91 protein-coding genes, 1 pseudogene and 1 riboswitch (1 of these 93 running past the window's edge) are annotated in these 115,343 nt (G+C 72.4%); of the genes and pseudogenes, 60 read left to right on the top strand and 32 right to left on the bottom strand.

What is annotated here, in order from left to right; all coding sequences use genetic code 11:
- Positions 1 to 137, bottom strand: partial view of a hypothetical protein gene (locus tag ACZ53K_RS27210; protein ID WP_468841369.1) — the start only. Its footprint begins 790 nt before the window's first position; only the first 137 of its 927 coding nucleotides appear in the window; it begins with the start codon at positions 135 to 137; the stop codon falls past the left edge of the window.
- Between the two features lie 434 nt (positions 138 to 571).
- Here ACZ53K_RS27210 and ACZ53K_RS27205 point away from each other — a divergent pair, with 434 nt between their 5' ends.
- The 7 genes from ACZ53K_RS27205 to ACZ53K_RS27175 all read left to right on the top strand — a co-directional run bounded on the left by ACZ53K_RS27205 (position 572) and on the right by ACZ53K_RS27175 (position 7,872).
- Complete coding sequence (locus ACZ53K_RS27205) at positions 572 to 1,051, top strand: hypothetical protein (RefSeq protein ID WP_468841367.1); 480 nt, start codon at positions 572 to 574, stop codon at positions 1,049 to 1,051.
- 142 nt (positions 1,052 to 1,193) lie between these two features.
- Positions 1,194 to 2,468 (top strand): MFS transporter, encoded by a 1,275-nt coding sequence (locus ACZ53K_RS27200; protein ID WP_468841365.1) that lies wholly within the window; start codon positions 1,194 to 1,196, stop codon positions 2,466 to 2,468.
- A 200-nt stretch (positions 2,469 to 2,668) separates the two neighbouring features.
- Positions 2,669 to 2,863: a DUF3046 domain-containing protein gene (locus tag ACZ53K_RS27195; RefSeq protein ID WP_468841363.1), complete on the top strand. Its 195-nt coding sequence runs from the start codon at positions 2,669 to 2,671 to the stop codon at positions 2,861 to 2,863.
- 180 nt (positions 2,864 to 3,043) lie between these two features.
- Positions 3,044 to 4,276 carry an AI-2E family transporter gene (locus ACZ53K_RS27190; RefSeq protein WP_468841410.1) on the top strand — a complete coding sequence of 411 codons (1,233 nt, stop codon included), beginning with the start codon at positions 3,044 to 3,046 and terminating at the stop codon, positions 4,274 to 4,276.
- A gap of 225 nt (positions 4,277 to 4,501) precedes the next feature.
- Entirely contained in the window at positions 4,502 to 5,629 is a 1,128-nt protein-coding gene (gene recA / locus ACZ53K_RS27185; protein ID WP_468841361.1) for a recombinase RecA, read from the top strand.
- A gap of 6 nt (positions 5,630 to 5,635) precedes the next feature.
- On the top strand, positions 5,636 to 6,328 hold the full coding sequence (gene recX, locus ACZ53K_RS27180; RefSeq protein WP_468841359.1) for a recombination regulator RecX: 693 nt from the start codon (positions 5,636 to 5,638) through the stop codon (positions 6,326 to 6,328).
- A 230-nt stretch (positions 6,329 to 6,558) separates the two neighbouring features.
- Positions 6,559 to 7,872, top strand: coding sequence for an alpha/beta hydrolase (locus ACZ53K_RS27175; RefSeq protein WP_468841357.1), 1,314 nt, complete (start codon positions 6,559 to 6,561; stop codon positions 7,870 to 7,872).
- 41 nt (positions 7,873 to 7,913) lie between these two features.
- Here ACZ53K_RS27175 and ACZ53K_RS27170 read toward each other — a convergent pair whose 3' ends face one another.
- From ACZ53K_RS27170 to ACZ53K_RS27135, 8 genes are all read right to left on the bottom strand, one after another.
- Positions 7,914 to 8,291: a rhodanese-like domain-containing protein gene (locus tag ACZ53K_RS27170; protein WP_468841356.1), complete on the bottom strand. Its 378-nt coding sequence runs from the start codon at positions 8,289 to 8,291 to the stop codon at positions 7,914 to 7,916.
- Positions 8,288 to 8,827: a cupin domain-containing protein gene (locus ACZ53K_RS27165; protein WP_468841354.1), complete on the bottom strand. Its 540-nt coding sequence runs from the start codon at positions 8,825 to 8,827 to the stop codon at positions 8,288 to 8,290. The genes ACZ53K_RS27170 and ACZ53K_RS27165 overlap by 4 nt, the downstream gene beginning before the upstream one ends.
- Before the next feature lie 76 nt (positions 8,828 to 8,903).
- The gene (locus tag ACZ53K_RS27160; RefSeq protein WP_324607239.1) at positions 8,904 to 8,990 is read right to left on the bottom strand and encodes a putative leader peptide; all 87 of its coding nucleotides are present in this window, start codon (positions 8,988 to 8,990) and stop codon (positions 8,904 to 8,906) included.
- A gap of 151 nt (positions 8,991 to 9,141) precedes the next feature.
- On the bottom strand, positions 9,142 to 11,193 hold the full coding sequence (locus ACZ53K_RS27155) for an FAD-dependent monooxygenase (RefSeq protein ID WP_468841352.1): 2,052 nt from the start codon (positions 11,191 to 11,193) through the stop codon (positions 9,142 to 9,144).
- Between the two features lie 163 nt (positions 11,194 to 11,356).
- The gene (locus tag ACZ53K_RS27150) at positions 11,357 to 12,331 is read right to left on the bottom strand and encodes an amino acid ABC transporter permease (RefSeq protein WP_468841350.1); all 975 of its coding nucleotides are present in this window, start codon (positions 12,329 to 12,331) and stop codon (positions 11,357 to 11,359) included.
- On the bottom strand, positions 12,328 to 12,975 hold the full coding sequence (locus ACZ53K_RS27145; RefSeq protein WP_468841348.1) for an amino acid ABC transporter permease: 648 nt from the start codon (positions 12,973 to 12,975) through the stop codon (positions 12,328 to 12,330). Before ACZ53K_RS27145 ends, ACZ53K_RS27150 begins: the two co-directional genes overlap by 4 nt.
- A gap of 268 nt (positions 12,976 to 13,243) precedes the next feature.
- On the bottom strand, positions 13,244 to 14,152 hold the full coding sequence (locus ACZ53K_RS27140; RefSeq protein WP_468841346.1) for a glutamate ABC transporter substrate-binding protein: 909 nt from the start codon (positions 14,150 to 14,152) through the stop codon (positions 13,244 to 13,246).
- A gap of 55 nt (positions 14,153 to 14,207) precedes the next feature.
- The gene (locus ACZ53K_RS27135) at positions 14,208 to 14,993 is read right to left on the bottom strand and encodes an amino acid ABC transporter ATP-binding protein (RefSeq protein WP_468841344.1); all 786 of its coding nucleotides are present in this window, start codon (positions 14,991 to 14,993) and stop codon (positions 14,208 to 14,210) included.
- 338 nt (positions 14,994 to 15,331) lie between these two features.
- Here ACZ53K_RS27135 and ACZ53K_RS27130 point away from each other — a divergent pair, with 338 nt between their 5' ends.
- The 4 genes from ACZ53K_RS27130 to ACZ53K_RS27115 all read left to right on the top strand — a co-directional run bounded on the left by ACZ53K_RS27130 (position 15,332) and on the right by ACZ53K_RS27115 (position 19,584).
- Complete coding sequence (locus ACZ53K_RS27130) at positions 15,332 to 16,072, top strand: response regulator transcription factor (RefSeq protein WP_468841342.1); 741 nt, start codon at positions 15,332 to 15,334, stop codon at positions 16,070 to 16,072.
- Between the two features lie 19 nt (positions 16,073 to 16,091).
- The gene (locus ACZ53K_RS27125; protein WP_468841340.1) at positions 16,092 to 17,501 is read left to right on the top strand and encodes a sensor histidine kinase; all 1,410 of its coding nucleotides are present in this window, start codon (positions 16,092 to 16,094) and stop codon (positions 17,499 to 17,501) included.
- A gap of 225 nt (positions 17,502 to 17,726) precedes the next feature.
- A complete protein-coding gene (locus ACZ53K_RS27120) occupies positions 17,727 to 17,930 on the top strand; it encodes a cold-shock protein (RefSeq protein WP_030020343.1) in 204 nt (67 codons plus the stop codon).
- 130 nt (positions 17,931 to 18,060) lie between these two features.
- Positions 18,061 to 19,584: a DEAD/DEAH box helicase gene (locus tag ACZ53K_RS27115; RefSeq protein ID WP_468841338.1), complete on the top strand. Its 1,524-nt coding sequence runs from the start codon at positions 18,061 to 18,063 to the stop codon at positions 19,582 to 19,584.
- Positions 19,585 to 19,650: 66 nt separating this feature from the next.
- On the opposite strand, the gene ACZ53K_RS27110 is transcribed toward ACZ53K_RS27115, so the two are convergent.
- Entirely contained in the window at positions 19,651 to 20,649 is a 999-nt protein-coding gene (locus ACZ53K_RS27110) for a TAXI family TRAP transporter solute-binding subunit (protein WP_468841336.1), read from the bottom strand.
- Between the two features lie 78 nt (positions 20,650 to 20,727).
- Here ACZ53K_RS27110 and miaB point away from each other — a divergent pair, with 78 nt between their 5' ends.
- Positions 20,728 to 22,218 (top strand): tRNA (N6-isopentenyl adenosine(37)-C2)-methylthiotransferase MiaB, encoded by a 1,491-nt coding sequence (miaB, locus tag ACZ53K_RS27105; protein ID WP_468841334.1) that lies wholly within the window; start codon positions 20,728 to 20,730, stop codon positions 22,216 to 22,218.
- Between the two features lie 146 nt (positions 22,219 to 22,364).
- A complete protein-coding gene (locus ACZ53K_RS27100; protein ID WP_468841332.1) occupies positions 22,365 to 23,075 on the top strand; it encodes a class III extradiol dioxygenase subunit B-like domain-containing protein in 711 nt (236 codons plus the stop codon).
- Between the two features lie 173 nt (positions 23,076 to 23,248).
- On the opposite strand, the gene ACZ53K_RS27095 is transcribed toward ACZ53K_RS27100, so the two are convergent.
- The gene (locus ACZ53K_RS27095) at positions 23,249 to 23,500 is read right to left on the bottom strand and encodes an antitoxin (protein WP_468841330.1); all 252 of its coding nucleotides are present in this window, start codon (positions 23,498 to 23,500) and stop codon (positions 23,249 to 23,251) included.
- Positions 23,501 to 23,532: 32 nt separating this feature from the next.
- Positions 23,533 to 23,808: a gliding motility protein gene (locus ACZ53K_RS27090; protein WP_468841328.1), complete on the bottom strand. Its 276-nt coding sequence runs from the start codon at positions 23,806 to 23,808 to the stop codon at positions 23,533 to 23,535.
- A gap of 182 nt (positions 23,809 to 23,990) precedes the next feature.
- On the opposite strand from ACZ53K_RS27090, the gene miaA reads away from it, so the two are divergent.
- The 6 genes from miaA to hflX all read left to right on the top strand — a co-directional run bounded on the left by miaA (position 23,991) and on the right by hflX (position 32,681).
- Positions 23,991 to 24,929, top strand: a complete 939-nt coding sequence (gene miaA, locus ACZ53K_RS27085; RefSeq protein ID WP_468841326.1) for a tRNA (adenosine(37)-N6)-dimethylallyltransferase MiaA — start codon at positions 23,991 to 23,993, stop codon at positions 24,927 to 24,929.
- Positions 24,930 to 25,036: 107 nt separating this feature from the next.
- Entirely contained in the window at positions 25,037 to 25,606 is a 570-nt protein-coding gene (locus ACZ53K_RS27080) for a hypothetical protein (protein ID WP_468841324.1), read from the top strand.
- A gap of 29 nt (positions 25,607 to 25,635) precedes the next feature.
- Positions 25,636 to 26,568 (top strand): diaminopimelate epimerase, encoded by a 933-nt coding sequence (dapF, locus tag ACZ53K_RS27075; protein ID WP_468841322.1) that lies wholly within the window; start codon positions 25,636 to 25,638, stop codon positions 26,566 to 26,568.
- 206 nt (positions 26,569 to 26,774) lie between these two features.
- Entirely contained in the window at positions 26,775 to 29,081 is a 2,307-nt protein-coding gene (locus ACZ53K_RS27070) for a RelA/SpoT family protein (RefSeq protein ID WP_468841320.1), read from the top strand.
- A 133-nt stretch (positions 29,082 to 29,214) separates the two neighbouring features.
- Positions 29,215 to 30,969 carry a M1 family metallopeptidase gene (locus ACZ53K_RS27065; RefSeq protein ID WP_468841318.1) on the top strand — a complete coding sequence of 585 codons (1,755 nt, stop codon included), beginning with the start codon at positions 29,215 to 29,217 and terminating at the stop codon, positions 30,967 to 30,969.
- 224 nt (positions 30,970 to 31,193) lie between these two features.
- The gene (gene hflX / locus ACZ53K_RS27060) at positions 31,194 to 32,681 is read left to right on the top strand and encodes a GTPase HflX (protein WP_468841316.1); all 1,488 of its coding nucleotides are present in this window, start codon (positions 31,194 to 31,196) and stop codon (positions 32,679 to 32,681) included.
- A gap of 251 nt (positions 32,682 to 32,932) precedes the next feature.
- Here hflX and ACZ53K_RS27055 read toward each other — a convergent pair whose 3' ends face one another.
- Positions 32,933 to 34,120 (bottom strand): trypsin-like serine peptidase, encoded by a 1,188-nt coding sequence (locus tag ACZ53K_RS27055; protein ID WP_468841314.1) that lies wholly within the window; start codon positions 34,118 to 34,120, stop codon positions 32,933 to 32,935.
- Between the two features lie 550 nt (positions 34,121 to 34,670).
- Here ACZ53K_RS27055 and ACZ53K_RS27050 point away from each other — a divergent pair.
- The 3 genes from ACZ53K_RS27050 to ACZ53K_RS27040 all read left to right on the top strand — a co-directional run bounded on the left by ACZ53K_RS27050 (position 34,671) and on the right by ACZ53K_RS27040 (position 39,767).
- Positions 34,671 to 36,140 (top strand): diaminobutyrate--2-oxoglutarate transaminase family protein, encoded by a 1,470-nt coding sequence (locus tag ACZ53K_RS27050; RefSeq protein WP_468841312.1) that lies wholly within the window; start codon positions 34,671 to 34,673, stop codon positions 36,138 to 36,140.
- A 289-nt stretch (positions 36,141 to 36,429) separates the two neighbouring features.
- Positions 36,430 to 38,769, top strand: a complete 2,340-nt coding sequence (locus ACZ53K_RS27045) for an IucA/IucC family protein (protein WP_468841310.1) — start codon at positions 36,430 to 36,432, stop codon at positions 38,767 to 38,769.
- A 248-nt stretch (positions 38,770 to 39,017) separates the two neighbouring features.
- Positions 39,018 to 39,767, top strand: a complete 750-nt coding sequence (locus ACZ53K_RS27040) for a GNAT family N-acetyltransferase (RefSeq protein ID WP_468841308.1) — start codon at positions 39,018 to 39,020, stop codon at positions 39,765 to 39,767.
- A gap of 281 nt (positions 39,768 to 40,048) precedes the next feature.
- Here the strand turns inward: ACZ53K_RS27040 and ACZ53K_RS27035 are convergent, their stop codons facing one another.
- Positions 40,049 to 40,207 (bottom strand): hypothetical protein, encoded by a 159-nt coding sequence (locus ACZ53K_RS27035; protein WP_468841306.1) that lies wholly within the window; start codon positions 40,205 to 40,207, stop codon positions 40,049 to 40,051.
- 974 nt (positions 40,208 to 41,181) lie between these two features.
- Here ACZ53K_RS27035 and ACZ53K_RS27030 point away from each other — a divergent pair.
- Together ACZ53K_RS27030 and ACZ53K_RS27025 are read left to right on the top strand one after the other, a co-directional pair.
- Positions 41,182 to 43,152, top strand: a complete 1,971-nt coding sequence (locus tag ACZ53K_RS27030) for an IucA/IucC family protein (RefSeq protein ID WP_468841404.1) — start codon at positions 41,182 to 41,184, stop codon at positions 43,150 to 43,152.
- Positions 43,153 to 43,193: 41 nt separating this feature from the next.
- Positions 43,194 to 45,167, top strand: coding sequence for an ATP-dependent DNA helicase (locus ACZ53K_RS27025; protein ID WP_468841304.1), 1,974 nt, complete (start codon positions 43,194 to 43,196; stop codon positions 45,165 to 45,167).
- Between the two features lie 191 nt (positions 45,168 to 45,358).
- Here ACZ53K_RS27025 and lexA read toward each other — a convergent pair whose 3' ends face one another.
- On the bottom strand, positions 45,359 to 46,147 hold the full coding sequence (gene lexA / locus ACZ53K_RS27020; protein WP_468841302.1) for a transcriptional repressor LexA: 789 nt from the start codon (positions 46,145 to 46,147) through the stop codon (positions 45,359 to 45,361).
- 542 nt (positions 46,148 to 46,689) lie between these two features.
- On the opposite strand from lexA, the gene nrdR reads away from it, so the two are divergent.
- On the top strand, positions 46,690 to 47,220 hold the full coding sequence (nrdR, locus tag ACZ53K_RS27015) for a transcriptional regulator NrdR (protein WP_073760361.1): 531 nt from the start codon (positions 46,690 to 46,692) through the stop codon (positions 47,218 to 47,220).
- 118 nt (positions 47,221 to 47,338) lie between these two features.
- Positions 47,339 to 50,212, top strand: coding sequence for a vitamin B12-dependent ribonucleotide reductase (locus tag ACZ53K_RS27010; protein ID WP_468841300.1), 2,874 nt, complete (start codon positions 47,339 to 47,341; stop codon positions 50,210 to 50,212).
- Between the two features lie 150 nt (positions 50,213 to 50,362).
- Here ACZ53K_RS27010 and ACZ53K_RS27005 read toward each other — a convergent pair whose 3' ends face one another.
- Both ACZ53K_RS27005 and ACZ53K_RS27000 read right to left on the bottom strand, forming a co-directional pair.
- Positions 50,363 to 50,884 carry a TerD family protein gene (locus ACZ53K_RS27005; RefSeq protein WP_468841298.1) on the bottom strand — a complete coding sequence of 174 codons (522 nt, stop codon included), beginning with the start codon at positions 50,882 to 50,884 and terminating at the stop codon, positions 50,363 to 50,365.
- A 333-nt stretch (positions 50,885 to 51,217) separates the two neighbouring features.
- Entirely contained in the window at positions 51,218 to 51,805 is a 588-nt protein-coding gene (locus ACZ53K_RS27000; RefSeq protein ID WP_468841296.1) for a TetR/AcrR family transcriptional regulator, read from the bottom strand.
- Between the two features lie 136 nt (positions 51,806 to 51,941).
- Here ACZ53K_RS27000 and ACZ53K_RS26995 point away from each other — a divergent pair, with 136 nt between their 5' ends.
- Both ACZ53K_RS26995 and ACZ53K_RS26990 read left to right on the top strand, forming a co-directional pair.
- Positions 51,942 to 53,366: an amidase gene (locus ACZ53K_RS26995; RefSeq protein WP_468841294.1), complete on the top strand. Its 1,425-nt coding sequence runs from the start codon at positions 51,942 to 51,944 to the stop codon at positions 53,364 to 53,366.
- Positions 53,367 to 53,434: 68 nt separating this feature from the next.
- Positions 53,435 to 54,040 (top strand): YdbC family protein, encoded by a 606-nt coding sequence (locus ACZ53K_RS26990; RefSeq protein WP_468841292.1) that lies wholly within the window; start codon positions 53,435 to 53,437, stop codon positions 54,038 to 54,040.
- Between the two features lie 70 nt (positions 54,041 to 54,110).
- Here ACZ53K_RS26990 and ACZ53K_RS26985 read toward each other — a convergent pair whose 3' ends face one another.
- Positions 54,111 to 54,812 carry a TetR/AcrR family transcriptional regulator gene (locus tag ACZ53K_RS26985; protein ID WP_468841290.1) on the bottom strand — a complete coding sequence of 234 codons (702 nt, stop codon included), beginning with the start codon at positions 54,810 to 54,812 and terminating at the stop codon, positions 54,111 to 54,113.
- Positions 54,813 to 54,924: 112 nt separating this feature from the next.
- Here ACZ53K_RS26985 and abc-f point away from each other — a divergent pair, with 112 nt between their 5' ends.
- The 5 genes from abc-f (at position 54,925) to ACZ53K_RS26960 (ending at position 59,934) form a co-directional block, all read left to right on the top strand.
- Positions 54,925 to 56,544: a ribosomal protection-like ABC-F family protein gene (abc-f, locus tag ACZ53K_RS26980; protein ID WP_468841288.1), complete on the top strand. Its 1,620-nt coding sequence runs from the start codon at positions 54,925 to 54,927 to the stop codon at positions 56,542 to 56,544.
- Positions 56,545 to 56,651: 107 nt separating this feature from the next.
- Positions 56,652 to 57,311 carry a histidine phosphatase family protein gene (locus ACZ53K_RS26975; RefSeq protein ID WP_468841286.1) on the top strand — a complete coding sequence of 220 codons (660 nt, stop codon included), beginning with the start codon at positions 56,652 to 56,654 and terminating at the stop codon, positions 57,309 to 57,311.
- 11 nt (positions 57,312 to 57,322) lie between these two features.
- On the top strand, positions 57,323 to 58,228 hold the full coding sequence (locus ACZ53K_RS26970; RefSeq protein ID WP_468841284.1) for an ADP-ribosylglycohydrolase family protein: 906 nt from the start codon (positions 57,323 to 57,325) through the stop codon (positions 58,226 to 58,228).
- Positions 58,229 to 58,509: 281 nt separating this feature from the next.
- Positions 58,510 to 59,211, top strand: a complete 702-nt coding sequence (locus ACZ53K_RS26965; RefSeq protein WP_468841282.1) for a ribonuclease HII — start codon at positions 58,510 to 58,512, stop codon at positions 59,209 to 59,211.
- Between the two features lie 66 nt (positions 59,212 to 59,277).
- Positions 59,278 to 59,934: a hypothetical protein gene (locus tag ACZ53K_RS26960; protein ID WP_468841280.1), complete on the top strand. Its 657-nt coding sequence runs from the start codon at positions 59,278 to 59,280 to the stop codon at positions 59,932 to 59,934.
- Between the two features lie 389 nt (positions 59,935 to 60,323).
- Here ACZ53K_RS26960 and ACZ53K_RS26955 read toward each other — a convergent pair.
- Both ACZ53K_RS26955 and ACZ53K_RS26950 read right to left on the bottom strand, forming a co-directional pair.
- Positions 60,324 to 60,905, bottom strand: a pseudogene (locus ACZ53K_RS26955) (hypothetical protein); the annotation flags it as partial.
- A 233-nt stretch (positions 60,906 to 61,138) separates the two neighbouring features.
- On the bottom strand, positions 61,139 to 63,304 hold the full coding sequence (locus tag ACZ53K_RS26950; RefSeq protein ID WP_468841278.1) for a RecQ family ATP-dependent DNA helicase: 2,166 nt from the start codon (positions 63,302 to 63,304) through the stop codon (positions 61,139 to 61,141).
- Between the two features lie 126 nt (positions 63,305 to 63,430).
- On the opposite strand from ACZ53K_RS26950, the gene ACZ53K_RS26945 reads away from it, so the two are divergent.
- From ACZ53K_RS26945 to ACZ53K_RS26915, 7 genes are all read left to right on the top strand, one after another.
- On the top strand, positions 63,431 to 65,392 hold the full coding sequence (locus tag ACZ53K_RS26945; RefSeq protein WP_468841276.1) for a DUF4192 domain-containing protein: 1,962 nt from the start codon (positions 63,431 to 63,433) through the stop codon (positions 65,390 to 65,392).
- 215 nt (positions 65,393 to 65,607) lie between these two features.
- Positions 65,608 to 67,590 (top strand): glycogen debranching N-terminal domain-containing protein, encoded by a 1,983-nt coding sequence (locus tag ACZ53K_RS26940; RefSeq protein WP_468841274.1) that lies wholly within the window; start codon positions 65,608 to 65,610, stop codon positions 67,588 to 67,590.
- 48 nt (positions 67,591 to 67,638) lie between these two features.
- On the top strand, positions 67,639 to 68,403 hold the full coding sequence (locus ACZ53K_RS26935; RefSeq protein WP_206507289.1) for an NUDIX hydrolase: 765 nt from the start codon (positions 67,639 to 67,641) through the stop codon (positions 68,401 to 68,403).
- A gap of 200 nt (positions 68,404 to 68,603) precedes the next feature.
- Entirely contained in the window at positions 68,604 to 71,021 is a 2,418-nt protein-coding gene (locus tag ACZ53K_RS26930; protein ID WP_468841272.1) for an ATP-binding cassette domain-containing protein, read from the top strand.
- A gap of 165 nt (positions 71,022 to 71,186) precedes the next feature.
- Positions 71,187 to 72,140 (top strand): FadR/GntR family transcriptional regulator, encoded by a 954-nt coding sequence (locus ACZ53K_RS26925; RefSeq protein WP_468841270.1) that lies wholly within the window; start codon positions 71,187 to 71,189, stop codon positions 72,138 to 72,140.
- 579 nt (positions 72,141 to 72,719) lie between these two features.
- On the top strand, positions 72,720 to 74,279 hold the full coding sequence (locus tag ACZ53K_RS26920; protein ID WP_468841268.1) for an RNA polymerase sigma factor: 1,560 nt from the start codon (positions 72,720 to 72,722) through the stop codon (positions 74,277 to 74,279).
- A 152-nt stretch (positions 74,280 to 74,431) separates the two neighbouring features.
- Positions 74,432 to 75,244, top strand: a complete 813-nt coding sequence (locus tag ACZ53K_RS26915; protein ID WP_468841266.1) for a S1 family peptidase — start codon at positions 74,432 to 74,434, stop codon at positions 75,242 to 75,244.
- Between the two features lie 208 nt (positions 75,245 to 75,452).
- On the opposite strand, the gene ACZ53K_RS26910 is transcribed toward ACZ53K_RS26915, so the two are convergent.
- Positions 75,453 to 75,683: a DUF7455 domain-containing protein gene (locus tag ACZ53K_RS26910; protein ID WP_006602664.1), complete on the bottom strand. Its 231-nt coding sequence runs from the start codon at positions 75,681 to 75,683 to the stop codon at positions 75,453 to 75,455.
- Positions 75,684 to 76,130: 447 nt separating this feature from the next.
- Between ACZ53K_RS26910 and ACZ53K_RS26905 the strand changes: the two genes are divergently transcribed.
- The 4 genes from ACZ53K_RS26905 (at position 76,131) to ACZ53K_RS26890 (ending at position 80,862) form a co-directional block, all read left to right on the top strand.
- Entirely contained in the window at positions 76,131 to 78,251 is a 2,121-nt protein-coding gene (locus ACZ53K_RS26905) for a DNA gyrase/topoisomerase IV subunit B (RefSeq protein ID WP_468841264.1), read from the top strand.
- Positions 78,252 to 78,432: 181 nt separating this feature from the next.
- On the top strand, positions 78,433 to 78,921 hold the full coding sequence (locus ACZ53K_RS26900) for a DUF1453 domain-containing protein (RefSeq protein WP_468841262.1): 489 nt from the start codon (positions 78,433 to 78,435) through the stop codon (positions 78,919 to 78,921).
- Positions 78,922 to 78,997: 76 nt separating this feature from the next.
- Positions 78,998 to 80,188 (top strand): sensor histidine kinase, encoded by a 1,191-nt coding sequence (locus ACZ53K_RS26895; RefSeq protein ID WP_468841260.1) that lies wholly within the window; start codon positions 78,998 to 79,000, stop codon positions 80,186 to 80,188.
- On the top strand, positions 80,185 to 80,862 hold the full coding sequence (locus ACZ53K_RS26890; RefSeq protein WP_468841258.1) for a response regulator transcription factor: 678 nt from the start codon (positions 80,185 to 80,187) through the stop codon (positions 80,860 to 80,862). Before ACZ53K_RS26895 ends, ACZ53K_RS26890 begins: the two co-directional genes overlap by 4 nt.
- A gap of 35 nt (positions 80,863 to 80,897) precedes the next feature.
- Here ACZ53K_RS26890 and ACZ53K_RS26885 read toward each other — a convergent pair whose 3' ends face one another.
- The 4 genes from ACZ53K_RS26885 to ACZ53K_RS26870 form a co-directional block, all read right to left on the bottom strand.
- Positions 80,898 to 81,572, bottom strand: coding sequence for a DUF7342 family protein (locus ACZ53K_RS26885; protein ID WP_468841256.1), 675 nt, complete (start codon positions 81,570 to 81,572; stop codon positions 80,898 to 80,900).
- Positions 81,569 to 83,458, bottom strand: a complete 1,890-nt coding sequence (locus ACZ53K_RS26880) for an ATP-binding protein (protein ID WP_468841254.1) — start codon at positions 83,456 to 83,458, stop codon at positions 81,569 to 81,571. Before ACZ53K_RS26880 ends, ACZ53K_RS26885 begins: the two co-directional genes overlap by 4 nt.
- A gap of 319 nt (positions 83,459 to 83,777) precedes the next feature.
- Positions 83,778 to 84,896: a sucrase ferredoxin gene (locus ACZ53K_RS26875; RefSeq protein WP_468841252.1), complete on the bottom strand. Its 1,119-nt coding sequence runs from the start codon at positions 84,894 to 84,896 to the stop codon at positions 83,778 to 83,780.
- A 503-nt stretch (positions 84,897 to 85,399) separates the two neighbouring features.
- Positions 85,400 to 86,716 (bottom strand): citrate/2-methylcitrate synthase, encoded by a 1,317-nt coding sequence (locus tag ACZ53K_RS26870; protein WP_468841250.1) that lies wholly within the window; start codon positions 86,714 to 86,716, stop codon positions 85,400 to 85,402.
- A 119-nt stretch (positions 86,717 to 86,835) separates the two neighbouring features.
- Between ACZ53K_RS26870 and ACZ53K_RS26865 the strand changes: the two genes are divergently transcribed.
- Positions 86,836 to 88,014 carry a citrate synthase gene (locus ACZ53K_RS26865; protein ID WP_468841248.1) on the top strand — a complete coding sequence of 393 codons (1,179 nt, stop codon included), beginning with the start codon at positions 86,836 to 86,838 and terminating at the stop codon, positions 88,012 to 88,014.
- A gap of 58 nt (positions 88,015 to 88,072) precedes the next feature.
- Positions 88,073 to 89,278 (top strand): CobW family GTP-binding protein, encoded by a 1,206-nt coding sequence (locus ACZ53K_RS26860; protein WP_468841246.1) that lies wholly within the window; start codon positions 88,073 to 88,075, stop codon positions 89,276 to 89,278.
- A 114-nt stretch (positions 89,279 to 89,392) separates the two neighbouring features.
- Here the strand turns inward: ACZ53K_RS26860 and ACZ53K_RS26855 are convergent, their stop codons facing one another.
- On the bottom strand, positions 89,393 to 91,840 hold the full coding sequence (locus ACZ53K_RS26855) for a DNA gyrase/topoisomerase IV subunit A (RefSeq protein ID WP_468841244.1): 2,448 nt from the start codon (positions 91,838 to 91,840) through the stop codon (positions 89,393 to 89,395).
- A 248-nt stretch (positions 91,841 to 92,088) separates the two neighbouring features.
- On the opposite strand from ACZ53K_RS26855, the gene ACZ53K_RS26850 reads away from it, so the two are divergent.
- The 4 genes from ACZ53K_RS26850 to ACZ53K_RS26835 all read left to right on the top strand — a co-directional run bounded on the left by ACZ53K_RS26850 (position 92,089) and on the right by ACZ53K_RS26835 (position 96,956).
- Positions 92,089 to 93,426 carry a M16 family metallopeptidase gene (locus ACZ53K_RS26850; RefSeq protein ID WP_468841402.1) on the top strand — a complete coding sequence of 446 codons (1,338 nt, stop codon included), beginning with the start codon at positions 92,089 to 92,091 and terminating at the stop codon, positions 93,424 to 93,426.
- Positions 93,427 to 93,446: 20 nt separating this feature from the next.
- Entirely contained in the window at positions 93,447 to 94,814 is a 1,368-nt protein-coding gene (locus ACZ53K_RS26845; RefSeq protein WP_468841400.1) for a M16 family metallopeptidase, read from the top strand.
- Between the two features lie 252 nt (positions 94,815 to 95,066).
- A riboswitch (cyclic di-AMP (ydaO/yuaA leader) is annotated at positions 95,067 to 95,221 on the top strand.
- 13 nt (positions 95,222 to 95,234) lie between these two features.
- On the top strand, positions 95,235 to 96,032 hold the full coding sequence (locus ACZ53K_RS26840; RefSeq protein ID WP_468841242.1) for a M23 family metallopeptidase: 798 nt from the start codon (positions 95,235 to 95,237) through the stop codon (positions 96,030 to 96,032).
- A 231-nt stretch (positions 96,033 to 96,263) separates the two neighbouring features.
- On the top strand, positions 96,264 to 96,956 hold the full coding sequence (locus ACZ53K_RS26835) for a GntR family transcriptional regulator (RefSeq protein ID WP_468841240.1): 693 nt from the start codon (positions 96,264 to 96,266) through the stop codon (positions 96,954 to 96,956).
- 352 nt (positions 96,957 to 97,308) lie between these two features.
- Here the strand turns inward: ACZ53K_RS26835 and ACZ53K_RS26830 are convergent, their stop codons facing one another.
- Complete coding sequence (locus ACZ53K_RS26830; protein ID WP_358581480.1) at positions 97,309 to 97,590, bottom strand: HPr family phosphocarrier protein; 282 nt, start codon at positions 97,588 to 97,590, stop codon at positions 97,309 to 97,311.
- Positions 97,591 to 97,946: 356 nt separating this feature from the next.
- On the opposite strand from ACZ53K_RS26830, the gene ACZ53K_RS26825 reads away from it, so the two are divergent.
- The 4 genes from ACZ53K_RS26825 (at position 97,947) to ACZ53K_RS26810 (ending at position 103,499) form a co-directional block, all read left to right on the top strand.
- The gene (locus ACZ53K_RS26825) at positions 97,947 to 100,799 is read left to right on the top strand and encodes a bifunctional acetate--CoA ligase family protein/GNAT family N-acetyltransferase (RefSeq protein ID WP_468841238.1); all 2,853 of its coding nucleotides are present in this window, start codon (positions 97,947 to 97,949) and stop codon (positions 100,797 to 100,799) included.
- 90 nt (positions 100,800 to 100,889) lie between these two features.
- Positions 100,890 to 101,477 (top strand): DUF5998 family protein, encoded by a 588-nt coding sequence (locus ACZ53K_RS26820; RefSeq protein WP_003981824.1) that lies wholly within the window; start codon positions 100,890 to 100,892, stop codon positions 101,475 to 101,477.
- Entirely contained in the window at positions 101,477 to 102,685 is a 1,209-nt protein-coding gene (locus tag ACZ53K_RS26815; RefSeq protein ID WP_468841235.1) for an alkaline phosphatase family protein, read from the top strand. Before ACZ53K_RS26820 ends, ACZ53K_RS26815 begins: the two co-directional genes overlap by 1 nt.
- Before the next feature lie 160 nt (positions 102,686 to 102,845).
- Complete coding sequence (locus ACZ53K_RS26810; RefSeq protein WP_468841234.1) at positions 102,846 to 103,499, top strand: thymidine kinase; 654 nt, start codon at positions 102,846 to 102,848, stop codon at positions 103,497 to 103,499.
- A 39-nt stretch (positions 103,500 to 103,538) separates the two neighbouring features.
- On the opposite strand, the gene ACZ53K_RS26805 is transcribed toward ACZ53K_RS26810, so the two are convergent.
- Positions 103,539 to 104,312 carry a VOC family protein gene (locus ACZ53K_RS26805; RefSeq protein WP_468841232.1) on the bottom strand — a complete coding sequence of 258 codons (774 nt, stop codon included), beginning with the start codon at positions 104,310 to 104,312 and terminating at the stop codon, positions 103,539 to 103,541.
- A 273-nt stretch (positions 104,313 to 104,585) separates the two neighbouring features.
- Here ACZ53K_RS26805 and ACZ53K_RS26800 point away from each other — a divergent pair, with 273 nt between their 5' ends.
- Positions 104,586 to 105,422, top strand: coding sequence for a sulfurtransferase (locus ACZ53K_RS26800; RefSeq protein ID WP_468841230.1), 837 nt, complete (start codon positions 104,586 to 104,588; stop codon positions 105,420 to 105,422).
- 96 nt (positions 105,423 to 105,518) lie between these two features.
- On the opposite strand, the gene sepH is transcribed toward ACZ53K_RS26800, so the two are convergent.
- On the bottom strand, positions 105,519 to 106,583 hold the full coding sequence (gene sepH / locus ACZ53K_RS26795) for a septation protein SepH (RefSeq protein WP_468841228.1): 1,065 nt from the start codon (positions 106,581 to 106,583) through the stop codon (positions 105,519 to 105,521).
- 496 nt (positions 106,584 to 107,079) lie between these two features.
- Between sepH and ACZ53K_RS26790 the strand changes: the two genes are divergently transcribed.
- On the top strand, positions 107,080 to 108,216 hold the full coding sequence (locus tag ACZ53K_RS26790; RefSeq protein WP_468841226.1) for a hypothetical protein: 1,137 nt from the start codon (positions 107,080 to 107,082) through the stop codon (positions 108,214 to 108,216).
- 296 nt (positions 108,217 to 108,512) lie between these two features.
- Here the strand turns inward: ACZ53K_RS26790 and ACZ53K_RS26785 are convergent, their stop codons facing one another.
- A complete protein-coding gene (locus ACZ53K_RS26785) occupies positions 108,513 to 109,826 on the bottom strand; it encodes a D-arabinono-1,4-lactone oxidase (RefSeq protein ID WP_468841224.1) in 1,314 nt (437 codons plus the stop codon).
- On the bottom strand, positions 109,792 to 111,102 hold the full coding sequence (locus ACZ53K_RS26780; protein ID WP_468841222.1) for an MFS transporter: 1,311 nt from the start codon (positions 111,100 to 111,102) through the stop codon (positions 109,792 to 109,794). The genes ACZ53K_RS26785 and ACZ53K_RS26780 overlap by 35 nt, the downstream gene beginning before the upstream one ends.
- Positions 111,103 to 111,245: 143 nt before the next feature.
- Here ACZ53K_RS26780 and ACZ53K_RS26775 point away from each other — a divergent pair, with 143 nt between their 5' ends.
- Positions 111,246 to 112,427 carry a ferrochelatase gene (locus ACZ53K_RS26775; RefSeq protein WP_468841220.1) on the top strand — a complete coding sequence of 394 codons (1,182 nt, stop codon included), beginning with the start codon at positions 111,246 to 111,248 and terminating at the stop codon, positions 112,425 to 112,427.
- A gap of 84 nt (positions 112,428 to 112,511) precedes the next feature.
- The gene (locus tag ACZ53K_RS26770) at positions 112,512 to 113,312 is read left to right on the top strand and encodes an inositol monophosphatase family protein (RefSeq protein ID WP_468841218.1); all 801 of its coding nucleotides are present in this window, start codon (positions 112,512 to 112,514) and stop codon (positions 113,310 to 113,312) included.
- 135 nt (positions 113,313 to 113,447) lie between these two features.
- Here ACZ53K_RS26770 and ACZ53K_RS26765 read toward each other — a convergent pair whose 3' ends face one another.
- The gene (locus ACZ53K_RS26765) at positions 113,448 to 113,621 is read right to left on the bottom strand and encodes a hypothetical protein (RefSeq protein WP_167515092.1); all 174 of its coding nucleotides are present in this window, start codon (positions 113,619 to 113,621) and stop codon (positions 113,448 to 113,450) included.
- A gap of 364 nt (positions 113,622 to 113,985) precedes the next feature.
- Between ACZ53K_RS26765 and ACZ53K_RS26760 the strand changes: the two genes are divergently transcribed.
- A complete protein-coding gene (locus ACZ53K_RS26760; protein WP_030021221.1) occupies positions 113,986 to 114,639 on the top strand; it encodes a response regulator transcription factor in 654 nt (217 codons plus the stop codon).
- A 6-nt stretch (positions 114,640 to 114,645) separates the two neighbouring features.
- A partial coding sequence (locus tag ACZ53K_RS26755) for a HAMP domain-containing protein (protein ID WP_468841215.1) occupies positions 114,646 to 115,343 on the top strand: 698 nt, incomplete at its 3' end.

Genomic DNA, 115,343 nt, shown 5'->3' with positions numbered 1-115,343 from the left:
GCGGCATCGACGCCGTCCGCGCTCCCCTCCAGGAAGTGGTACGCGAAGCGGCGCTGTTCGAGCACCCGGGCAGTGAGCCAGATGAAGCGCTCGGCACGCGCCAGTGGGGCCGGCTGTGGTGCTCCGTTTTCCGCCATGGACCGACGGTAGGGCCGCGGGCGCCACCCGGCACCGGCGCGGACGCGGCTGCACTCTCAGGGGCGGGATACCGGGCGTGCGCGGTTGACGGCCACCCGGTGGCGGACGGTTCGCGGCCCTCCGCCACGTTGCCGTCACGCCTGCCCGCCCCGCGCGGAACACGCGCCCCGGCCACCAGTTCTCGCCAGTCCCGACCGCTGCAAGCGCTGTCGCAAACCGCTGCCCGGCAACAGACTGCGCCGTGCGGGGCCGGTTTCGGGCCACCCGTCAGAAGACGGCACACCACCCGCGCACAGATGGCCAGATTTCCGCCCCACCCGCTCCGGGAGCCATGACGGGAAGTGCTCTGTCCCCCGTGTCGGCGGCCCGTAAGTATGGACCAGCGCGCACTGGCCACGCGGTGCCGTACAGCGGCACCCGATGATTGGAGCCGATGGTGACCACTACGGTGCAGGCTGCGACGCAGACCCAGGCAGAGACCGCACTCGGCTGCGTCTCCTACTCCTGGACCCCGGAAGTGCACGACTTCTACGGAGACCCGGAGGCCATCCTCCACAAGATGGACGGCCTCGACATGGAACTCCCCGACCGCCGCATCTTCATCCTCCTCACGGAGAGCGCGGGGCAGGCACACGTCCGCTTCTTCGAGCGGGCCGAAGACGGCCAGTACAGGGTGTCCACCTGGTCGGGCGAGTCGCTCGACGGGCTCGGCGGCCGGCTGGCCGACACCATTCTCGCCAACAGGGGTGTCCACTGCGTCGGTGAGCAGAGCCGCGCCGTGCTCGCGCCCCTCGGAATGAAGGCGGAGGGTGCCGTTCCGGCGCCCGCCAACCACCGGGCCGCCTTCGCCCACACCGTGCGCGACCACGGTGAGGGCACGTTCACCCGCGCCACCTGCGCACTTCTCTGTTGAGCAGGCCTCAGCAGGCACGCGCAGCCAGATCCTGATGGCCGCCCCCGGAACATCGGGGGCGGTCGTCCCTGTGCCCCGGAGGCACCGCCCGGGTGCCTCGCCCCTCAGGACGGGCCGAGCGCCCCCCCCGGAAAGGCCGCGGATGACAACAGGCACCCCGCCCGCCGCGCGGCGGGACTTCGCCGGACTGTGGGCCTCCTACGGCCTGAGCAGCCTCGCGGACGGTCTCGTGATGATCGTCCTGCCGCTGACGGCCCTCACCCTCACCTCGTCACCCGGTCTCGTGGCCGGGGTGAAATGGGCCCAGACCCTCCCGTACGTGGTGTGCACGCTGGCCATCGGCATCCTCATCGACCGGGCGGAGCGCAGCCGCCTGATCCTGTGGGCCCATGTGCTGCGTGCCGTGGCCCTGGCCCTGCTGGCGCTCGCCCTGACGGGAGGCGTGGCGCCGCTCCCCGCGCTGTACGTCGTGGCCTTCCTGCTCGGCACGGCCGAACTCGTGGCGGACCTGACCACCACCTCCGTACTGCCCATGATCGTGCCGCGGCACCGCCTCGACGGCGCCAACTCGCGCCTGGAGAGCACCCGCTCGTCACTGAACGAGTTCGTGGGCCCGCCGCTGGGCGGCCTGCTCGTCTCGCTCGGCGCCGTCACCGCCATGCTCGGCACCGCGGGGCTCTACGTGGTGGCGGCCGGAGCGGTGCTCCTGCTCCTGCGGGGCCGGTACGACCCCCGCCCGCCCGTCGGGGAGACCGGGGCGGGCCCCGCCACGAAGCCCCGGCTGCGGGACGAGCTGGCCGAAGGCCTGCGGTATCTGCGGCGCCAGCCGGTGCTGTGGAACCTCGCCATCATGGTCTGCGTCATGGCGGCCGCCTGGAGCGGCTGGAGCGCGGTCCTCGTGCTGTACGCCGTGACGCCCGGCCCCATGGGCCTCAGCGGCGCCGGATACGGCCTCCTGCTGACCACGCTCGCGGTCGGCGGCGTGCTGGGCTCGCTCGTCGCGGGCCGGGTCCGCGCGCTCCTGGGCACCCGCAACCTGCTCGCCGTCGACGTGATCACCGGTGTGATCATGCTCGGCACGCCCGCGCTGACCGCCCAGCCGTGGATCATCGGAGTGGCGACGTTCCTGGGCGGCCTCGGCAGCGGCCTGTGGAACGTCACCGTGGTCACCCTGCGCCAGCAGCTGATCCCCGACGAACTGCTCGGCCGGGTCAGCAGCGCCAGCCGCCTCATCGGCTGGGGCGGCATGCCCCTGGGGGCCGCCCTGGCGGGCCTGCTGGCCCAACTGGTGGGGCCGCGGCCGGTCTTCGCCCTCGGGGCGCTCGCTTGCGCGCTGCTGCTGGTGCCCTTCTTCCGGACCATCCGTGAGGAGACCATCCGGGAAGCGGGGCGGCGGGTGGCGGTGGGGCGGGAATGACGCTGCCGCCCGCCCGCTCCGGTAGGCCGGCCCGGGCTTTACGCTGCGTACGTGTACGTACTTCGCGCCGGTGCGGGGAGGCCGCGCCGCCCTCGACGCGAGTCCCTGCGGGGAAGGGCACCGCTCACCCGTGTCCGGACGGTCGCGCGCGTGCACGATATGGGAAAACGTGCAGGTCAAGGCGAGTGCGGAGTGGGTTCATGCGGTTGACGGTCTTCTGGGAGCGGATGGCGGATCACTTCGGTGCGGCGTACGCCGACTCGTTCGCGCGTGATCATGTGATGGCCGGGCTCGGCGGGCGGACCGTGCACCAGGCGCTGGCGGAGGGGTGGGAGGCCAAGGACGTGTGGCGGGTGGTCTGCGCGACGATGGACGTGCCGTACGACAAGCGCTGACACGAGCGGCGGCTCCGGAGACGGGGGACGGCCGCACGGAGGTACCGGGCGGCGGCGGGCGGCTCTGGTGAGCGGGGCAGGGCGGGAGTTGTCAGTCCTGTGAGCGACACTGGGCCCGTGCCAGCGACCGAGAATCCCACCAGCCACGACGACCCACGACCCGGGGGCCCCGCCCAGCGGATGCCGCGGTGGCTCCCCCGCGCCATGGTGCTGGCGCTCGCCCTCGTGGCCTGCTTCCAGCTCGCCAGCTGGGCGTTCCACCAGCTCATCTCGCTGCTGCTGAACGTACTGATCGCCTTCTTCCTCGCGCTGGCCGTCGAGCCGGCCGTGGACTGGATGGCGGCCCGCGGGATGCGGCGCGGAGCCGCCACCGGACTGGTCTTCCTCGGCATACTCGTCGGGACCGCGGGCTTCTTCGCGCTGCTCGGCTCGATGCTCGCGGGCCAGATCGCCACCATGGTCCAGGAGTTCCCGCAGTATCTGGACTCGGTGATCAGCTGGATCAACACCACCTTCCACACCCACCTCTCGCGGGTCGAGGTGCAGAACAATCTGCTGAAGTCCGACTGGCTGCAGAAGTACGTCCAGGACAGCGCCAACAACGTGCTCGCCGTCTCCGCGACCGTCCTGGGCAGCCTGTTCAACCTCCTGACGGTGGCGCTGTTCTCCTTCTACTTCGCCGCCGACGGCCCCCGGCTGCGCCGCGCCCTGTGCTCGGTCCTGCCGCCGTCCCGGCAGGCGGAGGTGCTGCGCGCCTGGGAGATCGCGGTCGCCAAGACCGGCGGCTATCTCTACTCCCGCGGCCTGATGGCGCTGATCTCCGGCATCGCGCACTACGTCCTGCTGGAGATCCTGGGCGTCCCGTACGCCCCGGCGCTCGGCATGTGGGTGGGGCTCGTCTCCCAGTTCATCCCGACCATCGGCACCTACCTCGCCGGCGCGCTGCCGATCCTGATCGCCTTCACCGTCAATCCCTGGTACGCGCTGTGGGTCTTCGGGTTCGTCGTGGTCTACCAGCAGTTCGAGAACTACCTCCTCCAGCCGCGCATCACGGCCAAGACCGTGGACATCCACCCGGCCGTCGCCTTCGGGTCGGTGATCGCCGGGACGGCGCTGATGGGCGCGGTCGGCGCGCTGATCGCCATCCCGGCGACCGCGACACTGCAGGCGTTCCTGGGGGCGTACGTGAAGCGGTACGAGGTCACGGACGAGGTACGGGTGCGGGGCGGCGGCCGCCGCCGGCGCGCGTCCTCGGCCCTGCGGCGGCTGCGCCGGTCCCTGCACGACGAGCCGCCGGCCGCGCCGCTGGAGGGCCGGGGGACCGGCGGGGACCGGGACGGTGCCGGGCGGGACGCCGACGGGCGGGACGGCGGTGCGTCCGGCAAGGGCGGGGCGGAGGGCAAGGAGGAGTGAGGCGGCCGGGGCGGAATCCGTCCCGGCCGCCAGGTGCGCGGGCCGCGCGTGGCGCGCTTGACACCAAAATCGAACATCTATTCTTATGAGACGTCCGACCCGTGTTTCCACCCGGAGTTCCCGGGAGTTATCCACAGGCCGGAGTCGGGTCCGGGCGCATTGTCAGTGGCAGGCGTTAGCGTCATGGACGTGAAGCGATCGACTCAAGCAAACCGGGTGGAAGCCATGGCAGGCACTGACCGCGAGAAGGCACTGGACGCCGCACTCGCACAGATTGAACGGCAATTCGGCAAGGGCGCCGTGATGCGGATGGGCGAGCGCCCGAACGAGCCCATCGAGGTCATCCCCACCGGGTCGACCGCCCTCGATGTCGCGCTCGGCGTCGGCGGCATCCCGCGCGGCCGTGTGGTGGAGGTCTACGGCCCGGAGTCCTCCGGCAAGACGACCCTGACCCTGCACGCGGTGGCGAACGCGCAGAAGGCCGGCGGCTCCGTCGCCTTCATCGACGCCGAGCACGCGCTCGACCCCGAGTACGCCAAGAAGCTGGGCGTGGACACGGACGCGCTGATCCTGTCCCAGCCGGACAACGGCGAGCAGGCCCTGGAGATCACGGACATGCTGATCCGCTCCGGCGCGCTCGACCTCATCGTGATCGACTCGGTCGCCGCGCTGGTGCCCCGGGCCGAGATCGAGGGTGAGATGGGCGACTCCCACGTGGGTCTCCAGGCCCGGCTGATGAGCCAGGCGCTGCGGAAGATCACCAGCGCGCTCAACCAGTCCAAGACCACCGCGATCTTCATCAACCAGCTCCGCGAGAAGATCGGCGTGATGTTCGGCTCGCCGGAGACCACGACCGGTGGCCGCGCCCTGAAGTTCTACGCCTCGGTGCGCATCGACATCCGCCGTATCGAGACCCTCAAGGACGGCACCGACGCGGTCGGCAACCGCACCCGCTGCAAGGTCGTCAAGAACAAGGTCGCCCCGCCCTTCAAGCAGGCCGAGTTCGACATCCTGTACGGCCAGGGCATCAGCCGCGAGGGCGGCCTGATCGACATGGGTGTGGAGCACGGCTTCATCCGCAAGTCCGGCGCCTGGTACACCTACGAGGGCGACCAGCTCGGCCAGGGCAAGGAGAACGCCCGCAACTTCCTCAAGGACAACCCCGACCTCGCCAACGAGGTGGAGAAGAAGATCAAGGAGAAGCTGGGCATCGGCGTCAAGCCGGCGGACCTGGCGGAGCCCGGCGCGGACGCGGCGGGTGCGGCGGACGGCGCGGAGGCCCCGGCCAAGTCCGTACCGGCACCGGCCGCCAAGGGCGCCAAGGGTTCCAAGGCCGCCGCGGCCAAGAGCTAGTCCATCGTGACGCGGCGAACGGAATGGCCCGACGACCATGGCCACGGCCTCGGCGGAGGAGTCGTGCACGACGGGGGACGTGACGACGACGGCCGGGGCGGGAGCGGCAGCGCCGCGGGCGGCGCCGAGAACCGTAGGAAACGCAAGGACGGCGGTGGTTCCTCCTCGTCGAGGGCCGAGGCGGGGCCGCCGCGTACGCCCGAGGAGCAGGCGCGGGCCATCTGCCTGCGCCTGCTCACCGGGTCCGCGCGGACGCGCAAGCAGCTCGGGGACGCCCTGCGGGAGCGGGGCATCCCTGAGGACGCCGCACAGGAGGTGCTGTCCCGCTTCGAGGAGGTGGGGCTGATCGACGACGCCAAGTTCGCCGACGCCTGGGTGGAGTCCCGGCACCACGGCCGGGGGCTGGCCCGCCGCGCGCTCGCCCGCGAACTGCGCACCAAGGGCGTCGACCCGGCCACGGTCGACGAGGCCCTCGGACAGCTGGACTCCGAGCAGGAGGAGCGCACGGCCCGCGAACTGGTCGACCGCAAGCTGCGGGCGACCCGGGGCCTGGAGCGCGAGAAGCGGATACGGCGCCTCGCGGGGATGCTGGCGCGCAAGGGATATCCGGAGGGCCTCGCCCTGCGGGTGGTCCGGCAGGCGCTGGAGGAGGAGGGCGAGGATCCGGAGCTGATGGAGTACCACCTGCCGGAGGCGTGAGAGGGCGCCGTCTTTGGCGCGAGAAAGGCACCTTCAGGCACGAGGCAGAGGGCTTCAGGCGGGCAGGTGGCCTGAGGCGGGCGGCTTCAGGCAGGGGCCTTCAGGAAGGCGCTTTCAGGCGGGCGCTTGAAGGACGTTGCGCCACGGGTGCCGTCCGGGGGAAAACCCCCTTGGGGCAAGGCGGTTGACTCCAATGTGCCGGGGCTGCCGTGCACGGCAGAGTGCGGTGCATGATCTTCAACCGATTCCGGGCACGGTTCACCGCGCCCGGCGCCCTCGCCCTGGGGTGCGCCGCGGCCGTACTGGCCACGGCGACAGCGACGGCCACCACGGCCGAAGCCGGTCCCGGGCCCTCCGCAGGCTCCGGACCCGGCTCCACAGCCGCCACGAGCCCCGCCGCCCCGAGCTCCGACTCCGCGGCCTCGTCCGCGCCCCGGCACCGTACGGCCCCCGGGACGATCGCCTCCGTCACCCTCGTCGCCGACCTGGACGCGAAGGAAGTCACGGCCCGCCTGGAGCAGACCGGTATCGACGCGGCCCAGGTCCGCTACGGCGTACGCGCCCACCGAGTCGTCTACCGAACCCGCGGTCTCCGGGGCGAGCCCACCACGGCCAGCCAGCTGGTCGCCATGCCCAAGAACGGCGGGCGCGCCCTCCAGGTCGTGTCCTGGCTGCACGGCACCACCGTGTACCGAGGGGACGTGGCCTCGGTGAACGAGCGGTCCACCGACCGGGCGGCGGCCCTGCTCTTCGCCTCGACCGGCCGGGCCGTGTCCGCGCCGGACTACCTCGGCCTGGGCGAGGGCCCGGGCACCCACCCGTACGGCCATCCACGGGCGACCGTCACCGCCTCGGTCGACGCGTTGCGCGCGGCCCGGGCGTACGCCTGGCAGGAGCGTCGCACCCTCGACAGGAACGTGCTGGTCAGCGGCTTCTCCCAGGGCGGGCCGGCCGCCATGCTGGTCGGCCGGGCCCTCCAGCGCGGCGCCGACCCGTACTTCCGGCCGGGAGCCCTCGCCCCGATCGCCGGGCCCTTCGACCTGAGCGGTTTCGAGGCTGCGGCGGCCGACGACGAGATCGTACGGTCGTCGCTCTACCTGGCCTACTTCGCGACCGCGTGGAACCGGATGTACGGCCTGTACGACACGCCTGGCCAGGCGTTCCGCGCCCCGTACGACAAGAAGGTGGAGCCCCTTTTCGACGGCGACCACAAGACGTCGGAGATCGCGGCCGCGCTGCCGGCGACCTCGAAGGAACTGTTCACACCGGAGTTCCTCGACACGATCCGCAGCCCGCGGGGGAAGCTGCGGCACGAGCTGGAGGCGCTGGACACCACCTGCGACTGGCACCCGGACGTACCGGTGCACCTCTACCACGCCAAGGGCGACAAGGACGTGGCGTTCCGGCACGCGCGCCACTGCGAACGGCAGCTGACCGCCAACGGGGCCGCGCACCGGCTCACGGACGTCGGGGACGTGGACCACAACGGGACGGTACGCAAGGCCCTGCCGCTCGTGGTCCGGCAGTTCGACACCGCGCACTGAGCCGACGGCGGGCCCGCCCGGAGCGCGGGCCCGCCGTCACCTCACCCGTCGACCGGCAGCCCCGCCGCCCGCCACGCCTGGAAGCCGCCCACCAGGTCGGTCGCCCGGTACAGGCCAAGCTGACGCAGGGAGACGGCCGCCAGGCTCGACGCGTAGCCCTCGTTGCAGACGACCACCACCGGCAGGTCGTGTCCGGTGGCTTCGGGGGCCCGGTGGTCACCGGTGGGGTCCAGGCGCCACTCCAGCTCGTTGCGTTCGACGATCAGCGCGCCCGGGATGGCGCCGTCGCGGTCGCGCAGGGCCGCGTAGCGGATGTCGACCAGGAGCCCGCCGTCCCGTTGGAGCGTCGCGGCCCGCTCGGGTGACACCCGGTCCAGTTCGGCGCGCGCCGCCTCCAGGAGCGCATCTACGGCGCTCACGCCCAGTCCTCGGGGCGCTCGACCTCTTCGAGGCGCAGTACGGGACCGGTGCGGCTGTAGCGGCGCATCAGCGGCAGCGGCGGATAGTAGGCGTGCACCGAGACGGCGTGCGTGTCCTCGGAGAGGTTGAGCACCTGGTGGACGTGGTGCGGACCGAAGGCGCGGCCGTGGCCGTCGGCCAGTTTCCGCTGCCGGTCCACCCCGTCCGCCAGTTCCAGCGTCTTCCAGCCCTCGGTGGGCAGCTGGGCGGCGAGGGACTGCTCGGTCAGCTCGCCTGCAGCGGCGGCGAACGCGCCGTGCGAACCGCCGTGGTCGTGCCAGCCGGTGCCCGTACCGGGCGGCCAGCCGATCAGCCACGCCTCACTGCCGCCTGGTCCGTCCAGACGGATCCAGGTACGGCCTTCGGGGTCGAGGGGCAGAGAGGCGATGAGCGGGGCGTCGGCGGCGGTACGGCGGGCGAAGTCGAGGAGTTCGGCGGGGCCGGGGCCGCCGGTGGCGGCAGGGCGCGGGCGCGCAGGGGTACGTACGTCGGGCACAGGAACCGTCCTGAGTGATCGCGAAGAAGCGCGCGGGCAGCGCGGAACGCGGCGGCGCGCGGGGAAAGAATGCGGATCAGCAGGACGGACGACACACGCAGCCCGCGTAGCGGACCAGGTCCAGATGGACCCTCCGCCAGAAACGCGAACCGTTCTCCGTCACGTTCCGGAGTCAAGCACGGGGCTTCCCACAGGGTCAACCGCCGTCCGGCCCGACTGGGCACCCCGACGGCCCGCAGGGACAACAGCCGACCGGCCCGCCCCGGCGCCCCATCCTGCTCCCCGCTCGGTGCCCCACCCGGCTCCCCGCACGCTCACCCCCCGCCCGACCGGACCTCCGCCTCCGTCGCGCCCCTGGCCACGTCCCTGGGGGCCTCCCCGGCCCTGTCCCTGGGCGCATCCCCGGCCACCTCCCGCTCGGCCCGCGGAAACGCCCCTTCGACGGACGGCGGCCCGGCAACCGATCGCACCGCACCCGAATACGACCCCTCCCCACCTGGATACGCCCCATCCCCGCCCCCGTACGGCGGCTCCTCCGCACCCAGCGACGGCCGCTTCGCACCCCGGGACGGCCCTTCCGCACCCGCGTACGTCCCCTCCGCCCCCGCCCCGGCCCCGCCCCCGCGCACCGAAGCAGCGCCCGCGCCCTCCGTGCCACCTCCGCCACTCTCCGCACTCCCCGCGCCTCCCGTGGGCCCTGCGCCCCCGCCCCCGCCCCGCACCGCGTCCGCGCACGCGTACAGCTCGGCCGGGCGGACGCCGCCCATCGCGGCGACCAGGTGCCCGTCCGGCCGTACGACCAGGACGGTGTGCGCGACCGCGCCCGGGTAGGCCTCGGCGACCAGTACTTCGGCGCGCATCGGCAGCGCCGCCGCGGACTTGGACAGCCGGGGCATCAGGCCGGCCGACTTCCAGTGCCGCCGGTCCCACACGCCCGTACCCGGCGCCACCAGCACCACCAGCAGCCCACGGCCCAGCCGGGAGCGGAGCGGCACCTGGGACCCGTCCGAGGCCGTCACCGGGACGTCCGCGACCGGGGCGCCGGCCTGTGTGCCGACCGTCATCGCGCACGACGGGTCGGTGGCCGGGGCGAGCGGGGAGCGGGCGTACGCCGGGGGCGCGCCGAGCGGCCCGCGCCCCAGGTGCCCGTCGGTGAGCATCGCCGTGTGCCCGCGGGCGGCCCCCGGGAGCACGGCCCGCCACCGGCCGCCCCGTTCGCCGTCGCGCAGCAGCGGCAGCGCCCGGTCGGCGGCGCGCAGCCGGGCCGTGACCGCGCCCCTGCGTTCCGCCTGGTAACTGTCCAGCAGGGCCTCCGGCGCGCCTTGGTGCCAGGCCAGCGCCAGCTTCCACGCGAGGTTCTCGGCGTCCCGCAGCCCCTCGTCCAGGCCCTGGGTGCCGAGCGCGCCGAGCAGGTGGGCGGCGTCCCCGGCGAGGAAGGCGCGCCCGCGCCGCCAGCGCCGCGCCAGCCGGTGGTGCACCGTGTGCACGCCGGTGTCGAGCAGATCGTACGGCGGTACGGCCGGGACGCGTGAACCGCCGCCGCGCCCGCCCTCGTCCCCGGGGCCGTACGACGTCCCGCCCGCGGGCCCGGCCCCCGCCGCGGCCTCGGCGGACCACACCGCCAGCGAGTCGCGGATGCGGGCCACCAGCGCGTCCGGAGTGACCAGGTCCCGGCCGGGCGGCAGCAGCCAGTCCAGCCGCCACACCCCGCCGGGCAGCGGCCGGGCCGTCACCTCGCCCCCGGATCCGCCGCCGCCCTGGCGCGCGGGGGAGCGGTGCAGCAAGGCCTCGCCGGGCCAGGGAAGTTCCGTCCGCAGTGCCGCCACCGCGTGCCGCTCGACCGCCGTACGGCCGGGGAAGCGGATCTCCAGCAGCTTGCGGACCGTCGAGCGCGGGCCGTCACAGCCGACCAGGTAACTGGCGCGCCACCACGCGCCGTTGGTGCCGCGGGTGTGGGCGCTGACCCCGTACTCGTCCTGCCTCAGCTCGTCGAGCCGGCTGCCGGCGACGATCCGGATGCCGGGCTGCGCCGCGAGCGCGGTGCGCAGGGCCCGGGTCAGCGCGTGCTGCGGCACATGTACGGGGGAGGGGGTCTCCGGGCCGAACTCGACCCGTTCCAGCAGTCTCCTGCGGCGCACCGAGCGCCAGGCCGTCCAGCGGGTGCCCGCCAGGTCCAGGGCGGTGCCGCAGCCCAGCCGTTCCAGGAAGGCGGTGGTGTCCGGTCGCAGTACGACGGTGCGGGCGGGCCGCGGGTCGGCCGCACCGGGGGCTTCGTCCAGGACCACGCACGGCACGTCGAGGCGGGCGAGGGAGAGGGCGAGCGCGAGGCCGACGGGGCCGGCCCCGACGACGATCACCGGGTCCACGGCGTGGCTCCCCCGGGCCGCAGGTTCTTACGGGTCGTACGGGAACTGGCAGTTGGAGCCCGGTGCGCGATCACACAGCGTATGCAACCCATTGCGGGCGTCCGCGTCAAGTGACGGGGGCAGCGGCGCACGCGGCACTGCCCCCGTCCACGGTGTCACACCGTCAGTTCCCGGCGCCGCCCCCGCCGCCCACGGGCGGGATGTCCGGGGGCCGCCGGGTGTCGACCGGGCCGCCGGGTGTGCCGTCGGCGCCTTCCAGCGCGTCCGACGCGGTGACCGGCTCGCCCGCCTCGGCGACCGCGATGCCGGTCTTGGCCCGCCGGCCGCGCCGCTCGATCCAGTTGGCCAGTGCGGACAGTGCCAGACACATCGCCACGTAGATCGCACCGGCCACGATGATCATCGGCACGTACGGGTTCTCGTCGTTGACGACGATGGTGCTGGCCATCTGCTGGATCGTGTACAGCAGCTCCTCGAAGGTGATCACGTAGCCGAGCGAGGTGTCCTTGAGGGTCACCACCAGCTGGCTGATGATCGTCGGGAGCATCGCCCGGACGGCCTGCGGGATCAGCACCGTCGTCATGACCTGCGTCTTGCTCATGCCGAGCGCGTACGCCGCCTCGCGCTGGCCCCTGGGCACCGCGTTGATACCGGCGCGCAGCACCTCCGCCTGCACCGCGCCGTTGTAGACGGTCAGCCCGATGACCAGCGCCCAGAACTGCGGGGTGTCGCCGGTCAGGCCCAGCTCCTCCTTGTAGGAGAGCAGGATCACCCACAGGGCGTAGATCGTGATCAGCAGCGGGATGGCCCGGAAGATCTCGATGAACCCCGTCGCCAGCCAGCGCACCGGCTTGTGGTCGGAGAGCCGGGCGACGGCGAGCAGCACGCCCAGCGCGACGGAGAGCACCGCGGCCACCGCGAAGACCTGGAGGGTCGTCAGGACGCCGTTGCGGATGTTGGTCCGTACGCCCGCGTTGTTGAAGATGTTCCACATCTCCGGCTCGAACTGGCCCTTGGCGGCCAGCCGCAGCACGGCGAAGACGAGCAGGCCGAGAACGGCGAGTCCGCCCACGACGGTGTAGACGCGGTTGCGGACCTTGGCCTTGGGCCCCGGGGCGTCGTAGAGGACGCTGGTCATCGGGCCACCTCCAGGCGGCGTTCGAGCAGCCGGAAGATGCCGCTGATGGCGAACGTGATGATCAAGTAGGCGAGGGCGATCCAGAGGAAGATCCAGCCGATCGGCCGGCCCTGGTCGTTGAGGAGCTTGGAGACGTTGAACAGCTCGGCGTTGCTGAAGGCGCCCGCGATGGCCGAGTTCTTGGTGAGCGCGATCAGAATGCTGCTCAGCGGCGGGATCACGGTGCGGGTGGCCTGCGGCAGGATGATCATGCGCAGCGTCTGGACGAAGGTCATCCCGATGCTGCGGGCGGCCTCCGCCTGGCCCAGCGGCACGGTGTTGATGCCCGAGCGCACGGCCTCGCAGACGAACGAGGACGTGTAGAAGCCCAGTGCCAGGGTCGCGAGCACGAACGGGCTGATGCCCGGGAAGAAGATCTGCGGGATGACGAAGAAGGCGACCAGGAACAGCAGGGTGAGCGGGGTGTTGCGCAGCAGCGTCACCCAGGTCGTGCCGAAGGCGCGCAGCGGGGGCACCGGCGAGACCCGGAAACCGGCTATGAGGAGGCCCAGCAGGATGGCGAGCGCCCCGCTGGCCGCGGTGAGCGACACGGTTCCGAGGAACCCGGTGCGGAACTCGGGGAGGTAGTCGAGGAGTACGTTCATGGGTTCTCCGCGGTAGCGGTCAGGTCAGCGGCGGACGGTTGGGCGGCCCGGCGCGGGGCGTGCGCGGCGCGCGGGGTACGGGAGCACGGCCCGGCGTGCGGGCGCTTTCGTGCGCGGCGTACAGATGTACGGCCGGGTGTGCGGGCGCGGCCCGCGACGGCGTGCGCACGGGCATCCCGGCGCGTGGGTCCACAGGCACCCACGCCCCGTACGCCCGCCGAGGCGGCGTACGGGGCGTGCGGCGGCGGACAGCGGGTGCGCGACCGGGTCAGTCGCGCGGCAGCGGCGTCTGCGGCGCGACGAAGCTGGTCCCGGACTTGCCGAGGGTGCCTTCGTACGCCTTCTTGTAGTCGCCGTTCTTGATGTGCTTCTCCAGCGCGTCGGTGATCGCGTCGCGCAGCGCCTTGTCGCCCTTCTTCAGGCCGACGCCGTACGGCTCCTTGGTGAACTTCTGGCCGACGACCCTCAGTTTGGTGGGTCGCTCGGCCGCGTACCCCTTGAGGATCGCGTCGTCCGTGGTGACCGCGTCCACCTGGCCGTCGAGCAGCTGCTTGACGCACAGCGAGTACTTGGCCAGCTCGGTGGTCTGGGCGCCGTACTTCGGCTTCTTGATCTCCTGGAGCGGGGTGGAGCCGACGATCGAGCAGACCTTCTTGCCCTTGAGGGAGTCCGGCCCGGTGATCGACTTGTCGTCCTTGCGGACCAGGAGGTCGGCGCCCGCGGTGTAGTACGGGCCCGCGAAGTCGACCTGCTTCTTGCGCTCCTCGTTGATCGTGTACGTGCCGACGTAGTAATCGACCTGGCCCTTGGAGATGGTGGTCTCACGGACGTTGGAGTCGACCGTCTTGAACTCGATCTGCTTCTCGGAGAAGCCGAGGTCGGCGGCGATCATCTTGGCGATCTCGATGTCGAAGCCGGTCCGCTTGCCGGTGGTGTCCTGGAAGCCGAGGTAGGGCTGGTCGGCCTTGGCGCCGATGGTGATCTTTCCGGCCTTCTTGGCGGCCTTCCAGCTCTCCGATTTCACGTCGGCCTTCTCGCTGACCGGGTACGTCCCGCTGAAGACCTCGCCGCCGGATGCCTTGTCGCCGGCCGTGCCCGACTCGCCGCCACATGCGGTCGCCGTCGCCGTCAGCGCGAGCACCACCGCACCCGCCGCGGCCGTCTTACGAATCCTCATGGTGAACATCCTTCGGTTCAACGGAAGTTGGCAAACATGATGACCGGCCGCATGGTCAGTGGTGGAGGATCTTCGAAAGAAAGTCCTTGGCCCGGTCGCTGCGCGGGTTGTTGAAGAACTGGTTCGGCTCGGCCTCTTCGACGATCCGGCCGTCGGCCATGAAGACGACGCGATTGGCCGCCGACCGGGCGAAGCCCATCTCGTGCGTGACCACGACCATCGTCATGCCGTCCCGGGCGAGCTGCTGCATGACCTCCAGCACCTCGTTGATCATCTCCGGGTCGAGTGCGGAGGTCGGCTCGTCGAAAAGCATGACCTTGGGGTCCATCGCCAGGGCCCGGGCGATGGCCACCCGCTGCTGCTGGCCGCCGGACAGCTGGGCGGGGTACTTGTCCGCCTGGGTGCCGACCCCCACCCGGTCCAGCAGGGTCCGGGCCTTCTCCTCGGCCGCCTTCTTGTCCGTGCGGCGGACCTTGGTCTGGCCCAGCATCACGTTCTCCAGCACCGTCTTGTGCGCGAAGAGGTTGAAGGACTGGAAGACCATGCCCACGTCGGCGCGGAGCCGTGCCAGCTCGCGCCCCTCCTGCGGCAACGGCTTGCCGTCGATCGAGATGGCGCCGGAGTCGATGGTCTCCAGTCGGTTGATCGTGCGGCACAGGGTCGATTTGCCGGACCCGGAGGGCCCGATCACCACGACCACCTCACCGCGCCGGATGGTCAGGTCGATGTCCTGGAGTACGTGCAGCGCGCCGAAGTGCTTGTTCACGTTGTCCAGCACGACCAGCGGGTCGCCCGCCGGCGCGGGCCCCTTGTCGCTCTTGGTCACCGATACTTCGCTCATCGGCGTACAGCTCCGTCCTCCTCGGTTGGGGAGGACCCTAGTAACGCCCTGCGACCAGCGTCATTACATCTGAGCGGGATTTGAGCATAACGATACGGCCGCGAAGGGACACGGGGTGTGAACGGGGCGCGCGGGCCCGGCGCCCGGTGTACCGGCTGCATAACGGAACCGTCCCTCCGGGAATACCCCCTTGACGTGCGTGCGGTCCATCGCCGTAGATGCCTTTTGGCCGTTCCGCAGACGGCCCGTGACCCGTACGCGCCCGCGTACGGATGTACACCCATGCACCCGCGCGTCCAGGTATGCGCGGCCGGGGATGTTTTGTGAGGAGGGGGCCGGTGCGGCTGCTGCTCGTGGAGGACGACGACCATGTCGCGGCCGCCCTGTCCGCCGTGCTGTCCCGGCACGGCTTCGACGTCACCCACGCCCGCAGCGGCGAGGAGGCCCTGCACGCCCTGCTTCCCGGCGGCCGGGAGCCCTTCGGGGTGGTGCTGCTCGACCTGGGCCTGCCCGACCAGGACGGCTTCGAGGTCTGCGGGCGGATCCGGCGGATCAGCACCAGCCCGGTGATCATGGTGACCGCGCGGGCCGACGTACGGTCGCGGATCCACGGCCTGAACCTCGGCGCGGACGATTACGTGGTCAAGCCCTACGACACCGGCGAACTGCTCGCCCGCATCCACGCCGTCAGCCGGCGCCGCACCTCGGCGCCGGGCGCCGGATCCGAGCCGCCCGCCGAGGAGGGCGCCCCGCGCGACGGGCTGCGGCTCGGCGCCGTCACGATCGAACTGTCCACCCGGCAGGTGTCCGTGGACGGCACCGCCGTACCCCTGACCCGCAAGGAGTTCGACCTGCTGGCCCTGCTCGCGCAGCGGCCGGGCGTCGTCTTCCGGCGTGAGCAGATCATCAGCGAGGTGTGGCGCACCAGCTGGGAGGGGACCGGCCGGACCCTGGAGGTGCACGTCGCTTCGCTGCGCGCCAAGCTGCGGATGCCCGCGCTGATCGAGACGGTGCGCGGCGTCGGCTACCGGCTCGTGGCGCCGCCGGCCGCCGTCCCACCCGCCGGCCCGGCCTCCTGACGGCCGGCGGCACCGCACCGTGCGCACCCGACTCCTCCCGCTCCTCATCGTCCTGCTGGCCGGTGTGCTCCTCGCGCTCGGCTTCCCGCTCGCCGGCATCACCGCCTCCGTCGAACAGCAGCGGGTGGTCGTCGACCGGATCGACGACGCGGCGCGCTTCGCCTCCCTCGCCCAGTACGTCACCGCCCGGCCGGGCGTCGGGCGCCACACCCCCGACGAGGACGAACGGCAGTCCACGCTCGGCGCCGAACTCAAGCGCTACCACGAGCTGTACGGCATCCGCGCCGGCGTCTTCTTCCGCGACGGCACCCCCATGGCGGCGGCCCCCGCCGACTGGCGCGTACCGGAGAAGGGCGAGGGCGCGCGGGCCTTCAGCGAGGCCCTGGCGGGCCGCCGCAGCCACGACCCCCGCCAGATCTGGCCCTGGGACGAGGATGGCCGGATTCCGGTCGCCTCGCCCGTCATCCGGGACGGCGACGTGGTGGCGGTCGTCGTCACCGACTCGCCCACCGGGCAGATGCGCTCACGCGTCCTGCACGGGTGGCTGCTGATCGGAGCGGGGGAGTGCGCGGCCATGCTCGCCGCCGTGGCCGCCGCCTTCCGGCTCACCGGCTGGGTGCTGCGCCCGGTGCGCATCCTGGACGCCGCCAGCCACGACATCGCCACCGGCCGGATGAAGTCCCGGGTGGCCGCCGCCTCCGGGCCACCGGAACTCCGCCGCCTGGCCCGTTCGTTCAACGAGATGGCCGACAACGTCGAAGACGTGCTGGAGCAGCAGCGCGCCTTCGTCGCCGACGCCTCCCACCAGCTGCGCAACCCGCTTTCCGCGCTGCTGCTGCGCATCGAGCTGCTCGCCCTGGAGCTGCCCGAGGGCAATGCGGAGATCGCCTCCGTCCGTACGGAGGGCAAGCGCCTGGCCCGGGTCCTGGACGACCTCCTGGACCTGGCGCTGGCCGAGCACGCCGCCGCCGACCTCCAGCTCACCGACGTCGCCGCGCTCGCCGCCGAACGCGTCGACTCCTGGCGTCCGCTGGCCGACGACAAAGGGGTGCTGCTCTCCTACGAGGGCCAGCGGGCCGTGACGGGCTGGGTGGACCCGGTCGCCCTGTCCAGCGCCCTGGACGCACTGGTCGACAACGCCCTGAAATTCACCCCCGCCGGGGAGCGGGTCACCGTCGGCGCGGCGCCGGACGGCGAGAGCGTACGCATCACCGTCCGCGACCACGGGCCGGGCCTCACCGAGGACGAATTGGCCCGGATCGGCGACCGCTTCTGGCGCAGCGGCCGGCACCAGAACGTCTCCGGCTCCGGACTGGGCCTGTCGATCACCCGCGCGCTGCTCGACGCCGGAGGCGCCACGCTCTCCTTCGCCCCGCACCGTCCGCACGGGCTGCGGGTGACCGTGGTGGTGCCGCGCACCGCCCCGTGACCGCCGGCCCCCGGGCCTTCCCCTTGCGGCCGTGCCAGGACCGTGGACGTGTGTTACCGTTGACGGCGTTGCAGTTGTGGTACCCATGAACTTTGTGCGCGCCCGGAGGCTGGAAGCCCCGGGCGTTCATTGTTTTCCGGACCTTTCTCCGGTGTGGGGCGATCATCTCGGCGACAGGGAGGCCGCGCAGTGCGGTCTCCGGTTTGCCCCTAGAAGGAGAAAAACATGGCCACCGGCACCGTGAAGTGGTTCAACGCGGAAAAGGGCTTCGGCTTCATCGAGCAGGACGGCGGCGGCCCCGACGTCTTCGCCCACTACTCGAACATCCAGGCTCAGGGCTTCCGTGAGCTCCTGGAGGGCCAGAAGGTCAGCTTCGACGTGACCCAGGGCCCGAAGGGCCCGCAGGCGGAGAACATCGTCCCCGCCTGACGGACCGCGCGTCCGCGGACGGGGCCCGCACCGGTCGGTGCGGGCCCCGTCCGTATCCGTACGGCTCGCTCCGTACGCCCGCCGGTGCGCGCCCGCCGCCGCGCGACCGCACCGCAGCCGCACGACCCGTATGCGTACGCCCCGTATCCATACGGCTCCGAGACCGCACGGCACCGTTCCGTACGCGCTCGGCCTCCCCGCCACCGAAGGGCTTTCAGTGACCCGAGCGACCGCACCGCGACAGAGCGCCGCACCGAGGACGTCCGCGCAGACGCCTCCCCAGCCGCCCGCCGTCTCCTTCGACGAGCTGCCGCTGGCCCCGGCCCTTCTCACCGCGCTGCGCGCGCAGGGCGTCACCGAGCCGTTCCCGATCCAGGCCGCGACGCTGCCCGCCACCCTCGCGGGCCGGGACGTCCTCGGCCGCGGCAGGACGGGCTCCGGCAAGACCCTGGCCTTCGGACTGGCGATGCTCAGCCGTACGGCGGGCCGGCGCGCGGACAGCAAGAGCCCCCTGGCGATGGTGCTCGTGCCCACCCGTGAGCTGGCGACCCAGGTCACCCAGGCGCTCGCGCCGTACGCCACGGCGGTCGGCCTGCGTACGACCACGGTCGTCGGCGGTACCTCCATCAACCGCCAGGTCGAGGCGCTGCGCAAGGGCGCCGAGATCCTCGTCGCCACCCCCGGCCGGCTCGCCGACCTGCTGGACCGCCGCGCCTGCAAGCTCGACCAGGTCGCCATCACCGTCCTCGACGAGGCCGACCAGATGACCGACATGGGCTTCCTGCCGCAGGTCACCCGGCTGATGGAGAAGGTGGACCCGAACGGCCAGCGGATGCTGTTCTCCGCGACCCTCGACCGCAATGTCGACAAGCTCGTCCGCCGGTTCCTGACCGACCCGGTCACCCACTCCGTGGACCCGTCGGCCGCGACGGTCACCACCATGGAACACCACGTCCTGTACGTGGACGACACCGACAAGCGGGCCACCACGACCGAGATCGCCGCCCGCGACGGCCGCGTGATCATGTTCGTGGACACCAAGCGCGGCGCCGACCGGCTCACCAAGCACCTCCTCGCCCAGGGCGTACGGGCCGCGGCGCTGCACGGCGGCAAGTCCCAGCCGCAGCGCACCCGCACCCTGGAGCAGTTCCGCACCGGCCAGGCCACCGCGCTGATCGCCACCAACGTCGCCGCCCGCGGCATCCACATCGACGGCCTCGACCTCGTGGTCAACGTCGACCCGCCGACCGAGGCCAAGGACTACCTGCACCGCGGCGGCCGCACCGCGCGGGCCGGCGAGTCGGGCACCGTCGTCACCCTGGTCACGCCCGGCCAGCGCCGGGACATGACCCGGCTGATGTCCCGGGCGAAGATCACCCCCGGTACGGCGCGGGTCCGGCCCGGCGACAGCGAACTGATACGGATCACCGGCGCGCAGACCCCGACCGGAGAGCCGGTGGCGCTCGCCGTCCCCGCGCAGCAGGAGCGGCCCAAGCCCGCGGGCAGCGGCGGCCGGCGGCGTCCGCGCCGCGGCGGCGGCTCCGGCGGCGCCCCGGCGGGCGGCGGCACCGGCGCCTCGAACGGCGGCCGTCCGTCCCGCCGGCCCTCCCGCGCCCCGAAGGGGCCGCGCACCCCGCGGGCACCCAAGGCATGACACACGCCGGGGCGCGCACGGCAGGCCCGTGCGCGCCCCGGCGCTTTCGCAAGCACCGGCCCGGCCCTACGGCTTCTCCGACACGTAGTAGCGCCGCGCGCCCTCGTGCAGCGGCAGCGGATCGGTGAAAACCGCGGTCCGCAGGTCCACCTTCTGCGCGGCGTGCACCTGGGTCCCGATCCGGTCCCGGCTCCTTATGACGGTCCGGGTGATCGCCTCCGTCAGCACCGGGTCCTGCCCGTCGGTGGTCACCAGCAGGTTCGCGACCGCGATCGTCTTGACCGCCTGCCCCTTCTGGACCCGCGGATAGGCGTCGGCCGGCATCACGGCCGCCCGGTAGTGCCGGGTCCGCCCGCCCTGCCGGTGCAGCGCCGGGATCAGGTCCCCGAGCTGCACGAGCCGTACGGGCGTCCGCCGGGCCACCTGCTGCACGGCCGAGGTCGGCAGCCCGCCCGACCAGAAGAAGGCGTCCAGGTCCCCGTCCTCCAGCAGCTTCGGCATCCGGTCGATGCCGACCCGCACCGCCTCGATGTCGTGGTCGAAGTCCAGCCCGGCCGCGGCGATCAGCCGCCGGGTGATCAGCTGTACGCCGGAGCCGTCCGCCCCCACGCCGACGCGCAGCTTCTTGAGGTCCTTGGCCGAGCCGACCGGCGAGTCCCCGCGGACCACCAGCTGCAGGTAATCGTCGTACAGCCGCGCGCAGGCCCGCAGCCGGGCCGCCTCCCGCGGCCTGAGACGCTGCTGCTCGGCCACCGCGTCCGCGGTCGCTACCGCGAACTGGGCGTTGCCGTCAGCCAATTGATCGAGGTTGTCCAGCGATCCCGCGCTGTTCATCAGCCGAACGTCGACCCGCGGCAGATCCCGGTGCAGGTCCTGCTTGAGCAGTTCCCCGTAACGCGCGTACACGCCGGAGCGCACGCCGGTGGTCAGCGTCAGCTGCCCGCCGGGCGCGGGCGGGCTGCCCAGGGGCAGCAGCCACCACAGCAGCAGACCGAGCGCGACCAGCGCCGCGGCAGCCGCGAGCAGCGCCCGGCGGGCGCCGGTGCGGGGGAGTGCGGAAACCATGAGCGGGATCCTGCCAGTACCGCACCGGGAAAGGGAGGGGCGAGGCGGCGGCGGGAGCACGTACCCTGGTCGATTGAGATGAGTGCGAAGACATACGAGGTGCGCACCTACGGGTGCCAGATGAACGTCCACGACTCCGAGCGGCTGTCGGGCCTGCTGGAGGACGCCGGATACGTGCCCGCGCCGCAGGGCGCCGACGGGGCCGATGTCGTCGTCTTCAACACCTGTGCGGTGCGGGAGAACGCCGACAACCGGCTCTACGGCAACCTCGGCCAGCTCGCGCCCAAGAAGGCCGCGCGCCCGGGCATGCAGATCGCCGTCGGCGGCTGCCTGGCCCAGAAGGACCGCGACACCATCGTCAAGAAGGCCCCCTGGGTCGACGTGGTCTTCGGGACGCACAACATCGGCAAGCTGCCGGTGCTCCTGGAGCGCGCCCGCGTCCAGGAGGAGGCCCAGGTCGAGATCGCCGAGTCGCTGGAGGCGTTCCCCTCCACGCTGCCCACCCGCCGCGAGAGCGCGTACGCGGCCTGGGTCTCGATCTCCGTGGGCTGCAACAACACCTGCACCTTCTGCATCGTCCCGGCCCTGCGCGGCAAGGAGAAGGACCGCCGCCCCGGCGACATCCTCGCCGAGATCGAGGCGCTGGTCGGCGAGGGCGTCTCCGAGATCACCCTGCTCGGCCAGAACGTCAACGCGTACGGCTCCGACATCGGCGACCGCGAGGCGTTCAGCAAGCTGCTGCGCGCCTGCGGGAAGATCGAGGGCCTGGAGCGGGTCCGCTTCACCTCGCCGCACCCCCGCGACTTCACCGACGACGTCATCGCCGCCATGGCCGAGACGCCGAACGTGATGCCGCAGCTGCACATGCCGCTGCAGTCCGGCTCGGACACCGTCCTCAAGGCGATGCGCCGCTCGTACCGCCAGGAGCGCTTCCTCGGCATCATCGAGAAGGTGCGCGCCGCGATGCCGGACGCCGCCATCTCCACGGACATCATCGTCGGCTTCCCGGGCGAGACCGAGGAGGACTTCGAGCAGACCCTGCACACGGTCCGCGAGTCCCGCTTCGCGCAGGCCTTCACCTTCCAGTACTCCAAGCGCCCCGGCACCCCGGCCGCCACGATGGACGGCCAGATCCCCAAGGAGGTCGTCCAGGCGCGCTACGAGCGGCTGGTGGCCCTCCAGGAGGAGATCTCCTGGGAGGAGAACAAGAAGCAGGTCGGCCGCACCCTGGAGGTCATGGTCGCCGAGGGCGAGGGGCGCAAGGACGACGCCACGCGCCGCCTGTCCGGCCGCGCGCCCGACAACCGCCTGGTGCACTTCACCCGCCCCGAGGAGCCGGTGCGCCCCGGCGACATCGTGACCGTCGAGATCACCTACGCCGCGCCGCACCACCTGCTCGCCGAGGGCCCGTCCCAGGCCGTCCGCCGTACGCGCGCGGGCGACGCCTGGGAGAAGCGCAACGCCGCCCCGGCCGACAAGCCGGCCGGCGTCATGCTCGGCCTGCCGACGATCGGCGCCCCGGCCCCGGCCCCGGCCCCCGCACCGGCGGCGGGCTGCGGGTGCGACTGACGTCCTGAGGGCGTACCGGACGGGACGGCCGGGTCCACACGTGGCTGTGGGCGCGGCCGTCGTCCTGCTCGTCGGCAGGGAAACGCGGCGTGGACCGGCGCCCGAGCCCGCGTGCCCCGCACCGCGGCCTTGCTAGGGTTCCAGCCATGCTTGTCGCCGCCGCCGTCTGCCCGTGTCCGCCGGTGCTCGTCCCGGAGGTCGCCTCCGGAGCCGCACCCGAGCTGGACGGTCTGCGGGCCGCCGCCCTGGACGCGGTCGGCGTGCTCGCGGCGGCCCGGCCGGACCGGCTGGTCGTCATCGGGCCCGCCGATGAGGCCGGCCGCGGGGCACACGGCCAGGGCGCGGTGGGCTCCTTCCGCGGCTTCGGCGTGGACCTCGAAGTGAGCCTTGGCGCCGCGGAGACACCCCCGGAGCGGTCCCTGCCGCCCGCGCTGTCGGTCGGCGCCTGGCTGCTGGCCCGTACGGACTGGGCCGACGCGCCGGTGGAAGGGCTCGGCGTAGGAGAGCCGCTGGCCGCCGACCGCTGCGCACAGACCGGCCGGGAGATCGCGGCCTCGGCGGAGCGGGTCGCCCTGCTGGTCATGGGCGACGGCAGCGCGTGCCGCACGGTGAAGGCGCCGGGCTACTACGACGAGCGGGCCGAGGGCTTCGACGCCGCCGTGGCGCGCGCTCTGGGAGCCGCCGACACCGGTGCCCTGGCCGGGCTGGACGCGGAGCTGGCGTACGAGCTGAAGGCCTCCGGGCGGGCCTGCTGGCAGGTCCTGGCGGGTGCCGCACAGGGCGCCGGGCTGCGTGGCGAGCTGCTGTGCGAGGAGGCGCCGTACGGGGTCGGGTACTTCGTGGCGGCCTGGTCCTGAGGCTTTCGGAGCGGCCCGCCTCCGGCACGTACGGCATCGGCGCGTACGGGAAGCAGTGCCGGGCGCGCGACTGAACGACCGGAGCGCCCCCTCCACGGCGACGGCCGCGGAGCGTGTCGCTCCGCGGCCGTGATGCCGCCCGGGCCCGCCCCGTCGCGGACCCGTCGGGAAGGTCAGGAGGCCGGTCCCTGCGGACCCGGGCCGCCGGAGCGGCGGGACTCCTCGGACAGCCGGCCGAGGGCGTCCTTCGCCTTGCCCGCGCCGGTCCCGATCTGGCTGCTGTACTTGCCCTTGGTCCTCTCGTCGACCGCCCGCGCGGCCCTGTCGAGTCCCTGCTCGATCTTGTCCCCGTGCTGCTGCGCGAGGTCACCGGCCTTGCCCTTCAGAGGACCGAGCCTGGCCTTGAGGTTGTCCAGCAGACCCATGGGCCACCTTCCTTCGTACGGCGTCGTGCCACCTACTTGCGGGCGCCTTCCCCGGCTTCGCTGTCCGCGGCCTCCCCGGCCGACTGCTGCTTGGGAATCTCGACGCCTTCGGCGGCTGCCGACTCCGCGGCCTCCTCGGCGGTCGGCTCCCCGTCCGCCGCTGCCGCCTCGCCCCGCTCCGCCGCGGAGGCGGCCTCGGCGGCGGGCTCCCCGCCCTCCGGGGCCGACGGCTCCGCCGTCAGCGTGGCGGCTGCCTCCTCCGTCGATGCCTCCGCCTTGCGGCGACGAAACCGTGAAAACACGCCCATAACTACTCCAGATCCTACTCGTGTGGGCGAAATCCCGGGGCGCCCGGAGCGTCCCATTGCGCCGCCCGCGGGCCCCGGTTCGTAAACCGGCGGCCGGAACCTCGCAACAGGCAACGAACACGGAGGCGAGCCGTCACGTCGCTCGTTCGAGATGAGGCCCGCAGGTTTGCGAGACTGGGGCGGTGAACACCGCAGTTCCCGCACCCCGGGTCATCGCCGTCGTCGGTCCCACCGCGGCCGGAAAGTCCGACTTGGGCGTCGCGCTCGCCCGCCATCTCGGTGGCGAAGTCGTCAACGCCGACTCCATGCAGCTCTACCGGGGAATGGACATCGGCACCGCCAAGCTGACGGTTCCCGAACGCCAGGGCGTCCCGCACCACCTCCTGGACATCTGGGACGTGACCCGGGCCGCGAACGTCGCCGAGTACCAGCGCCTGGCCCGCGCCGAGATCGACCGCCTGCTCGCCGAAGGACGCACCCCCGTCCTCGTCGGCGGCTCCGGCCTGTACGTACGCGGCGCCATCGACGCCCTCGACTTCCCCGGCACGGACCCGGAGGTACGGGCCCGGCTGGAGGCCGAGCTGGCCGAGCAGGGCAGCGGCGCCCTGCACGCCCGGCTCGCCGCCGCCGACCCGGAGGCCGCCCGCGCCATCCTGGCGAGCAACGGACGCCGCATCGTGCGCGCCCTGGAGGTCATCGAGATCACCGGCCGCCCCTTCACCGCCAACCTCCCCGGCCACGAGGCGGTCTACGACACCGTGCAGATCGGCGTCGACGTGGCGCGCCCCGAACTGGACGACCGCATCACCCGCCGGGTCGACCGGATGTGGGAGGAAGGCCTGGTCGACGAGGTGCGGCGGCTGGAGGGCGAGGGGCTGCGCGAAGGCCGTACCGCCTCCCGCGCCCTCGGCTACCAGCAGGTGCTCGCCCAGCTCGCGGGGGAGTGCACGGAGGAGCAGGCGAAGGCCGAGACGGTCCGGGCCACCAAGCGGTTCGCACGCCGCCAGGACTCCTGGTTCCGCAGGGACCCCCGGGTCCACTGGCTCAGCGGTGGCGCCGGGGACCGCGCGGAACTCCCGGGGCGGGCGCTGACGTTGGTCGAACGACCGGTCACAGCCTGATCACGTCATGGCATCGGGACGCTCCGCCCGTCATCCCGGCCCCCGGGAGCGTGTCATCATCGACCTTCGATCGAGGCGTGCAGTCGGAGTGGGGAGGGCGCGTGGCGATGGAGGCCGGCCCTCGCAACAGACCGCAGCAACCGGACGGGCCGAGAGACGGACAGCGGGACGCGACCGAGTCGCTGACCCAGGACGGGCCCGGAGCCGTGGACCCGGGCAGCCCTGCCCTGGACCACGCCGCGGCCGTCGGCCCGGACGGCCCGGACGCCCTGGGTGAACCGGTTCGCCCGGCACCCCTGGACACCGGCGACGTACCCGAGGGCGCGGCCGAGGGCGGCGAGTCCTTCCGTGAACTGCGCCCGCCGCGCCGGCTGCGCATCTGGCAGCTCGCGCCGATCGTCGGCCTGGCCACCCTCGGCTCGCTGATGTTCGCCTTCCCGCTCGCCTTCGAGTTCGGCGGCGACGGCGGCGCGGTGATCTCCATGCTCGGCCTGCTGCTGTTCGGCTGCGCCGCCGGCTGGGGCATGATGGCCGCCCGCCGGGTCGGCCACACCTGGCCCGGCCTGCCCGCCCGCGGCTCCGGCCGCCGCCCGGACTGGCGCGTCGTCCTGGCGTACGCCGCGGTCGTGGCCGTGCTGGCCCTGCTCGCCGTCTGGCGGGTCGCCCGCCTGCACTGACTGTCACCGCCGCGCCGTACGATGCAGTCATGACCAACGCACAGGGGACCGCAGAGGCCACGGAGGCCGCCGCCACGACCGCCGCGGGCGGCCCCGGCCGGGGCATCGCCTTCCTCAAGGGACACGGCACGGAAAACGACTTCGTGATCGTCCCCGACCCGGACGGCGTCCTGGACCTGTCCGCCGACGCCGTCGCGCGGATCTGCGACCGCCGGGCCGGCATCGGCGGCGACGGCCTGCTGCGCGTGGTGCGCTCCGCCGCCGACCCCGCGGCCCGCGACCTGGCCGGCGAAGCCGAGTGGTTCATGGACTACCGCAACGGCGACGGTTCCATCGCCGAGATGTGCGGCAACGGCATCCGCGTCTTCGCCCGCTACCTCCAGCACGCCGGCCTGGCCGGCGAGGGCGAACTGGCCATCGCCACCCGCGCCGGCGTACGGACGGCACGCCTGACCGCGACCGGCGAGGTCACGGTCTCCATGGGGCGTGCCGAGCTGCTCCCGGACGGCGTGCAGGTCACCGTCGGCGACCGCAGCTGGCCCGCCCGCAACGTCAGCATGGGCAACCCGCACGCCGTCGCCTTCGTCGAGGACCTTGACCACGCCGGTGAGCTGCGCGCCGTCCCGCCGTTCAGCCCAGCCGCCGTCTACCCGCACGGTGTGAACATCGAATTCGTCGCCGACCGCGGCCCGCGCCACGTGGCGATGCGGGTCCACGAGCGCGGCTCCGGCGAGACCCGCTCCTGTGGCACCGGCGCCTGCGCCGTCGCCGTCGCCACCGCCCGCCGGGACGGCACGGACCCCGCGGCCACCGGCAGCCCCGTCACGTACACGGTCGACGTCCTGGGCGGCAGCCTGACGATCACCGAGCTGCCGGACGGCACGGTCGAGATGACCGGGCCCGCGGTCATCGTCGGGCAGGGTGTGCTCGACCCGGCGTGGCTGGTCACGGCCCTGGACTGAGACCCGGAGCCGGTGCCCCGGCCCCGGCCGGACGCACCGCCGGTCCGGCCGGGAACATGACACAGGCCCTTAGCTCGAATGGGTGATCCGGTTCACGCTGGGCGAGAGCGGGACAGCGCTGCGTGATGGGCTCGGTAGCATCAAGCACCGGCCCGGGCGACTGACTGCGGGCGCCCAACCGCCGGTCGACGCCGCCGGAGGTGCCCATGAGCGCAGAGGCCACGAACCCTGGTAACCCCGTCGCGCCCGTCCAGGCCGGTCCGTCCGACCCGGGCGAAGCCTCGCACCGCAAACGCGGCCGGCCCCGCCTGGAGCTGCGCGGACTGCGCCGCATCGGCCGGGCCGCGCTGCTCGGCCCGGCCCCCCGCGACGGCCTGCCGAACGCCCTGGAACACGTGGCCAAGGTGCACCGCGCCCACCACCCGGACGCCGACCTGGACACCCTCAGCCGGGCCTATGTGCTCGCGGAGTCCTCGCACCGCGGGCAGATGCGCAAAAGCGGCGAGCCGTACATCACCCACCCGCTCGCGGTGACCCTGATCCTGGCCGAACTGGGCGCCGAGACCACGACCTTGACCGCCTCGCTGCTCCACGACACCGTCGAGGACACGGAAGTGACGCTCGATCAGGTGAGCCGGGAGTTCGGCAAAGAAGTCTGCTACCTGGTCGACGGCGTCACCAAACTGGAGAAGGTCGACTACGGCGCCGCCGCCGAACCCGAGACCTTCCGCAAGATGCTCGTCGCCACCGGCAACGACGTCCGCGTGATGTCCATCAAACTGGCCGACCGGCTGCACAACATGCGCACCCTCGGCGTGATGCGCCCCGAAAAGCAGGCCAGGATCGCCAAGGTGACGCGCGACGTGCTGATCCCGCTCGCCGAACGGCTCGGCGTACAGGCGCTCAAGACCGAGCTGGAGGACCTGGTCTTCGCGATCCTGCACCCGGAGGAGTACGCCACCACCCGCGCGCTCGTCCTCGGCCACGCCGGCCGCCCGGGCCCGCTCGACGCCATCGCGGAGCGGGTCCGCGCCGTCCTGGACGAGGCCGACATCGACGCCGAAGTCCTCATCCGGCCGCGGCACTTCGTCTCCGTGCACCGGGTGCGGCTGGCGCGCGGCACGGTCACCGGCGCGGACCTCGGCCGGCTGCTGGTGCTCGTCGCCGAGGACGCCGACTGCTACGCGGTCCTCGGCGAGCTGCACACCTGCCTCACCCCGGTGGTCTCGGAGTTCAAGGACTTCATCGCCGCACCGAAGTTCAACCTCTACCAGTCGCTGCACACCGCCGTCACGGACGGGGACGGCGCGGTTGCGGAAACGCTCATCCGTACGCACCGCATGCACCGCGTCGCGGAGGCCGGGGTGATCGCGCTGGGCAACCCGTACGCCCCGGCGGACGGCTCCGACCCGTCCGCCGCGGAGGCCGACGGCGCGGTGGGCACCCAGGCCGCCGAGGACGGCGAGCGCGTGGACCCGACCCAGCCCGGCTGGCTGTGCCGCCTCCTGGAGTGGCAGCGCGCCACCCCCGACCCGGACACGTTCTGGACCTCGCTGCGCGCCGACCTCGCCCAGGACCGGGAGATCACGGTCTTCCGCGCGGAGGGCGGCTTCGACGACGGGAGCGGCACGGTCGCGACGGACCCCGCCGGCACGGGCACGGCGGGCACCGGCACCGTCGGCCTCCCCGCCGGCGCGAGCTGCGTGGACGCCGCGTACGCGCTGTACGGCGAAGGAGCCCACCACTGCATCGGCGCGCGCGTCAACGGCCGCCTCGCGACGCTCTCCACGGTCCTGTGCGACGGCGACAGCCTGCACCTGCTGATGGCCCCCGACTCCGCCGCCGGGCCCTCGCCGGACTGGCTGGACCACACCCGTACCCCCGCGGCCCGTCTCGCCATCTCACGCTGGCTGGCCGCCCATCCGGGCGCGGAGACGGGAGCGGGGGACGGGCCGGCCGAGACTGGCGCACCGAGCGGCGCCGGTGAGACACGGGACCCCGGGGCCGGTGCCGCGTCAGGGCGGCACGGCGGCGACACCGACGGACTCTCCACCGACCTGCCCGGCGCGACCGTACGGCTCGCGGGCTGCTGCACCCCCGTACCCCCGGACAACGTCACCGGCTTCGCCGTACGGGGCGGCATCGTCACCGTGCACCGGGCCCTGTGCCCCGTGGTCGCCCGGATGGCCGCCTCTGGCCGGCAGCCGGTCGGCGCACGCTGGCGCGGCGCGGGAAACCGCGTACAGGGCTGCCGGGTCACCCTCCTCGCGGAGGCGTTCACCAGGCCGCACCTGCTCGCCGACCTCACGGAGGCCATCGCGGCCGAAGGCGCCGCCGTGGTCGCCGCGGCCGTCGAACCACCCCGCGAGCAGCGCGTACGGCACACCTACACCCTCCACCTGCCGGACGCGGCCAAACTGCCGTCCCTGATGCGCGCGATGCGCCAGGTGCCGGGCGTCTTCGACGTGCTGCGGGCGGGGCGGGCACAGCCGACGGTGGGGGCGCGGTTCTGAGGGGGCGGTTTTGAGGTCTCGCCGGGCATCCGCACGCCCCCTTCGGCCTCGTCGGACGCACAGGACCCCTCGTTCGGGTGCCGTACTGCCGCGTCGGCCACGGACCGGGGCGTCGCGCTGATAGCCGTTTGGCATGCCGCTTTCCTCGTCCCACCCAGCCCCCGGCCCCGGCGACGCCTCCGGCCGGGGCCCCGAAGGCGTCCCGCCCCGCCCGCGCCGCCTCTCCGGGGCCGCAGCCCGCCGCCGGAGCGGACTCGGCCTGCTCGCCGCCGCCTCACTGGTGGCCGCCGGGCTGCCGGACGCCACCCCGCTCGGCATCGGCGACCGGCTCTACCCACATCTCGGCAACCCCGGCTACGACGTCCGCGCGTACGACATCACCCTGACGTACTCCGGCCACAACGACCGGCCGCTGGACGCCGTCACGAAGATCACCGCACGGGCCACCACCCGCCTGGAGCGCGTCAACCTCGACTTCGCGCACGGCACCGTCCGCTCCGTCGAGATCGACGGCCGGCCCGCGCCCCACGTCACCCGCGGCGAGGACCTGATCGTCACGCCCCACCGCACCGTGCGGGCCGGCACCCCGATGCGGATCGTCGTCCGGCACACCAGCGACCCGCGGACCCCCAAGGGAGGCAAGGACAAGGAGGTCGGCTGGCTGCGCACGAAGGACGGGCTGGTGATGGCCAACCAGGTCGACGCCGCACACCGCGTCTTCCCGGGCAACGACCACCCCTCCGACAAGGCGCTCTACACCTTCCGCGTCACCGCGCCCAAGGGGCTGACGGTCGTCGCGAACGGTTCGCAGGTGGCGCGCTACCCAGGCGCCATGCCGGGCAAGAGCGCGGCCGGGACAGGACAGGGCGTACGACAGGGAGTGGCGGCCCCGGCCACCACCACCTGGGTCTACCGCTCCGCCCACCCCATGGCCACCGAGGTCGCGCAGGTGGCCATCGGGCACTCTGCCGTCGTCCGGCGCGCCGGACCGCACGGCCTGCCGCTGCGCGACGTCGTACCGGCCGCCGACCGCAAACGCCTGGAGCCCTGGCTCGCCAAGACGCCGGGCCAACTCGCCTGGATGGAGCGCAAGGTCGGCCGCTACCCCTTCGAGTCGTACGGCGTGCTGCTCGCCCAGGCCGAGACCGGCTTCGAGCTGGAGACCCAGACCCTGTCCCTCTTCGAGGAGCGGCTGTTCACCACGCGGCAGTACCCCCGCTGGTACGTCGAAGCGATCATGGTGCACGAGCTGGCGCACCAGTGGTTCGGCAACAGCGTCTCCCCGCGCACCTGGTCGGACGCCTGGCTCAACGAGTCGCACGCCACCTGGTACGAGGAGCTGTACGCGCACGAGCACGCCAAGATGTCCATGGACCAGCGGACCCGGCGCGCCTACAGCGTCTCGGACCGGATGCGCGCCGAGGGCGGGCCGCCCGGGGCGCCGAAGGCCCCCACCCCTGGCAACAAGACCGGCATCTTCCGCCCCGTCATGTACGACGGCAGCGCTCTCGTGCTGTACGCGCTGCGCGCCAGGATCGGGCACGCCGCCTTCGACCGGCTGGAGCGCGCCTGGGTGACCCGGCACCGCGACGGCGTCGCGGGCACCGCCGACTTCGTCGCGCTGGCCTCCCGTATCTCCGGCCAGAACCTCGGCGGCTTCTTCCGCAGCTGGCTGTACGACGCCAAGACACCGCCGATGCCGGGGCACCCGGACTGGAAGAGCCACTACCGGACCCCGCAGCCACCGGTGCGGAAGCCGGGCGCGAAGCCGGGCGCGAAGCCCGCGGGGAAGCCTGCTGCGAAGCCCGCGGGGCAGTCTGCCGCGAAGCTTGCGGGGCAGTCTGCCGCGAAACCCGCGGGGCGGCCGACCGGTGAAAACCGCAGGTGAGCCCGCTGGAAAGCCGTCTGCCAGGCCCGTCGCACCACCCGCCGGAACGCGGCCCGTCACCCCGCACCGAAAACCTGGATGACGGCCCCCGGCGACCGTGCGACCATCGTCTGGCCGATGACGGGGCCGCCGGGAATCTCCCGGGCGGCCCGGACGTTGTCACGATCGAGAGTCCCGGGGCCGCACGGCCCCGTACGGGACGTCCCAACGACACAAAGGATCAAATGACCTCCTCTTCTTCCCTTCCACAGGACCGACAGCGCCTCCCCGAGAGCCGCCGGGCCGACGCCCTGATGGAAGAGGACGTCGCCTGGAGTTACGAGATCGACGGGGAGCGTGACGGCGAGCAGTACGACCGCACCGAGCGGGCGGCGCTGCGCCGGGTGGCCGGTCTGTCCACCGAGCTCGAGGACGTCACCGAGGTCGAGTACCGCCAGCTGCGTCTGGAGCGCGTGGTGCTGGTAGGTGTCTGGACCACGGGGACGGCGCAGGACGCCGAGAACTCCCTCGCCGAGCTGGCCGCCCTCGCGGAGACCGCCGGCGCGCTGGTGCTCGACGGCGTCGTGCAGCGCCGCGACAAGCCCGACCCGGCCACCTACATCGGCTCGGGCAAGGCTCTGGAGCTGCGCGACATCGTCCTGGAGGCCGGTGCCGACACGGTGGTCTGCGACGGTGAGCTGAGCCCCGGCCAGCTGATCCACCTCGAAGACGTCGTCAAGGTCAAGGTCGTCGACCGTACGGCCCTGATCCTGGACATCTTCGCCCAGCACGCCAAGTCCCGGGAGGGCAAGGCGCAGGTCTCGCTGGCGCAGATGCAGTACATGCTGCCCAGGCTGCGCGGCTGGGGCCAGTCGCTGTCCCGGCAGATGGGTGGCGGTGGCTCCGGCTCCACGGGCGGCGGCATGGCCACGCGTGGTCCCGGTGAGACCAAGATCGAGACGGACCGGCGGCGGATTCGCGAGAAGATGGCGAAGATGCGCCGGGAGATCGCGGAGATGAAGACCGGCCGCGACACCAAGCGGCAGGAACGGCGCCGCCACAAGGTGCCCTCGGTCGCCATCGCCGGCTACACCAACGCGGGCAAGTCCTCCCTGCTCAACCGCCTCACCGGGGCCGGTGTCCTGGTGGAGAACGCGCTGTTCGCCACCCTGGACCCGACCGTGCGCCGGGCCGAGACGCCCAGCGGACGGCTCTACACCCTCGCCGACACCGTCGGCTTCGTCCGCCACCTGCCGCACCACCTCGTCGAGGCGTTCCGCTCCACGATGGAGGAGGTCGGCGACTCCGACGTCATCCTCCACGTGGTCGACGGCTCGCACCCGGTGCCGGAGGAGCAGCTGGCCGCCGTACGCGAGGTGATCCGCGACGTGGGCGCCACCCACGTACCGGAGATCGTCGTCGTCAACAAGGCGGACGCCGCCGATCCGCTGGTCCTCCAGCGGCTGCTGCGCCAGGAGAAGCACGCGCTGCTCGTCTCGGCCCGTACCGGCCAGGGCATCGACGAGCTGCTCGCGCTGATCGACGAGGAGCTGCCGCGGCCGCAGGTCGAGATCGAGGCGCTGGTCCCGTACACCCAGGGTGCGCTGGTCTCGCGTGCGCACGCCGAGGGCGAGGTGATCTCCGAGGAGCACGTCGCGGAGGGCACCGTCCTCAAGGCGCGGGTGCACGAGGAGCTGGCCGCCGAGTTCCGGCCGTACGTGCCCGCCGCGTGACGCGGCAGCCGTAGGCGCCGCACGGCAGACGGTACGAAGGCAGTACCGGGGCAATACGGGCAGTACGCAGGCAGTACCAGGGCAATACAGGTAGTACGAAAGCAGTACGAAATCAGCACGAAGGCCCGCTTCCGGAATCCGGGAGCGGGCCTTCGCCCTTGCTGTCGCTCATTCACCGCTGTGCCGCGGGTGGCCGGCGGACCGGCCCGGCGGGCACCCGGCGCGTACCGGGTGCCCGCCGCTCACGCCGGTTACTGCGACGCGAACTTCTTGCTCATCGCGCCGTACATGCTCTTGGCCTCCGGGCCGAGGTGCGGGCCCGCCAGCCAGCCGGCCGGACGCGGGCCGATCGAGGTGTTGGACACCAGCGCCGGCTTGCCGTCCGAGCCCTTGGCGAACCAGGGGCCACCGGAGGAACCGGCGGTCATCAGGCAGCCGATGCGGTACATGGTCGGCTTCTTGGCGTCCAGCGACAGCCGGCCCGGCTTGTCGGTGCACTGCTGCAGCGTCGCGCCGTCGAACGGCGCCTCGGCCGGGTAGCCCTGGGCGGTGATGCTGGTGATGTCCGGGACGGCCGAGGCGTTGAAGTCCACCGAGTAGGCGCCGCCGGCGACCTCTTCGAGGGACTTGCTGCCCGCGCCCTTCTCCGGCGTCACGTGCATGATCGCGAAGTCGTACGGCGCCATCGGCACGCCGTTGCCCTGCGCGCCGCCCTGGCCGATCCACTGGTTGGAGGTCGACGCGCCGTCGGCCCACCACACGCCCTTGGGGAACATCTGCTCACGCGAGGCGGTCTCCAGCTGGGCCGCGGTCTTGCCGCTGTCGTTGAACGACGGGGCGAAGATCATGTTGCGGTACCAGCCACCGGTCTTGCCGGCGTGCACGCAGTGGCCCGCCGTCCAGACCAGGTTGGACTTGCCCGGGTGGGCCGGGTCCTTGACCACCGCGCCGGAGCAGACCGCGTGGCCCTCGGGCGTGTCGAAGAAGATCTTGCCGAGGCCGGGCGCGTTCTGGCCGAACGGCGGCTTGACGGCCTTGGCCTGGACCGGCCGCGGGTCCGGGTCGGTCCGCCCCTGGTCACCCGAGATGTCCTTGGGCGTGGGCTCCTTCGGCGGCTTGGCCTTGCTCGCCCGGTCCGGGTCCCACAGGCCCTTGATGATCGGGTTGATGAACTCACTGGCCTCGCGGAGCCACTTGTCCTTGTCCCAGTTCTTCCACTCGCCGTTCTTCCACTTGTCCAGGTCGACGCCGTGTTCCTTGAGCTTGTCCTGGATGTCCTTGGGGATCGTGAAGCCACCCCCGCCCGCGCTGCCCTGTTCCGCGGACTGGCTGGGCTTGCCGTCCGCCTGGTTGCCCTCGGGGCCGCAGCCGGTGGCGGTCAGCGCCACCACGGCGGTGAGGGCGGCCGCGGCCAGGACCGGCCGACGTATGGATCGCATGGGTTGAACTCCCCCTGGTGTGTTCAGGCTTGCCATGGGCGCGCGTCGGGCCCCGGGCGGTCGTGCCGCGCCGTGGGGTGGTCCTGCCGGTCTTGCCCCGGACGTGCCCGCATCTGCTGTTTTGTCATGCACCGGAAAGCCGGGCGCAGGACCCCACTATGCCGGTGCCGTTGGGGACGGTGGTGGGCGGGTCCCCGGTTCCGGTTCGGAGCGGATCTTTCCGCGGGGTTGGTGCGGGGGGTGCGGGAGGGGTGCGTACGGCGCGGATCGCACGGGGGGAGCACGCGCCGGGGCGCTCCCGGATTCCGCGCGCCGCAAGGATCTTGCGGCAGGCCGTGTTCTCCCGCCGGCCGCGTCGTTGATACGTACGGGGGACGGCTGAGCCGTGTCCGGCGGCAGGCATAGTGACCCGTCGGCCGGGCCCGGCGACCTGCCGACAGCGAACCAGGCCCGGTGTGCGACGGAAGCGGCCCGACGGGGCGCGGCCGGCGCGCGGCGGGCCCGCCCGCAGTTCAACAGAAGAGTTCAGCAGCAGGAGGACCGAACCGCCGTGGCCTTGACCCAGCCCCTGCCGATGGCACCCCCTCCCGCCCACGAGGGCATCCTGCGGCGGCAGTCGCTCCGCGAGTCCGCCGCCCGTACGTACGCGCGCTCGCTCCCCATCGTCCCAGTGCGCGCCCGCGGGCTGACCATCGAGGGCGCCGACGGCCGCCGCTACCTGGACTGCCTCTCCGGGGCGGGCACCCTCGCGCTCGGCCACAACCACCCCGTCGTCCTCGAAGCGATCCGCTCCGTCCTGGACTCCGGCGCCCCGCTGCACGTCCTGGACCTGGCCACTCCGGTCAAGGACGCCTTCGTCACCGAACTGTTCGCCACCCTCCCCGCCGAACTGGCCGAGCACGGCCGCGTCCAGTTCTGCGGACCGGCCGGCACGGACGCCGTCGAAGCAGCCTTCAAGCTGGTACGGACCGCGACCGGCCGGGACGGACTCGCGGCCTTCACCGGCGCGTACCACGGCATGACGGCGGGGGCGCTCGCGGCATCCGGGGGCGCGCGCGACACCTCCGTGACCCGCCTCCCGTATCCGTACGCCTACCGCTGCCCCTTCGGTACGGGTGACGAACGCGGCGCCGAACTGGCCGCGCGCTGGACGGCGAACGTGCTGGACGACGAGAAGAGCGGGGTCGCCAGACCGGCCGGGATGATCCTGGAACCGGTCCAGGGCGAGGGCGGGGTGATCCCCGCGCCCGACAGCTGGCTGCGCCGGATGCGCGAACTGACGGCCGCGCGCGACATCCCGCTCATCGTGGACGAGGTGCAGACCGGCGTCGGCCGCACCGGCGCGTTCTGGGCCGTCGAACACAGCGGCGTGGTGCCCGACGTCCTCGTCCTGTCCAAGGCGATCGGCGGCAGCCTGCCGCTCGCCGTCATCGTCTACCGCGAGGAGCTGGACGCCTGGCCGCCCGGCGCGCACGCCGGCACCTTCCGCGGCAACCAGCTCGCGATGGCGGCCGGCGCGGCCACCCTCGCGTACGTCCGGGAGAACGGCCTGGCGCGGCGCGCCGGTGAGCTGGGCGCCCGGATGATTTCCCGGCTGGGCGGGCTCGCCGCCGAGCACGGCTGCGTCGGTGACGTACGGGGCCGCGGCCTGATGCTCGGCCTGGAACTGGTCGAACCGGACGCCGCCCCGGACGAGGCAGGGGCCCGCCCGGCCGCTCCCGCACTGGCCGCGGCCGTCCAGCAGGCGTGCCTCGACCGCGGCCTGATCGTCGAACTGGGCGGCCGCCACGGTTCGGTGGTCCGGCTGCTGCCCCCGCTCACCATCACCGACGAACAGGCGGACGCGGTCCTCGACCGCCTCGCCGACGCACTGGCGGCCGCGACACGTCCTGGGGCGGTGGGTGCGGTCGCCGGAGTGAGTGCGGGTGCCGGGCCGGGTGGGGGCGAGGGGGCTGGTGTGGCGTCCGGGCAGGACGATGCGGTATCGCGGCAGGCGTCATCCCTTGAGGTGACGCCATGAACGGGGACCGGTGTCGTTTTGGACGTACGGGGGCCGTACGCCTCTACTCCGCCACACCGTTCGGCCGACTCCGTGGGCTCTGCGGACCCGCGGGTCCGTATCGGCCCGGTGGGCCTTTCGGGCGCGCTGCCCACACCGCTCCTTACGGGGGCCCGCCCTTCGGGGCCCCCGCCTTTCGGGGGCGTACTCATGCTTGCTGCTGTATGCCCGAATGCCGCCTCACACCCGCTTCCCGTCCCCTCCACGCCCAGACCGCGTCGACCGCGCCGACCCTGCGAGGCACACCCCGATGAACGAACGCCCCGGCCCCGACGGGACTCCGGCCGACGAGCGACGTCAGCCCCGTGAACCCCTGGCCCGGCTGCGGGAACCCGCCGTGCCGCGCCAGAACCGGCGCACCGGTGTCCACGACACCGGCGGCGGCGAAAACGGTGAGCACGGCGGCCACACCGGTTGTGCCGTACGGCTCGGGCATCACGAGCGGCACGGGCACGAGGACTGCCACGGAATGGCGGCGACCCGGGTCGTCACGGTGTACGCGGACGGCGAGGCCGAGGCCGAGATCGAGATCGAGGACCCGGCCGTGGACACCGCGGACCAGGACGCCGGTGGCCAGGGGGCCGGCCAGGAAGAGCATGGAGGGCATGAAGAGGGCGAAGGGGCTGTGCAGGACCCGGATGCCGACCAGGCGCAGTGCCCCGAACAGGTGCCTGCGCAGGCCCGCGCGCAGGCTCCCGAGCGCGCCCCCGCGCAGGACGGGCTGGAGCACCGGGACCCGGCCGTCGCCGCCGACGCCGCCGGTGCCGAGAGCCTGCTCCGCTGCTGGATCCGCGAGAGCGGCACACCCCGCCCGGCCGGTGACCGGCTCCGCATCCCCCTCGACGCCAGCGCGATCGCCCTGCACATCCCCGTCCTGTACTGGTCGGACACCGGCTGGCACCGTCTCGGCGCACCCGGACTGGAAGGCGCTCCGGCAGACGCCGCGCCCCTGGACGCGGTGACCCTCGCCGCCCTGCTGCGCCGCGAGGCCGTACACGCTGGTACGAGCGGTGGGGGCACGGGCGGTGAGGGTACGAGCGGCGGTGGTACGAGCGCCGGAGGCGCGGACGGTGCCACCGCGCTCCCCGCCCCGCGCCCGAGCGCCCCCGGCCACCCCTCCGGCCCGCCGGACAGCGAGAGCGCCGACCTCGTCGGCCGCGTCGCCGACTCCGTACGGCACACCGCCGTGTTCCTGGCCGGCCGGCGCGCCGCCCCGGCCGACGACCCCGACGGTTCGCGTTTCCTCGCCGCCGAACAGGCCCTGCTCTTCGGCCACCCCATGCACCCCACCCCCAAGAGCCGGGAGGGCCTGACCGACGCCGAGACGCGCGCCTACTCCCCGGAGCTGCGCGGTGCGTTCCGCCTCCACTGGACGGCCGTCCACCCGGACGTGTTCACCGCCGACTCGGCGTGGACCGAGCGCGGCCGGACCGTCCCCGCCGGACAACTGGCCGCCCGCCTCGCCGAGGGAGCGCCCCCGGCGCCGGCCGGCACCCTGCCGCTGCCGATGCACCCGTGGCAGGCCCACCAGCTCGGCCACCGCCCGGACATCGCCGAACTGTACGAGACGGGCCGCCTCCACGACCTGGGCCCCGGCGGCCCCGACTGGCACCCCACCTCCTCCGTACGCACCGTCTTCCGCCCCGGCTGCGATGCCATGCTCAAGCTCTCCCTGGGCCTGCGCATCACCAACTCCCGTCGCGACAACCTCCGTAAGGAACTGGTACGCGGCGTGGAGGTGCACCGGCTGCTCCGCACCGGCCTGTCCGCACAGTGGCGGGCGGCCTTCCCCGGCCCCACGGGCTTCGACATCGTCCGCGACCCCGCCTGGTTCGGCGTCACCGGAACCGACGGCGAACCGGTGCACGGGCTGGACGTGGTCCTCCGGCACAACCCCTTCACCGACTCCGACGACGCCGTCTGCATCGCCGCCCTCACCTCGCCCCGCCCCTGGCCCGGCCACACCGGGCTGCGCTCCCGCCTCGCCGACGTCATCGGCAGACTCACCGCCCGCACCGGACGGCCCGCGGGCGCCGTCGCCACCGAGTGGTTCCTGCGCTACCTCGAAGCGGTGGTACGGCCCGTCCTCTGGCTCGACGGCACCACGGGCATCGCCCTCGAAGCCCACCAGCAGAACACCCTCGTCCTGCTGGACCAGGACGGCTGGCCCGCCGGCGGCCGCTACCGCGACAACCAGGGCTACTACTTCCGCGAGTCCCGCCGTACGGAACTGGAACGGCGGCTGCCCGGCATCGGCGCCACCAGCGACACCTTCGTCACCGACGAGGTCACCGACGAGCGATTCGCCTACTACCTCGGCATCAACAACGTCCTCGGCCTCATCGGCGCCTTCGGATCCCAGCGCCTGGCCGGCGAGAACGTACTGCTCGCGGCCTTCCGGCGGTTCCTCACCGACGCTGCCAACGGCCCCGCGGAGCACCGCTCACCGCTTCCCGGGCGGCTCCTGGAAGCCCGCACGCTGCGCTGCAAGGCCAACCTGCTGACCCGGCTGCGCGGCCTCGACGAACTCGTCGGCCCCGTCGACACCCAATCCGTCTACGTCACCATCCCCAACCCCCTCCACCCCTGACACCACCTCTGCCCACCCCTGACTCCGCCACTGTCACCCCAGAACCGGCGCCGACACCGGGCCAGACCTCGGCGCCGCACCTGCACCTGACACCTGCACCCGACACCTGCACCCGACCCCTGAGCCCCACACCTGAGCCCCACACCTGAGCCCCACACCTGAACCCCACACCCCGGCCCTCACCCCCGACTCCCTGCCCACCCGCCCCGTGACCTCGTGAGGAGGCCCGGAAAGGAGAGAGCGCCATCGTGCCCCCCACCGAATCCGGCATCGATCCAGGTTCCGAAGAGACCTTCGACCACCCCCTCGAAGGTTCTCCGGACGACGCGCTCGACGACACCCTCGACCTGCACCTGCCACCCGACGTCACCGCGCTGTTCAGCGCGGCACCCTTCTCCGCCGACCCGGCCGACGGCCCGAGCGGCGGAGTCCTGCTCGACCACATCGCCGAATGGGGCCCGGCAGCGACCGTCGCCGGGCCGTTCCAGCTCGTACCGGTACGTATCGAACGTGACCTGCCGCTGATCTCCACCTGGATGAACGACCCGGCGGTCGCGGCGTTCTGGGAACTGGCCGGCCCCCAGGAGACCACCGCCGCCCACCTCCGCGCCCAACTCGACGGCGACGGTCGCAGCGTGCCCTGCCTCGGCGTGCTGAGCGGTGTCCCCATGAGCTACTGGGAGGTCTACCGCGCCGACCTGGACCCGGTCGCCCGCTACTACCCGGTCCGGCCGCACGACACCGGCCTGCACCTGCTGATCGGGGGAGTGGCCGACCGCGGCCGCGGCATCGGGACCGCGCTGCTGCGCGCCGCCGCCGACCTCGTCCTGGACCACCGCCCGCAGTGCGCCCGCGTCATCGCCGAACCCGACCTGCGCAACGTGCCCTCCGTCGCCGCCTTCCTCGGCGCCGGGTTCCGCTACGCCGACGAGATCGCCCTGCCCGCCAAACGCGCGGCCCTCATGGTCCGCGACCGCGCCCACCGCCATCTCCTGTGACCACCCCCACCCCCCACACCGCCCGCCGACGTCCCCCCGCCGGCAACCCCCACCTGCCCTCCCCCCACGACACCCCCACCACCCACGCGCTCCTCCCACCCCCCACAACACCTTCTGACCCACCCATCCCACGTCCCGCCACAACCCCACCGCTTGCCACAGCCCCACGTCCTGCCACAGCCCCACCTGCGCGGCATCGCTGTCACACCTTGCGCCACTGTCCCACCTTGCACCGCTGTCCCGCCCTGCTCGACCGTCACACCCAGCTCAAGCAGCACCTCCTACTCGGCCGTCACGTCCTGCCCGGCCAACACGCCCCGCTCGGCCGACGCGCCTTGCTCGGCCAGCACGTTCGGCTCGCCCATCCCACCTTGCTCGCCCGCCACACCCTGCTTGGCCGTCACGTCCCGCTCGGCCATCACCTCCCACTCGGCCGTCACGCCCCGTTCGGCAGCCCGGTCGCGCCCGGCAGCCCGCTCGCACCCGGCCTGCCGGCCCCACCCGACCGACCGGTCGTACCCAGCCTGCCGGCCCCGCCCGACCAGTCGGCCCCGCCCAGCCTGCCTGCTCCGTTCGGCAGGCTCACTCGGAGCCGAACGCCCGCCTTGTCCGGCCTACCTGCCTGGCCCCGCCGACCGGTCCCACCCGGCATGCCGGTTCAGTCTCACCTGCCGGCCCCTCCCGGCCCGCCCGCCCAATCTCACCTGCCGGTGCCATCCGGCCCGCCGGCCTCCACAGACCCACCCACCAACCCCGGCGCACCTACACCTCCGACTCCACCCACCCCTTCCCTCCCACTCGCCTCCTTCGGCCCTCACACTCCCTTCCGCCCCTACAACCCCTCCGGTTCGCCCGACCGCACCTTTCGCGTTGCCCACCCCCTCCGCACTGTCCGCGTCTCCACGCCTGGCCCCTTCTCTCCGCGCACTGTCCGTGTCGCTCAGGTCTCGTCCCCAGGAGCCCCGCCTTGCGTCCTTCCTCCGAACCTCTCCATAACCCGCCTTCCGACGCCGGCGGGCCCGGCTGCGACAGCCCAGGCTCCCGCAGCCGTGGCGCCGACAGCCCTGCCGACAGCCCTCCAGGCCCTGACCACCCCCGCCGCTTCGGCGTGAGCGACCCGGATTCCGGCACCCCGGACCCTGTCACCCCCAGCGCCGGTGCCCCGCCCGCATCGGGCCACGTCTTCCCCGGTCCCGGCTCCGACCCCGGCACCGGCTCCGACCCTGCCGCTCCCGCCGCTCCCGGCGTCCCCGGACCCGCTGACACTGCCGGCCCCTCTGGCCCCCACGCTCCCTCTGGCCCCCACACTCCCTCTGGCCCCTCTGCTCCCTCCGAACCCGCCGCCGCTCCCGGAGCCGAGCCTTCCGATGGCGGGGCAGACAGCCACCGCGCGTGGCAGAGAGCCGCTCGCCGGCTGCTCGCCAAGACGCTGGCGGAGTTCGCGTACGAGGGAGTCATCACCCCCGAACCCGACCCCCACACCGCCTCCGTCCCAGGCCCCCGCGACGGTCACGGATCCACCCCGGGCACCGGCCCAGCCCCCGGACCTGGCGCCCCCACCTCAGCCCCCACCCCCACTGCCACCCCCACCCCCACTGCCACCCCCACCCCCACTGCCACCCTCACCCCCACCCAACCGACCCCACCAGCCCCACCGGCCACCCCAAGCGCCCTCCACCCCCACCCCACCGGCGCCCCCCACCCCACCGACGACCTTCGCCCCACCGGCGAATGCCGCTCCACCGACGACTCCCGCCCCTACCGCCTGCCTCTGACCGAGGACGTCACCTATCGCTTCCGGGCGCATCGTGGCGCGTACGGACACTGGCGTGTCGATCCTGACTCCATCACCCCCACAGGCGACCCCCTGCACTTCCTCTTCCACGCCCATGACACCGTCCTGGGCCTGTCCGGTGACACCACCGGTCACCTCATCCGTGAGCTGACCGCCACCCTCGCCGCCGACACCCGCCTGGACGCCACGGCCCTCAGCGCGGCGGATCTCGCCGACCTGGACTACGCCGCCCTGGAAGGCCACCAGACCGGTCATCCCTGGCTCGTCGCCAACAAGGGGCGGCTGGGTTTCTCGGCGGCCGACGCCGCCGCCTGGTCACCCGAGGCCCGCACCCCGCAGTGCCTGCCCTGGATCGCCGCGCACCGTCGGCTGGCCGTCTACCGGGGCGTCCCGGCCCTGGCCACTCCCGATCGTCTCTACGCCGATGAACTCACCCCCGACATCCGTGCCGCTTTCGCCCGCACCCTCTCCTCGCAGGGCCTCGACCCCGCCGACTACCTCTACCTCCCCGTCCATCCCTGGCAGTGGGACGAGACCGTCGCGCCCCTCTTCGCCCCCCAACTCGCCGACAAATCCATCGTCCCACTCCCCACTGACAACGACCTGCGACTGCCCCAGCAGTCCATCCGCACCTTCCTCAACACCAGCCGTCCCAGGGCCCGTACGGTCAAGCTCCCGCTCTCCGTCCTGAACACCCTGGTCTGGCGCGGCCTGCCGACCGAACGCACCATCGCCGCCCCCGCCGTCACCGCCTGGGTTCACGGCCTGCGCGACGCCGACCCGTACCTGCGGGACGAGACCCGGGTGATCCTGCTCGGCGAAACCGCATCGGTCACCGTCGAACACCCCCTGTACGACCGGCTGCCCGGCGTCCCGTACCAGTACAAGGAACTGCTGGGCTGTATCTGGCGCGAGCCGATCAGCCGCTACCTCGATCCGGGGGAGCGGGCCCGTACGCTGGCGGCGCTCCTGCAGACCGACCCGCACGGGCGTGCTTTAACAGCCGAGCTGGTGCGCCGCTCCGGCCTGGCGCCCCGCGTCTGGCTGCGCCACCTCTTCGCCGCCCTGCTGCCGCCCCTGCTGCACTTCCTCTACCAGTACGGCACGGTCTTCTCCCCGCACGGCGAGAACGCCATCGTCGTCTTCGACGAGCAGGACGTCCCCACCCGCCTCGCGGTCAAGGACTTCGTCGACGACGTCAACACCAGCGCCGAGCCGCTGCCGGAGCACGCCACGATGCCCGCCGACGTCCGGGCGGTGCTGCTCACCGAACCGCCGGACTTCCTCACCCAGTTCATCCATTCCGGTCTCTTCGTCGGGGTCTTCCGCTACCTCGCCCCGCTGTGCGAGCAGCAACTCGCGGTCCCGGAGGCCGAGTTCTGGTCCCTCGTACGGGCGGAGATCCTGCGCCATCAGGGACGCTTCCCGCACCTGAAGAAACGCCACGAGACCTTCGACCTGCTCACCCCCCGCATCGCCCGGCTGTGCCTGAACCGCAACCGGCTCCACCTCGACGGATACCGTGACCGCGCGCAGCGCCCGCACGCCGCCGTCCACGGCACCGTGCCGAACCCCCTGCACCACCCGTGACCGAGCAGATTGTCAGTGGGCCCGCGTAGGGTGGCAGCGCTATGACGAAGCCCCCCCTCCCCGATCTGCTGCACGCCGCCGTCACCGCTGTCGGCGGCACCGAGCGCCCCGGCCAGATCGCCATGGCCGAAGCCGTCGCCGAAGCGGTCGACGACGGTTCCCACCTGCTCGTACAGGCCGGCACCGGCACCGGAAAGTCCCTCGGCTATCTGGTGCCGGCGCTGGCCCACGGCGACCGTGTGGTGGTCGCCACGGCCACGCTCGCGCTCCAGCGCCAGCTGGTCGAGCGCGACCTGCCGCGCACGGTCGACGCCCTGCATCCGCAGCTGCGTCGCCGTCCGCAGTTCGCGATGCTCAAGGGCCGCTCCAACTATGTCTGCCTGCACCGTCTGCACGAGGGCGTCCCGCAGGAAGAGGACGAGGGCCTCTTCGACCCCTTCGAGAACGCGACGCCCACCAGCAAGCTGGGCAAGGACTTGCTGCGGCTGCGCGACTGGGCGGACGAGACCGAGACCGGGGACCGCGACGATCTCACCCCGGGGGTCTCCGACCGCGCCTGGGGGCAGGTCTCGGTCTCCTCGCGGGAGTGCCTGGGCGCCTCGAAGTGCGCGTACGGCGCGGAGTGCTTCGCCGAGGCGGCCCGCGAGCGCGCCAAGCTCGCCGACGTGATCGTCACGAACCACGCCCTGCTGGCCATCGACGCCATCGAGGGCGCCCCGGTGCTGCCCCAGCACGACGTACTGATCGTCGACGAGGCACACGAGCTGGTCTCCCGGGTCACCGGCGTGGCCACCGGGGAGCTCACGCCCGGGCAGGTCAACCGGGCCGTGAAGCGCGCCGCCAAGCTGGTCAACGAGAAGGCCGCCGACCAGCTCCAGACCGCCTCGGAGACCTTCGAGCGGCTGATGGAGCTGGCCCTGCCGGGCCGTCTGGAGGAGGTCCCCGAGGACCTCGGTTACTGTCTGATGGCGCTGCGTGACGCGGCCCGTACGGTGATCTCGGCGCTCGGCACGACCCGCGACAAGTCCGTCCAGGACGAGGACGCCGTGCGCAAGCAGGCCCTGGCCTCTGTGGAGAACGTGCACGCGGTCGCCGAGCGCATCGCCAACGGCTCCGAGTACGACGTCGTCTGGTACGAGCGCCACGACCGCTTCGGCGCCTCGTTGCGCGTCGCGCCCCTGTCGGTCTCCGGTCTGCTGCGCGAGAAGCTCTTCGCGGACCGTTCTGTTGTGCTTACGTCAGCCACGCTCAAGCTGGGCGGGGACTTCAACGGGGTCGGCGCCTCGCTCGGCCTCGCTCCGGAGGGCACGGAGGGTGAGGACGTCCCGCAGTGGAAGGGCCTGGACGTCGGCTCGCCGTTCGACTACGGCAAGCAGGGCATCCTGTACGTCGCCAAGCACCTGGCCCAGCCGGGCCGGGAGGGCAGCCGTACGGACATGCTCGACGAGCTGGCCGAACTGATCGAGGCCGCCGGCGGCCGTACGCTGGGCCTGTTCTCCTCCATGCGCGGGGCCCAGGCCGCCGCCGAGAATCTGCGCGGACGGCTGGACGTGCCGATCCTCCTCCAGGGCGAGGAGACCCTCGGCGAGCTGATCCGCACTTTCGCCGCGGACGCCCGTACGTGCTTGTTCGGCACCCTGTCCCTGTGGCAGGGCGTCGACGTGCCGGGCCCGAACTGCCAGCTCGTGGTCATGGACCGGGTGCCCTTCCCGCGCCCCGACGACCCCCTGATGAGCGCCCGGCAGAAGGCTGTGGAGGAAGCCGGCGGCAATGGCTTCATGGCGGTCGCGGCGACCCACGCCGCCCTCCTGATGGCCCAGGGAGCGGGCCGCCTGGTACGCGCCACGGGCGACCGCGGCGTCGTCGCCGTCCTGGACCCCCGGGTCGAGCGCGCCCGCTACGGCTCGTTCCTGCGCCGCTCCATGCCGGAGTTCTGGTACACGACCGACCGTAACCAGGTGCGCCGTTCCCTGGCCGCCATCGACGCCGCAGCCAAGGCCTCAGAGGACGCGTAAGCCCCCTCGGGCGCTCGACAGGCCGTGCCCGCACCACACGGGGCACACCGCGCCTGGACACGGCTCCCAGGCCCCACCCCGCACCATTGCTGGGCCCCCGCACCACCACTACGCGAGAGCGGCGCCGGCTCGGGCGCATAACAGAACCCCGGGACCGGCGCAGTGGTCCCGGGGCTCCGTCGAGGGGTGGGTCAGACCCGCCGCAGCACCGCCACCACCTTGCCGAGGATGGTGGCCTCGTCGCCGGGAATGGGCTGGTACGCGGAGTTGTGCGGGAGCAGCCAGACATGGCCGTCCTCGCGCTTGAAGCGCTTGACCGTGGCCTCGCCGTCCAGCATGGCCGCGACGATGTCACCGTTCTCCGCGACGGGCTGGCGGCGCACCGTGACCCAGTCGCCGTCGCAGATCGCGGCCTCGACCATCGAGTCACCGACGACCTTCAGGACGAACAGTTCGCCGTCGCCGACCAACTGCCGGGGCAGCGGGAAGACGTCCTCGACCGATTCCTCGGCGAGGATGGGACCGCCGGCGGCGATCCGGCCGACGAGCGGGACGTAGGACGCGGCGGGCTTGCCCGTCGTGTCGGTGGGCGTGCTGCTCGGCTGGTCGGAGCCGCGGACCTCGTACGCCCGGGGGCGGTGCGGGTCGCGGCGCAGGAAACCCTTGCGCTCCAGAGCCATGAGCTGGTGGGCGACGGACGAGGTGCTGGACAGCCCGACCGCCTGGCCGATCTCGCGCATGGACGGCGGGTAGCCGCGGCGCTGGACGGAATCCCGGATGACCTCGATGACCCGGCGCTGGCGGTCGGTGAGTCCCGAACTGTCGGCGCGGATGCCTGGAGGACGGCCGGGCAGTGAGCGGGCTGGCTTCTGCCCCTCGGGGGTCATTGCGTCGTCCATCGGCGGTTTCCGGGTCGGATCGAATCGGCTCTGGGAGTGGCTCTGGGCGGTGATGGTGGCGCTGTCTGCGGTGGTGGTCACGTCGGCCCCTCTCGGAATGTGCTCCCTAGTTAGCCAACGGTAGTTGCTTTCGAAAGGTTGCGCCAAACACACGTTCGAGTGAAAATTTCCGGATTAGCTGACCTGATCACGGGCTTGGGTGTATAGCCGAAAGGCAATTCGGGTCATTGCGGTACTCTTCGCCCCGAGCTGATGGCCGGGCGTGCGCGCCGTCCCGTTGGGTACGGCCCGGGCGCCGCGACGGGCCGATTCTGTCATCCCCGCCCCGCCGGAGCCGCCCCCGGGTCCCGTCCCGTACGCTCGTCGGCGGTCCTGTGAGTGGCCGCCGACGGCCCGCCCCGCCACGACACGCTGGGAACGCGGATGACCTCCCGACACCACATGTAGTGCTTTGATGACTACAACCGCCTACAAGTTGTGGTGCCGGTGTCCTCCGGGGCTCTGGGTATCGCCTATGCTTGGGGCTGCTCCGGGGGTCCGTGAGGGCGGCCCGGGGCTCATCAGCCGTACGCCGGGATAGTGGGCGTGCGACCGCAATTTTCGAGGGTGAGGAGGGTGAATTCATGCATTGCCCCTTCTGCAGGCACCCCGACAGCCGGGTGGTCGACAGCCGCACCACCGATGACGGCACTTCGATCCGCCGGCGCCGCCAGTGCCCGGACTGCTCCCGCCGCTTCACGACCATTGAGACGGCGTCCCTGATGGTGATCAAGCGGAGCGGGGTCACCGAGCCCTTCAGCCGTAACAAGGTGATCGCCGGCGTGCGCAAGGCGTGCCAGGGCCGGCCGGTCACCGAGGACGCCCTCGCCAAGCTGGGGCAGCGGGTCGAGGAGGCAGTGCGCGCCACCGGCAGCGCCGAGCTGTCCACCCACGACGTCGGGCTGGCCATACTGGGCCCGCTGCAGGAACTCGACCTCGTCGCGTACCTGCGTTTCGCGAGCGTGTACCGCGCCTTCGACTCGCTGGAAGATTTCGAGGCGGCCATCGCCGAGCTGCGGGAGCAGAGCGAGCAGGGCCCGCCCGCGCGGGAGTGCGGGTGCGAAGGGGGCGCCGGACACCCGGCGGTCCCAGTGCCCGCCACCGCTGCCGACTGAGATCGGCACACCACAGACCTGACCAGGGCAAATGCAGGCGCCCTGGTGCCAGACAGACACACACCGTGCCACGGAACAAGTGCGCACATATGGGCGTTTGCCCGTACAGGGAGGCGGAATGACAGAGACGACGAGCGGCCCGGCACGAGGCTCCCGCGCCAAGGGCAGCAAGGCGAGCAAGGGTCTGCGTATCGAGCGCATCCACACCACTCCCGGCGTGCATCCGTACGACGAGGTGGCGTGGGAGCGCCGTGACGTCGTCATGACCAACTGGCGCGACGGCTCGATCAACTTCGAGCAGCGTGGCGTCGAGTTCCCCGAGTTCTGGTCGGTGAACGCGGTCAACATCGTCACGAGCAAGTACTTCCGCGGCGCGGTGGGCTCCGACACCCGGGAATCGAGCCTCAAGCAGCTCATCGACCGGGTCGTCAAGACGTACACGAAGGCCGGCGAGGAGAACGGCTACTTCGCCTCCCCGGCGGACGCCGAGATCTTCGAGCACGAGCTGGCGTACGCCCTGCTCCACCAGGTCTTCAGCTTCAACTCTCCGGTGTGGTTCAACGTCGGCACGAAGCAGCCGCAGCAGGTCAGCGCGTGCTTCATCCTCTCCGTCGACGACTCGATGGACTCGATCCTGGACTGGTACAAGGAAGAGGGGATGATCTTCAAGGGCGGCTCCGGCGCCGGCCTGAACCTCTCCCGCATCCGCTCCTCCAAGGAGCTCCTGTCCTCCGGCGGCAACGCCTCCGGTCCGGTCTCCTTCATGCGCGGCGCCGACGCGTCCGCCGGAACGATCAAGTCGGGCGGCGCCACCCGCCGCGCCGCCAAGATGGTCGTCCTGGACGTGGACCACCCGGACGTCGAGGCCTTCATCGACACCAAGGTGAAGGAGGAGGAGAAGGTCCGCGCCCTGCGTGACGCGGGCTTCGACATGGACCTGGGCGGCGACGACATCACGTCCGTCCAGTACCAGAACGCCAACAACTCCGTCCGCGTGAACGACGAGTTCATGAAGGCCGTCGAGACCGGCTCGAAGTTCGGCCTGCGCGGCCGGATGAACGGCGAGGTCATCGAGGAGATCGACGCCAAGGGCCTGTTCCGCAAGATGGCGGAGGCCGCCTGGGCGTGCGCCGACCCCGGCATCCAGTACGACGACACGATCAACCACTGGCACACCTCGCCGGAGTCGGGCCGGATCACCGCCTCGAACCCGTGCAGCGAGTACATGCACCTGGACAACTCCTCGTGCAACCTGGCCTCGCTGAACCTGATGAAGTTCCTGCGCGACGACGACAAGGGCAACCAGTCGTTCGACGCCGAGCGCTTCGCCAAGGTCGTCGAGCTGGTCATCACCGCGATGGACATCTCCATCTGCTTCGCGGACTTCCCCACCGAGAAGATCGGTGAGACCACCCGCGCCTTCCGCCAGCTGGGCATCGGCTACGCCAACCTCGGCGCCCTGCTGATGGCCACCGGCCACGCGTACGACTCGGACGGCGGCCGCGCCCTGGCCGGTGCCATCACCTCGCTGATGACCGGCACCTCCTACAAGCGCTCCGCCGAGCTGGCCGCGATCGTCGGCCCGTACGACGGTTACGCCCGCAACGCCGACGCCCACAAGCGCGTCATGAAGCAGCACTCGGACGCCAACGGCGCCGCCAAGCGCATGGACGACCTGGACACCCCGGTCTGGGCCGCGGCCACCGAGGCGTGGCAGGACGTCGTCCGCCTCGGCGACAAGAACGGCTTCCGCAACGCGCAGGCCTCCGTGCTGGCCCCGACCGGCACCATCGGCCTGATGATGGACTGCGACACCACGGGCGTCGAGCCGGACCTGGCCCTGGTCAAGTTCAAGAAGCTGGTCGGCGGCGGCTCCATGCAGATCGTGAACAACACGGTCCCCAAGGCGCTCAAGCGGCTCGGCTACCAGCCGGAGCAGGTCGAGGCGATCGTCGCCCACATCGCCGACAACGGCAACGTGATCGATGCCCCCGGCCTGGACCCCGCCCACTACGAGGTCTTCGACTGCGCCATGGGCGAGCGCTCCATCTCGGCCATGGGCCACGTACGGATGATGGCGGCGGCCCAGCCGTTCCTGTCCGGCGCGATCTCCAAGACCGTCAACCTCCCCGAGTCGGCCACCGTCGAAGAGGTCGAGGAGGTCTACTTCGAGGGCTGGAAGCTCGGCCTGAAGGCCCTGGCGATCTACCGCGACAACTGCAAGGTCGGCCAGCCGCTCTCCGCCAAGAAGAAGGAGGAGGAGAAGAAGGCCGAGGAGAAGCCGGCCGAGAAGGTCGTCGAGTACCGTCCGGTCCGCAAGCGCCTGCCCAAGGGCCGTCCCGGCATCACCACCTCCTTCACGGTCGGCGGCGCCGAGGGTTACATGACCGCCAATTCCTACCCGGACGACGGTCTGGGCGAGGTCTTCCTGAAGATGTCCAAGCAGGGCTCGACCCTCGCGGGCATGATGGACGCCTTCTCCATCGCCGTCTCGGTGGGCCTCCAGTACGGCGTGCCGCTGGAGACGTACGTCTCGAAGTTCACCAACATGCGCTTCGAGCCGGCCGGCATGACGGACGACCCGGACGTGCGGATGGCGCAGTCGATCGTCGACTACATCTTCCGCCGCCTCGCGTTGGACTTCCTGCCCTTCGAGACCCGCTCCGCACTCGGCATCCACTCCGTCGAGGAGCGCCAGCGCCACCTGGAGACCGGTTCGTACGAGCCGGTCGACGAGGAGGAGCTGGACGTCGACAGCCTGGCCCAGTCGACGCTGAGCCGTCTGGAGTCGGCGGCGTCCTCGGCGGCCGAGGCCGTAGAGGAGACCGCTGCCCCGGCCCCCAAGCAGGCGCACACCAACGCCGAACTGGTGGAGATGCAGCTCGGCATCAACGCCGACGCTCCGCTGTGCTTCTCCTGTGGCACGAAGATGCAGCGCGCGGGCAGCTGCTACCTGTGCGAGGGCTGCGGCTCGACCAGCGGGTGCAGCTGATCCGACACCTTCGGGTGATTGATTGACCAGGGTGGGGAGCCGGAATTCCGGTTCCCCACCCTGCGTTCGTGTGCGGGGCCCGTCGGCCCGGCGCATGAGGGGGCGCAGCGAAGACGGTGCCTGTTTCGCCGCGTCAGTATGTGATGGTGCTCAGTCGCCCATGATGGTGACGAAGGTTTCCGGGTCGGCGTCGAAGCCCCGTACGGACGGGCGGAACCGCCATTCGCCGGATTCATCCCGGTCGAATTCCGCTATGACCGCCGCGGTGGCACCGGCGACACCGGAGAAATCATCCACCGCCAGTTCGTCGTATCCCTCGTTGACGCGGACCGCGGTGTTGCTGATGTCCCCGAACGTCTTTCGCCCGCCGTGCTGCTGAATGGCCACTCCGACGACCACGCGCGCGTAGGTGTCCGCCAGCCGGTTCAGTTCCAGCACCATGGCCTCGTCGGTGCCGAGGCCCAGGCCGGTGCGGCTGTCGCGGCTGAGGATGATGGTGCCGTCGGGCGACCGGCTGTCGAAGTGCACGAGGTAGGCGGGCGTGCCGCGCGGGTCGTCCTTCGTGTAGGTCGCGGCGATGAGGTCCAGGTCATGGGCCGGAGTGCCCGCGGGGTTCGGGTCCCACTTGAGGGTCGCTTCGACTTTGCCGATCCCTTTGTTGAGGCTGCTCACAGAGATCCCTTCCGGTGTTGCAACTCCCGGGCTGTGCAAGGCGTTTCACCAATGGTGTCACGCTCCGCAAGCCCTGCCCCGGCGGTCGGGGCGACGCCGTCCGGTCGGCAGGACTGGTACGCGTACTGCTACTCCGACGTATTGAGTAAGGCTGAAGTTCCACCAGTACTCCGTTCGGGGTAGGCGCGTTGGGGCGTACGACGGTTGGTGTCCTGGTCAGGGCGGTCCTGCGGTCGTGCCGCGATGTCGGCGTCGTGGGCGACGAGTTGACGCCTGGCCGGAGGGCGCGGGCCGGGTCGGGAGTCGGGGCTCTGGGCTGGATCCACGGGCCGGTCAGGCGGCCGAAATGCCCCAGAGGCGTGCCAAGTGGCTGTCCAGGGCATCGAGTGCCACATCCGGAGTGAGATGGCCGATCAGGACGTGGGTGGTCAGGCCGTCGGTGAGGGCGAGCAGGGTGCGCGCCTCCCGCTCCGCGTCGGGTGCCGCGGTGGCTTCGGAGATGAGGCGGGTGAACAACCCGTGCAGCTCGGCGTAGTTGCCGCGCAGAATCTCGGCGAGCGCGGGACTGACCGCGGCCTGCGCGACGAAAGCGAGCCAGACGCGGGCCTCGGCCCGGTGCTCGGGGCGCAGCAGGGAGATTTCGGTGGTGGCGTGCCCGAGTGCCGTACGGGCCGACTGGGCGGGGGACTCGGTGAGCCGTGCGGACACCCGTGCGGAGACCCGTGCGCCGATGTGGCCGAGCGCGAAGACCAGCATTTCCTCCTTGGTGCGGAAACAGCGCTGGACCGCCCCCATGGACACGTCGGCGCGCGCCGCCACGTCCCGCAGGGTGACGCCCTCCAGTCCGTGTTCGTCGGCGAGCCGGCAGACGGCCTCGGCGATCTGCCGGCGGCGGCTCTCGTGGTCCACCTGCTTGGGCATGCGGTGCTCCCGATATGGCGATGCGTGCGTATCGATGACAAGGGTACGATGTGATGCACCTGCATCGGAACGTGTGTGGGCAGGTCCGTGCCGTTCAGTGCCCCTTGTGGGGCCTTCAGGAGCGAAGGAGAGCGAAGTGGGAGCGGAGCAAGCGCTGTGGGAGCTGTCGGCCGGGGCCCAGGCGGCCGCCGTACGGAGTGGTGAGGTGTCCGCCGCCGAGGTGGTCGAGAGCCACCTGGCGCGGATCGCCGAGGTCAATCCGGCCGTCAACGCCGTCACGCAGCTTCTGGCGGACCGGGCGCGCTCGGACGCGGCCGCGGTGGACCGGCGACTGGCCGCGGGGGAGGACCCGGGGCCGCTCGCCGGGGTGCCCTTCACCGTCAAGGAGACCACCGCCATCGAGGGGGTGCCGACGACGTACGGCGCGGAACGCTTCCGCCACCACGTCGCGCACTCCGATGCGCCCCCGGTGGCACGGCTGCGCGCCGCGGGGGCCGTACCGATCGGACACAGCAACATGCCCACGCTCATCCTCGCGGGCATCCACACCCGCAGCGAGTTGTACGGGGACACCGTCAACCCCTGGTCGCCGGGTGTGACGCCGGGCGGGACCAGTGGGGGTGACGGTGCCGCGGTGGCCAGCGGCATGGCCGCGATCGGGCTCGGCAACGACTCCGGCGGATCGGTGCGGATTCCGGCCTCCTTCTGCGGCGTGGCGGGTCTGAAGCCCACGTACGGGCGATTCCCCGCCGATCACCGCGTCGGCGCGGAGGACCCGGCGCTGGCCACGCAGGTGCTGGTGGTCGACGGGCCGTTGGCCCGTACGGTCGGTGATCTGCGGCTGGCCTACGAAGCGCTCGCGGGCACGGACCCGCGCGACCCGAGGGCCGTGCCGGTGCCCCTGTACGGTGCGCGGATCCCACGACCGGTGCGGGTCGCGATGGTCACCGACCCGGGTGGCCAGGGCATGCACCCCTCGGTGCGCAAGGCCGTCGAGGACGCGGCGGACGCGTTGCGTGACGCCGGCTACGAGGTGTGCGAGGTCCCCGACGTGCCGCGGCTGGACGAGGCGCTGGAGGTGTACGGGCGTATGACACTGGCTGAATTCGCCCCTACCTGGCCCGTGGTGCGCACCCTTCTGGGTGAGGAGGGCCATCGCTATATCGAGATGTCGATGGCGGCACGGGAGGGCGTACCGATGGACGTGCCGGAGTACCTGCGCCTGACGGGTGCGCGGCTCGGGCTCCAGAGGGCGTGGGCCGAATTTCTGGACACCTACCCGCTGTTGCTGGGGCCCGTCTTCACCGAGCCGCCCTTCGAACCGGGACTGGAGGTGCGTGACCAGGAGGCGCATGCGCGCGTCCAGCGGGCGATGCGCCTGTGTACGGCCACGAGCTTCGTGGGTGTACCGGCGGTGGCCGTGCCGACCGGGGTGACGGCGGGCCTGCCGTACGGCGTGCAGCTCATCGGCCGTGCCTACCGGGAAGACTTGTGCCTGGAGGCGGCCGAGGCCGTGGAGCGGAGGCTCGGAGTGATCACTCCCATCAACCCGCGATCGTAGGGGAGTTCGGTGTGGTGGGAGCGTGACACGCGGTGATGCCGGACCCCGTCGGGCCGTACGATGGCGCGGTGCTGGTCAAGTGGATTAGATGCACGGTCGTGGACCGCCGGGGGTTCGAGAGAGGGCAGCGGAAATGGGCGGGGCTGCTCGGCGAACCGGGCTTCCGTGGGCAGGGCGGCGGGTGGAGCCGGACGCGGCCGTCGGTCGCGCATCTGGTCGCCTTCTGGGAGAGCAGGGCGTTCTACGACTCCTTCATGGCGCGCTCGCACGACCGGCTGGCGGCGTCCCAGGTGGGTACGTTCAAGGACTCCCGGGTGCGGCTGTTCGAGTATGAACTCGACGTGAAGGTCGGATTCCGGCCCGTCTTCGCGGACGCCGACGTGCTGCGCATAGCCCACTGCCAGGTGCGCGCCGACCGGGTCGAACACTTCATGCTGATGCAGGAGAAGGTGTGGAATCCGGCCATGGCCGGCTCCCCGGGGATGCTGCGCGGGCTCATGGGCCGCGCTCCGGGGGAGGAGTTCCTGATCCTGTCCATGTGGGAGTCGGCTGCCGAGCGGGGGAAGTACCGGCCGGAGCGGGTGGAGCGGCTCGGCCTCCGCGCGCAGACGGAGGCCGATGTGCGGGCCGTGACGGGCGATGTGACCGATCTTGAACCGTCGTGGACGGTGTGACGGGCGGGGCTCCCTCCGGTGGCCTCCTCCCCGCGGCCCCCTCTCCGGCGGCGCGGGCTCCGGTTCGAGGCTACGGGGCCGTATCGGCCTGTTCCGGCCCGGTGGCGCCGGTGCGTGACCCGGGCGCCCCGGCCTTCGGTGGGGTGAAGACGCCGGCCCGCGCGGCTGCCACGGCCGCTGCGGCGGCTTGGTCGGCGGTGTGTTCGTCGACCGGTTCGCGCGTGATGAAGAGCCGGAGGAAGAGCGGTGCGCACGCGGCGCGCGAGATGGCTCCGGCGTCGATGCCGTGCTCCCCGGCGGCCGGGAGTTCGCCGCGTTCGACCGCGCGCCGCACCAAGGGCTCGCAGCGCCTGAACCGCTCGACGTAGTAAGCGTTCAGCGCGTCGGCGGCCCGGCGTGACTGGAAGGCGGCCGCGATGATCGCGGAGCCGGAAGCTCCTGTGGCCGGGTCGGTGAACGACTCCACCACCTCGCGGGCGAGCGCGCGCAGGTCACCCTCCAGGGAGCCGGTGTCCGGCGGTGCCCAGCTGTCTTCACCGGCCAGGTCGAGGGCGTCGGCCAGCAGCCCTTCGAGGCTGCCCCAGCGACGGTAGAGCGTCGTTTTGTGCACGCCGGAATGGTCCGCGATGTACTCGACGGTCAGCCCGGGGTAGCCGTGTTCGGCCAGGCCGGTCAGCGCGGCGTCGCGGACGGCGGCGCGGGTGCGGGCGGTGCGTCCGCCCGGTCGGCGGGTGCCGGGGCTCGGGGCCGGGGTCTCCGGATCGTCAGTCAACTGCAACTCCTGTTGCATTAGATCGGCGGTGTGTGTCATCATCGTCGTAACGCAACAAGGGTAGCGTTTGAGTTCGGGGGTGCCGTGCCGCACCGTCGAGTCGGGGGGGCGCATGACCACTCAGATCTCACTTCACGACGTGTCCAAGACCTACGGTGACCGGCTCTTGCTGGACGGTGTCTCACTGTCGGTGCGCCCCGGCGACCGGACCGGCATCGTGGGGGAGAACGGCGCGGGCAAGTCGACCCTGCTCCGCATCGTGGCGGGCCTGGAGCAGCCGGACGAGGGCCGGGCCGTGCTGGCCGCCGACGGCGGTGCGGGATATCTCGGCCAGGCCCCCGACCTGCCGGACGACTGCACGGTCGACCAGGCGGTGGACGCGGCGCTGGCGGAGCTGCGCGAAATGGAAAGCCGGCTGCGCGCGCTGGAAGCGCGCCTCGGCGCCGGAAGACCGGAGGACATGGAGGAGTACGGCCGACTGCTCGGCATCTTCGAGCTGCGCGGTGGTTACGAGGCCGACGCGCGGGTCGACAAGGCGCTCTACGGCCTGGGGCTCGGTCAGGTGGAGCGGGACCGGCCATTCGGCAGCCTTTCGGGCGGCGAGCAGGCCCGGCTGGGCATCGCCTGCCTGATCGCTGCGTCACCCGAGGTGATGCTGCTGGACGAACCGACCAACCACCTCGACGCGGACGCACTGGACTGGTTGGAGGGCGCGCTCGCGGCCCACCGCGGCACGGTCGTCGCGGTCTCGCACGACCGTCTGTTCCTGCAGCGCGTGGCCGGCTCGATCGTCGAGGTGGACGCCGACCGCCGGACCGTCGTCCGGTACGGCGGCGGATACGGCACCTTCATCGCCGCCAAGGCCGCGGCCCGCCGCCGCTGGGAGCAGGAGTACGAACAGTGGTGTGCCGAGACCGCGCGACTGACGGAGTTCGCCGCGGGCGGCGCTCGCGATGTCGCCCAGGGCCGGGCGATCAAGGACAACAACAAAATGGCGTACGACCGGGCCGGTGGCCGGGTCCAGTCGTCGGTGGCGGGACGGGTGCGCAATGCCCGGGAGCGGCTCCGGCGGCTGCGTGCGGCCCCGATACCCCGGCCGCCGGAGCCCCTCCGCTTCCGCGCCGGACCGGTGACCGGCGATACCGAGGGCGCGCTCGTCGAACTGGACGGCGTGCGAGTGGGGGCGCGGCTGACCGTGGACTCGCTGACCGTCGCCGCGGGGGAGCGGCTGCTGGTCCACGGAGCCAACGGGGCGGGGAAGAGCACGCTGCTGCGGGTGCTGGCGGGCGTGCAGCAGCCCGACGCGGGCACGGTCGCACGGCGGGGCCGCATCGGGTACCTGGCCCAGGAGATACCGGTGTCCCGGCCGCGGGAACGGCTGCTGTCGGCCTTCGGCCACGGCCTCTCCGGGGATGCGGAAGAGCTCGCCGAACTGCTGCTGTCGTTCGGTCTGTTCCGGGAGGACGATCTGGAGGTGCCGGTGGGGTCCCTCTCGGCGGGGCAGCGGCGTCGGCTGGCGCTGGCCCGTCTGCTGGCCCGTCCCGCCGACCTCCTGCTTCTGGACGAGCCCACCAACCATCTGGCGCTCGGCCTCGTGGAGGAGCTGGACGCGGCGCTCGCCGCCTGGTCGGGGGCCCTGGTCGTCGTCTCGCACGACCGGCTGCTCGCCCGCCGGTTCGGCGGGCGCCGGTGCGAGATACGGGCCGGGCGGCCGGTGAGCGTCGACCGGTGACCGAAGAAGGGGAGAGGATGAGCGGACAGTGACGGGACGTCTGTATCGGAGGGTGCGGGGTACCGGGGCATGAGGCATGTACAGAGCAACCGTTTTAGGGTGGCGGCATGGCACGGCCCCGACGCATCGTCCTCATCCGCCACGGAGAATCGGAGGGGAACACCGACGACACGGTCTACGAACGGGAGCCCGACCACGCGCTGAGCCTGACGAAGGACGGGCTGCGGCAGGCCGAGAAGGCGGGCGGTTCGCTCCGTGCGATGTTCGGCGACGAGGGGATCTCCGCGTATGTGTCGCCGTACCGCCGCACGCACCAGACCTTCCAGACGCTCGGCCTCGACATGGACCGGGTCCGGGTCCGTGAGGAGCCCCGGCTGCGCGAGCAGGACTGGGGGAACTGGCAGGACCGGGAGGACGTACGCCTGCAGAAGGTCTACCGCGACGCCTACGGGCACTTCTTCTACCGCTTCGCGCAGGGCGAGTCCGGTGCCGATGTGTACGACCGCGTCGGCGCGTTCCTGGAGAGCCTGTGGCGCAGCTTCGAGAGCCCGGACCACCCGCCCAACGTCCTGATCGTCACGCATGGCCTGACCATGCGGCTCTTCTGCATGCGATGGTTCCACTGGTCCGTCGCGGAGTTCGAGTGCCTGTCGAACCCGGGGAACGCGGAGTGGCGCTCGCTGCTCCTCGGCCCGGACGGCCGGTACGCCCTGGACCGGCCGTTCGAGCGCTGGTGTGAACCGGAGTCGTACGGCATCACCGGTTAGAGTGCACACCGATGAGCGCCGACCACCGTGACGCAGACCGTTTCGAGCGGGCCCTTGGGAGCCTGCGCGGACTTTCCCTGGGCGATGCCCTCGGCTCCCAGTTCTTCGTTCCCGCCAACTACCCCCACCTCAAGCGCCGCGAGCTGCCGCCCTCACCGTGGCAGTGGACCGACGACACTGAGATGGCCTGTTCGGTCGTCGCCGTGCTCGCGGATCACGGCCGCATCGACCAGGACGCACTCGCCCGGTCCTTCGCCGACCACCATGACTTCGACCGCGGCTACGGCCCGGCCGTCAATCGCATGCTCCGGCTGATCAGGGAAGGCGGCGACTGGCGCGAGCTGGCCTCGGCGCTCTTCAACGGCCAGGGCTCCTGGGGCAACGGCGCGGCCATGCGCATCGCCCCGCTCGGCGCCTGGTACGCGGACGACCCCGAGCAGGCGACGCACCAGGCCGAGATCTCGGCGTACACCACCCACCAGCACCGGGAAGCGGTGGTCGGAGCGATGGCGGTGGCCGCCGCGGCCGCGCTGGCCGCCGCGCCCGGCGGTACGACCGGCCCGGCGGCGTTGCTGGACGGCGTGCTGGAGCTGATCCCGCGCAGCGCCGTACAGGCCGGTCTGCGGCGTGCCCGGGACATGCTCGACTACGGCGACGCCGGTACGGTCGCCGCGGTGCTGGGCTGCGGGCGCCGGACCAGCGCCCACGACACCGTCCCGTTCACCCTCTGGGCCGCCGCACGCCACCTCGACGACTTCGGGCAGGCGCTCTGGGCGACGGCCCAGGCGGGCGGGGACGTGGACACCACCTGCGCCATCGTCGGGGGGATCGTCGCGGCCGCCGGGGCCACGCCGCCCCAGGACTGGCTGGACCGCACGGAACCGCTCCCGAGCTGGCTGCCGAGGCTTTCCGGCTGAGCCGTAGCAGCGGCGGCTGAGCGGTGGCAGAGGTGATCGAACACCGAAGGCGGCGGGCGGGGCAAGGTAGCCCCCCGAGCGCGTAGTTGATCTATCTCGCATGCCCGGAGCGTGTCCGAAGCGCGGGTGCCCCCCCCCGCAAGCGCATGATCGAAAAGCTGTGGATCAGCGCTCGCCCCCCATGGCCAGGTGTGCCGGCGATGATCGGGACCGGGGCCATGACGGCCAGGCGGTACCCGGTGCGCACGCCCGCCGCCGTTGGGCGTACGCTTGCTGGCGCCATGCCGTACGAGCCCCCAACCCACACCGTCGAGCGATCGCTTCGCGCCACTACAGGCGCCAAGATCATCGCTGGGGTGGACGAAGTCGGACGCGGCGCCTGGGCCGGTCCGGTCAGCGTCTGCGCAGCCGTCACCGGACTGCGCCGCCCGCCGGACGGACTCACCGATTCCAAGCTGCTGACACCCAAGCGACGCACCGAACTCGCCCAAGTGCTCGACGGCTGGGTCACGGCGCACGCCCTGGGGCACGCCTCTCCGGAGGAGATCGACGAACTGGGCATGACCGCGGCACTGCGGCTCGCGGCCGTGCGTGCCCTGGAGGCACTGCCGGTCCGTCCGGACGCGGTCATCCTCGACGGCAAGCACGACTACCTCGGTGGTCCCTGGAAGGTTCGTACGGTCATCAAGGGCGACCAGTCCTGCATCGCGGTGGCCGCGGCCTCCGTGCTCGCCAAGGTCCGTCGCGACATGATGATGGGTGAACTGGAGGGCGTACACGCCGACTTCGCCTTCGCGGACAACGCCGGCTATCCGTCGCCGGCGCACCGTACGGCGCTGGAGGAGTACGGCCCCACGGCGTACCACCGGGTGTCGTGGTCCTACATGGACGCGCTGCCCCGCTGGCGTCACCTGAAGAAGGTGCGCAGCACCCCCGAAGCAGCCGCTCTGGAGGCCGGTGGCCAACTCGGCTTCGACTTCTGAGCGGTGCGGGCATCAATTCGGTACCCGATGACGTGTCCCGCACCTACGTTTGATAGACATCCTTTTATGCCTCTCATCCCCGAGGAGCCTCAGATTCACGAGAGTGTCCCGGGTCCCCGCGCAACTCCGGCCGCCGGCCGCACCGCGTCGACCCCCCGTCCTGTTCCTGGTCCCGGTCCCCGCCCCGCGCCTCCGCGCGGCGCCCCCGCGGCCAGCGCCCGCCCCGGCAAGCCCGGACCCGCCACGCCGTCCCGCGGGCCGGCCGGCGCTCCTCCGGCGCAGCGCCCGGGCCCCAAGCAGCCCACCGCGACCGCCGGTGCCGCCGGCGCCGCTTCCGGAGTGCAGATCCAGCTGATCCCGGCCCCGCAGGATGGCGCGCTCGACGCCGCCGAGGAGGCCGTCGACCTGCTGATGGACTCCGGACGTGCGCCGAGCGACATCCTGGTGCTCACCACTGGTGAGATGCACCCGTGGGCCGCACACGAACTGTCCTTCGGTGAAGCGGCCTACTGGGCGCAGCTGGATGCCGCGGACGACGTGTTCTACGCGGATGCCACCGCCGAGCGTGTGACCGGACGGCCCGTCGTGGTCGTCGCGGTCAACGGTGGCGCCGAGGAGGCCGTCGCCCGGGCCCTGCCCGCCGCGATGACCCGGGCCGGTGCGCTCCTGGTCGTCTGCGGAGACCCGCAGCGGATCAACGCCCTCCTGGGTGTGAACGCCTGACGGGCGACGGCAGGGGGAAGCCCGGCGGCCATGGGCCGTCCGGGCGTCTCGCGCCGGGTATGCGCGGTCCGTCAGCGGGCCGCGGTGCGCCGCCGCGCCTCCAGCGCGCCCGCCGTGCCGCGTCGTGACGTGTGTCGTCCGTCGTTGTGCGGCGGCTCCGCAGGGGGCCGCGGTTCTCCGGAGTACGGCTGCGGTGCGGTCGTGAGCGCCCGTTCCACGGAGCGGGACCGATCGATCGGAGCCGACGATTCCGATGGGGCGGGTGCCGACGGTGATCCGGACCGCCGCGTTCCGTCGGGCTGGCCGACCATTCCCGGCAGTGCGGCGTTTTCGAAGGCCGGACCCAAGGTTTCCGGCGGGAGCTGTCTCGGCACTTCCCGTCGCTCAGCCGGACCGGACTGCTCCGGTACGTACGGGTGCGGAGTTCGACCCGTACCGCGAGCACCGTCGGAGCGCGGATGCCGGCCCCCGCGGCCTTCGCCCAGCACCTGCCAGCCGCTGCGGGTCAGCGTGATGTACGCGCCGCAGCGCAGTCCGTGTAGAGTGCACGCGTCGCGCAGCCCCCACATCCAGGCACCGTCCGCTTCCGTCCAACGGGGGTCACCCTCCCGGCAGTAGAGCAGCACGGCCGTACGGACCGGCACCCGGAGCCGCAGGTCGTGCGGAACCACCCGGCGCAGCTGGGCCAGGAGCGAGTTGCGGAACTCCCAGCCGTCCGGCGCCGCGGCGTACTGGACGAACGACGCGCTGGCGACCACGCGCTCCTCGGGGCCGAGCACCGCCACGACGGCCGTCGAAAGGCCCGGAAGATGGCGGTCGTGCAGCCCGGTGACGACCTCACGCGGGTTGCGCAGCAAGGGAATACCGGCCGACGCCCATTCGGCGGGCTCCAGCATACGGCTCAGCCGGGCGGCGGAATCGGCGGACGTGGGCAGGGAAACATCCGGAGGCTGGGCGAAGCCGAAGGTCACGGTCCTCCCTTCGTCTACACGTCCGCACTCCGGACGGCGGCCGAACGGTGCGGGCACGGTTCGGTACCGCCGTACCGGCCGCGGACGGCGGGTACGGGGAAGCAGGGTCAATTCTTACGTTCGTACAGACATGCGGCAATGAACTCGTCGCGCGCGGGGCCGGAATCGGGCGCCGCGCCTGCTGTATTCATGCCCGCCGCACTGGCCCCTGACGCCCGACCACCCCCTTCACCTCACCCCTGTACGGCAAGGACCAGCGGAAACACTCCGGTGGCTCCCGCCTGGCGCACCAGTCGAGCGGCCACGGCCAACGTCCAGCCGGTGTCCGCGAAGTCGTCCACCAACAGCACCGGCCCACCCGCCGTCGCCAGGGCCTGTGCCAACTCGGGCGGCACACTCAACAACCCGTGCAGCGCCCGCAGTCGCTGTGCGCTGTTGCTGCGCGGAATCCGGGTGTCCGGTTCGTGGTCCCCGTATGTCACCGTCCCCAGGAACGGCATCCGCCCGACGGCGGCGATGCGCTCTCCCAGAGAGCGGACCAGCTGAGGACGGGTACGGGAGTCGAGCGTCACGACCCCCACCGGACGCGCCGGTGCGTCCGGCGAGCCAGAGGCCCAGCCACCGGGCCCCTTCGCCCAGTCGGCGAGCACCGTCACGACCGCGGCCGCGACATCGTCCGGAATCGGCCCGTCGGCAGCCTGCGCGGCCAGCATCGGGCGCAGCCGGTTGCCCCACCCGATGTCGGAGAGCCTGCCCAACGCCCGTCCGGTGGCCGCCTGCTCACCCGCCGGAATGCGGCCCTTGAGATCGACACCGATGGCGGGCAGCCCCGTCGGCCACATCCGCCGCGGCTCGACCTCCACGCCCGGCCGCCCCAGCTCGCCGCGCGCCGCGTCCAGCGAGGCGGTGGACACCTCCGGGGTGAAGCGCGCTCCCGCGCAGTTGTCACAGCGGCCGCACGGCGCCGCCGCCTCGTCGTCCAGCTGCCGCCGCAGGAACTCCATCCGGCAGCCCGTGGTCGTGGCGTAGTCCCGCATGGCCTGCTGTTCGGCCTCGCGCTGCCGCGCCACCCAGGCGTACCGCTCGGCGTCGTACGTCCACGGGCGGCCGGTCGCGGTCCACCCACCCCTGACGCGGTGGACCGCGCCGTCCACGTCGAGCACCTTCAGCATGGTCTCCAGACGTGAGCGGCGCAGCTCCACCAGGGGCTCCAACGCCGGCAGCGACAGCGGCCGGTCCGCACCCGCCAGGACGTCCAGCGTCCGGCGCACCTGCTCCTCGGGCGGGAACGCCAGCGAAGCGAAGTACTTCCAGATCGCCTCGTCCTCACGGCCGGGCAGCAACAGCACCTCGGCGTGCTCGACACCGCGTCCGGCGCGCCCGACCTGCTGGTAATACGCGATGGGGGAGGACGGCGAGCCGAGGTGCACCACGAACCCGAGGTCGGGCTTGTCGAAGCCCATACCCAGCGCGGAGGTGGCGACCAGGGCCTTGACGCGATTGCCGAGCAGGTCGTCCTCGGCCTGCTGCCGGTCGGCGTTCTCGGTCTTGCCCGTGTACGAGGCGACCGTGTGGCCGCGCTGCCGCAGGAAGGCGGTGACCTCCTCGGCCGCGGCGACCGTGAGAGTGTAGATGATCCCGGAGCCCGGCAGCTCGTGCAGATGGTCGGCCAGCCAGGCCAGCCGGTGGGCGGCGTCCGGCAGCGGGAGCACCCCCAGGCTCAGGCTCTCCCGGTCCAGTGGACCTCGCAGGACTAGCGCCTCGGCGGCCCCCTCGCCCGTCCCCAGCTGCTCCGCCACGTCGGCCGTGACCCGCGCATTGGCCGTGGCCGTGGTGGCGAGCACGGGGACGCCGGGCGGGAGGTCGGCGAGCATCGTGCGCAGCCGCCGGTAGTCGGGCCGGAAGTCGTGGCCCCAGTCGGAGATGCAGTGTGCCTCGTCGACCACCAGCAGACCGGTGGCCGCGGCCAGCTTGGGAAGCACCTGGTCACGGAAGTCCGGGTTGTTGAGGCGCTCCGGCGACACGAGCAGGACGTCGACCTCGCCCGCCGCCACCTCGGCCTGGATGGTGTCCCAGTCCTCGGTGTTGGACGAGTTGATTGTGCGCGCGCGGATCCCCGCCCGGGCCGCCGCGTCGACCTGGTTGCGCATCAGCGCGAGCAGCGGCGAGACGATCACGGTCGGGCCGCTGCCGCGCTCGCGCAGCAGCGCGGTCGCGACGAAGTAGACCGCCGACTTGCCCCAGCCCGTGCGCTGCACCACCAGCGCGCGGCGGTGCTCGGCGACCAGCGCCTCGATCGCCCGCCATTGGTCCTCGCGCAGCCGGGCGGTGCCGCCGGGGTCCCCGACGAGGCGGGAAAGGACGGCATCGGCCGAGGCACGCAGGTCTTCGTTGCTCATGGCTCCATGCAACCCGATGCCACTGACAATGCGCGAACCGCCGCCGAATCCTGTGGACAACTTCCGTCACCCGCGAGTTATCCACAGGGGTCGCGGCGGCGTGGCGGTCCGCGGGATCTTCGAGCCATGAACCAGCACAGCGAACTGCCCAGCCAGCCCGATCAGCCCAACCGACTCGGCCGATCCGGTCGACCCGAGCGGCCCAGCCGACCCGGGCAGCCGAGTGGCCTCGATCAGTCCGGCCGGACCGGTGAGGGCGGCCGGACCGGTGAGGGTGGCCAGTCCGGTGAGGGTGGCCAGTCCGGTCAGTCCGGCGGGATCGGCCAGTCCGGCGGGATCGGCAAGGCCGACCGCATCGACAAGGCCGACCGCATCGGCCGGTCGGGTCGGCCCGACCCGACCGGCCTGCCCGGCCACCCCAACCCTCCCGACCACCCCAGCCTCCCCGAAGCCCTCCGCGGTCGTCCCACCAGGCTCGACCGGCCCTTCCGGATCGACCGTCCCCGCCCCTCCATGCAGATGCCCCCCATCCCGGCCCGGCCGACCACATCCGCATCCGCCTTCCCGCCCCCGGCCGCAGGCGCAGACGCGGTGCGGAAGCCCGAGGACCGTATGAAGCCCGAGGGCGGCAAGAGGCCCGAAGCCGGTGGGGATGGTGGGGAAGCCGAAGGGCCGAGGGTCACGCTGCGCGGGCCGGCCGAGCTGGCCGACGCGCTGCCGTATCTGCTGGGCTTCTTCCCGGACGACAGCATCGTCCTCGTCGGTCTGCACGGCGAGCGGGGGCGTTTCGGCAGCCGGGCCCGCCTCGGCATCCCGACCGACCGGTCCGAGTGGGCGTATGTGTCCGAGCAGCTCGCGGGCTCGCTCGTGTCGCTCGGCGAGGAGCGCCGCTCCCGCCCCGAAGGGATCATCGTGTACCTCTGCCAGGCACCGGCGGAGGGGGAGAGCGGCCGGGACGTGATGGAGCGCCTCCGCCCGCTCGCGCAGCGGCTGCGCGTCGCCTGCGGGGCACGGGACGTCCCGGTGCTGGACGCCCTGTGCATCTCCGACGGCCGCTTCTGGTCCTACTGCTGTCCCGATTTCCGCTGCTGTCCCGCCGCGGGCACGCCCCTGACCCCGCCGGGTACCTCGGTGATGGCCGCCGCGGCTGCATACGCCGGAATTCAAGTGCGCGGGTCGCTCCGCGAATTGGAGTCCCGGCTGGCCGCGTGGACCGGGCCCCGCGCGGAACGGCAGACCAGCGCGTTGGACGCCGAGGCCCGCGCGCTCGTCCCGCACATGATCCAGGAGGGGACGGCGGCGCCCGTGCGGGCGGAGACCCTGACGCGGGCGAACGACCTGGTCCGCCGGTTCCGCGAGGACCCGCCCAAGGGCAGCCGCCGGGCCCGGGACGCCTGCGACGACGCGCTCCTGACCGACGCCGAGGCCGCCCGCCTCATCATCGGACTCCAGGACCGCGTCGCCAGGGACCGGGCGGCGGAGTGGATGGAGGGGCCCGACGCCGAACCCTCGCTGCGCCTGTGGCAGGCGCTGTCCCGTCGCTGCGTCGGTGGCTACGCCGAATACGCCGTGGCTCCACTGTCGCTCGCAGGCTGGGTCGCCTGGGCGACGGACGACCAACCGTCCGCCCGCGTCGCGCTCGGCCGGGCACTCACCCTGGATCCGGAGTGCCTCTTCGCCCAATTGCTGCACCGTGGCATCAACGAAGGACTGGACCCGGAATCACTGCGCCGCTGTCTGCGGGAGGAGCGGGACGAGCGCATCGCCCGAGCCGATGGCGCGTCGGCAGAGGGCGTCGTACTGGCATCCGGGTGTGACTCCGTACCGGTGCTTGTGGACGGTCCCGCGCCTGTGCCCCGCCCCTCTTCGGGAGTGACCCGGCCGGGTGAGGCCGGCCGCACCGACGGGGCGCGGCGGCCGGCCGCGTCGGACGGCTCCGGCAGGGCGGGGCGCCCCGGTGGAACCGGACGTTGCGGTGGATCGGACCGCCCGGGTGGTCCGCGTGGCAGTACGCGTCCCGGCTCGCGCACGACCACCGGCCGGACCGGGCGCCGCGCCGGCCGCAACGGTGACCGGAGCCGGCCGTGAGCCCGCCGGTGCGGCGGTGCCGGCGTGACCTGGGCGCCGGCCCTGGCGTTCAGCTCGGTGGCGCAGTCCGTATGGAGCCCAGACACCAGCAGGGAGCGCAGAGAGTGTCAGGCATGGTCCCCACCACTCAGCCGGCCCGCCGGGCATCCGGAGATCACCGTTCCGGGGTGCCCCGGCCACCGGAACCGCAGCCCGTCCACGGGACCTTGATCTGCGTGGCCCTGCCGGCCCTCGCCATCTCCTCCGAACAGGGCCAGCTCACGGGCCGGGGGACGGACGGCTTCTACCGCGCCGGGCGCCGCGTCCTGTCGCGGTGCCAGCTGAGCGCGGGCGGCACCGAACCCGTCGTGGTGCAGGGCAGGTTGATCGCGTCGGACCGCGCGCGGTTCATCGGGACGGTCCGTACGGCCGTCGACCGCGGTCCGGACCCCGAGATCCGTGTCGAACGGCTGCGGAGTGCCGACGGCGTCGAACGGATCACGTTCCACAGCAGCGCACCGCGCCGGGTGCGGCTGCCCGTGGAACTGCGGCTGGGCACGGACCTCGCCGAGCTGGGGGCGATCGCCGTCGGTGTCGCCGGGCCGGAACTGCCCGCCAGCGTGCACGGTTCGGGACTGCGCTGGTCCGCCGCCGGGGCCCATGCCGTGATCGCCGCGACCCCGGCCCCCTCGGACGTCATGGCATCGGCCGGGCTGCTGTGCTGGGAGCTGGATCTGCCTCCCGGCGGCCACCACACCATCGAGGTGCGCGTCCGGATGGAGCATGCGACGTCGGGAGCCTTCGCGGGCAGGCCGGGCCCGCCGCTCCCGGCCACGCGAGGCGGTGAGCAGCCGCCGCGGCCATGGTCGGCGGCGCGGCTCCAGTGCGACGACCCCCGGGCCGACGCGCTGCTGGCGGCAGGCCTCGACGATCTCCACGGCCTGCTGATGCGTGGCCCGGGTGCTCCCACGGACACGTACGTCGCCGGCGGGGTGCCCTGGCGGTGCGGCCTCTCACCGGCCGAGGCCCTGTGGGCCGCCCGCATGTTGCTGCCCCTGGGCACCAGACTCGCGGCAAACACCCTGCGCACGCTCGCGCACTTGCAACTGACCGGCCCGGGGGCGGATTCCGGCCGAATTCCGGGCGCGCTGCGGGACGCGGGGCCGTACGCGCCACCCAGCTGTACGGGAGTCGAGGCGACGCTGCTCTTCCCCACGGTCCTCGCCGAAGCCCGCCGCTGGGGCCTGCCCGAACGCGAGACCGAGCAGCTGCTCCCGGCTGCGGAGGGCTGCCTGCGATGGCTGCGTACGGCCGTGGGCGAGGGGAACGTATCCGGTGACGGAGCCCTGAGCAGGGGCAGCGGCTACGTCCCCGACCCGGCGCCCGGAGGGCCGTACCGCTGTGCGACCCAGGCACACGCGCACCGTGCCGCGCTGCTCGGCGCCGACCTCCTCGACGCCTACGGCAGACCGGGCGTGTCCGCACTACGGGAGTGGGCGGCCGGACTGCGGATGCGGTTCCGCGAGGAGTTCTGGGTGGAGAGCCGCAGCGGCGGCAGCCCCGCCGCGCTGCGGACCTCCGGCGGGCGTCTGCTGCCGCACTTCGGTTCCGCCGCCGCCCACCTTCTGGACACCGGACTGCTCGGCGGCGGGCGGACCGCCGTCGGCCTGCTCGACCCGGTACGCACGGAGCGCCTCGCCCGCCTCCTGGGGAGCCCGGCCATGGACTCGGGGTGGGGTCTGCGGGGGCTCGGCGCCAAGGAGAGCGGTTACAACCCCTTCGGCCACCGCAGCGGCGCCGTACGGGTCCACGAGACGGCGGTCGCGGTCGCCGGTCTGGCCGCCGCCGGCCATGAGAAGGAGGCTGCCTCCCTGGTCCGCGGACTGCTCGACGCGGCGCAGAGCTTCGCCTACCGACTTCCGGAGATGTACGCGGGCGAGCAGCGCACGCGTGACGGTGCGCCCGTGCCGCACCCCGCCGCCTGCCGACCGGCGGCTGTGGCCGCCGCCGGCGCGGTGCACGCCCTGACCGCCCTGGCCGGGGTGCGCCCCGACGTTCCGGCGGGGACCGTGGCGGTCCGTCCGGTGGCCGGTGCGCCGCTCGGGGCGATGCAGTTCACCGGGCTCAGCGTCGCAGGGCAGCCGTTCGCCGTACGGATCAGCAGACTCGGCCTCGGTCTGGTGGAGGAGGCCGCGAATGGCTTGCAACTGGGGGCGTGAGGTGCGCCAGGGCCTGATTATCGTCAGGCGGACGACTATGATCGCGCCATGCCTCCCTACGACCCGTCGGCCTTCCCCCCGTTCGCCGTTACCGTCGACCTGGTCGTGCTCACCGTGCGCAGGCACGCGCTGTGCGCGCTGGCTGTGCGCCGTGGCGAGCCGCCGTTCCAGGGGCGCTGGGCCCTGCCGGGCGGGTTCGTACGGAGCGACGAGGACCTGGAGGCGGCCGCCGCCCGGGAGCTGGCCGAAGAGACCGGGCTGCACGCCCACTGCCCGGCGGGACCGCCCCCGCCTTACGGCGCGCACCTGGAACAGCTCGCCACGTACGGCGACCCCAAGCGCGACCCCCGTATGCGGGTGGTCAGCGTCGCCCATCTGGTGCTCGCCCCCGACCTGCCCGCCCCGACGGCGGGCGGCGATGCCCACAGTGCGCGCTGGGCCCCCGTCGACACGCTCCTGGACCAGGACGGCGGCCTCGGGCGCGAAGGGGAGCAGTCCGCCCCGCTCGCCTTCGACCACGCCAGGATCCTCGCGGACGGGGTGGAGCGGGCCCGCTCGAAGATCGAGTACTCCTCGCTCGCCACCGCCTTCTGCCCGCAGGAGTTCACCGTGGGGGAGCTGCGCAGGGTGTACGAAGCGGTGTGGGGCGTGGCACTGGACCCCCGCAACTTCCACCGCAAGGTCACCGGCACGCCGGGTTTCCTGGTGCCCACCGGCGGGACGACGACCCGTCAGGGCGGCCGCCCCGCCCAGCTGTTCAGGGCCGGTGGTGCCACCCTGCTCAACCCGCCGATGCTGAGACCGGAGGTCTGAACGGCGGGCTGACGGGGCGCGGGCGGATGGTGGCGGGCGACGCGGTGTGAAGGCGCCGTTGTCGGGGAGTGTGACACGCTTGGGCACCAACTGCGGGGCATTACCGGCAAAACGGACAAGTGGGGTTACCGTGGCCGGGTGAGTCCCCACCTCCTCCTCCCCACCGCATCCGTGAGGCCCCGCGCCCCGTGGGGGTCGCGATGATCCAGGCCATCGGACTGACCGGCGGCTCCCGCGAGGGGCGGCGCCCCGCCGTCGACGACCTGAGCTTCGAGGCTCCCGCCGGCCGGATCACCGTCCTGCTGGGCGACGAGGGGGCCGGCAAGACCACCGCCCTGCGGCTCATGCTCCAACTGGAGAGCGGTCGCGGCGTCGCGCTCTTCCGTGGGCGCCCGCTGCACCGTGTCCCGAACCCGGCCCGCGAGATCGGCGTGGTCTTCGGCGACGTCCCCGGCCACCCGGCCCGTACGGCGCGTGGCCACCTGCGGATGCTCAGCGCCGCCGCGGGGGTTCCGGCGTCACGGGCCGACGACGTGCTGGATCTCGTCGGCCTCAGCGGCCTGGCCGACGAGAAACTCGGAGCCTTCTCGCGGGGCATGGACCGCCGACTCGGCCTGGCCGCCGCCCTCCTCGGCGACCCGCACACCCTCCTCCTCGACGAGCCCTCCCGGGACGTGTCCCCGCGCGAGGCGGCATGGCTGCACGGTCTGCTGCAGGGCTACGCGGCGCAGGGCGGCGCCGTACTGCTCACCTCCGGTGACGCGCGGGCGGCCGCCCGGCTCGGCCACCGGGTGGTCACCATCGAAAGCGGCAGGCTGGTCGCGGACCAGCATGTGGCCGACTTCGCCCGGACCCGGCTGCGCCCTCGCGTCGTCGTCCGCTCTCCGCACGCCGACCGGCTCGCTTCGCTGCTCGTCGACGAGTCGCAGCGTGCGCGTCCGGGGGCGGAGCCGCACGCGGGCCGCGCGGTCGAAGTCGTACGGGAGAGCGGCAGCCGTATCGCCGTGTACGGCAGCAGCTGCGCCGCCGTGGGTGACACGGCGTTCCGGCACGGCATTCTCGTCCACCGGCTCGCCGACGAGGTGGGGGACACCGGCCCGATCGCCCCGCTCACCCGCGCCGATGGACGTGCCCGCGCCCGGGGGCGCGCCGTGGCGGCTGCCTCGGAGGCCGCCTCGCTGATCCCGTCAGCAGCTGGTGCCACCGCGGCCTTGGATGCCGCGCCTTCCGGCACCGCGAGGAATCCCGATGCCATCGCGGCGCCCGGGGGCCCCTCGGGGCACGCGGTGAGGACAACGGCGATGGAAGCCGCCGCCGAGTCGGAGCGCAACAGCCGATCGGCTCCAGGACGTTCGTCGCACGTAGTGGCAGGTCAACGCGTCGATGCCGCAGGGGCGGATGTTCACGCGACGTCGGCAGCCGCCACGCAGCCGCTGGATCACGTGGCCTCGGTCGAGGCCACCCAGCCGCTCGACCTCACGCCCCCAGCCGCGCTCAAACAGTCGGCCGCCCCCGTGCAGCCGTTCGCCCTCACGCCGCCGCCCGATCCGGCGGGCGCGCCACCTTCCGCGAACGTACTCACGTCCTCCACATCCGCACCGACCGAACCAGAACTCGCATCCATCCCACTGGCCCCAGCGCACCCGAACCTCGCATCCGCCTCTCCACACCCAACAGCCCCCATCGCCACTTCTGACTCCACCCTCGCCCTCAACTCCACATCCGCCTCCACCTTCAAACCCTTGAAGCCACTCCGTACCTCCCTCTCCCCGGGTTCCCCCGGCCCCGCCCCGGTGTCGCCGCAAGACGCGGCCCGTAAACTCGTCAGCCTGCGCCTTTCCGGCCGTGGTCCTGAGTGGCCGCTGCGTTACGAGTTCCGGCGTGCCACGACCGACCCCGCCGGTCCGATCGTGGCCGTGCTCGCGCTGGCGGTGGCTCTGGTCTTCGCGCTGGTGCTGGCCCGCGCCGGTGACACCTCGCAGGTGCACGTGCTCACCGGCTGGCCGCGTCAACTTCCGTTCCCTCCGGTGGCGCTCGCGGCCGGGCTGATCGGGGCGCTCTCCTTCGGTCAGGAGTTCCGCTATCCGGCCCTCGCTCCCGAACAGGGCACCGTGCCCCGTCGCCTCGGTCTGCTGGCGGCCAAGCTGCTGGTCAGCGGTGTCGCGGCGGTGTTGCTCGCTCTCGGGACGCTTCTGTTCGACGGTGTGGCGGTGCGCGGCCTGTTCGGTTCCGCCGGCCTGCCCCCGGGCGGTGACGTGACGGTGCTGGCAGTCGGATGGACGGCCCTTCTGGTCGGTTGCGCGTGGACGGGTGTGCTGGCGGCCGGTGTGTTCCGGTCCACCGCGACGGGGTTGGCCGTGGTCCTGGCCGTACCGGTGCTCGTTCTCCCCCTCGTACAGCGGGCGTTGGCGACCCCGGACGCCCGGTCCCTGGTGGGAGTTCCCGCGCGGCTGCGGTCGACGGCGCTGGTGCAGTGGCCGTCCGGGTTCGATCAGACGGTCGAAGCGGCGTTGCGGCTGGCGGCCCAACCAGTGGGCGGAGCACTGACGTTGTCGCTCACCGCGCTGGTCCTCGCCTATGCCCTGACCGCCCTACGGAAGAGGGCCCGTAGGCCCTGACAGGCCGCTCCGGCGGGCAGTTCGAGCGGTCTCGGTAGGGCCCTCCCGTGGGGAGCACCTTTCTTTCCGATAAAGCGTCAATTGAGGAATGATGGGCGATCACCCTTTCGTGTGCTTTTCACCAAAGACCTCAAGGGGTCCCGGGGCGTCGCCGACAAATGATGCGTGAGTACCCTTGCGCACACCATGATGACCGCGGCTCGCCCCGCCGACGCCGGCCTCGCCGGCCCGGGCGAGCTTGACCGCTACCCCTACGCCGCCGCGGGCGCACCCGGCGCCGGCGGTGTCGCCCACGCTCCGGGCGTCGAGCGGGCCGACCGCGTACCGCCCGTCTGGGACGGGCCCGAGACGGACATGGCGCGGGTCGGCCGCCGCGCGGCGGGCAACCGTGGCCGGGGCCTGCACGGCCAACTCGTCCAGCAGCTCGGCCAGATGATCGTCTCCGGTGATCTCGGGGCGGACCGTCCGCTCGTGCCCGAGGAGATCGGCCAGCGCTTCGAGGTCTCCCGCACCGTGGTCCGCGAGTCCCTGCGTGTCCTGGAGGCCAAGGGCCTGGTCAGTGCGCGCCCGAACGTGGGCACCCGGGTGCGTCCGGTCAGTGACTGGAATCTGCTCGACCCCGACATCATCGAGTGGCGGGCGTACGGCCCGCAGCGCGACGACCAGCGCCGTGAACTGTCCGAGCTGCGCTGGACCATCGAACCGCTCGCCGCCCGGCTCGCCGCGGGCCACGGTCGCGACGACATCCAGCAGCGCCTCGCCGACATGGTGGAGATCATGGGGCATGCCGTCGCCCAGGGGGACACCCTGACCTTCGGCCGTGCCGACTCCGAGTTCCACACCCTGCTGCTCCAGCTCGCCGGCAACCGCATGCTGGAGCACCTCTCCGGCATCGTCTCCTCCGCCCTGCATGTCTCGGGCGGCCCGTCCGGCGGCTGTGAGCGCCCGGCGGAGAAGGCCGTGGGGCAGCACATGCGGATCGTCGACGCGGTCGGCGCGGGCGACGCGGCGGGTGCCGAGGCCGCGATGCGTGCCCTGCTGACCTCCCATGGTGAGACCGGCGGCCAGGGTGCGGGCGGCGCCGGGGACCACACCGTCCCGCCGCCCCGAGAGCACTGAAGGACCCGCGCCGCTGAAGAACCCGCCCACCGGAGGGCCCGTACCGGCCGGAGAAGACCGGCCGAGGGGCGTACACCCGTACGGAACGGGTGGCGCGTCCGCACGGGACAGACCGTCTGAAAACGTACGGGCCGACCGGGGCGCGAGGGGTGGACACCAGGCGCGCGGAGTGCATGGGGGCGCACAGGGCGTGCGGACGCCGGCGGAGCGCACGGGAGTGGGCGCGGGGCCCGCGACGGTGCGCCGCCGCGAGTGAGCGGCGGGCGTGGGCCGAGGTACGGAAGGCCGCCGGGCCCGGGAGTGTGATCCGGGCCCGGCGTTTGCTTGGGAGGGTTGCGCACCGTATGGGAGGGAATGTCTCGTTATGCGGTGTGACTCGGGCCACGCAGATTGGGCGTAACGCTCGCCGGGGAGGCGCGATGACTAAAGAGGTGATAGCCGAGGAGGGAATGCGAGCGGCGTTTTCGGCGCTGTTCAACTCCCCGGCTTCCCCTGCGCCGTCGGTCCATCCCCGCCGACGGTCGTCGGCTCCGATCCACCGTGGACGGGGTCGGAAGTCGTTTCCATCGTTCCGAGAGGTTGTTCGTGTCGGCCAGCACATCCCGTACGCTCCCGCCGGAGATCGCCGAGTCCGAGTCAGTGATGGCGCTCATCGAGCGGGGAAAGGCTGATGGGCAGATCGCCGGCGATGACGTGCGTCGGGCCTTCGAGGCTGACCAGATTCCGCCAACCCAGTGGAAGAACGTTCTGCGCAGCCTCAACCAGATCCTCGACGAGGAGGGTGTGACGCTGATGGTCAGTGCCGCAGAGGCGCCCAAGCGCACCCGCAAGAGCGTCGCAGCGAAGAGTCCGGCGAAGCGCACCGCCACCAAGACCGTCGCGGCCAAGACCGCCACGGCGAAGAAGGCCACCACCGCGACGGCCCCGATGGGTGAGGCGTCGTACGGCGAGACCGAGGGCGGGCCCGAGAAGAAGACGGTCGCCAAGAAGGCCACCGCCAAGAAGACGGTCGCGAAGAAGACCGCCGCCAAGAAGACGGTGGCGAAGAAGTCCGCCGCCAAGAAGGACGTCGACGAGCTCCTCGAAGACGAGCCGATCGAGGAGGCGGCGCCCGCAGGCAAGGGCGGCGAGGTCGCGGCCGAGGTGCCCGAGGGTGCCGAGAACGCCGGGTTCGTGCTGTCCGACGACGACGAGGACGACGCCCCCGCGCAGCAGGTCGCCGCGGCCGGCGCCACCGCCGACCCGGTCAAGGACTACCTCAAGCAGATCGGCAAGGTCCCGCTGCTCAACGCCGAGCAGGAGGTCGAGCTCGCCAAGCGCATCGAGGCCGGCCTGTTCGCCGAGGACAAGCTGGCCAACTCCGACAAGCTGGCACCGAAGCTCAAGCGCGAGCTGGAGATCATCGCCGAGGACGGCCGGCGCGCCAAGAACCACCTGCTGGAGGCCAACCTCCGTCTGGTGGTCTCGCTGGCCAAGCGCTACACGGGCCGCGGCATGCTCTTCCTGGACCTGATCCAGGAGGGCAACCTCGGTCTGATCCGTGCGGTCGAGAAGTTCGACTACACGAAGGGTTACAAGTTCTCCACGTACGCGACGTGGTGGATCCGCCAGGCGATCACCCGCGCGATGGCCGACCAGGCCCGGACGATCCGTATTCCGGTCCACATGGTCGAGGTCATCAACAAGCTGGCCCGTGTGCAGCGCCAGATGCTCCAGGACCTGGGCCGCGAGCCCACCCCGGAGGAGCTGGCCAAGGAACTGGACATGACCCCCGAAAAGGTCATCGAGGTTCAGAAGTACGGCCGCGAGCCGATCTCGCTGCACACCCCGCTGGGCGAGGACGGCGACAGCGAGTTCGGTGACCTGATCGAGGACTCCGAGGCGGTCGTGCCGGCCGACGCGGTCAGCTTCACGCTGCTGCAGGAGCAGCTGCACTCGGTTCTGGACACGCTCAGCGAGCGTGAGGCGGGCGTGGTCTCCATGCGCTTCGGTCTCACCGACGGCCAGCCCAAGACGCTGGACGAGATCGGCAAGGTCTACGGCGTCACGCGTGAGCGGATCCGTCAGATCGAGTCCAAGACGATGTCCAAGCTGCGCCACCCGTCGCGCTCGCAGGTTCTGCGCGACTACCTGGACTGATCCGGGAGCGGCCGCTCCGGACGGCCGTACGAGTGCATTGCGGGCCCGGCCCCCTTCGGTGGGGGCCGGGCCCGCGGTGTGTCCCGGGTGCGTGATGGCCACAACTGTCTCACCCTGGGTGTGCGAACACTTCCGCACAGTCAGGAGCGAGTATGCGTGCCTACGTCCGGGCCGTCCTCGGGGCCCTCGTCCTGGTCCTCGCCGTACCGGTCACCGCGCGGGCGGACGAGTCGGTGGTGGGGGGCCGGCAGGTCAAGGTCTCCGACAACCCGTGGATGGTGGCCATCGCCTCCCGGTCGCGCTTCGGTGCCGACCGTTCGGGCCAGTTCTGCGGCGGTGTCCTGGTCGGCCGCGCGACGGTGGTCACGGCGGCGCACTGTCTGAGCCGCGCGGTGCTGGGCGTGGAGTGGCAGCAGGTCAAGGACCTGCGGATCATCGTGGGGCGCGAGGACATGCGGGGCAAGGGCGGCCAGGAGCTCGTGCCGCGCCGGGTCTGGGTGAATCCGACGTACGACAGTTACAGCAACGCCGGGGACATCGCGGTGCTCACGCTCGGCAAGCAGATGCCGAAGGGTCGGGCGCTGTCGATGGCCAAGGCCGGTGATGCCGCGTACAAGGCGGGCACCAAGGCGAACGTGTACGGCTGGGGCGACACCACCGGCAATGGCTCGTACGCGTCCGCGCTCCGCTCGGCGCAGGTGCAGATGTTCTCGAACGCTGCCTGTAGCAGGGCGTACCCGGGCAATGCGGACGGTAGGTATCTGGCCGATTCCATGCTGTGCGCGGGGACGGCGAGTGGTGGCCGGGATGCCTGCCAGGGCGACAGCGGAGGGCCGCTGGTGGCGCGTGGCCGCCTCGTGGGGCTGGTGTCCTGGGGGACGGGCTGCGGGAAGGTGGGGAAGCCGGGCGTCTACACGCGGATCTCGACGATGATCAAGCACGTGACCGCCCACGGGGCCGGCTGAGGGGCGCGCGTCGGGCGCCGGGGCTCGCGGACGGAGTGGGTGGTGACAGCGCCTTAGAACGTCACAGGAGGCGCTTGAAGGCGCAACCGTAACGGTGGCGGGCCGAAGGCGTGGGAACGTACGAGTGCGGGCGGCCCCCGGTGGTGCCGGGGAACCGCCCGCCGCACGGCCCTAGGCCGCTAACTCGCTCGTCGTCGGATGCGATGTGTCAGCGTTCCTCTTCGGAAGCAGACGCGGGAGAGGCGGTCAGCCGCTCCGTCTCGTCCTGTATTTCCGCGGCGATCTTCTTGAGTTCTGGCTCGAACTTGCGGCCGTGGTGGGCGCAGAAGAGCAGTTCGCCGCCGGACATCAGAACGACGCGCAGGTATGCCTGGGCGCCGCAGCGGTCGCAGCGGTCAGCGGCCGTCAGCGGGCTCGCGGGGGTCAGAACAGTAGTCACGTCGCCTCTTCTCTAGCTCGACGAGCTGTCGTACCAGGGTCAACATCCAACCAGGCCGAAAACGTTCCCGCTCGTGCCTTATTCCCTGAAAATTTTTTTCCAAGGGGGCCGGGTGTTGCCGGGTGGCGGCGAATGAGCCGTATTGCGTGGTGGTCTGATTCACGTTGGTTGCTGGGCTTTTGTCCTCCCGGCTGGCTTGCCGGTTGTTCAAGAGGACGTGCCCGGAGCCTAAATGGTTCATGCCTCGAAGGGAACGTGATGTGCGCGGCACTGCGCTCTCACTCCATCGAGGGATCGAACACGTGAACGAAAGTCTACTACCATGGACACCGTCACGGGTGGCGTCACATCGGCTCTACCGGGCCTCGGTACGCTCTCACCGGCGACACCGCCACGACCGGGTCCGCGGAATGCGGGCCACCAGTAATTCAGCGAGGAGCGAACCGCGTGACCGCCGAGATGTCCGTGCCGTCCACCGCCGTGCTGACCGGGGCAGACCGGGACGGGTCCAACTACACCGCGCGGCATCTGCTCGTCCTGGAGGGACTGGAGGCCGTCCGCAAGCGCCCTGGCATGTACATCGGCTCGACGGACAGCCGTGGCCTGATGCACTGCCTCTGGGAGATCATCGACAACTCCGTCGACGAGGCGCTGGGCGGCTACTGCGATCGTATCGATGTCGTCCTCCACGACGACGGCTCGGTGGAGGTCCGGGACAACGGCCGCGGCATCCCGGTCGACGTGGAGCCCAAAACCGGCCTGAGCGGCGTCGAGGTCGTGATGACCAAGCTGCACGCCGGCGGTAAGTTCGGCGGCGGTTCCTACGCGGCGTCCGGTGGTCTGCACGGTGTCGGCGCCTCGGTGGTCAACGCGCTGTCCGCCCGGCTGGACGTCGAGGTGGACCGCAACAGCAAGACCCACTCGATCAGTTTCCGCCGCGGTGTGCCCGGTATCTTCACCGAGTCCGGCCCCGACGCCCCCTTCGATCCGGCCAACGGCCTGCTCAAGGGCAAGCGCATCCCCAAGACCCGTACCGGCACGCGGGTGCGGTACTGGGCCGACCGGCAGATCTTCCTCAAGGACGCCAAGCTGTCCCTGGAGACGCTGCACGCGCGGGCGCGCCAGACCGCGTTCCTGGTGCCCGGACTGACCCTCGTCGTACGGGACGAGCGCGGCGTCGAGAGCGAGGGCCCCACCGAGGAGACCTTCCGGTACGACGGCGGTATCAGCGAGTTCTGCGAGTACCTGGCCCAGGACAAGGCCGTCTGCGACGTGCTGCGGCTGACCGGGCAGGGCACGTTCAAGGAGACCGTGCCGGTCCTGGACGACCGCGGCCACATGACGCCCACCGAGGTCACCCGGGAGCTGGGCGTCGACGTCGCACTGCGCTGGGGCACCGGCTACGACGCCACCGTCAAGTCTTTCGTCAACATCATCGCCACCCCCAAGGGCGGCACCCACGTGTCCGGTTTTGAACGGTCGGTGGCCAAGACCGTCAACGAGGTGCTGCGCTCGGCCAAGCTGCTGCGCGTCGCCGAGGACGACGTCGTCAAGGACGACGCCATGGAAGGCCTGACCGCCGTGGTCACCGTGCGGCTGGCCGAGCCGCAGTTCGAGGGCCAGACCAAGGAAGTACTGGGCACCTCGGCCGCCTCCCGCATCGTCGCCCAGGTCGTCGCCAAGGAGCTCAAAGCGTTTTTGACCTCCACCAAACGCGACGCCAAGCAGCAGGCCCGCGCCGTCCTGGACAAGATCGTGGCGGCGGCCCGTACCCGCATCGCGGCCCGCCAGCACAAGGAGGCCCAGCGCCGTAAGACGGCTCTGGAGTCCTCCTCGCTGCCCGCCAAGCTGGCCGACTGCCGCAGCGACGACGTCGAGCGCAGCGAGCTGTTCATCGTCGAGGGCGACTCGGCACTGGGCACCGCCAAGCTGGCGCGCAACTCCGAGTTCCAGGCGCTGCTGCCGATCCGCGGCAAGATCCTCAATGTCCAGAAGTCGTCGGTCTCGGACATGCTCAAGAACGCCGAGTGCGGTGCGATCATCCAGGTCATAGGAGCGGGTTCCGGCCGCACCTTCGACATCGACGCGGCCCGTTACGGCAAGGTCATCTTCCTGGCGGACGCCGATGTCGACGGCGCGCACATCCGGTGCCTGCTGCTGACGCTCTTCCAGCGCTACATGCGTCCGATGGTCGAGCAGGGGCGGGTCTTCTCGGCCGTGCCGCCGCTGCACCGGGTCGAGCTGACCCAGCCCAAGAAGGGCCAGGACAAGTACATCTACACGTACTCGGACAACGAGCTGCGCCAGACGCTGCTGGAACTGCAGCGCAAGAACATCCGTTACAAGGACAGCATCCAGCGCTACAAGGGTCTGGGCGAGATGGACGCCGACCAGCTCGCGGAGACCACCATGGATCCCCGCCACCGCACCCTGCGCCGGATCAACATCAGCGACCTGGAAGCCGCCGAAAAGGCCTTCGACCTGCTGATGGGCAACGACGTCGCCCCACGCCGGGAGTTCATCACCAGCTCCGCCTCCACGCTGGACCTCTCGCGCATCGACACGTGACGGGCCGCCGCGGGGGCGCGTGATACGCCCCGCGCGCTGGTACGGGCGCCTCTCCACCCACGGGTGGAGAGGCGCCCGCTGCGTTTTCCACCCGGAGCCCACCTGCACGCCGATCCGGGCAGCGGGGCCCGCTTCGTAGCGTCGGGACCGTTGTTGTTCCCGTGCCTCGGAGGCCCAGGTCATGAGCGGCTTGCTCAACGTTCTCGTCATCGTCGCGGTCATCGTTCTGGTGGTCGTACGGCAGTTCAAGCCGCAGCGACTGAAGACGGAGGGCAGGCGCTGGTGGCTGCTGCCCGCCGCCCTCGCCTTCCTGGCGGTCCGCGAACCGGGACTGATCGACAGTGCGCATCCCACCGGATCCACCGTCCTGCTGGCCGTCGGCGTGGTCCTGGGACTGCTCACCGGCGCGGCCTGGGCGTGGACGATGCGGATCTGGACCGACGCGGACGGGGAGGTCTGGTCGGCGGGCCGCGCGGTGACCGCCGCGGCCTGGGCCGTCGGGGCGGGCCTGCGGTTCGCCCTGTACGGGGTCGCGGTGCTGGCGGGAGTCCACCTGGGCACCCAGGCCACGATGCTGACCGTGGCCGCCACGCTGCTCGCCCGTACGGGCACCATGGCGTGGCGCGCCCAGACGCTCCGGCCGACGTACCGTGTTGCTGCCGGTGGCTGACATCGCGTCCCCGAACCCCGGCAGTACGCACCGGCGGCGGCCGGGCCCTGAGAGCACCGTGCCGGGAGGATCGTTCGTGCAGCTGGGTTTCTGGACGAGCTGGCCCTTGCGGGAGGCCCTCTCCCGAGAGGGGCTCAGCCGGACCCGGGTGTGGATCGGCAGGGCCATCCGCATCGTGATCATGTCCGGCCTGCTGTGGAGCGCGCTGGCAGACCGGGCGTTCCGGGACACCGGAGCGGTGCTGGGGCTGGCCGGGGTCGCGCTCTGTGGCCTGGTCCTCTGGGGGTTCTTCCGTACGACGCTCCAGCACCGCCTGTGGCCGGCGCTCGGCCTGCTGGCACTTCTGCAGGCCGGCGCGTTCTGGTTCCACACGGAGGGCGCGAGGGTGCCGGCTGCTGTGGTGTGGGGCGCGAGTGCCGTCATCTCGGTGGGGCGGCTTCCGCTGGCGGCGGCGGTGCCGTGCATGGTCGTGTCCCTGGGGGCGTACGCCACACGCAGCCCGGACAGCTGGCTGTCGATCACGGCGACCGTCGTCGGGCTCGGACTGGCCGGGTACGTCGTACGGCTGGACTCCGAGGCGCGGGGCAACGCGCAACGGCTGCTGAATCAGGAGCGGGCCGCCCGTAAGGCCGAGACGGAGACGGCCGCGCTGGCAGAGCGCGGCCGCATCGCCCGTGAGATCCACGACGTACTCGCGCACAGTCTGAGCGCGCAGCTGGTGCACCTGGAGGCGGCGCGGCTGCTCATCCAGCGCAGCGGAGACCTGGAAGCGGACCGGCAGCAGATTTTGGAGCGGGTCGTGGCGGCGCGCGGTATGGCCAGGGAGGGGCTGGACGGCACCCGTCAGGCGCTGTCGGCCCTGCGCGGCGAGATGGCCCCGGTGGAGGACTTCCTGTGCCATCTGACGGCCGCTGAGAGCGCCCGCCTGGAGGTGACGGGGGAGCCCCGCGAACTGTCCCCCGAAGCCGGCCTCGCGCTGCGCAGGGTGGCGCAGGAGGCGCTCACGAACGTTCGCAAGCACGCGCTGGGCGCGCGGGTGACCGTACGGCTCGCCTACGCGGAGGACGAGGTCGAGCTGGAGGTACGGGATTTCGGCGCGCGCAGGAAGCCCCGCGGCGGCAGGCAGGGGGCCCTCGACGATCTCGGCTCGACCGGTTCCGGGTACGGTCTGCTGGGGATGCGGGAGCGCGCCGAACTCCTCGGCGGAACGCTGGACTCCGGTCCTGCCGAGGAGGGCTTCGTGGTGCGGTTGAGGGTGCCGGTATGACGGCGCGCGTCGTGGTCGCGGACGATCAGACGGTGGTGCGCGAGGGAATCGTGATGCTGCTGGGACTGCTGCCGGGCATCGAGGTGGTGGGCTCGGCCGGGGACGGCGAGGAGGCGGTACGGCTCACCGCCGAACTTGCCCCGGACGTCGTCCTGATGGACCTCCGGATGCCCCGCTGCGACGGCGTCGAGGCCACCCGGCGCATCCGCGCGGAGCACCCGGGCACCGAGATCGTCGTGCTGACGACCTACGCCGACGACGACCACCTCTTCCCCGCGCTGGAGGCCGGTGCGCGGGGCTACCTGACGAAGGACGCGGACGGCGACGAGATCGTCCGGGCCATCGAGGACGTGCTGTCGGGCGAGGCCGGGCTGTCGCCGAAGGTGCAGCGGCGGCTGCTGGACCGGTTCGCCGAGCCCGTACGGACCCCCGCCCCCGCGGCGTCGGCCGGGCACCCGGACGGGCTGACCGCGCGCGAGGCCGAGGTGCTGAGACTGGTCGCCGAGGGGCTGTCCAACCCGGAGATCGCCCGGTCGCTGCACGTCTCGAACGCGACCGTGAAGACCCACATCAACAATCTCTTCGCCAAGGCCGGGCTGCGGGACCGGGCCCAGGCGATCCACTACGCCTACCGGCACGGTCTCGCACAACCGCCCGGATCGTCCATCACCTGATGGGGTGAAGCGGCCCGTCGGCGCGGCGTCGGCTGTCAGACCCAGACGTAACGGTGTTCGGGCCGGCCGGTCTCCCCGTATCTGAGGCTGAGACGGATCCGCCCGGCCCGTTCGAGGAGCTTGAGGTAGCGCTGCGCGGTCTGCCGGCTCAGACCCGCCTGCCGGGCCACCTCCTGGGCGGACAGCGGCGCGTCGGCCGAGCGCAGCACGGACCGGACCCGGTCGGCGGTGGCCGTCGAGTGCCCCTTGGGCAGTTCCGCGGGGCCGGCGTTGGCGGAACCCAGCGCGCCGAAGATCCGGTCGACTTCGGACTGTTCGGCCTGGCCGCCGCCCTCGAAGGTGCGGTGGAGAGCGGCGTAACCCTCCAACTTGGAGCGGAGACCGGCGAACGTGAACGGTTTGACCAGGTACTGCAGTGCGCCTTGGCGCATGGCCGCCTGGACGGTCGCGATGTCACGGGCCGCGGTCACCATGATCACGTCGGTCTGCAGGCCGCGCTGCCGCAACCGCGAGACGAGCTGGAGACCGGTCCCGTCGGGCAGGTAGTGGTCCAGCAGGACGAGATCGACGGAGGCGGCTTCGAGGGCGGCCAGGGCCTCGGCGGCGGAGTGGGCGAGGCAGCTGACGCGGAAGCCCGGGATCTTCGCGACATACGCGGCGTTGATCTCGGCGACCCGTATGTCGTCGTCCACGACCAGTACGTTGATCATCGGGTGTTCTCCGTGGGGGCGCTGGGGCCGCTGCGGGTGCGAGGACCGTCGGTGCCTTCGGGGCTTCTGGTGTCTCCAGGGATACTGGGGTCGCTGGGCCTGCCGGGTACGCGCCGGTCGGGTACGCGTCCGTCCGTGCCTCGCGTGTCCGCGGTGCCCGGCCCCGCCTCCTCGGCGATGGCGTCGGGCCGTTCCTCCGCCACATCCTCCGAGAGCGCGTCCGACAGCGCGTCAGGGAGCGTGACAGTGAACTCCGCGCCTCCTTCGGGGCTCTCACCCACTTCGGCGGTGCCCCCGTACCGTTCGGCCAGGCGGCGGACGAGTGCGAGGCCGATACCGCGCTGACCGTGCGCCGGGGGCTCCTTGGTCGTCCAGCCCTCGGTGAAAATCTCCGCACGCCGGGCTGCCGGCACTCCGGGGCCGTTGTCGCGTACCCGGACCACCGCGGTGCGGCCCTCGGCACGGATCTCGACCTCGATACCCGCTCCGGGAGCGCCGGCCGTGGCGTCCAGGGCGTTGTCGACCAGATTGCCCAGGACGGTGACCAGGCTGTGCGGGTCCACCACGCGGTCGGGCAGCCGACTGCCCGGCGCGATGCTCAACGAGACGCCGCGTTCGGTGGCGACCGTCGCCTTGCCGACCAGCAGGGACGCCAGCAGCGGATCGCGCACCCGCTCGGTGACCTGCTCGGCCGTCGCCCGGTGCACCCCCACCGCCTGGGTCACGAACTCCACGGCCTCCTCGTACAGGCCCAGTTCCAGGAGGCCCAGCAGGGTGTGGAGGCGATTGGCGTGCTCGTGGTCCTGGGCGCGCAGCGCGTCGATGAGCCCACGGGTGCCGTCCAGCTCACGGCCCAGCCGCTCCAGCTCGGTACGGTCGCGCAGCGTCACCACGGCCCCGCCGTCGTCGGTCGGCATCCGGTTGGCCACCAGGACGCGCTGCCCGCTGACGGTGAGCAGGTCGGCGCCGCGGACCCGGCCGGAGAGGACTTCGGCGGTGCGGCCGGGCGGCAGCGCATCCTCCAAGGGACGGCCGGTGTCCTCGGAACGCAGGTCGAGCAGGCGCTGCGCCTCATCGTTCAGCAGACGGATACGGCCGTGCGCGTCGAGCGCGACGAACCCCTCCCGAATGCCGTGCAGCATCGCCTCGCGCTCGGTCAGCAGGGCCGAGATGTCGGAGAAGGCCAGGTCATGGGTGCGGCGCTGGAGGCGCCGGGCGACCAGGTAGGCGGCCAGCGCGCCGACGGCGAGCGCCCCGCCCGCATAGGCGAGCAGTTGCGGCACGGTGCCCAGCAACCGCTGCTGCACACTCTCGTACGCGATGCCGACCGAGACGGCGCCGACGATGGTCCCCTTTTCGTCCCGCAGCGGCACCTTTCCGCGCGCGGAGCGGCCCAGGGTGCCCTCGTCGATCTGCATGACCTCGCGGCCCGACAGGACGCCGCTGGGGTCGGTGGAAACGTGCCGACCGATCTCGTCCGGATCGGTGTGCGACCAGCGCACCCCATGGGTATCCATGATCACGACGTACTCCGCTCCGGTGGCGCGGCGTATCCGCTCCGCCTCGTTCTGGACGGGGCCGTGGAGGCCGGGGCGGGAGTTCTCCAGCGCGTCGTCGAGACGGGACTCGGCGGCGGTGGTCTGGGCGATGGCCAGGGCGCGGCGCATCGCCTGGTCGTCGAGCTGTGCGCTGAGCGGAGCGAGAAAGAGGCCGGTGGCGAGCGCCGTGACGCCGGCGGCGATGGCCAGCTGCACGAGCAGCACCTGCGCGAAGACGCGGCGCGGCCAGCCCACGCGAAGACGCAGCCCCGCCAGCGCGGCACGAAGCCCGCGGCCGGCGGACCGGTCCGCTCCCGGCCTCGTGATGCTCTCGCCCTTTACGTCCATACGAACGAACAGTAAGCGGGGGCAAGAGGGGGCGAGTAGTCAGTCCGGGTGCTGGGCGGAGGCGGGTAGAGGAAGGGGCGGCGCCGAGGCCTGTGGACAAGCGGCGTCGAGGTTATCCACAGGGGTTTCGGAAGCTTTCCGCATCCGCTTAATCTCGCAGAGTCACAGACGGTCACCGTCCGCGACGGGAGGAGGTCGGCGCGGTCGATGAGAGCGAAGGAGGGGCGGCATGCGATGGGTCGGCGTGGTGAGGCGGATGGCGGGAACGGTGACGGCCGGGCCCGGGCGGTTGGCGGCGGGGAGGGCCGCGGTCGCGGGATCAGCCGTGATGGGGCGCGGCGAGGGCGGCCAAGCGGGCAGAGCGGTCGAGGCAGGGCGTGGAGGGGGTGGTCCTGCGGACGGGGCGGTCGAGCGGGACCACGGAGAGCACGGTCATACGGGCAGGCCTGCCGAGCGGAGATCCGCAGCTGACCGGCGCGGGAGAGCCGTCGGCGCGCTGCTGGACCGTGACCCGCCAGGACCGGCCGTCCCGGTGCGCGATGGTGACGGCCCAGGTGGGGGTGGGGGCGTCGCGGGGGTCGGTCGCCGGGGCCGGCGGGGCTGCCGGAGCTGTCGGGGTTGTCAGGGATTGTGCCTCGCGTGGCCGAGCTTCCGGGCCCTCGTCCGGGGGATATCCGCCATCGCCGGGTGGCGGTACGGCTTCGCTGCGCACGACGTCGATCGCGTCCGCCCGGTCCTCGCGTATCAGCTCACGGACGGCGAGGTCGGCGGCCTGCGCCGGGCGTTCCCAGGCCGAACGGCCCCGGCAGTGGTCCAGCAGGATCCGCCCCTCGCGTGCCGACGCCACGGCTTCCTTGACCAGCGGAGCGGAGGCCCGTCCGTAGGCGTATCCGTACGGGAGGACGAAAAGGGTGGGGGAGAAGCGGTGGCCGCCGATGTGGGTGACCTCCCACGCCTCCATGCCGCTGTCGGCCAGCTCGGCGGCCAGCGGACGTCCGAGGGCGGCGCAGCAGCGGTCGCGCTTGCCGTTGGTGCAGACGAAGACCAGCGGCTCGCCGTCGTACGGGGCCCAGAGCCCATCGTGCTCACCCGCGCCCAACCGGGCGAAGTCCAGGCTCAGCAACGCTTCCGGATCGGTGACGGAGGTGGTCCGGATCCAGGGGCGGCCCGGCGCGGTATGCGCGAGAAAAGCCCGGCGGGCGGAAGACCTGTGGCAGTCCGCGTGCCGCCCCGGGCGGCGGACGAGGGCCACGCGTACGCCCGTACCGTCCGCCGCCGATTCCAAGGCGCGGCCGAGGCGGGGGTCGAGATGGCTCTCGGTCAGCGCCTCGGTGCCCCAGGGGCCGGTCTGCTCGACGAGAAGCCAGGTCCGGGCGGTGGCCGAAGTGCCCGCGACAGGCTCGACGGCATCGCGGGAAGCGGTTGCGCACGTGCTCACATAGGTAACCCTAACCTGCCGAGGAGTGGCCGGAATACCGAACCGAAATCAGCCGAATCCAGAGTCGAATTGGAGGTGTTCGGGAGAGGGAAGCGAGACCTGAACCGTCGCTGGTGGGGTGTCTCCCGCTGCTGTCGGGTCGCCTCCCGCTGGGGCGTTCGCGGAGTCGGGAAGGAGGTGATGGGTGCCGGTAGCCGCTGACCTTGGTGACCGTAGCTGCTGACCTGACGCGTGAGTCTGGTTCTGGTTCGGTGCACCGGCCGGGGTGGTCGGGCCGCGAGCGATTCGACCGCGACTGCCCTGACCGCGACTGCCCTGACCGCGACTGCCCCGACCACGGCTGTCCCGGCCGCGGCTGCCCTTCAGCCACTGTCCGGCCGCGGCTGCCCCGACCGGGATCGCTTCAACTCCGACCGCCCGGCCGCGCCAACTCCGACCACGAGCGCTTCAGCCGCCCCAACTTCGGCTGCGCGCGCTCTGGCCGCGGGCGCCGCGGCCGCGCGTCACGGTAGGGACTGGGGTGGGCGGCGGCCCTGGTAGTGGCCGGTGGGGCGCAGTCGCATGGGGTGTTCCTCGTACTCCTCGAGTGCGTGGGCGATCCAGCCGGCAGTGCGGGCCACGGCGAAGACGGTTTCGCCGGCCTCGGCGGTCATGCCCGCCGAGACGGTCAGTACGGCCAGGGCGAGATCGACGTTGGCGTGCAGTGCGGTGTGGCGGGCGGTCGTCGCGGCGACCTCGCGGGCTGCGCGTAGCGCCGGGCCGGCTTGCGGTACGTCCTCCAGGAGGCGGAACAGGGTACGGGCGCGGGGGTCCTCGCCCTGGTAGATGCGATGACCGAGGCCGGGAATCCGGCGTCCGGCGCGCAGGTGGTCCGCCACCACGGCCGCCGCGCTGCCCCGCTCCAGCACCTCCAGCAACATGCGGTGCGTGAGGCTGCTCGCGGCGCCGTGCAGAGGGCCGTCCAGGGCGCCGAAGCCGGCCGACACCACCGCGTACGGGTGGGCTCGCGCGGAGGCGGCCACCCGGGCGGCCAGGGTCGAGGTGGCGAGGTCGTGGTCGATGAGGAGGACGAGGGCCGCGTCCAGGGTGCGCAGTGACGCCTCGTCGGGCCGCTCCTCGGTGAGGCGGGACCAGAGACGGCGGGGGAGTGGAGCCGAGGCGAGGTCGGCTGCGCTCGTCCCGGTCTCCCGGTGGGGCAGCGCGTCCACGAGGACGGGGATGAGGGCGCTCGCGGTGCCCAGGACGGCGTCCTCGGACAGGTCGAAGCGCAACGGGTCGGCGGAGGCCGCCGCCACCACCGCGACGCGCAGCCGGTCCATCGGGCTGCTGTGAGCGGGCAGCGCGTCGACGGCCCGGCGCGCGGCCGTGAGGGCTTCCTCCGGGGCGGTGAAGTGGACGCCGGGGTGCAGCATGCCGGTCCAGAGCCAGTCGGCGACCTCTTCGTAGCCGTAGCGGTCGGCCAGTTCGGTCGTGTCCACGCCGCGGAAGTAGCAGCGGTCCCCTGCGATGAGGGTGATGCCGGTGCGGAGTGCCAGGTCGCCGCCGGCGGCGGGGGGTTCGCGGCGGGCGCCGCGGCGGGCGAGCGCGTCCACTTCCCCGGCGTCGAAGGTGCTGCCCCGTCCGCCGGGGGCCCGACGGCTGGTCAGTTGGCCGCGGCTGACGTACGCGTAGATCGTTTCCGGTTTCACGCCGAGCCGTTCGGCTGCCTCGCGGGTGCTCAGCCGCCGCGCGCCCGGGTCGCTGCCGTCGCCGCCGGCGCTGCCGGTGCCGTCGGTATCGCCGTCACCGTGGCCGCCGCCGTTCGTCTTGTGCTCCGCCATGCCGTTCACCGTATCGATTGATCTTGCGAGTGGGTTGATTCAATCAATATTGACAGGGATTACATGCAGAATGGACAGTCGGGTCAATGAGGAGTGCTCAGGAGAGAAAGAGGACCGTCATGTCGATTGCCGAGACCGGTCGCCGAGCAGGCGCGACCTTCGAGGCGCCCCGCGGGCTCGCGGGTGTGATCGTGACCGAGACCGAGCTGGGCGATGTGCGGGGCGGCGAGGGTTTTTACCACTACCGCCAGTACTCCGCCGTGGAGCTCGCGCAGAGCCGTACCTTCGAGGACGTCTGGCACCTGATGCTCCGTGGCTCCCTGCCGGACGTGGAGCAGCGCGCCGCCTTCGAGGCGGAGACCGCGGCACTGCGCCATCTGCCCGACGCCGTACGGGGCGCGCTGTCCGGTATCGCCCGTGCGAGTGCCCGGAGCGGGCCGCTCGCCGGCCTGCGCACCGCGCTTTCCCTGCTCGGTGCCGCGGCGGACTTCCAGCCCCTCTACGACATCGACCCCCGGCAGCGCGGCGTGGACGCGCTCACCGCCAGCGCCGCGGTGCCCACCATCCTCACCGCGCTGTACCGCATCGGGCGGGGCCTGGCGCCGGTCGAGCCGCGGGACGACCTTCCGTACGCCGCCAACTACCTGTACATGCTCACCGGCGAGGAGCCCGATGCCGCGCGCGCCAGTGCCGTCGAGCGGTATCTGATCTCCACCGTCGACCATGGCTTCAACGCCTCGACGTTCACCGCCCGTGTCATCGCCTCCACGGGCGCCGACCTCGCGGCCTGCCTGGCGGGCGCGGTCGGCGCGCTCTCCGGACCGCTGCACGGCGGCGCGCCCAGCCGGGCCCTGGACGCCCTCGACGCCATCGGCAGTCCGGACCGCATCGACGCCTGGATCCGCGACCGTGTCCGCTCAGGGGAGCGGATCATGGGTTTCGGGCATCCCGTTTACCGCACCGAGGACCCGCGTTCGCGGATGCTGCGCGACATCGCCCGGGGCTTCGGCGGGCCGCTCGTGGACTTCGCGGTGCAGGTGGAGGAGCGGGTCGAGGCGCTGCTCGCCGAGCTCAAGCCCGGCCGGGAACTGCACACCAACGTGGAGTTCTACGCGGGTGTGGTCATGGAGCTGTGCGGCCTGCCGCGGGAGATGTTCACCCCCACCTTCTGTGCGGCCCGGGTGATCGGATGGAGCGCCAATATCCTGGAGCAGGCGGACGACTCGAAGATCATCCGTCCGGCGGCCCGCTATGTGGGCCCGCCCCCGCCGCAGCCGGTGCCCGCCGCGCTGAACTGACGGCGTGCCGGACCGACGGCGCGCCGCCACACCGACGTACGACGATGGAGGCGCCCCCTTGGCCCCGCAGGCCCCACGACAGATCCCGGTCATCGTGCTCGCCGGATTCCTCGGGTCCGGCAAGACGACCCTGCTCAACCATCTGCTGGGCCGCAGCGGTGGCAGCCGTGTCGGAGCGGTGGTCAACGACTTCGGCAGCATCGAGATCGACGCCATGACGGTCGCCGGCCAGGTCGACTCGATGGTCTCGCTGGGCAACGGCTGCCTGTGCTGCGCCGTCGACACCAGCGAGCTGGACGAGTACCTGGAGCGCCTGGCCCGGCCGTCGGCCCGTATCGACGTCATCGTCATCGAGGCGAGCGGGCTGGCCGAGCCGCAGGAACTCATCCGCATGATCCTGGCCAGCGACAACGACCGGATCGTCTACGGCGGGCTGGCCGAGGTCGTCGACGCGGCGGAGTTCGGGGCCACCCGGGCCCGGCATCCGGAGATCGACCGGCATGTGGCCATCGCCGACCTGGTGGTCCTCAACAAGGCCGACCGGATCGGGGAGGCGGAGCAGCGCTCGCTCCTGGCCACCCTCGCCGAGCTGAGCCCGGGGACGCCGGTCGTGCCCGCCGCGTACGGGCGGATCGACCCGGAGCTGTTCTTCGACCGCAAACCGCGCGACGCGGACGACGAGGCGGTGCGGCAGCTGTCCTTCGAGGACCTGTTCCGCGAGGAGGCGGAGGGGGAGGAGGGAGGAGAAGCCGACGCGGGCGGGGACTCCCCCGGGGAGCAGGTGTGCGGCGAGCACGGGCCGGGGTGCCACGGCCACGGTCATGGCCATGGTCACCGGCAGCATCTGCACGCGGCGTACGAGAGCGTCGAGTTCGTCTCGGACGAGCCGATGAATCCGCGTCGGCTCATGGCCTTCCTCGACAGCAGGCCCGCCGGGCTCTACCGCATCAAGGGCTTCGTCCACTTCGACGTGCCGGAGAACCGCCAGAAGTTCGCCGTGCACGCGGTCGGCGACTTCCTGCGCTTCTACCCGTCGCCGTGGCAGCCGGACGAGGAGCGGTGCACCCAGCTCGTCCTGATCGGCAGCGGGGCCGACGCGGCGGCACTGCGCAAGGAGCTGACGGACTGCCGGGAAACGGGTCCGGAGCGCGGCGACGCGAACAGCATGTGGGGCGTACTGAGGTATGTACCGTCCACCGGTGAGCCCGGTGACTTCGCTGCTCCGGAGGAGCCGGAGCAGCCGGGGGAGCCCGACGACCGGTAACCCGCCCCGGACGCCGCGCCCCCCGGAGGACGCGCTCACCAACAGACCCCCGCCCCGGGCCCGGCCACAGCCGTCCCGGGGCGGGGCACCCTCCTGAGCGTCGAACCGAGCCCGCTACACCGGCCCGGCCAGCGCCGAGATCGGCTTCGTCAGGGGTACGCCCGAGCCGTCCCGGCGCGGGTCAGGCTCCGGCAGGTCGACCGGGACGCCCTTGGTGTTCGCCGCCCGTACCGGCGCGGCGCCGGCCCAGGCCAGGGAGAGGCAGTCCTCGCCCTTCAGGAACCGCTGGCAGCGCACGCCACCGGTCGCCCGGCCCTTGCGCGGGTACTGGTCGAAGGGGGTCAGCTTGGCCGTGGAGACCGAGTCGTCGAGCGTGCCGTGCGAGCCGGAGACGGTGAAGACCATGGCGTCGGCGGCCGGGTCGACGGCCGAGAAGAAGATGACCTTCGCGTCCGGGCCCAGTTTGATGCCCGTCATACCGCCCGCGGGCCGTCCCTGCGGCCGCACCTGGCCGGCCGGATAGCGCAGCAGCTGCGCCTCGTCGGTGATGAAGACCAGGTCCTCCTCGCCCGTACGCAGCTCCGCGGCGCCCACGATGCGGTCGCCGTCCTTGAGGGTGATGACCTCCAACTCCTCCTTGTGGGAGGGGTAGTCCGGCACCACGCGCTTGACGATGCCCTGTTCCGTGCCGAGGGCCAGCCCCGGTGAGGACTCGTCGAGCGTCATCAGGCAGATCAGCGTTTCGCCGTCCTGGAGGCTGAGGAATTCGGAGACCGGCGCGCCGCCCGACAGGGTCGGCGCCGCGATGGTGTCCGGGAGCTGCGGCAGGTCGACCACCTGGAGCCGCAGCAGCCGGCCGGCGGACGTCACCGCGCCCACCTCGCCGCGGGTGGTGGCCGGCACCGCCGAGACGATCACGTCGTGTTTGACGCGCTTGGCCTCCGCGTCGAAGTTCACCTCGCCGTTGGCCGTACGGGCCAGCAGGCCGGTGGAGGACAGCAGCACCCGGCACGGGTCGTCGGCGACCTCCAGCGGCATCGCGGTCACCGGGGAGCCCGCCGACTCCAGCAGGACCGTCCGGCGGTCCGTGCCGTACTTCTTGGCCACCGCGGCCAGCTCGCCGGAGACCAGCTTGCGCAGCTCGGCGTCCGATTCGAGGATCGTGGTCAGCTCCTCGATCTCCGCCTTGAGCCTGTCGCGCTCCGACTCCAGCTCGATCCGGTCGAACTTGGTCAGCCGGCGCAGCGGGGTGTCGAGGATGTACTGGGTCTGGATGTCGCTCAGCGCGAAGCGGTCCATCAGCCGCTCCTTGGCCTGCGCGCTGTTGTCGCTGGAGCGGATGAGGCGGATCACCTCGTCGATGTCGACCAGGGCCGTGAGCAGGCCCTCGACCAGGTGGAGGCGGTCGCGCTTCTTGGTGCGCCGGAACTCGCTGCGCCGGCGCACCACGTCGAAGCGGTGGTCGACGTAGACCTCCAGCAGCTCCTTGAGGCCGAGCGTCAGCGGCTGGCCGTCCACCAGCGCGACGTTGTTGATGCCGAAGGACTCCTCCATGGCCGTCAGCTTGTACAGCTGCTCCAGGACGGCTTCCGGGATGAAGCCGTTCTTGATCTCGATGACCAGGCGCAGGCCGTGCTCGCGGTCGGTGAGGTCCTTGACGTCCGCGATGCCCTGGAGCTTCTTCGCGCCCACCAGGTCCTTGATCTTGGAGATGACCTTCTCGGGGCCGACGGCGAAGGGCAGTTCGGTGACGACCAGGCCCTTGCGGCGGGCGGTCACGTTCTCGACCGAGACGGTGGCGCGGATCTTGAAGGTGCCGCGGCCGGACTCGTACGCGTCGCGGATGCCGCCCAGGCCGACGATCCGGCCGCCGGTCGGCAGGTCGGGGCCCGGCACGTACTTCATCAGTGTGTCGAGGTCGGCGTTCGGGTGCTTGATCAGGTGACGGGCGGCGGCGATCACCTCGCCGAGGTTGTGCGGCGGCATGTTCGTCGCCATGCCGACCGCGATGCCGGACGCGCCGTTGACGAGGAGGTTCGGGTACGCGGCGGGCAGTGCGACCGGCTCCTGCTCCTGGCCGTCGTAGTTCGGTGCGAAGTCGACCGTGTCCTCGTCGATGGACTCCGTCATCAGGGAGGTGGCCGAGGCCATCTTGCACTCGGTGTACCGCATGGCGGCGGGCGGGTCGTCGTTGCCGAGCGAGCCGAAGTTGCCGTGGCCGTCCACCAGGGGCAGCCGCATCGAGAAGGACTGCGCCATCCGCACCAGGGCGTCGTAGATGGAGGCGTCGCCGTGCGGATGGAGCTTGCCCATCACCTCGCCGACGACGCGGGCGCACTTGACGTAGCTGCGCTCGGGGCGCAGCCCCATCTCGTTCATCTGGTAGAGGATGCGGCGGTGTACGGGCTTGAGGCCGTCGCGGGCGTCCGGGAGGGCGCGGGAGTAGATGACCGAGTACGCGTACTCAAGGAAGGAGCCCTGCATCTCGTCGACGACGTCGATGTCGAGGATCCTCTCCTCGAAGTCGTCCGGCGGCGGGGTCTTCGTGCTACGGCGGGCCATCGCGGCTGCGGCTCCTTCGCTTGCGTCCTGCTGCTTGCCGATGCTGGATCAACGTTCGGGTCTTTCGCGGACCATTGTGGCCCGCCCCACTGACAACGCCGACCGCGACCCTCCCCGGGGCCCCGGACGGGGGCGCCGCGAAGACCGCTCGTACGAGGCAGCCCGGCCGGGAACTTCGCCATAGCTCGGCGCGCTTGCATACAGTGACAGAACTTCCTCGCAAGCGGATCGAAGGGACGTACATGCCCATGGGTCACACGGCCACAGAACAAGCCGGCTCCGGCGGCCTGACAGCGACCGAGCACCGGCTGGCCAATGGCCTGCGCGTGGTGCTCTCCGAAGATCACCTGACCCCGGTCGCCGCGGTCTGCCTCTGGTACGACGTCGGCTCCCGGCACGAGGTCAAGGGCCGCACGGGCCTGGCCCACCTTTTCGAGCACCTGATGTTCCAGGGCTCCGCCCAGGTATCGGGCAACGGTCACTTCGAACTGGTCCAGGGCGCCGGCGGCTCCCTGAACGGCACCACCAGCTTCGAGCGCACCAACTATTTCGAGACCATGCCCGCCCACCAGCTGGAGCTCGCGCTGTGGCTGGAGGCCGACCGCATGGGCTCCCTGCTGACCGCGCTCGACGAGGAGTCCCTGGAGAACCAGCGCGACGTCGTCAAGAACGAGCGCCGGCAGCGCTACGACAACGTCCCCTACGGCACGGCCTTCGAGAAACTGACGGCCATGGCCTATCCGGAGGGACACCCGTACCACCACACGCCGATCGGTTCGATGGCCGACCTGGACGCCGCCTCCCTGGAGGACGCGCGGGCCTTCTTCCGCACGTACTACGCGCCCAACAACGCGGTCCTGTCGATCGTCGGCGACATCGACCCCGAGCAGACCCTCGCCTGGGTGGAGAAGTACTTCGGCTCCATCCCCGGCCACGAGGGCAAGCAGCCGCCGCGCGACGGCTCGCTCCCGGAGGTCATCGGCAAGGAGCTGCGCGAGGTCGTCGAGGAGGACGTCCCCTCCCGTGCCCTGATGGCCGCCTACCGGCTGCCGCACGACGGCACCCGTGAGGCCGACGCGGCCGACCTGGCGCTGACGGTGCTCGGCGGCGGCGAGTCCTCGCGCCTGTACAACCGGCTGGTGCGCCGCGACCGTACGGCCGTGGCGGCGGGCTTCGGCCTGCTGCGGCTGGCCGGCGCGCCCTCGCTCGGCTGGCTGGACGTCAAGACTTCCGGCGGCGTCGAGGTGGCCGGCATCGAGAGCGCCGTGGACGAGGAACTGGCCCGCTTCGCCGCGGAGGGGCCGAGCCCCGAGGAGATGGAGCGCGCGCAGGCCCAGCTGGAGCGCGAGTGGCTGGACCGGCTCGCCACGGCGAGCGGCCGCGCCGACGAACTGTGCCGCTTCGCCGTCCTGTTCGGTGACCCGCAGCTCGCCCTGACCGCCGTGCGGCGCGTCCTGGAGATCACCCCGCAGGAGGTGCAGGAGGTCGCCAAGGCCCGGCTGCGCCCCGACAACCGCGCGGTCCTCGTGTACGAGCCGACCGAGCCGACCGCCGCCGAGGACAACGACGAGGAGGCGGCCCAGTGAGCGACGCCGTCAGCAACCCGATGACCTTCCATCCGCAGCCGTCCGGCGGCGAGCCCAAGCCGTGGGCCTTCCCGGCCCCCGAGCGCGGGCAGCTGGCCAACGGCCTCACGGTCCTGCGCAGCCACCGCCCCGGCCAGCAGGTCGTCGCCGTCGAGATCGACATCGTCGCGCCCCTGGAGACCGAGCCCGCGGGCCTGGACGGCGTCGCCACGATCATGGCGCGCGCCCTGTCCGAGGGCACCGACAAGCACGACGCCGAGCAGTTCGCCGCCGAGCTGGAGCGCTGCGGCGCCACCCTGGACGCGCACGCCGACCACCCCGGTGTCCGCGTCTCCCTGGAGGTCCCGGCCTCCCGGCTGGACAAGGCGCTCGGCCTGCTCGCCGACGCCCTGCGCGCCCCGGCCTTCCCGGACGGCGAGGTCGAGCGCCTGGTGCGCAACCGCCTCGACGAGATCCCGCACGAGCTGGCCAACCCGGCCCGCCGCGCCGCGATGGCCCTGTCCAAGGAGCTCTTCCCGGCCGACTCCCGGATGTCGCGGCCGCGCCAGGGCACCGAGGAGACCGTCACCCGTATCGACGCGGCGGCCGTACGTGCCTTCTACGAGGCCCATGTACGCCCCGCCACGGCCACCGCCGTCATCGTCGGTGACTTCACCGGCGTCGACGTGGACGCGGCCCTCACGGAGACCCTCGGCGCCTGGACGGGGTCGCCCGCCGAGCCGGTGAAGGCCTCCCCGATCACCGCCGACGACACCGGGCGTGTCGTGATCGTCGATCGCCCCGGCGCCGTACAGACCCAGCTGCTGATCGGCCGGATCGGCGCCGACCGGCACGACCGCGTCTGGCCCGCCCAGGTGCTCGGCACGTACTGCCTGGGCGGCACCCTCACCTCCCGCCTGGACCGGGTGCTGCGCGAGGAGAAGGGCTACACCTACGGGGTGCGGTCCTTCGGGCAGGTGCTGCGCTCCTCGGCCGACGGGGACGGCGCCGCGATGCTCGCCATCAGCGGTTCGGTGGACACCGCCTCCACCGGCCCGGCGCTGGAGGACCTCTGGAAGGTGCTGCGCACCCTCGCGGCCGAGGGTCTGACGGACGCCGAGCGCGATGTGGCCGTCCAGAACCTGGTCGGCGTCGCGCCCCTGAAGTACGAGACCGCCGCGGCCGTCGCGGGCACCCTCGCCGACCAGGTCGAGCAGCAGCTCCCGGACGATTTCCAGGCCCGGCTGTACGAGCGGCTGGCGCAGACCGGCACGGTCGAGGCGACCGCCGCGGCCGTCAACGCCTTCCCGGTCGACCGGCTGGTGACGGTCCTGGTGGGCGACGCCGCCGAGATCGAGGAGCCCGTCACGGCGCTCGGCATCGGCGAGGTGACGGTCGTCAGGGGCTGATGGCACGTCACCGGTGCGGGAGCGGCCGTCGGTGGCCGAGGGCCGTGCCCCGCGGGGGTGACGCATGGTCACATAAGGGATCCAGTGGTGCGCAGGCGCCACTGGATCTTCTTTATGTCCCAATTGTTGGGGGTGGTTGCATGGTGACCGTGTGGCGTACGGCACAATCCACGCGTTCTGTTTGCCGATTGAAAGTGGCCCCGTTTAGCGTCGATCCGGCTGTCCGCAGGATCACCGCCGCAACCGCGGCACGGACAGTCATCGCCGAGTCCCCGTACGGCGCGAGCCAGGGGAGCCGGGGACCCATGTCCCTTGGGGTGAATCGGACGCCTTCCCGGAGGTGCCCGTAGGAGACCTTCCTGCTCCGAACCCGTCAGCTAACCCGGTAGGCGAGAGGGAAGGAAAGGACACAGCCAGCCCATGGCGTTCACCCGTGCCACCGGGAAGCACCGTGGTCCGAGCCGCAGCGCGCGGACGACCCGAAACCTCGCCGGCATAGCCACGCTCGCCGCGTCCGGCGTCATCGCCTCCGTCGCCTCCCCGGCGCTGGCGGCCGGCAACCCGGACGACGCGAGCAGCCACGACACCGGACTGCACCACGCCGTCGTCCTCGGCGACGAGCTCGCCGAGCAGATCGAGGCACAGGCCGACGCGCAGCAGGAGGCCGCCGACGCCGCCGCCGCGCAGGCCAAGGCCGAGGCCGAGGCGCGCCGGCAGGCCGAAGAGGCCAAGCGCCAGGCCGAGGCGGAGGCCAAGAAGGAGCGCGAGGCCAAGGAGCGCGCCGCCCGTGAGGCCGAGCGCAAGCGCCTGCTCACGTACGTCGCCCCCGTCGACGGTTCCTACGTCTCCACCGGCTACAAGGCCTCCAGCGGCCTGTGGTCCTCCGGCAGCCACACCGGCGTCGACTTCCACGCCGCCTCCGGGACCACCGTCCACGCCGTCGGCTCGGGCACGGTCGTCGAGACCGGCTGGGGCGGCGCGTACGGGAACAACGTCGTCATCAAGATGAACGACGGCACCTACACCCAGTACGGCCACCTGTCGTCCATCAGCGTCTCGGTCGGCCAGACCGTCACCCCGGGCCAGCAGATCGCCCTGTCGGGCAACACCGGCAACACCACCGGCCCGCACCTGCACTTCGAGGCCCGCACCTCGGCGGAGTACGGCTCGGACATGGACCCGGTCGCCTACCTGCGCTCGCACGGCGTGAACGTCTGACGCACACCCGTCCCCCGTACGATGCCCCGGCCCGCGTGGCCGGGGCATCTGCGTATTCGTGGCCCGCCGCAAAGCCGGCCCGCCCGTATACGGCCGTCCCTGGCCAAAAAATAACCATGAATTCGCCGCGACCATCCGCCATCCGGTTCCCGTCGAATAGAGTCACGGCAAATGCCGCCGCCCGGTGGCATTTCCGGAAGTTTCCAGGGGTTTACGGCGGAGGCACAGGTGATGCGAGGCCCTCTTTCCGCGCATGTGGTGTGCACGGCGATCCGGGACGACATCGTATCCGGCGCTCTCCCGCCGGGCAGCCGGCTGATCGAGGAGTTGCTGGCCGGCCGCTACGGGGTCTCCCGCGTTCCCGTACGCGAGGCGCTGCGTACGCTGCAGTCCGAGGGCTTCGTCACGATCCGGCGCCACGCGGGCGCCTGCGTGGCCGAGCCGACCGAGCGCGAAGCCGCCGACGTCCTGGACATCCGCGGGCTGCTGGAGCCGCTGGGCGCCGCGCGCGCCGCCGCCCGCCGCACCGCGGCGCACATCAAGGTGCTGCGCGGCATCGTACGGCTGGGCCGTGAGCGCGCCCGGCACGGCCACCGCGCGGAGCTGCGCCAACTCGACGGCTGGTTCCACGAGACGCTCGCCCAGGCATCCGGCAGCGCCAGCATGGCGGCGCTGCTCACCCAGCTGCGGCGCAAGACCGACTGGATGTACGCGGTCGAACTCCCGGCCCGCGACGAGCGGTCGTGGGACGAGCACGGGGCGGTGCTGGACGCGGTGAGCCGCGGTGACGCCGAGCGGGCCCGCACCCTGATGGCGGCCCACATCGAGCGCTCGCGCCCGGCGTACCGGCTGCGCCCGGTGGCCCCCGGGCCGGCGGTGAGGAGTTCGAAACAGACTGTAAACACGGCGCGCGAACGGAATTAACAGGGGAGTCGTATACAAGCGGTAGGGGAATTCGCCGGGGGAGTGGCGAGGGGGCTGCCAAAGATTTGCGGGGCCCTTGAAAGGGGCGGGGAGTGGCGGGGAAAGCACCGGGATGCGTCGTGAAACGCGCCCCTCGAACCCTCAAATGTGATGCCCGGAATTACTGGATGACTGTACGGATCGCGCGATATCCGGGTCGGCGTGCGTTTGCGGGTGCGCCCGGGCGTGAGTGACCCGCTCCATGCTTTCGCGAGCCGCGACGGACGTACAGGGCATACAAAAGCGGCCCCGCCCGGCGCCGGAAACCCGGCTACCGCGGCGGAGCCGCGAACACAGTGACCCGCGAGGCGGTTCAGACGGTCTCCGGGAGCTCCTCAAGGCCCTCGGCGACCAGCTTCGCGAGACGGTCGAGCGCGGCGTCGGCGCCCTCGGCGTCGGAGGCCAGCACGATCTCCTCGCCACCCTGGGCGCCCAGGCCCAGCACGGCCAGCATGGAGCCCGCGTTGACCGGGTTGCCGTCGGCCTTCGCGATCGTCACGGGAACCCCGGCGGCGGTGGCCGCACGGACGAAGATCGAGGCGGGGCGGGCGTGCAGACCCTCGGCCCAACCGACATTGACGCGGCGCTCAGCCATGGTGTTGCCCTTCAAGTCGTAACAGTTGTCTAGACCAGTGTCTCATGCTGCCGGGAGTGCTCCGGCAGCCCGCGGGGGCGCTCGTGGCGGGCTCGCCACGGCGCTTTCCGCAGGCCAAGGGCACGCTACCGGCAGCTCTCGGGCGTACGGCCGGACCGTCCGCCATCCGGGATCCGCCGCCGGAGGCCCGTTATCCGGGACCTTCCGCCCGCCGGTCCGCCGTCCGGCCCCCTCCGTCCGACCCCTCCGTCCGGCCCTCTCCGTCCGGGGCCCACCGTCCCCGCCCCACCCTGCCCCGGCCCGTACGGGCACGCACACCGAGCCGGTTGTCGGTGGCGGGCCGTACGCTGTGCCCCATGCAGAGCCTGTCCGACAGCGTCTACCCGGCCCACTGGGAAGCCGATGTCGTGCTGCGCGACGGCGGCACCGCGCGCATCCGCCCCATCACCCCCGACGACGCGCAGCGCCTGGTCTCCTTCTACGAACAGGTCTCGGACGAGTCGAAGTACTACCGCTTCTTCGCGCCCTACCCGCGCCTGTCCGACCGCGACGTGCACCGCTTCACCCACCACGATTACGTCGACCGGGTGGGCCTCGCCGCCACCGTGGGCGGCGAGTTCATCGCCACGGTCCGCTACGACCGCATCGACGAGCGCGGCCGCCCCGCCAAGGAGCCCGGCGCCGACCAGGCCGAGGTCGCCTTCCTCGTCCAGGACGCCCACCAGGGCCGCGGGGTGGCCTCCGCCCTCCTGGAACACGTCGCCGCGGTCGCCCGGGAGCGCGGCATCCGCCGGTTCGCCGCCGAGGTGCTGCCCGCCAACACCAAGATGATCAAGGTCTTCACGGACGCCGGGTACACCCAGCAGCGCACCTTCGAAGACGGCGTGGTGCGCCTGGAGTTCGACCTGGAGCCCACCGAGCAGTCCATGGCCGTCATGCGCGGCCGCGAGCAGCGCGCCGAGGCCCGCTCCGTGCAGCGCCTGCTGGCGCCGGGCTCGGTCGCCGTCATCGGCACCGGCCGCGCCCCCGGCGGCGTCGGCCGCTCCGTCCTGCGCAACCTCCTCGTCTCCGGCTATCCGGGCCGGGTGTACGCGGTCAACCACGCCTTCCCCGAGGGCGGCACCCGTCTCGACCCCGAGGGCGTGCCCGGCCACCGCTCGGTGCCCGAGATCCCCGAGCCGGTGGACCTCGCGGTGCTCGCCGTCCCCGCCGCCCAGGTCCCCGACGTGGTCCGCGACTGCGGCGAGCACGGCGTACGCGGCCTGGTGATCCTCTCCTCCGGGTACGCCGAGTCCGGCCCCGAGGGCCGCGAGCGGCAGCGTGCCCTGCTGCGCCAGGCCCGCTCGTACGGCATGCGGCTCATCGGGCCCAACGCGTTCGGCCTGATCAACACCGCCCCGGACGTCCGGCTGAACGCCTCGCTCGCCCCGCAGATGCCCGGCGCCGGGCGCATCGGCCTGTTCACGCAGTCCGGCGCGATCGGCATCGCGCTGCTCAGCGGCCTGCACCGGCGCGGCCCCGGCGACGGCTCGATCGCCGGCATCTCCACCTTCCTGTCGGCAGGCAACCGCGCCGACCTCTCCGGCAACGACCTGCTCCAGTACTGGTACGACGACCCCGCCACCGACGTCGCGATCCTGTACCTGGAGTCCATCGGCGACCCGCGCAAGTTCATGCGGCTCGCCCGCCGCACGGCCGCCGTCAAACCCGTCGTCGTCGCCAAGGGCGCCCGGCACACCGGCACCGCGCCGCTCGGCCACACCGTCCCCACGGTCCGCATCCCCGACAGCACGGTCTCCGCCCTGATGCGCCAGGCCGGCGTGATCCGGGTCGACACGGTCACCGAGCTGATCGACGCCGGACTGCTGCTCGCCTCCCAGCCGCTGCCGGACGGCCCGCGCGTCGCCATCCTCGGCAACAGCGAGTCCCTCGCCCTGCTGACCTACGACGCCTGCTTGACCGAGGGGCTGCGGCCGCTGCGGCCGTACGTTCTCGCCGCCGCGGCCACACCGGAGGACTTCCGTACGGCCCTGTCCGCCGCCCTGGCCAACGGCCTCTGCGACGCCGTCGTCGTCACGGCCATCCCCTGGGTGGGGGAGGGGGGCGTGGCCTCGCCGGGCGAGGGCGCCGACCTCGCCGCGGCGCTCCGCGAAGCGGCCTCGGCCGCCGCGCCCGCCAAGCCGGTCACCGTCGTGCACCTGGCCATGGACGCCCTCGCCGACGCGCTGGCGGCCCCGCCACCGTCCTCGGAGGGCGTCACCAAGGCCACCGAAGCCCCGCAAGCCCCCGCCACCTCCGACCCGATGCCCCCCACCACCCCTCCCGCCCCCCTGATACCGGCCTTCCCCGCTGCCGAGCGCGCCGTCCGGTCGCTCGCGCAGGCGGTGCGGTACGCGAAATGGCGCCGGGACGTCGCCGAGCCGGGCCGGGTGCCCGAGTACGAGGACATCGACGAGGCCGCCGCCGGCACCGACATCGACCGGCTGCTCGACGAACTCGCCCGGCACGCCGACATCACCCGCTCCGTCCCGCTGCCGGCCGAGGACGCCCACGCCCTCCTGGCCCGCTATGGCATCCCCGTACGCCCCGCCCACCCGGCCCCCGACCCGGACACCGCCGTACGCGCCGCCGCCCGCCTGGGCTACCCGGTCGCCCTGAAGACCACCGCACCGCACCTGCGGCACCGCCCCGACCTCGGCGGTGTCCGGCTCGACCTGACCGGCGAGGCGGAGCTGCGCCGCGCCTACGCCGAGCTGACCGACTTCCTCGGCAAGCCGGAGGAGCTGCGCCCGGTCGTCCAGCCGATGGTGCCGCGCGGCGTCGACACGGTCGTCCGCGCCGCCATCGACCCGGCCGCCGGCGCCGTCCTCTCCTTCGGCCTGGCCGGCGCCCCCTCGCAGCTCCTCGGCGACACGGCACACCGGCTCATTCCCGCGACGGACCGCGACGTCGCCGAGCAGATACGGTCCATCCGCACGGCTCCGCTGCTGTTCGGCTGGCGCGGCAGCCAGCCGGTGGACACCGCCGCCCTGGAGGACCTGCTGCTGCGGGTCTCCCGGCTGGTCGACGACCACCCCGAGGTCGTCGGCGTCGACCTGGAGCCCGTCGTCGTCGCCGCGCACGGCCTCGCCGTCCTGGACGCCACGGTCCGGCTGGCCCGCCCGCCGGCCACCACCGACCTGGGGCCGCGCCGGATGCCCGCCTACTGAGAGCCGGTGCCGGGGGTCCTCGCCGGGGCCCCGGGCCCGGACGTGGGCGCTCGGACCCGCCCCGGCCGGTACGCCCCGTAAGATGGCCGCATGGCTAAGACCGGTACGACGACCCAAGGGCTGCGCGCGGCGATCGAGCGCAGCGGCTATTACCCGGCCCTGGTGGCCGAGGCGGTGCAGGCCGCGGTCGGCGGCGAGCCGGTGGTGTCGTACTTGGTCCACCAGGAGACGACCTTCGACGCCAACGAGGTCCGCCGCCATGTCACGGTCCTGGTCCTGACGGGCACCCGCTTCATCGTCAGCCACACCGACGAGCAGTCCGCCGACGACACCTCGCCCTCGCCGTACGCGACGACCTCCACCGAGTCCGTGAAGCTCGGCCGGATCTCGTCCGTCGTGCTCAGCCGGGTGGTCGCCAACCCCGAGTCGTACACCCCGGGCCGGCTGCCCCGAGAGGTCGTGCTGACCATCGGCTGGGGCGCCGTCGCCCGTCTGGACCTGGAGCCCGCCACCTGCGGCGACCCCAACTGCGAGGCCGACCACGGCTACACCGGCTCCTCGACGGCCGACGACCTGTCGCTGCGCGTCAGCGAGGCCGGCGACGGCCCGGACACCGTGCGGCAGACCCTCGCCTTCGCGCAGGCCCTGTCCGAAGCCACCGCGGCCACCACCCGCTGATGGCGCACGCCGTCCCCGCCTGGCCGGAACCGGAACCCCTCGACCTGGCCGGCGCGCCCGTGCCCGCGTACGGCACCGGCTCGCTCGCCGACCTGCTGCCCGCCATCACCGCCGGACAGGGCCTGATCCTGCCCGGCGCCGGGCAGGCGGGCGCGCCGGGCATGGGCCTGGACCCCGCCGACCGTGTCTGTGTCTTCCTCATCGACGGGCTCGGCTGGGAACTGCTGCGCGACCACCCGGACGAGGCGCCGTTCCTGACGTCCCTTCTGGACAGTTCGTTCAACCGCACCGGCAGCCCGATCACCGCCGGTTTCCCGGCCACCACGGCCGCCTCGCTCGCCTCCGTCGGCACCGGCCTGCCGCCGGGCGCGCACGGCCTGGCGGGCTACACCTGCCTGAATCCGGACACCGGCGAGCTGATGAACCAGCTGCGCTGGTACCCGTGGACCGACCCGTACGCCTGGCAGCCGTACCCGACCGTCTTCCAGCAGGCGCACGCCGCCGGCATCCACACCTGCCAGGTCTCCTCGCCCAACTTCGAGCGGACCCCGCTCACCGACGTGGCGCTCAGCGGTGGCACGTTCCACGGCCGGCTGGCCGGCGAGGAGCGCATGGACCTGGCGGCCGAGCAGCTCGCCGCCGGTGACCGCTCGCTGGTCTACACGTACTACGCCGAGGTGGACGGCGCCGGGCACCGCTACGGCGTCGACTCCGACGCCTGGCGCGGCCAGCTGATGTACGTCGACCGCCTCGCGCAGCGGCTCGCCGAGCAACTGCCGCCGCGCAGTGCCCTGTACGTCACCGCCGATCACGGCATGGTCGACATCCCGTTCGACCCGGAGCACCGCATCGACTTCGACGAGGACTGGGAACTGCGTGCCGGAGTGCGGCTGCTGGGCGGCGAGGGGCGTGCGCGGCATCTGTACGCGCACCTCGGCGCGGCCGGTGACGTGCTCGCGGTATGGCGGGAGGTGGTCGGGGAACATATGTGGGTGGCGGGCCGTGACGAGGCCATCGCCGCCGGGTGGTTCGGCCCCCGGGTCGACGACCGGGTCCGGGCCCGTATCGGTGACGTCGTCGTGGCCGCGCACGCCGACATGGTGATCGTGGCCAGTGAGACGGAGCCGCGCGAGTCCGCGATGGTCGGTATGCACGGCTCGATGACGCCGGCCGAACAGCTCGTCCCGCTCCTCGAAGTCCGCACCTGAGCCCGTCCCGAGTTTCGCACCCGAGCCCCGTACCCGAGCCGTGCACCTGCGCCCGGCCCCGTCCGCCCCACCCTGCCCGCCCCGCCGCCCGGTGAGCGCACCCCACGCGCGCTCCCGGCCGTCCCCCACCCGATACGAGCCCGAAAGGCCCGCGTTCTCCATGCCCGAGCTGGTGTTCTTCTCCGGAACGATGGACTGCGGAAAGAGCACCCTCGCTCTGCAGATCGAGCACAACCGCTCGGCCCGCGGCCTGCAAGGAATGATCTACACACGGGACGACCGGGCGGGCCGCGGCAAGCTCTCCTCCCGCCTCGGCCTGGTCACCGAGGCCGTCGAGGCGACGGACGAGATGGACTTCTACGCGCACATCGTCGCCGCCCTCAGCTCCGGCGGCCGGGTGGACTACGTCATCGCCGACGAGGCGCAGTTCCTCGCCCCGGACCAGATCGACCAGCTCGCGCGGGTCGTCGACGACCTGGAGCTGGACGTCTTCGCCTTCGGCATCAGCACCGACTTCCGCAGCAAGCTGTTCCCCGGCTCGCAGCGCCTGGTCGAACTGGCCGACCGGATAGAGGTCCTCCAGGTCGAGGCCCTGTGCTGGTGCGGCGCCCGCGCCACGCACAACGCCCGCACCCTCGACGGCCAGATGGTCGTCGAGGGCGCGCAGGTCGTCATCGGCGACGTCCAGAGCGCCCCCGCCGAGGTCGGCTACGAAGTGCTCTGCCGCCGTCATCACCGGCGCCGGCAGACCTCCGCCTCCGCCCACGCGGCGGCGCTCTCCCCGGACGTGCTGCCGGTCTACAGCGCCGAGTAGCGCCGGCCGGCCGCTTAGCCGGGCTGCGGGACCGTCCGCTCAGCCGGGCTGTTGGAGCAGAGCGAACACGGCCCCCTCGGGGTCGGCGACCGTCGCCACCCGCCCGTACGCCGTGTCCCGGGCCGCCCGCACCTCCCGGCCGCCCAGTTCCGCCACGCGCCGCACCGCGGCATCGGTGTCCGAGACGGCGAAGTACGTCACCCAGTGCGGCCCCAGCTCTCGCGGCAGCGCGTCGCCGACGCCGTGCACGCCCGCCACCGGCCGGCCCTTGAGATGCAGCGTCAGATAGTCGGGGACGGCCTCCTCCGGCCGGGTCTCGTAGCCGAACACCGCCTCGTAGAAGGCGGTCACGCCGGTCTCCCGGGTCACCAGCTCGTTCCACACCGGCGCCCCGGGCACGCCGACCAGCGCGGCGCCCACCATCTCCTTGCCCTGCCACAGGCCGAAGACCGAACCCTGTGGGTCCGAGGCGATCGCCATCCGGCCCGCCTCGTCGTCCGCGTCCAGCGGTCCGACGGCGACCGTGCCGCCGCAGCCGCGGATCTGCTCGGCGGCCGCGTCCGCGTCGTCACTCGCCAGATACGTCGTCCAGGCCACCCGCAGCTGGCGGTCGGGCGCCAGTTCCCCGATCCCGGCCACCTCCCGTCCGTGGAGATACGCCCGGACGTACGGACCGAAGTGCTGCGGTCCCGGTTTGAACTCCCAGCCGAACAGCGCGCTGTAGAACTGCTCCGTCGTGGCCAGGTCGTGCACCATGAGACTCACCCAGCAAGGCGCGCCGGGCGTCCGCCGAGTCGTTGCCTCGGTCGTCATCGTCACTCTCTCCTCGGACCATCGGGGTGGTGGCCGTGCGGGGACCGGGCGCGAGTGCGCCGTCCCGTGCAGATGCTCGCACCCCCTCATCCGCTGCGCGCCCCGGCCGCGCCGCTTCGGCGCGTTCCCATGGGAGAATGCCCGATTTGATGTTTCGCACCCGTTTCGGCGACGTTGCCGTTCGGGGACGCGCCACGTGAGCTGCCCGGCTGAGCCCGCGCGGCCAACGGACACCGCTTCTCCACCGGGCCCGCCTGCGCGAGGATGAGGCCCATGAACGCCATCATCACCGCCGCCGAGTTGGCGGACGAACTGGCCTCCGGGGCCCCGCCGGTCCTCCTCGACGTCCGCTACCGGCTCGGCGGCCCGCCCGGCCGCCCCGAGTACGAGGCCGGCCACGTACCCGGCGCCGTGTACGTGGACATGGACGCCGAACTCGCGGGCCCGGCCGGTCCGGCCGGCCGCCATCCGCTCCCGGACCTGGACGCCTTCGCCGGGACCATGCGCCGGGCCGGGGTCACGGCGGACGGCCCGGTCGTCGTGTACGACGGCGGTCAGGGGTGGTCCGCTGCCCGTACGTGGTGGATGCTGCGCTACACCGGACACCCCTCGGTACGGGTCCTGGACGGCGGGCTGGCCGCCTGGACCGCGTCCGGCGGAGCCCTCGGCACCGACGTACCGTCCCCGACGCCCGGCGACTTCACCGCGGCTCCCGGCGCGCTGCCGCTGCTGACGGCGGACGAGGCCGCTGCCCTGGCCCGGCGCGGCGTCCTCCTGGACGCGCGGGCGGGGGAGCGGTACAGGGGCGAGGTGGAGCCCATCGACCGGGTGGCCGGGCACATCCCGGGCGCGCTGTCCGCGCCGACGACGGAGAACCTCGCCGCCGACGGCACGTTCCTGCCGCCCGCGGAGCTGGCCGCACGCTTCACCGCCCTCGGAGCCACCGCGGACGCCGAGGTCGGGGTCTACTGCGGTTCGGGCGTCTCGGCCGCGCAGGAGGTGCTGGCCCTCACGATCGCGGGCGTTCCGGCGGCGCTGTACGTGGGTTCCTGGAGCGAGTGGTCCGGCGATCCGACGCGTCCGGTGGCCACCGGCGCGCAGGCCGGCTGACACCGGGCCGGGTTCGTCCCATACGCCCGTCCGCGCGACGGGCGGGCGTACGGTGTGCGACACCGCTCGGCCGCCGGGCCCGCGCGGGCCCGGCCGCTATTCCGGTTTCTTGCGCCGCGTCCCGAAGACGATCTCGTCCCAGCTCGGTACGGCGGCGCGCCGCCCCGGCCGTACGCCGTCGGCCTCGGCCTGCCGGTCGGTCGTCCCCGTGAGGCGGTCCCGGTGGCCGGCCACCGCCCGTGGCATGAGCACGTCGGCGTAGGCGGAGCCCGCGCCCGCGCTGGCCGCCGGAGCGGCCGGCTCCTCCAGCTCCTCGTCCTCGACGGGCTCCTCCTGCGCGGGCGCCTTCGCCGGCTCCGGTACGACCATGTCGCCGCGGAAGCTGGGCACCGCCTCCAGGAGGCTGGTCAGCGAGTCGCGTTCCCGCTCGCCGGAACCGTCCTCGGCCCGCGCCTGCTCGTCGTCCTCGCCGCCCGTACGGTCCCGGTCCCGGTCCTGGGACGTCTGGCGGTCCAGGGCGCGGTCCAGCGGCCGGTCGCGGGGCAGCCGGGCGATCCGCGGCACGAACGGGAAGCTGGGCTCCGGGGTGTCGTCGGTCTCGCCGATCAGCGCCCGCGCCTCGTCGTCGACTGCCTGGACGAGCCGCCGCGGCGGGTCGTACGTCCAGCTCGCCGAGTGCGGCTCGGCCGCGACACGGTAGACCAGCAGGACTTCCCAGGTGCCGTCGTCGCGCCGCCAGGAGTCCCACTGCACGGAGTCCTTGTCGGCGCCGCGAAGCAGCAGCCGCTCCGCGACGGCCTCGCCGAGCTGCGGGCCGGTGTTCTCCCCGGGGCGGCGTACGGGCGTCTTACGGGCCCGCTCGGCCATGAAGGCGCGCTCGGCGAGCACCGGACCCTCGAAGCGGCGCACCCGGTCGACGGGGATGCCGGCGAGCTGGGCGACCTCCTCGGCGGAGGCACCTGCTCTTATACGGGCCTGGATGTCCCGCGGGCGCAGGTGGCTCTCGACCTCGATCTCGATCTGGCCGAGCCGCGCGCGGTCGTTGCGGACCGCGGCGCGCAGCCGCTCGTCGATCGGAAGCGTGTACTCGGTGCTGTCCGCAGCTTTGAGCACCAGCCGTGTGCCGTCGTTGGAGACGGCCACGACACGCAGTTCGGGCATGGGGACCTCCCGGGTGGTGCCTGCCGACGTCACGTGCGTCGCTGCTTCCGCTAGTCGAGTGTGGCCTGCCCGGGTGCAGCCTGCCACAACATTGCCGAGTTACCCGGCGTGTCGAGGCTTGGCCCAGAAACGCCGTTATGACACGGTTACCTGTTCGCAACGCTCAGTGACCATGTCCTGTTCCTGCTCCCAGTCACCCGTGCCCGGTGGCGGCACCCGGGGGTGAGTGCCACCTTCCGGCCCCTTCCCGTGTATCCGGGCAGCCGGACGGGATTCCGGGGCCAGGGCTCGCCACAGTACTCCATTCGGGCCACTGAGGTGGACCGCCGCGCCGCCGAAGTTCACCTGCGCCAAGGGAGTTGGTCGCCTTGTCGATCTCTCTACACGGTGTGACGGGTGGCGAGGTTCACAGAATCCGCAGAATCGGAACTACCGGCTTCGCTCGTAGGTCACTTGTCCGTGCAAGATGGATCGAAGGGGCGATCAAAGGCTGGAGATGGACAACAAAAGCGATACCGACACGAAAAAGAAGGAGAAACGGCTCGACCTGAGCCTTCCTCAGGTCGCGGGCAGTGCCCTGGCGGCTGCCGTCGCCGCGTTTCTCGCCGGGAAGCTCGGCGTGTACGGGACCATCATCGGCGCGGGTGTGGTGAGTGTCGTGGCCACGACCGGTGGCTCGCTCTTCCAGCACCTCTTCCGGCGTACCGGCGAGCAGCTCAAGGAAGCCGCGACTGTCGGCACCCGGCCGAAGCCGCGCCGGTCCTCGGTCTCCCGGAGAACGCCGGGAACCGGGTCCGGCACCGGCATGGTGCTGCCCACCTTCGACCGGCAGGGCGCGGAGGACGAGATCACGTCCGTCGCGGCCGAGGACCAGGGCCCGGCCGGCGGCACCGACCGTACGCAGCTGCTGCCGCAGGCCGGGGACCCGGACCGTACGCGGATGCTGCCGCAGGCCGACGCGGCGCGGGGCCCGGGGGCGGACGCCGGGGCCACCGACAGGACACAGCTGGTGCCGCGCCTCGACGACCGCACCATGGCGCTGGGGCAGGCCCGGCCCGGCCACCGGCCGGCCGGGGCCACCGCGGTGCCGCAGCGGGCCGACGAGGTCAGCACCGCCACGTACGGCACCCGGCTGCGCGGCTGGAAGCGGCCGGGGCTGGCCGCGCTGGCGGTCTTCGTGTTGTCGATGGGCGCCGTCACCTGCGTCGAGCTGCTCAGCGGCCAGGACGCGTCGGGTGCCCCGGGGACCTCGGTGAGCAACGTCTTCGGCGGCAACGCGCACAAGTCCGAGCCGAAGGCCCCGCCCGCCTCGGACTCGCCGTCCCCCGGGACCTCCCACGGCGACGGCACGACGGGCGGCACCGGCGGCACGCCGTCGCCCGGCCCCAGCGGCTCCACCGGCACCGGTGACGGCACCACCGGCGGTACGGGCAAGCCGTCCACGCCGTCGCCGAGCCCGGACGCGAGCCGGAGCGGCAAGCCCACCCCGCCGCCGAGCCCGCAGCCGTCGAAGCCCGGCGGCGGCACCGGGAACGACACCGGCAAGGGCGGTGACGACTCCCAGGGCGATTCCGGCGACCGGAACAAGCAGGAGCCCGGCGGACAGCAGCCCCCGGACCCGAAATCCTCGTGAACGCGGGACGGAAATCCGCACCCGTGCGGGACGTAATGCCGTCCCGCACGGGGACCTAATCCCCTTAACCGGAGCGGAAATTCCGTCCGTGACGGGGACCGAATCCCTTTCGGCGGGAGAACGGACCGGACCGCCCCGTACGGGCGGCCACCGAACGGCCCGGACCCGGCAGCGCGCCGGGTCCGGGCCGCTCCGTTGCCGGGCCGGGGAGCCCACCGGGCCGTTCATCCCTGCGGAACGTTGGGCCGAATGAGCGTTTCAGCCGTCCGGGCGGTCCGGCCGGCCCGGCCCCGGCCTCACTCGCCCAGCACCCGCCGCAGGTAGGCGTTGGTGAACAGGCGTTGCGGGTCCAGCCGGTCGCGCAGTGCGGTGAACGCGCCGAATTGCGGATAGACGCCGGCCAGGTACGCGGCGTCGCGGCTGTGCAGCTTCCCCCAGTGCGGCCGCCCGCCGTGCGCCGTCATGATCCGCTCGGCCGCGGTGAAGTACTCCCGGTACGGCGTCCCCCGGTACATGTGGACGGCGAGATAGGCGGTGTCCCGCCCGGAGGCGGTGGACAGCGGGATGTCGTCGGCCGGCGCGGTGCGCACCTCCACCGGGAAGCTCACCCGGAAGCCCGAGCGCTCCACCAGCACCCGCAGCTCGCGCAGCGCCCCGACGGCGGCCTCCCGCGGCAGCGCGTACTCCATCTCCACGAAGCGCACCCGGCGCGGGCTGGTGAAGACCTTGTACGGGATGTCGGTGTACGTGCGGGCCGACAGCGCGCGGCTGGAGAGCCGGGCGATGCCCGGGACGGTGGCGGGCACCGCGCGGCCGACGGCGCACGCGGCGCGGAAGACCCCGTTGGACAGCAGTTCGTCGTCGATCCAGCCGCTGATCCGGCCGAGCGGGGCGGCGGGGCCCTGGCTGCGGTTGTTGCGCTTGGTGCTGCAGTTGCCGGTGTGCGGGAACCAGTAGAACTCGAAGTGCTCGTTCTCCGCGACGAGCTGGTCGAACTCGGCCGTCACCCGGTCGAAGGACATCGGCTCCTCACAGGCCGACAGCCAGAACTGCGGCTCCACGGCGAAGGTGACGGACGTGATCACGCCCAGCGCGCCCAGCCCCACCCGGGCCGCCGCGAAGATCTCCGGGTGCCGCGTCGCGGAGCAGGTGCGGACCGTGCCGTCGGCGGTGACCAGTTCGAGCGCGGTGATCTGGGCGGCTATCGACGCCGAGTCGCGGCCGGTGCCGTGGGTGCCGGTGCTCGCCGCGCCGGAGACCGTCTGCTCCATGATGTCGCCCATGTTGGCCAGCGACAGGCCGTGCGAGGCGAGGACCTGATTGAGGTGCTTGAGCGTGGTGCCGGCGGCCACGGTGACCGTGCCGGCGGCGCGGTCCACCTCCCGTATGCCGGTCAGGCGATCAGGCCGTATCAGCAGCCCGTCGGTGGCGGCGGCCGCGGTGAAGGAGTGGCCGGTGCCGGCCGCCTTGACCGTCAGCCCGTCGGCCGCCGCCGCGCGGACCGCCGCGGCCAGTTCACCGGTGGAGGCCGGCGCGACACTGCGCGCCGGCCGTACGGCGACGGTGCCCGCCCAGTTACGCCAGGCGGGCCGAGGCGGCGTCCCCCGCATCGCCCGCACCGTGCGGGCCACGCCCGTCCGTGGAGTCGTCCTGTTCCTGCCGGTCGTGCCGTGTGCCTCGGCCATCTGCGCCCGTCCCCTCACGCTGCGGCGCCGGCCGCAGCCGGCGGTATCCGAGGAACGCCACCGCCGCCGCGAGCGCCCCCGCCACGGCCGGCACCAGGTAGCCGCGGCCGGCTCCGGCCGCGTCCACCACCCACCCGGCGGCCGACGAGCCGAGCGCCACCCCGACCGCGAGCCCGGTGCTGGTCCAGGTCATGCCCTCGGTCAGGTTCGCGCGCGGTACGTGCTGCTCGACGAGGGCCATGGTGGTCACCATCGTCGGCGCGATGGACAGGCCCGCGAAGAAGAGCGCCACGGCCAGCAACGGAAGGTTCCCGACCAGTTGGAGCGGGATCATACTCACGGCCATCGCACACACGCCCACCACCCACCGGCGGGCGGCCGCACCCTTGAAATGGATCATTCCGAAGACCACGCCGGCGGCGCACGACCCCAGCGCGTAGGTCGCGAGCACCAGACTGGCGGCGCCCTGGTGGCCCTCCTCCTTGGCGAACGCCAGCGTCACCACGTCGATCGCGCCGAAGATCGCGCCGGTCGCCACGAAGGTGATCACCAGCACCTGGAGGCCGCGCGAGCGCAACGCCGAACCCTTGGCCTGGTGTTCGCGCGGATGCGGCGCCGGCTCGGTCGCGCGCTGCGCCGTCAGCCAGAAGACCCCCACCACCAGGAAGACGGTCGCGAGCAGCGGTCCCGCCTCGGGGAACCAGGAGGTGCACAGGCCGATGGAGAGGATCGGGCCGACGATGAAGCACGCCTCGTCGACGATCGACTCCCACGAGTACGCCGTGTGCAGCAGGCGCGGTGAGCTGTGGACGGCCGCCCAGCGGGCCCGGACCATCGCGCCGACGCTCGGCACACAGCCCGCGCAGGCGGTGAAGACGAACAGGGTCCAGTCGGGCCAGCCCTGCTGCGCGCTCACCAGGAGACCGGCCATGGCGGCCGCGGCGATCAGGGTCACCGGGCGCAGCACCCGGCGCTGGCCGTGCCGGTCCACCAGCCGGGACACCTGTGGGCTGAGCACCGCCGAGGACATCGCGACGGTCGCCGCCAGGGCGCCCGCGACGCCGTACCGGCCGGTCAGCAGGGAGACCATGGTGACGATGCCGATGCTGGTCATCGACAGCGTCATACGGCCCAGGAAGCCGGCAGCGGTGAAGGACCTGGTGCCGGGCGTGTGGAAGAGCGCGCGGTACGGGCTGGGCATGGGGGAGCTCCGCCGGTGAAGAGCCGCCGCCGGGGGTCCGGAGGTCGGTAAGGCATGTCTGGGGCCGAGACAGCTTACGCGCGTGTCGCGGGTGGCCGCCTCCGGTTTTCCGGCTGTCAGTGGCTGGTGGCAGGATCGAAGACATGCCCGAACAGTGCGATCCGCCCCTTCCGACCGCCGGGGGGACCCCCGGTCCCTACGACGCCCTGCTGCTGCTGTCCTTCGGCGGCCCCGAAGGCCCGGACGACGTCGTCCCCTTCCTGGAGAACGTCACCCGCGGCCGCGGCATCCCGCGCGAGCGACTGAAGGAGGTCGGGCAGCACTACTTCCTGTTCGGCGGCGTCAGCCCGATCAACGCGCAGAACAGGGAACTGCTGGACGCCCTGCGCAAGGACTTCGCCGACCACGGCCTGGACCTGCCGGTCTACTGGGGCAACCGCAACTGGGCGCCCTACCTGGCCGACACACTGCGCGAGATGGTCCGCGACGGCCGCCGCCGTATCGCCGTCCTGGCCACGAGCGCCTACGCCTCGTACTCGGGCTGCCGCCAGTACCGCGAGAACCTGGCCGACGCGCTGGCCACCCTCCAGGCCGACGGCCTGCCGGTGCCCCAGGTGGACAAGCTCCGCCACTACTTCAACCACGAGGGCTTCGTACGCCCGATGGTCGACGGCGTGCTCGCCTCCCTCGCCGAACTGCCCGCGGACGTCCGCGACGGCGCGCACATCGCCTTCACCACCCACTCCATCCCGACCGCCGCGGCCGACACGTCCGGCACCCCGGAGGACCACACCGAGGACGGCGAAGGCGGCGCGTACGTCGCCCAGCACCTCGACGTGGCCCGGGTGATCGCCGAGGCGGTCCGCGAGGAGACCGGCGTCGACCACCCGTGGCGGCTGGTCTACCAGTCCCGCAGCGGCGCCCCGCACATCCCCTGGCTGGAGCCGGACATCTGCGACCACCTCGAAGAGGTGCACGGCGCGGGCGTCCCCGCGGTCGTCATGGCCCCCATCGGCTTCGTCTCGGACCACATGGAGGTCAAGTACGACCTCGACACCGAAGCCACCGCCAAGGCCGCCGAACTGGGCCTGCCCGTCGCCCGCTCCGCCACCGTCGGCGCCGACCCGCGCTTCGCGGCGGCCGTCCGCGACCTGGTCCTGGAGCGCGCCGCCGCCGAGCAGGGCCGCACCCCGGCGCGCTGCGCCCTCGGCGAGCTGGGGCCGAGCCACGACCTGTGCCCCGTCGGCTGCTGCCCGGCCCGCACCCCGCGCCCGGCCGCCGCGGGCGCGGACTGGACGGGACCGGTCGCGGAGGTCCAGGGGTAGGACCCGAGGAGAGCCCACCGGCGGCGCCGCCGCGCCGCCCCGCACGGCCGCCCCGACCGGCCGCCCGTACGAGCAAGGAGCACCGTGTCCGATCCGCTGCACGACGAACTTCTCGACCTCGCCCTGGAGGCCGCCCGCCGCGCGGGTGAGCTGCTGCGCGACGGCCGCCCCGCCGACCTCGGCGTGGCCGCCACGAAATCCAGCCCCATCGACGTCGTCACCGAGATGGACATCGCCAGCGAGAAGCTGATCACCGGCTTCCTCGCCGAGCACCGTCCCGACGACGGCTTCCTGGGGGAGGAGGGCGCCAGCGTCACGGGCAGCAGCGGGGTGCGCTGGGTCATCGACCCGGTCGACGGCACGGTCAACTACCTGTACGGGCTGCCCTCCTGGGCCGTGTCCATCGCCGCGGAGCAGGACGGCGAGGCCGTCGTCGGCGTCGTCGCGGCACCGATGCGCGGCGAGACGTACCAGGCCGTGCTGGGCGGCGGCGCGTTCCGCAACGGCGAACAGGTCCACTGCCGCCCCGCGCCGCCGCTGTCCCAGGCCCTGATCGGTACGGGCTTCGCCTACATCGGCGAGCGCCGCGCCGCCCAGGCCGAGGTGCTGCGCACCCTGCTGCCGCAGGTCCGCGACATCCGGCGCGGCGGTTCGGCCGCGATCGACCTGTGCGACGTCGCCTGCGGCCGGCTCGACGGTTACTACGAGCGCGGGCTGAACCCGTGGGACATGGCGGCCGGCGCCCTGATCGCCCGCGAGTCCGGCGCGCTCACCGGCGGCCGCCCCGGCGAGCCCGCCTCGAACGACCTGGCCCTGGCCGCCTCGCCGGAGGTGTTCGCCATCCTCCAGCCCCTGCTGGAGGAGCTGGGCGCCTGGCACGACTGAGAGCCTGTGTCATAACCCCGGTCGGAGCAGCGCCCGTCGTTATGACACAGGCTCTGAGCCCCGGACCCGAACGCGACAGCGCCCCGGACCCTTCGCGGGTCCGGGGCGCTGCCGTCGTACGCGGCCGGGAGATGGTCAGGCGCTGGCTGCGGTGACCTGCACGCCGTGCTCGGAAGCAAGGCGCTGCAGATCCTCCAGCTCGGCCTGTTCCACCTCGACGAGGAAGTCGTCGCCCGACTCGCGGGCCCGGTCGAGGTCGGCTTCGGTGTTCCGTATGCGCTGCAGAATGCCTGCGGTGAACGCGTCCATGGTGCGCCCCCTCGTCGTGGGTCGGTGGCACGGGGGTGTGCCGACGGGCGGGGCGATCACGGCGTGGTCCCTGCGAATGGATCAGAGCGCGGCATGGCGCCGAACAGGGCGTGATCGCGGGTGTGCAGTCGTCCTCCCCATGGGCAACCTCACGGAAACCTCAGACGGCACGGGAATTCGAAAACCGCCCGGAAGACACGGTTCCGGGGCCCGCGACCCGTCGGCCCGGGCCCCGGAAAGCGGCGTGCCGGGCCACCACCCACCCCTCTTACTGCCGGTTTACAGCTGTTCGGGGCAGGATGGAGGGGCTCCGAGTTTGCCGTGCCCCGGAACTTCTCCGGGGCCCTGAGGAAGGATTTGCGACGTGCGTGTTCTCGTCGTCGAGGACGAGCAGCTGCTCGCCGATGCGGTGGCCACCGGACTGCGCCGGGAGGCCATGGCCGTCGACGTGGTGTACGACGGCGCGGCCGCCCTGGAACGCATCGAGATCAACGATTACGACGTGGTGGTCCTGGACCGGGACCTGCCGCTGGTGCACGGCGACGACGTCTGCCGCAAGATCGTCGAGCTGGGGATGCCCACCCGCGTCCTGATGCTCACCGCCTCCGGCGACGTCAGCGACCGCGTCGAGGGCCTGGAGATCGGCGCGGACGACTATCTCCCCAAGCCCTTCGCCTTCACCGAGCTGACCGCCCGCGTACGGGCCCTGGGACGCCGTACGACGGTCGCCCTGCCGCCCGTCCTGGAGCGGGCCGGCATCAAGCTGGACCCGAACCGCCGGGAGGTCTTCCGCGACGGCAAGGAGGTCCAGCTCGCGCCGAAGGAATTCGCGGTGCTGGAGGTCCTGATGCGCAGCGAGGGCACGGTCGTCTCGGCCGAGCAGCTGCTGGAGAAGGCGTGGGACGAGAACACCGACCCCTTCACCAACGTCGTACGGGTGACGGTCATGACCCTGCGCCGCAAGCTGGGCGAGCCCGCGGTGATCGTCACGGTGCCCGGATCGGGCTACCGGATCTGATCGACGATGCCCGCTTCCTCCAAGGCGCCCACCCCGCCACCCGCCACACCGCCCATGCCCACCTGGGACCCGAAGCCGGTCAACGTCCGGCCCTTCCCCTGGCTGCGCCCGACCATCCGGATACGGCTCACCCTGCTGTACGGCGGCATGTTCCTGATGGCGGGCATCGTGCTGCTCACGATCATCTACATGCTGGCCGCCAACGCGCTGCAGGAAGGCAGCGAACTGCCCGTCAAGATCCTCCGGGGCAACTTCGCGGCCACCAGCAACGTCTGTGACCTGCCCAGCCAGACCTCCGGGGAGATCTTCACCCAGGCGATCCAGAGCTGCCTCCAGCACCAGCGGGCGCAGGCCCTGAACACCCTGCTCAACCGCTCCCTGCTGGCACTGCTCGGCCTGACCGTCGTCGCGTTCGCCTTCGGGTACGCGATGGCGGGCCGGGTTTTGTCGCCGCTGGGCCGGATCACCCGGACCGCGCAGCGGGTGGCGGGCTCGGACCTGCACCGCCGCATCGAGCTGGGCGGCCCGGACGACGAGCTCAAGGAGCTGGCCGACACCTTCGACGAGATGCTCGACCGGCTGGACCGGGCCTTCGAATCCCAGCGCCGTTTCGTCGCCAACGCCTCGCACGAGCTGCGTACCCCGCTGGCGATCAACCGCACGCTGCTGGAGGTCCAGCTCGCCGACCCCGACGCCTCGCCGGA

It is taken from the genome of Streptomyces sp. NPDC033221 (genome assembly GCF_055577005.1).
The sequence above is the reverse complement of the archived record's forward strand: the minus strand, read 5'-3'. Positions and strand labels throughout refer to the sequence as shown.

What these genes read in the sequence shown, in the direction of transcription:
- ACZ53K_RS27090 (WP_468841328.1), bottom strand. Translation starts at nt 23,808, where the DNA reads ATGGGCGTGTTTTCACGGTTTCGTCGCCGCAAGGCGGAGGCATCGACG.
- ACZ53K_RS26865 (WP_468841248.1), top strand. Translation starts at nt 86,836, where the DNA reads ATGTCGATTGCCGAGACCGGTCGCCGAGCAGGCGCGACCTTCGAGGCG.
- ACZ53K_RS26785 (WP_468841224.1), bottom strand. Translation starts at nt 109,826, where the DNA reads ATGCGGGGGACGCCGCCTCGGCCCGCCTGGCGTAACTGGGCGGGCACC.
- ACZ53K_RS27140 (WP_468841346.1), bottom strand. Translation starts at nt 14,152, where the DNA reads ATGAGGATTCGTAAGACGGCCGCGGCGGGTGCGGTGGTGCTCGCGCTG.
- ACZ53K_RS27065 (WP_468841318.1), top strand. Translation starts at nt 29,215, where the DNA reads ATGCCGCTTTCCTCGTCCCACCCAGCCCCCGGCCCCGGCGACGCCTCC.
- ACZ53K_RS27175 (WP_468841357.1), top strand. Translation starts at nt 6,559, where the DNA reads ATGATCTTCAACCGATTCCGGGCACGGTTCACCGCGCCCGGCGCCCTC.
- ACZ53K_RS26800 (WP_468841230.1), top strand. Translation starts at nt 104,586, where the DNA reads ATGAACGCCATCATCACCGCCGCCGAGTTGGCGGACGAACTGGCCTCC.
- ACZ53K_RS26830 (WP_358581480.1), bottom strand. Translation starts at nt 97,590, where the DNA reads ATGGCTGAGCGCCGCGTCAATGTCGGTTGGGCCGAGGGTCTGCACGCC.
- ACZ53K_RS27115 (WP_468841338.1), top strand. Translation starts at nt 18,061, where the DNA reads ATGCGTACGCCCCGTATCCATACGGCTCCGAGACCGCACGGCACCGTT.
- ACZ53K_RS26850 (WP_468841402.1), top strand. Translation starts at nt 92,089, where the DNA reads ATGGGTCACACGGCCACAGAACAAGCCGGCTCCGGCGGCCTGACAGCG.
- ACZ53K_RS26900 (WP_468841262.1), top strand. Translation starts at nt 78,433, where the DNA reads ATGAGCGGCTTGCTCAACGTTCTCGTCATCGTCGCGGTCATCGTTCTG.
- ACZ53K_RS27150 (WP_468841350.1), bottom strand. Translation starts at nt 12,331, where the DNA reads ATGACCAGCGTCCTCTACGACGCCCCGGGGCCCAAGGCCAAGGTCCGC.
- ACZ53K_RS27010 (WP_468841300.1), top strand. Translation starts at nt 47,339, where the DNA reads ATGACAGAGACGACGAGCGGCCCGGCACGAGGCTCCCGCGCCAAGGGC.
- abc-f (WP_468841288.1), top strand. Translation starts at nt 54,925, where the DNA reads ATGACCACTCAGATCTCACTTCACGACGTGTCCAAGACCTACGGTGAC.
- ACZ53K_RS26790 (WP_468841226.1), top strand. Translation starts at nt 107,080, where the DNA reads ATGGACAACAAAAGCGATACCGACACGAAAAAGAAGGAGAAACGGCTC.
- ACZ53K_RS26870 (WP_468841250.1), bottom strand. Translation starts at nt 86,716, where the DNA reads ATGGCGGAGCACAAGACGAACGGCGGCGGCCACGGTGACGGCGATACC.
- nrdR (WP_073760361.1), top strand. Translation starts at nt 46,690, where the DNA reads ATGCATTGCCCCTTCTGCAGGCACCCCGACAGCCGGGTGGTCGACAGC.
- ACZ53K_RS27095 (WP_468841330.1), bottom strand. Translation starts at nt 23,500, where the DNA reads ATGGGTCTGCTGGACAACCTCAAGGCCAGGCTCGGTCCTCTGAAGGGC.
- ACZ53K_RS26845 (WP_468841400.1), top strand. Translation starts at nt 93,447, where the DNA reads ATGACCTTCCATCCGCAGCCGTCCGGCGGCGAGCCCAAGCCGTGGGCC.
- ACZ53K_RS27200 (WP_468841365.1), top strand. Translation starts at nt 1,194, where the DNA reads ATGACAACAGGCACCCCGCCCGCCGCGCGGCGGGACTTCGCCGGACTG.
- ACZ53K_RS26950 (WP_468841278.1), bottom strand. Translation starts at nt 63,304, where the DNA reads ATGAGCAACGAAGACCTGCGTGCCTCGGCCGATGCCGTCCTTTCCCGC.
- ACZ53K_RS26960 (WP_468841280.1), top strand. Translation starts at nt 59,278, where the DNA reads ATGCCTCTCATCCCCGAGGAGCCTCAGATTCACGAGAGTGTCCCGGGT.
- sepH (WP_468841228.1), bottom strand. Translation starts at nt 106,583, where the DNA reads ATGCCCGAACTGCGTGTCGTGGCCGTCTCCAACGACGGCACACGGCTG.
- ACZ53K_RS27000 (WP_468841296.1), bottom strand. Translation starts at nt 51,805, where the DNA reads ATGCCCAAGCAGGTGGACCACGAGAGCCGCCGCCGGCAGATCGCCGAG.
- ACZ53K_RS27080 (WP_468841324.1), top strand. Translation starts at nt 25,037, where the DNA reads ATGGAGGCCGGCCCTCGCAACAGACCGCAGCAACCGGACGGGCCGAGA.
- recA (WP_468841361.1), top strand. Translation starts at nt 4,502, where the DNA reads ATGGCAGGCACTGACCGCGAGAAGGCACTGGACGCCGCACTCGCACAG.
- ACZ53K_RS27025 (WP_468841304.1), top strand. Translation starts at nt 43,194, where the DNA reads ATGACGAAGCCCCCCCTCCCCGATCTGCTGCACGCCGCCGTCACCGCT.
- ACZ53K_RS26805 (WP_468841232.1), bottom strand. Translation starts at nt 104,312, where the DNA reads ATGACGACCGAGGCAACGACTCGGCGGACGCCCGGCGCGCCTTGCTGG.
- ACZ53K_RS27055 (WP_468841314.1), bottom strand. Translation starts at nt 34,120, where the DNA reads ATGCGATCCATACGTCGGCCGGTCCTGGCCGCGGCCGCCCTCACCGCC.
- ACZ53K_RS26820 (WP_003981824.1), top strand. Translation starts at nt 100,890, where the DNA reads ATGGCTAAGACCGGTACGACGACCCAAGGGCTGCGCGCGGCGATCGAG.
- ACZ53K_RS26965 (WP_468841282.1), top strand. Translation starts at nt 58,510, where the DNA reads ATGCCGTACGAGCCCCCAACCCACACCGTCGAGCGATCGCTTCGCGCC.
- ACZ53K_RS27120 (WP_030020343.1), top strand. Translation starts at nt 17,727, where the DNA reads ATGGCCACCGGCACCGTGAAGTGGTTCAACGCGGAAAAGGGCTTCGGC.
- ACZ53K_RS26935 (WP_206507289.1), top strand. Translation starts at nt 67,639, where the DNA reads ATGCCTCCCTACGACCCGTCGGCCTTCCCCCCGTTCGCCGTTACCGTC.
- ACZ53K_RS26915 (WP_468841266.1), top strand. Translation starts at nt 74,432, where the DNA reads ATGCGTGCCTACGTCCGGGCCGTCCTCGGGGCCCTCGTCCTGGTCCTC.
- ACZ53K_RS26810 (WP_468841234.1), top strand. Translation starts at nt 102,846, where the DNA reads ATGCCCGAGCTGGTGTTCTTCTCCGGAACGATGGACTGCGGAAAGAGC.
- ACZ53K_RS26835 (WP_468841240.1), top strand. Translation starts at nt 96,264, where the DNA reads ATGCGAGGCCCTCTTTCCGCGCATGTGGTGTGCACGGCGATCCGGGAC.
- ACZ53K_RS26975 (WP_468841286.1), top strand. Translation starts at nt 56,652, where the DNA reads ATGGCACGGCCCCGACGCATCGTCCTCATCCGCCACGGAGAATCGGAG.
- ACZ53K_RS26930 (WP_468841272.1), top strand. Translation starts at nt 68,604, where the DNA reads ATGATCCAGGCCATCGGACTGACCGGCGGCTCCCGCGAGGGGCGGCGC.
- ACZ53K_RS26855 (WP_468841244.1), bottom strand. Translation starts at nt 91,840, where the DNA reads ATGGCCCGCCGTAGCACGAAGACCCCGCCGCCGGACGACTTCGAGGAG.
- ACZ53K_RS26880 (WP_468841254.1), bottom strand. Translation starts at nt 83,458, where the DNA reads ATGGACGTAAAGGGCGAGAGCATCACGAGGCCGGGAGCGGACCGGTCC.
- ACZ53K_RS27135 (WP_468841344.1), bottom strand. Translation starts at nt 14,993, where the DNA reads ATGAGCGAAGTATCGGTGACCAAGAGCGACAAGGGGCCCGCGCCGGCG.
- ACZ53K_RS27045 (WP_468841310.1), top strand. Translation starts at nt 36,430, where the DNA reads ATGAACGAACGCCCCGGCCCCGACGGGACTCCGGCCGACGAGCGACGT.
- hflX (WP_468841316.1), top strand. Translation starts at nt 31,194, where the DNA reads ATGACCTCCTCTTCTTCCCTTCCACAGGACCGACAGCGCCTCCCCGAG.
- ACZ53K_RS26815 (WP_468841235.1), top strand. Translation starts at nt 101,477, where the DNA reads ATGGCGCACGCCGTCCCCGCCTGGCCGGAACCGGAACCCCTCGACCTG.
- ACZ53K_RS26825 (WP_468841238.1), top strand. Translation starts at nt 97,947, where the DNA reads ATGCAGAGCCTGTCCGACAGCGTCTACCCGGCCCACTGGGAAGCCGAT.
- ACZ53K_RS27190 (WP_468841410.1), top strand. Translation starts at nt 3,044, where the DNA reads ATGCCGCGGTGGCTCCCCCGCGCCATGGTGCTGGCGCTCGCCCTCGTG.
- ACZ53K_RS26945 (WP_468841276.1), top strand. Translation starts at nt 63,431, where the DNA reads ATGAACCAGCACAGCGAACTGCCCAGCCAGCCCGATCAGCCCAACCGA.
- ACZ53K_RS27110 (WP_468841336.1), bottom strand. Translation starts at nt 20,649, where the DNA reads ATGGTTTCCGCACTCCCCCGCACCGGCGCCCGCCGGGCGCTGCTCGCG.
- ACZ53K_RS26765 (WP_167515092.1), bottom strand. Translation starts at nt 113,621, where the DNA reads ATGGACGCGTTCACCGCAGGCATTCTGCAGCGCATACGGAACACCGAA.
- ACZ53K_RS27205 (WP_468841367.1), top strand. Translation starts at nt 572, where the DNA reads ATGGTGACCACTACGGTGCAGGCTGCGACGCAGACCCAGGCAGAGACC.
- ACZ53K_RS27195 (WP_468841363.1), top strand. Translation starts at nt 2,669, where the DNA reads ATGCGGTTGACGGTCTTCTGGGAGCGGATGGCGGATCACTTCGGTGCG.
- ACZ53K_RS26970 (WP_468841284.1), top strand. Translation starts at nt 57,323, where the DNA reads ATGAGCGCCGACCACCGTGACGCAGACCGTTTCGAGCGGGCCCTTGGG.
- ACZ53K_RS26840 (WP_468841242.1), top strand. Translation starts at nt 95,235, where the DNA reads ATGGCGTTCACCCGTGCCACCGGGAAGCACCGTGGTCCGAGCCGCAGC.
- ACZ53K_RS26775 (WP_468841220.1), top strand. Translation starts at nt 111,246, where the DNA reads ATGCCCGAACAGTGCGATCCGCCCCTTCCGACCGCCGGGGGGACCCCC.
- dapF (WP_468841322.1), top strand. Translation starts at nt 25,636, where the DNA reads ATGACCAACGCACAGGGGACCGCAGAGGCCACGGAGGCCGCCGCCACG.
- ACZ53K_RS26890 (WP_468841258.1), top strand. Translation starts at nt 80,185, where the DNA reads ATGACGGCGCGCGTCGTGGTCGCGGACGATCAGACGGTGGTGCGCGAG.
- ACZ53K_RS26885 (WP_468841256.1), bottom strand. Translation starts at nt 81,572, where the DNA reads ATGATCAACGTACTGGTCGTGGACGACGACATACGGGTCGCCGAGATC.
- ACZ53K_RS27100 (WP_468841332.1), top strand. Translation starts at nt 22,365, where the DNA reads ATGCTTGTCGCCGCCGCCGTCTGCCCGTGTCCGCCGGTGCTCGTCCCG.
- ACZ53K_RS27145 (WP_468841348.1), bottom strand. Translation starts at nt 12,975, where the DNA reads ATGAACGTACTCCTCGACTACCTCCCCGAGTTCCGCACCGGGTTCCTC.
- ACZ53K_RS27070 (WP_468841320.1), top strand. Translation starts at nt 26,775, where the DNA reads ATGAGCGCAGAGGCCACGAACCCTGGTAACCCCGTCGCGCCCGTCCAG.
- miaB (WP_468841334.1), top strand. Translation starts at nt 20,728, where the DNA reads ATGAGTGCGAAGACATACGAGGTGCGCACCTACGGGTGCCAGATGAAC.
- ACZ53K_RS26780 (WP_468841222.1), bottom strand. Translation starts at nt 111,102, where the DNA reads ATGCCCAGCCCGTACCGCGCGCTCTTCCACACGCCCGGCACCAGGTCC.